This is a genomic window from Marivita sp. NO-S04 (assembly GCF_059070475.1).
Window position 1 is genome coordinate 2,893,199 of the sequence record NZ_CM180980.1, and the last position, 114,725, is coordinate 3,007,923.

Annotated in this window: 107 protein-coding genes, 2 tRNA genes, 2 pseudogenes and 2 riboswitches (2 of these 113 running past the window's edge); of the genes and pseudogenes, 54 read left to right on the plus strand and 57 right to left on the minus strand. The window is 59.3% G+C overall.

What is annotated here, in order from left to right:
- Together ACK3EW_RS14820 and ACK3EW_RS14825 are read right to left on the minus strand one after the other, a co-directional pair.
- Window positions 1-264 carry the 5' end (the start) of a DUF6880 family protein gene (locus ACK3EW_RS14820; protein ID WP_493806800.1) on the minus strand. The gene continues 1,167 nt to the left of window position 1, outside the view, so only the first 264 of its 1,431 coding nucleotides appear in the window; the start codon lies at window positions 262-264; its stop codon lies off the left edge, out of view.
- A gap of 143 nt (window positions 265-407) precedes the next feature.
- A complete protein-coding gene (locus tag ACK3EW_RS14825; protein ID WP_439121003.1) occupies window positions 408-719 on the minus strand; it encodes an ETC complex I subunit in 312 nt (103 codons plus the stop codon).
- 409 nt (window positions 720-1,128) lie between these two features.
- Between ACK3EW_RS14825 and uvrB the strand changes: the two genes are divergently transcribed.
- Together uvrB and ACK3EW_RS14835 are read left to right on the plus strand one after the other, a co-directional pair.
- Window positions 1,129-3,312, plus strand: a complete 2,184-nt coding sequence (uvrB, locus tag ACK3EW_RS14830; protein ID WP_493806801.1) for an excinuclease ABC subunit UvrB — start codon at window positions 1,129-1,131, stop codon at window positions 3,310-3,312.
- A gap of 253 nt (window positions 3,313-3,565) precedes the next feature.
- Window positions 3,566-4,015, plus strand: a complete 450-nt coding sequence (locus tag ACK3EW_RS14835; protein WP_493806802.1) for a hypothetical protein — start codon at window positions 3,566-3,568, stop codon at window positions 4,013-4,015.
- 144 nt (window positions 4,016-4,159) lie between these two features.
- Here the strand turns inward: ACK3EW_RS14835 and ACK3EW_RS14840 are convergent, their stop codons facing one another.
- The gene (locus ACK3EW_RS14840) at window positions 4,160-4,426 is read right to left on the minus strand and encodes a TFIIB-type zinc ribbon-containing protein (RefSeq protein WP_085628182.1); all 267 of its coding nucleotides are present in this window, start codon (window positions 4,424-4,426) and stop codon (window positions 4,160-4,162) included.
- 121 nt (window positions 4,427-4,547) lie between these two features.
- On the opposite strand from ACK3EW_RS14840, the gene ACK3EW_RS14845 reads away from it, so the two are divergent.
- The 9 genes from ACK3EW_RS14845 to ACK3EW_RS14885 all read left to right on the plus strand — a co-directional run bounded on the left by ACK3EW_RS14845 (window position 4,548) and on the right by ACK3EW_RS14885 (window position 15,526).
- The gene (locus ACK3EW_RS14845; protein ID WP_493806803.1) at window positions 4,548-5,018 is read left to right on the plus strand and encodes an excinuclease ABC subunit B; all 471 of its coding nucleotides are present in this window, start codon (window positions 4,548-4,550) and stop codon (window positions 5,016-5,018) included.
- A 42-nt stretch (window positions 5,019-5,060) separates the two neighbouring features.
- Window positions 5,061-7,514, plus strand: a complete 2,454-nt coding sequence (hrpB, locus tag ACK3EW_RS14850) for an ATP-dependent helicase HrpB (RefSeq protein ID WP_493806804.1) — start codon at window positions 5,061-5,063, stop codon at window positions 7,512-7,514.
- 60 nt (window positions 7,515-7,574) lie between these two features.
- Window positions 7,575-8,456, plus strand: coding sequence for a tRNA 2-thiocytidine(32) synthetase TtcA (gene ttcA / locus ACK3EW_RS14855; protein WP_493809741.1), 882 nt, complete (start codon window positions 7,575-7,577; stop codon window positions 8,454-8,456).
- A gap of 186 nt (window positions 8,457-8,642) precedes the next feature.
- A complete protein-coding gene (locus tag ACK3EW_RS14860; RefSeq protein ID WP_493806805.1) occupies window positions 8,643-10,046 on the plus strand; it encodes an EAL domain-containing protein in 1,404 nt (467 codons plus the stop codon).
- Between the two features lie 143 nt (window positions 10,047-10,189).
- On the plus strand, window positions 10,190-12,004 hold the full coding sequence (gene yidC, locus ACK3EW_RS14865) for a membrane protein insertase YidC (protein ID WP_493806806.1): 1,815 nt from the start codon (window positions 10,190-10,192) through the stop codon (window positions 12,002-12,004).
- Complete coding sequence (locus ACK3EW_RS14870) at window positions 12,001-12,744, plus strand: MOSC domain-containing protein (RefSeq protein WP_493806807.1); 744 nt, start codon at window positions 12,001-12,003, stop codon at window positions 12,742-12,744. The genes yidC and ACK3EW_RS14870 overlap by 4 nt, the downstream gene beginning before the upstream one ends.
- 1 nt (window position 12,745) lies before the next feature.
- A complete protein-coding gene (gene yihA / locus ACK3EW_RS14875; protein WP_085628188.1) occupies window positions 12,746-13,396 on the plus strand; it encodes a ribosome biogenesis GTP-binding protein YihA/YsxC in 651 nt (216 codons plus the stop codon).
- Between the two features lie 84 nt (window positions 13,397-13,480).
- Window positions 13,481-14,350, plus strand: coding sequence for an acetylglutamate kinase (gene argB / locus ACK3EW_RS14880; RefSeq protein ID WP_085628189.1), 870 nt, complete (start codon window positions 13,481-13,483; stop codon window positions 14,348-14,350).
- A 678-nt stretch (window positions 14,351-15,028) separates the two neighbouring features.
- Entirely contained in the window at window positions 15,029-15,526 is a 498-nt protein-coding gene (locus ACK3EW_RS14885; protein WP_493806808.1) for a SixA phosphatase family protein, read from the plus strand.
- A gap of 84 nt (window positions 15,527-15,610) precedes the next feature.
- Here ACK3EW_RS14885 and ACK3EW_RS14890 read toward each other — a convergent pair whose 3' ends face one another.
- The 8 genes from ACK3EW_RS14890 to crcB form a co-directional block, all read right to left on the minus strand.
- Window positions 15,611-16,360, minus strand: coding sequence for an amino acid ABC transporter ATP-binding protein (locus tag ACK3EW_RS14890; RefSeq protein ID WP_439120066.1), 750 nt, complete (start codon window positions 16,358-16,360; stop codon window positions 15,611-15,613).
- Window positions 16,361-16,396: 36 nt separating this feature from the next.
- Window positions 16,397-17,692, minus strand: coding sequence for an amino acid ABC transporter permease (locus ACK3EW_RS14895; RefSeq protein WP_493806809.1), 1,296 nt, complete (start codon window positions 17,690-17,692; stop codon window positions 16,397-16,399).
- A gap of 1 nt (window position 17,693) precedes the next feature.
- Window positions 17,694-18,908, minus strand: a complete 1,215-nt coding sequence (locus tag ACK3EW_RS14900; protein WP_493806810.1) for an amino acid ABC transporter permease — start codon at window positions 18,906-18,908, stop codon at window positions 17,694-17,696.
- A 128-nt stretch (window positions 18,909-19,036) separates the two neighbouring features.
- On the minus strand, window positions 19,037-20,056 hold the full coding sequence (locus ACK3EW_RS14905; protein WP_085628195.1) for an amino acid ABC transporter substrate-binding protein: 1,020 nt from the start codon (window positions 20,054-20,056) through the stop codon (window positions 19,037-19,039).
- A gap of 178 nt (window positions 20,057-20,234) precedes the next feature.
- Window positions 20,235-20,957: an ATP12 family chaperone protein gene (locus ACK3EW_RS14910; RefSeq protein ID WP_493806811.1), complete on the minus strand. Its 723-nt coding sequence runs from the start codon at window positions 20,955-20,957 to the stop codon at window positions 20,235-20,237.
- The gene (locus ACK3EW_RS14915; protein ID WP_493806812.1) at window positions 20,954-21,637 is read right to left on the minus strand and encodes an HAD-IA family hydrolase; all 684 of its coding nucleotides are present in this window, start codon (window positions 21,635-21,637) and stop codon (window positions 20,954-20,956) included. The genes ACK3EW_RS14910 and ACK3EW_RS14915 overlap by 4 nt, the downstream gene beginning before the upstream one ends.
- A complete protein-coding gene (locus tag ACK3EW_RS14920; protein WP_493806813.1) occupies window positions 21,637-22,680 on the minus strand; it encodes an RluA family pseudouridine synthase in 1,044 nt (347 codons plus the stop codon). The genes ACK3EW_RS14915 and ACK3EW_RS14920 overlap by 1 nt, the downstream gene beginning before the upstream one ends.
- On the minus strand, window positions 22,677-23,057 hold the full coding sequence (gene crcB / locus ACK3EW_RS14925; RefSeq protein ID WP_493806814.1) for a fluoride efflux transporter CrcB: 381 nt from the start codon (window positions 23,055-23,057) through the stop codon (window positions 22,677-22,679). Before crcB ends, ACK3EW_RS14920 begins: the two co-directional genes overlap by 4 nt.
- A 101-nt stretch (window positions 23,058-23,158) precedes the next feature.
- On the opposite strand from crcB, the gene ACK3EW_RS14930 reads away from it, so the two are divergent.
- From ACK3EW_RS14930 to ACK3EW_RS14945, 4 genes are all read left to right on the plus strand, one after another.
- Entirely contained in the window at window positions 23,159-24,241 is a 1,083-nt protein-coding gene (locus ACK3EW_RS14930) for a multicopper oxidase family protein (RefSeq protein ID WP_493806815.1), read from the plus strand.
- 77 nt (window positions 24,242-24,318) lie between these two features.
- Window positions 24,319-25,815: an IS21 family transposase gene (gene istA / locus ACK3EW_RS14935; protein WP_493809689.1), complete on the plus strand. Its 1,497-nt coding sequence runs from the start codon at window positions 24,319-24,321 to the stop codon at window positions 25,813-25,815.
- Window positions 25,812-26,579 (plus strand): IS21-like element helper ATPase IstB, encoded by a 768-nt coding sequence (gene istB / locus ACK3EW_RS14940; protein ID WP_493806540.1) that lies wholly within the window; start codon window positions 25,812-25,814, stop codon window positions 26,577-26,579. Before istA (ACK3EW_RS14935) ends, istB (ACK3EW_RS14940) begins: the two co-directional genes overlap by 4 nt.
- 183 nt (window positions 26,580-26,762) lie before the next feature.
- On the plus strand, window positions 26,763-27,065 hold the full coding sequence (locus ACK3EW_RS14945) for a multicopper oxidase domain-containing protein (RefSeq protein WP_493806816.1): 303 nt from the start codon (window positions 26,763-26,765) through the stop codon (window positions 27,063-27,065).
- A 4-nt stretch (window positions 27,066-27,069) separates the two neighbouring features.
- Here ACK3EW_RS14945 and ACK3EW_RS14950 read toward each other — a convergent pair whose 3' ends face one another.
- Together ACK3EW_RS14950 and ACK3EW_RS14955 are read right to left on the minus strand one after the other, a co-directional pair.
- The gene (locus ACK3EW_RS14950; RefSeq protein WP_493806817.1) at window positions 27,070-28,374 is read right to left on the minus strand and encodes a replication-associated recombination protein A; all 1,305 of its coding nucleotides are present in this window, start codon (window positions 28,372-28,374) and stop codon (window positions 27,070-27,072) included.
- 3 nt (window positions 28,375-28,377) lie between these two features.
- A complete protein-coding gene (locus ACK3EW_RS14955; RefSeq protein ID WP_493806818.1) occupies window positions 28,378-29,775 on the minus strand; it encodes a trypsin-like peptidase domain-containing protein in 1,398 nt (465 codons plus the stop codon).
- Between the two features lie 265 nt (window positions 29,776-30,040).
- On the opposite strand from ACK3EW_RS14955, the gene ACK3EW_RS14960 reads away from it, so the two are divergent.
- Window positions 30,041-31,216, plus strand: coding sequence for a tyrosine-type recombinase/integrase (locus ACK3EW_RS14960; RefSeq protein WP_493806819.1), 1,176 nt, complete (start codon window positions 30,041-30,043; stop codon window positions 31,214-31,216).
- 23 nt (window positions 31,217-31,239) lie between these two features.
- Here the strand turns inward: ACK3EW_RS14960 and ACK3EW_RS14965 are convergent, their stop codons facing one another.
- Complete coding sequence (locus ACK3EW_RS14965) at window positions 31,240-31,536, minus strand: conjugal transfer protein TraD (protein WP_493806820.1); 297 nt, start codon at window positions 31,534-31,536, stop codon at window positions 31,240-31,242.
- A complete protein-coding gene (locus tag ACK3EW_RS14970; protein ID WP_493806821.1) occupies window positions 31,481-31,807 on the minus strand; it encodes a conjugal transfer protein TraD in 327 nt (108 codons plus the stop codon). Before ACK3EW_RS14970 ends, ACK3EW_RS14965 begins: the two co-directional genes overlap by 56 nt.
- A gap of 172 nt (window positions 31,808-31,979) precedes the next feature.
- On the opposite strand from ACK3EW_RS14970, the gene traA reads away from it, so the two are divergent.
- The 4 genes from traA to ACK3EW_RS14990 all read left to right on the plus strand — a co-directional run bounded on the left by traA (window position 31,980) and on the right by ACK3EW_RS14990 (window position 36,146).
- Complete coding sequence (gene traA, locus ACK3EW_RS14975; protein ID WP_493806822.1) at window positions 31,980-34,835, plus strand: Ti-type conjugative transfer relaxase TraA; 2,856 nt, start codon at window positions 31,980-31,982, stop codon at window positions 34,833-34,835.
- A 130-nt stretch (window positions 34,836-34,965) separates the two neighbouring features.
- A complete protein-coding gene (locus ACK3EW_RS14980) occupies window positions 34,966-35,172 on the plus strand; it encodes a helix-turn-helix transcriptional regulator (protein WP_493806823.1) in 207 nt (68 codons plus the stop codon).
- Window positions 35,173-35,283: 111 nt separating this feature from the next.
- Window positions 35,284-35,634 (plus strand): MbcA/ParS/Xre antitoxin family protein, encoded by a 351-nt coding sequence (locus ACK3EW_RS14985; RefSeq protein ID WP_493806824.1) that lies wholly within the window; start codon window positions 35,284-35,286, stop codon window positions 35,632-35,634.
- Complete coding sequence (locus ACK3EW_RS14990; protein WP_493806825.1) at window positions 35,634-36,146, plus strand: RES family NAD+ phosphorylase; 513 nt, start codon at window positions 35,634-35,636, stop codon at window positions 36,144-36,146. The genes ACK3EW_RS14985 and ACK3EW_RS14990 overlap by 1 nt, the downstream gene beginning before the upstream one ends.
- A gap of 109 nt (window positions 36,147-36,255) precedes the next feature.
- Here the strand turns inward: ACK3EW_RS14990 and tnpC are convergent, their stop codons facing one another.
- The 6 genes from tnpC to tmpA form a co-directional block, all read right to left on the minus strand.
- Complete coding sequence (gene tnpC, locus ACK3EW_RS14995; protein ID WP_301070747.1) at window positions 36,256-37,824, minus strand: IS66 family transposase; 1,569 nt, start codon at window positions 37,822-37,824, stop codon at window positions 36,256-36,258.
- A gap of 55 nt (window positions 37,825-37,879) precedes the next feature.
- Window positions 37,880-38,233 carry an IS66 family insertion sequence element accessory protein TnpB gene (gene tnpB, locus ACK3EW_RS15000; RefSeq protein WP_301070749.1) on the minus strand — a complete coding sequence of 118 codons (354 nt, stop codon included), beginning with the start codon at window positions 38,231-38,233 and terminating at the stop codon, window positions 37,880-37,882.
- On the minus strand, window positions 38,230-38,634 hold the full coding sequence (tnpA, locus tag ACK3EW_RS15005; RefSeq protein WP_301070753.1) for an IS66-like element accessory protein TnpA: 405 nt from the start codon (window positions 38,632-38,634) through the stop codon (window positions 38,230-38,232). The genes tnpB and tnpA overlap by 4 nt, the downstream gene beginning before the upstream one ends.
- Window positions 38,635-38,943: 309 nt before the next feature.
- A complete protein-coding gene (locus ACK3EW_RS15010; RefSeq protein WP_493806826.1) occupies window positions 38,944-40,869 on the minus strand; it encodes an acyl CoA:acetate/3-ketoacid CoA transferase in 1,926 nt (641 codons plus the stop codon).
- A gap of 119 nt (window positions 40,870-40,988) precedes the next feature.
- Entirely contained in the window at window positions 40,989-41,579 is a 591-nt protein-coding gene (gene tmpB, locus ACK3EW_RS15015; protein ID WP_493806827.1) for a (R)-1-hydroxy-2-trimethylaminoethylphosphonate oxygenase, read from the minus strand.
- Window positions 41,576-42,724 (minus strand): 2-trimethylaminoethylphosphonate dioxygenase, encoded by a 1,149-nt coding sequence (gene tmpA, locus ACK3EW_RS15020; protein ID WP_493806828.1) that lies wholly within the window; start codon window positions 42,722-42,724, stop codon window positions 41,576-41,578. The genes tmpB and tmpA overlap by 4 nt, the downstream gene beginning before the upstream one ends.
- Before the next feature lie 98 nt (window positions 42,725-42,822).
- On the opposite strand from tmpA, the gene ACK3EW_RS15025 reads away from it, so the two are divergent.
- The 3 genes and pseudogenes from ACK3EW_RS15025 (at window position 42,823) to ACK3EW_RS15035 (ending at window position 45,248) form a co-directional block, all read left to right on the plus strand.
- Window positions 42,823-43,677, plus strand: a complete 855-nt coding sequence (locus ACK3EW_RS15025) for a LysR family transcriptional regulator (protein ID WP_493806829.1) — start codon at window positions 42,823-42,825, stop codon at window positions 43,675-43,677.
- Between the two features lie 328 nt (window positions 43,678-44,005).
- Window positions 44,006-44,302: pseudogene (locus tag ACK3EW_RS15030) on the plus strand (2-oxoglutarate and iron-dependent oxygenase domain-containing protein); the annotation flags it as partial.
- Between the two features lie 13 nt (window positions 44,303-44,315).
- Complete coding sequence (locus ACK3EW_RS15035; protein WP_493806415.1) at window positions 44,316-45,248, plus strand: IS5 family transposase; 933 nt, start codon at window positions 44,316-44,318, stop codon at window positions 45,246-45,248.
- Between the two features lie 308 nt (window positions 45,249-45,556).
- Here ACK3EW_RS15035 and ACK3EW_RS15040 read toward each other — a convergent pair whose 3' ends face one another.
- A complete protein-coding gene (locus tag ACK3EW_RS15040; protein ID WP_493806830.1) occupies window positions 45,557-45,991 on the minus strand; it encodes a type II toxin-antitoxin system RelE/ParE family toxin in 435 nt (144 codons plus the stop codon).
- 129 nt (window positions 45,992-46,120) lie between these two features.
- Here ACK3EW_RS15040 and ACK3EW_RS15045 point away from each other — a divergent pair, with 129 nt between their 5' ends.
- From ACK3EW_RS15045 to ACK3EW_RS15060, 4 genes are all read left to right on the plus strand, one after another.
- Window positions 46,121-46,456: an H-NS histone family protein gene (locus tag ACK3EW_RS15045; RefSeq protein WP_493806831.1), complete on the plus strand. Its 336-nt coding sequence runs from the start codon at window positions 46,121-46,123 to the stop codon at window positions 46,454-46,456.
- Between the two features lie 448 nt (window positions 46,457-46,904).
- Complete coding sequence (locus tag ACK3EW_RS15050) at window positions 46,905-47,837, plus strand: IS5 family transposase (protein ID WP_493806415.1); 933 nt, start codon at window positions 46,905-46,907, stop codon at window positions 47,835-47,837.
- 264 nt (window positions 47,838-48,101) lie between these two features.
- Window positions 48,102-50,417 carry a DUF4214 domain-containing protein gene (locus tag ACK3EW_RS15055; RefSeq protein ID WP_493806832.1) on the plus strand — a complete coding sequence of 772 codons (2,316 nt, stop codon included), beginning with the start codon at window positions 48,102-48,104 and terminating at the stop codon, window positions 50,415-50,417.
- A 56-nt stretch (window positions 50,418-50,473) separates the two neighbouring features.
- Complete coding sequence (locus tag ACK3EW_RS15060) at window positions 50,474-50,743, plus strand: hypothetical protein (protein ID WP_493806833.1); 270 nt, start codon at window positions 50,474-50,476, stop codon at window positions 50,741-50,743.
- Between the two features lie 295 nt (window positions 50,744-51,038).
- On the opposite strand, the gene ACK3EW_RS15065 is transcribed toward ACK3EW_RS15060, so the two are convergent.
- Complete coding sequence (locus ACK3EW_RS15065) at window positions 51,039-51,971, minus strand: IS5 family transposase (protein WP_493806415.1); 933 nt, start codon at window positions 51,969-51,971, stop codon at window positions 51,039-51,041.
- Between the two features lie 337 nt (window positions 51,972-52,308).
- The gene (locus tag ACK3EW_RS15070; protein ID WP_493806834.1) at window positions 52,309-52,875 is read right to left on the minus strand and encodes a recombinase family protein; all 567 of its coding nucleotides are present in this window, start codon (window positions 52,873-52,875) and stop codon (window positions 52,309-52,311) included.
- Window positions 52,876-53,323: 448 nt separating this feature from the next.
- Between ACK3EW_RS15070 and ACK3EW_RS15075 the strand changes: the two genes are divergently transcribed.
- Window positions 53,324-53,533, plus strand: coding sequence for a hypothetical protein (locus ACK3EW_RS15075; RefSeq protein WP_493806835.1), 210 nt, complete (start codon window positions 53,324-53,326; stop codon window positions 53,531-53,533).
- On the plus strand, window positions 53,530-54,561 hold the full coding sequence (locus ACK3EW_RS15080; RefSeq protein WP_493806836.1) for a tyrosine-type recombinase/integrase: 1,032 nt from the start codon (window positions 53,530-53,532) through the stop codon (window positions 54,559-54,561). Before ACK3EW_RS15075 ends, ACK3EW_RS15080 begins: the two co-directional genes overlap by 4 nt.
- A 79-nt stretch (window positions 54,562-54,640) precedes the next feature.
- On the opposite strand, the gene ACK3EW_RS15085 is transcribed toward ACK3EW_RS15080, so the two are convergent.
- The 5 genes from ACK3EW_RS15085 to ACK3EW_RS15105 form a co-directional block, all read right to left on the minus strand.
- Window positions 54,641-54,715 (minus strand) — tRNA-Glu (locus tag ACK3EW_RS15085).
- A gap of 141 nt (window positions 54,716-54,856) precedes the next feature.
- Window positions 54,857-56,602, minus strand: a complete 1,746-nt coding sequence (gene recJ / locus ACK3EW_RS15090; RefSeq protein WP_493806837.1) for a single-stranded-DNA-specific exonuclease RecJ — start codon at window positions 56,600-56,602, stop codon at window positions 54,857-54,859.
- 10 nt (window positions 56,603-56,612) lie between these two features.
- Complete coding sequence (gene glpX / locus ACK3EW_RS15095; protein ID WP_439120053.1) at window positions 56,613-57,578, minus strand: class II fructose-bisphosphatase; 966 nt, start codon at window positions 57,576-57,578, stop codon at window positions 56,613-56,615.
- An 87-nt stretch (window positions 57,579-57,665) separates the two neighbouring features.
- Window positions 57,666-58,952, minus strand: a complete 1,287-nt coding sequence (locus ACK3EW_RS15100; protein WP_439120052.1) for a homoserine dehydrogenase — start codon at window positions 58,950-58,952, stop codon at window positions 57,666-57,668.
- A gap of 75 nt (window positions 58,953-59,027) precedes the next feature.
- Window positions 59,028-59,309: a hypothetical protein gene (locus tag ACK3EW_RS15105; RefSeq protein WP_493806838.1), complete on the minus strand. Its 282-nt coding sequence runs from the start codon at window positions 59,307-59,309 to the stop codon at window positions 59,028-59,030.
- A 96-nt stretch (window positions 59,310-59,405) separates the two neighbouring features.
- Here ACK3EW_RS15105 and ACK3EW_RS15110 point away from each other — a divergent pair, with 96 nt between their 5' ends.
- Window positions 59,406-59,990: a TetR/AcrR family transcriptional regulator gene (locus tag ACK3EW_RS15110; RefSeq protein WP_439120050.1), complete on the plus strand. Its 585-nt coding sequence runs from the start codon at window positions 59,406-59,408 to the stop codon at window positions 59,988-59,990.
- Between the two features lie 86 nt (window positions 59,991-60,076).
- Here ACK3EW_RS15110 and ACK3EW_RS15115 read toward each other — a convergent pair whose 3' ends face one another.
- From ACK3EW_RS15115 to ACK3EW_RS15125, 3 genes are read right to left on the minus strand one after another with little or no spacing between them, the layout of a single operon-like run.
- On the minus strand, window positions 60,077-60,433 hold the full coding sequence (locus tag ACK3EW_RS15115; protein WP_493806839.1) for a carboxymuconolactone decarboxylase family protein: 357 nt from the start codon (window positions 60,431-60,433) through the stop codon (window positions 60,077-60,079).
- Window positions 60,434-60,444: 11 nt separating this feature from the next.
- Window positions 60,445-61,215 (minus strand): amino acid ABC transporter permease, encoded by a 771-nt coding sequence (locus ACK3EW_RS15120; RefSeq protein ID WP_085628206.1) that lies wholly within the window; start codon window positions 61,213-61,215, stop codon window positions 60,445-60,447.
- Window positions 61,216-61,225: 10 nt separating this feature from the next.
- The gene (locus ACK3EW_RS15125) at window positions 61,226-61,966 is read right to left on the minus strand and encodes an amino acid ABC transporter ATP-binding protein (protein ID WP_085628207.1); all 741 of its coding nucleotides are present in this window, start codon (window positions 61,964-61,966) and stop codon (window positions 61,226-61,228) included.
- Window positions 61,967-62,095: 129 nt separating this feature from the next.
- Between ACK3EW_RS15125 and ACK3EW_RS15130 the strand changes: the two genes are divergently transcribed.
- On the plus strand, window positions 62,096-62,872 hold the full coding sequence (locus ACK3EW_RS15130; RefSeq protein WP_085628208.1) for a transporter substrate-binding domain-containing protein: 777 nt from the start codon (window positions 62,096-62,098) through the stop codon (window positions 62,870-62,872).
- A gap of 62 nt (window positions 62,873-62,934) precedes the next feature.
- On the opposite strand, the gene ACK3EW_RS15135 is transcribed toward ACK3EW_RS15130, so the two are convergent.
- Window positions 62,935-63,126, minus strand: coding sequence for a hypothetical protein (locus tag ACK3EW_RS15135; protein WP_439120048.1), 192 nt, complete (start codon window positions 63,124-63,126; stop codon window positions 62,935-62,937).
- Between the two features lie 134 nt (window positions 63,127-63,260).
- Here ACK3EW_RS15135 and ACK3EW_RS15140 point away from each other — a divergent pair, with 134 nt between their 5' ends.
- The 10 genes from ACK3EW_RS15140 (at window position 63,261) to ACK3EW_RS15185 (ending at window position 77,955) form a co-directional block, all read left to right on the plus strand.
- A complete protein-coding gene (locus ACK3EW_RS15140; protein ID WP_493806840.1) occupies window positions 63,261-63,842 on the plus strand; it encodes an AfsR/SARP family transcriptional regulator in 582 nt (193 codons plus the stop codon).
- Window positions 63,843-63,888: 46 nt separating this feature from the next.
- Window positions 63,889-65,385: an IS21 family transposase gene (gene istA / locus ACK3EW_RS15145; RefSeq protein WP_493809742.1), complete on the plus strand. Its 1,497-nt coding sequence runs from the start codon at window positions 63,889-63,891 to the stop codon at window positions 65,383-65,385.
- Window positions 65,382-66,149 carry an IS21-like element helper ATPase IstB gene (istB, locus tag ACK3EW_RS15150; RefSeq protein ID WP_493806540.1) on the plus strand — a complete coding sequence of 256 codons (768 nt, stop codon included), beginning with the start codon at window positions 65,382-65,384 and terminating at the stop codon, window positions 66,147-66,149. Before istA (ACK3EW_RS15145) ends, istB (ACK3EW_RS15150) begins: the two co-directional genes overlap by 4 nt.
- A 14-nt stretch (window positions 66,150-66,163) precedes the next feature.
- A complete protein-coding gene (locus tag ACK3EW_RS15155; protein ID WP_493806841.1) occupies window positions 66,164-67,441 on the plus strand; it encodes a tetratricopeptide repeat protein in 1,278 nt (425 codons plus the stop codon).
- 27 nt (window positions 67,442-67,468) lie between these two features.
- Window positions 67,469-68,587 (plus strand): phosphatase PAP2 family protein, encoded by a 1,119-nt coding sequence (locus ACK3EW_RS15160; protein ID WP_493806842.1) that lies wholly within the window; start codon window positions 67,469-67,471, stop codon window positions 68,585-68,587.
- 3 nt (window positions 68,588-68,590) lie between these two features.
- Window positions 68,591-70,657, plus strand: coding sequence for a S8 family serine peptidase (locus ACK3EW_RS15165; RefSeq protein ID WP_493806843.1), 2,067 nt, complete (start codon window positions 68,591-68,593; stop codon window positions 70,655-70,657).
- Window positions 70,658-70,768: 111 nt separating this feature from the next.
- Window positions 70,769-72,562, plus strand: a complete 1,794-nt coding sequence (locus ACK3EW_RS15170) for a peroxidase family protein (RefSeq protein WP_493806844.1) — start codon at window positions 70,769-70,771, stop codon at window positions 72,560-72,562.
- Between the two features lie 66 nt (window positions 72,563-72,628).
- Entirely contained in the window at window positions 72,629-75,169 is a 2,541-nt protein-coding gene (locus ACK3EW_RS15175; protein ID WP_493806845.1) for a trypsin-like peptidase domain-containing protein, read from the plus strand.
- Window positions 75,170-75,270: 101 nt separating this feature from the next.
- Window positions 75,271-76,857, plus strand: a complete 1,587-nt coding sequence (locus ACK3EW_RS15180) for a trypsin-like serine peptidase (protein WP_493806846.1) — start codon at window positions 75,271-75,273, stop codon at window positions 76,855-76,857.
- A 57-nt stretch (window positions 76,858-76,914) separates the two neighbouring features.
- The gene (locus ACK3EW_RS15185; protein ID WP_493806847.1) at window positions 76,915-77,955 is read left to right on the plus strand and encodes an MvdC/MvdD family ATP grasp protein; all 1,041 of its coding nucleotides are present in this window, start codon (window positions 76,915-76,917) and stop codon (window positions 77,953-77,955) included.
- Here the strand turns inward: ACK3EW_RS15185 and ACK3EW_RS15190 are convergent.
- The 15 genes from ACK3EW_RS15190 to ACK3EW_RS15260 all read right to left on the minus strand — a co-directional run bounded on the left by ACK3EW_RS15190 (window position 77,924) and on the right by ACK3EW_RS15260 (window position 91,525).
- Complete coding sequence (locus ACK3EW_RS15190; protein WP_085628217.1) at window positions 77,924-78,799, minus strand: ABC transporter permease; 876 nt, start codon at window positions 78,797-78,799, stop codon at window positions 77,924-77,926. The genes ACK3EW_RS15185 and ACK3EW_RS15190 overlap by 32 nt on opposite strands.
- Window positions 78,796-79,866, minus strand: a complete 1,071-nt coding sequence (locus ACK3EW_RS15195) for an ABC transporter permease (protein WP_493806848.1) — start codon at window positions 79,864-79,866, stop codon at window positions 78,796-78,798. The genes ACK3EW_RS15190 and ACK3EW_RS15195 overlap by 4 nt, the downstream gene beginning before the upstream one ends.
- Window positions 79,863-81,362 carry an ABC transporter ATP-binding protein gene (locus ACK3EW_RS15200; protein WP_493806849.1) on the minus strand — a complete coding sequence of 500 codons (1,500 nt, stop codon included), beginning with the start codon at window positions 81,360-81,362 and terminating at the stop codon, window positions 79,863-79,865. Before ACK3EW_RS15200 ends, ACK3EW_RS15195 begins: the two co-directional genes overlap by 4 nt.
- The gene (locus ACK3EW_RS15205) at window positions 81,359-82,453 is read right to left on the minus strand and encodes a BMP family ABC transporter substrate-binding protein (protein ID WP_439119085.1); all 1,095 of its coding nucleotides are present in this window, start codon (window positions 82,451-82,453) and stop codon (window positions 81,359-81,361) included. The genes ACK3EW_RS15200 and ACK3EW_RS15205 overlap by 4 nt, the downstream gene beginning before the upstream one ends.
- Window positions 82,446-83,843 (minus strand): amidohydrolase, encoded by a 1,398-nt coding sequence (locus ACK3EW_RS15210; protein WP_493806850.1) that lies wholly within the window; start codon window positions 83,841-83,843, stop codon window positions 82,446-82,448. Before ACK3EW_RS15210 ends, ACK3EW_RS15205 begins: the two co-directional genes overlap by 8 nt.
- On the minus strand, window positions 83,840-84,454 hold the full coding sequence (locus ACK3EW_RS15215) for a glutathione S-transferase family protein (protein ID WP_493806851.1): 615 nt from the start codon (window positions 84,452-84,454) through the stop codon (window positions 83,840-83,842). Before ACK3EW_RS15215 ends, ACK3EW_RS15210 begins: the two co-directional genes overlap by 4 nt.
- Window positions 84,451-85,287: an aromatic ring-hydroxylating dioxygenase subunit alpha gene (locus ACK3EW_RS15220; protein ID WP_493806852.1), complete on the minus strand. Its 837-nt coding sequence runs from the start codon at window positions 85,285-85,287 to the stop codon at window positions 84,451-84,453. Before ACK3EW_RS15220 ends, ACK3EW_RS15215 begins: the two co-directional genes overlap by 4 nt.
- A complete protein-coding gene (locus tag ACK3EW_RS15225) occupies window positions 85,284-85,886 on the minus strand; it encodes a Rieske 2Fe-2S domain-containing protein (RefSeq protein ID WP_493806853.1) in 603 nt (200 codons plus the stop codon). The genes ACK3EW_RS15220 and ACK3EW_RS15225 overlap by 4 nt, the downstream gene beginning before the upstream one ends.
- A 138-nt stretch (window positions 85,887-86,024) precedes the next feature.
- Complete coding sequence (locus ACK3EW_RS15230) at window positions 86,025-86,276, minus strand: hypothetical protein (protein ID WP_439119080.1); 252 nt, start codon at window positions 86,274-86,276, stop codon at window positions 86,025-86,027.
- Between the two features lie 21 nt (window positions 86,277-86,297).
- The gene (locus tag ACK3EW_RS15235) at window positions 86,298-87,224 is read right to left on the minus strand and encodes an acetamidase/formamidase family protein (RefSeq protein WP_493806854.1); all 927 of its coding nucleotides are present in this window, start codon (window positions 87,222-87,224) and stop codon (window positions 86,298-86,300) included.
- On the minus strand, window positions 87,221-88,387 hold the full coding sequence (locus tag ACK3EW_RS15240) for a M20 aminoacylase family protein (protein WP_493806855.1): 1,167 nt from the start codon (window positions 88,385-88,387) through the stop codon (window positions 87,221-87,223). Before ACK3EW_RS15240 ends, ACK3EW_RS15235 begins: the two co-directional genes overlap by 4 nt.
- A gap of 77 nt (window positions 88,388-88,464) precedes the next feature.
- Window positions 88,465-90,246, minus strand: coding sequence for a gamma-glutamyltransferase family protein (locus tag ACK3EW_RS15245; RefSeq protein ID WP_493806856.1), 1,782 nt, complete (start codon window positions 90,244-90,246; stop codon window positions 88,465-88,467).
- 58 nt (window positions 90,247-90,304) lie between these two features.
- Window positions 90,305-90,390: transfer RNA gene (locus ACK3EW_RS15250), tRNA-Leu, on the minus strand.
- Window positions 90,391-90,477: 87 nt separating this feature from the next.
- The gene (locus ACK3EW_RS15255; protein WP_493806857.1) at window positions 90,478-90,957 is read right to left on the minus strand and encodes a tetratricopeptide repeat protein; all 480 of its coding nucleotides are present in this window, start codon (window positions 90,955-90,957) and stop codon (window positions 90,478-90,480) included.
- Window positions 90,958-91,054: 97 nt separating this feature from the next.
- Window positions 91,055-91,525 (minus strand): Lrp/AsnC family transcriptional regulator, encoded by a 471-nt coding sequence (locus tag ACK3EW_RS15260; RefSeq protein WP_493809743.1) that lies wholly within the window; start codon window positions 91,523-91,525, stop codon window positions 91,055-91,057.
- A 111-nt stretch (window positions 91,526-91,636) separates the two neighbouring features.
- On the opposite strand from ACK3EW_RS15260, the gene putA reads away from it, so the two are divergent.
- From putA to ettA, 4 genes and pseudogenes are all read left to right on the plus strand, one after another.
- Window positions 91,637-95,059, plus strand: a complete 3,423-nt coding sequence (putA, locus tag ACK3EW_RS15265; RefSeq protein WP_493806858.1) for a bifunctional proline dehydrogenase/L-glutamate gamma-semialdehyde dehydrogenase PutA — start codon at window positions 91,637-91,639, stop codon at window positions 95,057-95,059.
- Between the two features lie 31 nt (window positions 95,060-95,090).
- Window positions 95,091-95,834, plus strand: a complete 744-nt coding sequence (locus tag ACK3EW_RS15270; RefSeq protein WP_439119074.1) for a rhomboid family intramembrane serine protease — start codon at window positions 95,091-95,093, stop codon at window positions 95,832-95,834.
- Window positions 95,831-96,197 (plus strand): annotated as a pseudogene (locus tag ACK3EW_RS15275) (GFA family protein). The gene ACK3EW_RS15270 and the pseudogene ACK3EW_RS15275 overlap by 4 nt, the downstream one beginning before the upstream one ends.
- 109 nt (window positions 96,198-96,306) lie before the next feature.
- Window positions 96,307-97,962: an energy-dependent translational throttle protein EttA gene (ettA, locus tag ACK3EW_RS15280; RefSeq protein ID WP_085628232.1), complete on the plus strand. Its 1,656-nt coding sequence runs from the start codon at window positions 96,307-96,309 to the stop codon at window positions 97,960-97,962.
- 398 nt (window positions 97,963-98,360) lie between these two features.
- On the opposite strand, the gene ACK3EW_RS15285 is transcribed toward ettA, so the two are convergent.
- Window positions 98,361-98,783: a thioredoxin family protein gene (locus ACK3EW_RS15285; protein ID WP_439119071.1), complete on the minus strand. Its 423-nt coding sequence runs from the start codon at window positions 98,781-98,783 to the stop codon at window positions 98,361-98,363.
- Window positions 98,784-99,029: 246 nt separating this feature from the next.
- On the opposite strand from ACK3EW_RS15285, the gene ACK3EW_RS15290 reads away from it, so the two are divergent.
- The 3 genes from ACK3EW_RS15290 (at window position 99,030) to ACK3EW_RS15300 (ending at window position 100,356) form a co-directional block, all read left to right on the plus strand.
- Window positions 99,030-99,236 carry a cold-shock protein gene (locus ACK3EW_RS15290; protein ID WP_085628234.1) on the plus strand — a complete coding sequence of 69 codons (207 nt, stop codon included), beginning with the start codon at window positions 99,030-99,032 and terminating at the stop codon, window positions 99,234-99,236.
- 247 nt (window positions 99,237-99,483) lie between these two features.
- Window positions 99,484-100,044 (plus strand): L,D-transpeptidase, encoded by a 561-nt coding sequence (locus ACK3EW_RS15295; RefSeq protein WP_493806859.1) that lies wholly within the window; start codon window positions 99,484-99,486, stop codon window positions 100,042-100,044.
- A 138-nt stretch (window positions 100,045-100,182) separates the two neighbouring features.
- On the plus strand, window positions 100,183-100,356 hold the full coding sequence (locus ACK3EW_RS15300) for a hypothetical protein (protein ID WP_493806860.1): 174 nt from the start codon (window positions 100,183-100,185) through the stop codon (window positions 100,354-100,356).
- Window positions 100,357-100,414: 58 nt separating this feature from the next.
- Here the strand turns inward: ACK3EW_RS15300 and ACK3EW_RS15305 are convergent, their stop codons facing one another.
- Window positions 100,415-100,678 (minus strand): hypothetical protein, encoded by a 264-nt coding sequence (locus ACK3EW_RS15305; RefSeq protein ID WP_493806861.1) that lies wholly within the window; start codon window positions 100,676-100,678, stop codon window positions 100,415-100,417.
- Window positions 100,679-100,926: 248 nt separating this feature from the next.
- Between ACK3EW_RS15305 and ACK3EW_RS15310 the strand changes: the two genes are divergently transcribed.
- Window positions 100,927-101,133, plus strand: a complete 207-nt coding sequence (locus ACK3EW_RS15310) for a cold-shock protein (RefSeq protein WP_085628237.1) — start codon at window positions 100,927-100,929, stop codon at window positions 101,131-101,133.
- 168 nt (window positions 101,134-101,301) lie between these two features.
- Here ACK3EW_RS15310 and ACK3EW_RS15315 read toward each other — a convergent pair whose 3' ends face one another.
- A complete protein-coding gene (locus ACK3EW_RS15315) occupies window positions 101,302-101,976 on the minus strand; it encodes an arylesterase (protein WP_493806862.1) in 675 nt (224 codons plus the stop codon).
- An 18-nt stretch (window positions 101,977-101,994) separates the two neighbouring features.
- On the opposite strand from ACK3EW_RS15315, the gene ACK3EW_RS15320 reads away from it, so the two are divergent.
- The 3 genes from ACK3EW_RS15320 (at window position 101,995) to ACK3EW_RS15330 (ending at window position 106,198) form a co-directional block, all read left to right on the plus strand.
- Window positions 101,995-102,687: an ABC transporter ATP-binding protein gene (locus ACK3EW_RS15320; RefSeq protein ID WP_493806863.1), complete on the plus strand. Its 693-nt coding sequence runs from the start codon at window positions 101,995-101,997 to the stop codon at window positions 102,685-102,687.
- Window positions 102,687-105,215, plus strand: a complete 2,529-nt coding sequence (locus tag ACK3EW_RS15325) for an ABC transporter permease (protein WP_493806864.1) — start codon at window positions 102,687-102,689, stop codon at window positions 105,213-105,215. The genes ACK3EW_RS15320 and ACK3EW_RS15325 overlap by 1 nt, the downstream gene beginning before the upstream one ends.
- A 110-nt stretch (window positions 105,216-105,325) precedes the next feature.
- Window positions 105,326-106,198: an inositol monophosphatase family protein gene (locus tag ACK3EW_RS15330; RefSeq protein WP_493806865.1), complete on the plus strand. Its 873-nt coding sequence runs from the start codon at window positions 105,326-105,328 to the stop codon at window positions 106,196-106,198.
- Window positions 106,199-106,200: 2 nt separating this feature from the next.
- Here the strand turns inward: ACK3EW_RS15330 and ACK3EW_RS15335 are convergent, their stop codons facing one another.
- The 5 genes from ACK3EW_RS15335 to ACK3EW_RS15355 form a co-directional block, all read right to left on the minus strand.
- A complete protein-coding gene (locus ACK3EW_RS15335; RefSeq protein WP_493806866.1) occupies window positions 106,201-106,842 on the minus strand; it encodes an NAD(P)-dependent oxidoreductase in 642 nt (213 codons plus the stop codon).
- A 321-nt stretch (window positions 106,843-107,163) separates the two neighbouring features.
- The gene (gcvP, locus tag ACK3EW_RS15340; protein WP_493806867.1) at window positions 107,164-110,007 is read right to left on the minus strand and encodes an aminomethyl-transferring glycine dehydrogenase; all 2,844 of its coding nucleotides are present in this window, start codon (window positions 110,005-110,007) and stop codon (window positions 107,164-107,166) included.
- 134 nt (window positions 110,008-110,141) lie between these two features.
- Entirely contained in the window at window positions 110,142-110,501 is a 360-nt protein-coding gene (gcvH, locus tag ACK3EW_RS15345; RefSeq protein ID WP_439119064.1) for a glycine cleavage system protein GcvH, read from the minus strand.
- A gap of 19 nt (window positions 110,502-110,520) precedes the next feature.
- Window positions 110,521-111,645 (minus strand): glycine cleavage system aminomethyltransferase GcvT, encoded by a 1,125-nt coding sequence (gene gcvT, locus ACK3EW_RS15350; protein WP_493806868.1) that lies wholly within the window; start codon window positions 111,643-111,645, stop codon window positions 110,521-110,523.
- 89 nt (window positions 111,646-111,734) lie between these two features.
- Window positions 111,735-111,801: riboswitch (glycine riboswitch) on the minus strand.
- A 3-nt stretch (window positions 111,802-111,804) separates the two neighbouring features.
- A riboswitch (glycine riboswitch) is annotated at window positions 111,805-111,891 on the minus strand.
- Between the two features lie 37 nt (window positions 111,892-111,928).
- Complete coding sequence (locus ACK3EW_RS15355) at window positions 111,929-112,399, minus strand: RrF2 family transcriptional regulator (RefSeq protein WP_085628245.1); 471 nt, start codon at window positions 112,397-112,399, stop codon at window positions 111,929-111,931.
- 92 nt (window positions 112,400-112,491) lie between these two features.
- Here ACK3EW_RS15355 and ACK3EW_RS15360 point away from each other — a divergent pair, with 92 nt between their 5' ends.
- Together ACK3EW_RS15360 and ACK3EW_RS15365 are read left to right on the plus strand one after the other, a co-directional pair.
- Entirely contained in the window at window positions 112,492-113,055 is a 564-nt protein-coding gene (locus tag ACK3EW_RS15360; RefSeq protein WP_493806869.1) for a gamma-glutamylcyclotransferase family protein, read from the plus strand.
- Complete coding sequence (locus ACK3EW_RS15365; RefSeq protein WP_493806870.1) at window positions 113,055-114,302, plus strand: DUF2254 domain-containing protein; 1,248 nt, start codon at window positions 113,055-113,057, stop codon at window positions 114,300-114,302. Before ACK3EW_RS15360 ends, ACK3EW_RS15365 begins: the two co-directional genes overlap by 1 nt.
- On the opposite strand, the gene gltX is transcribed toward ACK3EW_RS15365, so the two are convergent.
- On the minus strand, window positions 114,299-114,725 hold the 3' end of the coding sequence (gene gltX, locus ACK3EW_RS15370) for a glutamate--tRNA ligase (protein WP_493806871.1). Its footprint extends 911 nt past the window's final position; the window shows 427 of its 1,338 coding nt (coding positions 912-1,338); the start codon falls outside the window, past its right edge — the gene reads right to left on this strand; the stop codon is at window positions 114,299-114,301. The genes ACK3EW_RS15365 and gltX overlap by 4 nt on opposite strands.

A 114,725-nucleotide genomic window follows, 5' to 3' on the forward strand; every position in this document is an offset into this window, starting at 1 on the left:
TTCGATCAGCTGCGTGAGGTCGGACAGTTCCCTGGCCAGCGTCTTCTGCGCCTTGCGGGAGATGAAGCTGCGCCCCCGCCGGATCTGCGCAAACCGCTTGCGCACATCGGCGGCAATGGTCTCGGGGCCCTGTTCCGCCGCAAGCGCCATGCGGACGCGCCGTTGACGGGCAGCGTCGCCCTTGACGCTTTCCAGAAGCAGATCGGCCAGAACGTCTGCGCCCAAGGCCAGCAAGTTCGCCTTGTTCAGAGCTTTTCCCGCCATCTCGACCCTCCTTTGCCGCAACTCTCGACCAGACTCTACATATGGAAAAGGCGCCCACTGGGCGCCCCATATCTAGCCTAAACCATCGTCTTCGCGAAATCTTTGCCCGATTCCGTGCTAACTTCGCCCCGATTTACACAAATTCAGTGCGTCCAAGCACCCTTGCGATCCACCGCAAAATTCTCGGCGTAGCCACGGGCGCGGATGTTAGGTTTACGCTTGTTAGGCGCGAACTGAAGCACCTCGATACCATGATCCTTGGCATAGGCCTTGGCGGCATCCAGCGTGTCGAACTTAAGCCGCACCTGGCTTTGCGTGTCGGAGGACGACGTCCAGCCCATCAACGGATCGATCTCGCGCGGGCTTTCGGGCGCAAATTCCAAAATCCAATGGCGCGTTTTCGCGCTGCCAGAAGACATGGCGGTTCTCGAGGGCTGATAAATCCGGGCGCGCATGGGTCTCACCTTTGTGGTCTGTGGTGCAGATATGCTCAAAAACGACCCGATCCGCAAGGTCACGATAGTGTCGCAGGGTTTGGACAATCAGTGCAAGCAGGGCCTTATCCGCCAACAAGAAGCGGGGAGCGAGGGGTGGGTGTGTGCCTCCCGAAACCGAATGAAGCCAACTGCTTGCACGATTAAGGTACTTATTTCGTACAGCTTTGGAAGAAAAAAAGCAGCGGCTGCAGATGACCCCCGAAAACCGGAAAAAGCCGCGTCGGTGAAATGTAATGAATTCAAGACACTATAGTGTAAACTTTGACATATACGACCATGGTTGCATTTCCGGCCGCAACCGCCCATTTTGACTTTCCCCCTTTCGACTGCACCTCTTGGCGCAGCAACCGATTCCCTCAGGTGATCCATGTCCGATATTCAGATTCTTCACGCACCTGCCCCAGAAGTCCGCGCCCGCGAAAAGCTGGAAGGGGGCATTCGCTTTCATATGAATACCGAGTTCGAACCCGCGGGTGATCAGCCGACCGCCATCAAAGAACTGTCTGCAGGTGTCTTGGGCGGTGAGCGCGACCAGGTTCTGCTGGGTGCGACGGGGACAGGCAAAACCTTCACCATGGCCAAGGTGATCGAAGAAACCCAGCGTCCAGCGATCATCCTTGCGCCGAACAAAACGCTGGCGGCGCAGTTATACGGCGAGTTCAAGGGCTTCTTCCCCGACAACGCGGTCGAGTATTTCGTCAGCTATTACGACTATTACCAGCCCGAAGCCTACGTTGCGCGCAGCGATACCTATATCGAGAAGGAATCGCAGATCAACGAACAGATCGACCGGATGCGCCACTCGGCCACCCGGGCGCTGCTCGAACGCGATGACGTGATTATCGTGGCGTCGGTGTCATGCATCTACGGTATCGGCTCGGTCGAAACCTACGGAGCGATGACGCAAGATCTGCATATCGGCAAAAGCTATGACCAACGCGCCGTGATGGCCGATCTGGTGGCGCAGCAATACCGCCGCAACGATCAGGCATTCCAGCGCGGATCGTTCCGGGTGCGAGGTGACAGCCTTGAAATTTTCCCGGCGCACCTTGAAGACCGGGCATGGAAGCTGTCGTTCTTTGGGGATGAATTGGAAAGCATCACCGAGTTCGATCCGCTGACCGGTGAAAAGACCGACACTTTCGAACGTATCCGCATTTATGCCAACAGCCACTATGTGACGCCGAAACCGACCATGCAGCAGGCGATGATCGGGATCAAAAAGGAATTGCGTCAGCGGCTTGATCAGTTGGTAAATGAAGGCAAGCTGCTTGAAGCGCAGCGGTTGGAGCAACGCACGAATTTCGATCTTGAGATGCTCGAGGCGACGGGCGTCTGCAACGGGATTGAGAACTATTCACGCTATCTGACCGGCCGCGCACCGGGCGAACCCCCACCCACCCTCTTTGAATTTATCCCTGACAATGCAATCGTGTTCGCGGATGAAAGCCACGTATCGGTCCCGCAGATTGGTGGCATGTACAAAGGCGACTTCAGACGCAAGATGACGCTGGCTGAACACGGGTTCCGTCTACCCTCTTGCATGGACAACCGCCCTCTCAAATTCGAAGAGTGGGACGCGATGCGCCCGCAATCGGTCTTCGTGTCTGCCACCCCCGCCAAATGGGAGATAGAGCAAACCGGCGGCGTGTTTACTGAACAGGTGATCCGGCCTACCGGGCTTTTGGATCCGATGGTCGAAATCCGGCCTGTTGAAATGCAGGTTGATGATCTGCTCGACGAAGTGCGCAAAGTCGCGGCTGACGGCTATCGTATACTGGTCACCACTTTGACCAAGCGGATGGCCGAGGATCTGACCGAATACATGCACGAACAAGGCATCCGCGTGCGCTATATGCATTCGGATATCGACACGATCGAACGGATCGAAATCCTGCGTGACTTGCGTCTTGGAGCCTTTGACGTGCTGATCGGGATCAACCTGCTGCGCGAGGGTTTGGACATTCCCGAATGCGGGCTGGTGGCCATTCTGGACGCGGACAAGGAAGGCTTCCTGCGCTCTGAAACCTCACTGATCCAGACCATTGGCCGTGCCGCACGGAACGCTGAAGGCCGCGTCATTATGTATGCCGACCGGATCACCGGGTCGATGGAGCGAGCGCTGTCCGAGACCGACCGCCGCCGCGCCAAGCAGATCGCCTATAACGAAGAGCATGGCATCACGCCCGCAACGATCAAAAAGAATGTCGATGACATTCTTCAGGGTCTTTACAAAGGCGATGTGGACATGAACCGCGTCACCGCCAAAGTCGACAAGCCATTGGCTGGCGCGAACCTGCAAGCGGTTCTGGACGGGTTGCGCACGGACATGCGCAAGGCAGCCGAGAACCTCGAATTCGAAGAGGCCGCGCGGTTGCGGGATGAGGTCAAGCGGCTTGAAGCGGTTGATTTGGCGATATCCGACGATCCGCTGGCGCGTCAGTCAGCAGTTGAGGCAGCGGCAGATGCGGCGGTGAAGTCATCGGGGCGATCCACGGCCGGGCGACCGGGCCAGCGTGGTGGGAATGTGCAAAGGCGCAAGAAACGGTAACGTCATGCGACTGCCGATCCCTATGCAATAACGATTGAGGCCTGTCTCGGTCCGGAGTAATCCTATCCCAACGTCGCACGGTCCATTCGGCCGATGCTTGAAACTAAGGTGATCCTCTATGCGACGCTTTCTGTCGTGCCTCGCCGCAGTCATTCTATCGGTGGCCTCAAGTAGTCCCAGTGCGCAAGCACAGAATTGGAGCCAACGTGCGACGACCCTGAGTGACAGTCTTACTAATGAGGTGGTTCGCCGCTTGCGAAACGATTTCCGGCAATGCGGCGAGCTTCTCAATGTCTATCGCTACGATTGTTACAGTAAGAGTTATCGGAACGCGGCCATCAAACTCTCTGGCATTCCAGATTATGGACCAGCACATGATGCCCTGCGTCTTGTCGAAACGCGCATCGTCGCGGTGATCGACGCCAATCTGGACCCGACGCGCCCAGCGCTACGCCAAGGCTTCAGGAGTTTCGACGCGGTTACCGAAGCCGCACTTCCCGAGGTGAAGCGGGAAACGCTCCGCGCTATGGAAGACGCGCAGACAATCCTCTTGCGGTCACCCTCAGCGAGCCAGCAGACACATTTCTCAAGGATCGCCGCAGTTATCGACTCGAACAAAGTATTGTTGCGGTCAGCGTTATTACAGTTGGGTCAAGGTGTGACACAATTCGCTGGCCTGCTGGGCCTCAAGCGGACATACTGATCGGCATGCCGCAATCAAGCGTCAGATGAACGGCACAAATGGCACGCCACAAGCGCTCAAGACCAACAAACCCGCAATCGCAATCCACACACGCATGACGCCTCCTAGAGCCGGACGGTTTTGTCCGGCCTAGGGGATGCGGGATCAGAAGTCGAACAGGTCTTCCAGAAACCCACCACGTTTCTTTTTTTTGCCGTAACCTGTGTCCTGATAACCCATGGCGTGACCGCGTGTGGGTTGAGGCGTCGCCGGCGGGGGCGGAGGCGGCGGAGCGTAACTGGCGCTGCGTTCGATGATCTTGTCCAGCTCGCCGCGATCAAGCCAGACACCCCGGCATTGCGGACAATAATCGATCTCGACACCAGAGCGTTCAGCGATCACCAAAGCGGTTCCGTCGATGGGACATTTCATTATGCCGTCTCCTTGATTTGGGCCATCACGACATATGCACTCTGGGTCAAATATCATCCCCGGTGCGACCGTTCTTCCTAATCCGACTGGCACAATGCGAACCGTACGCTACCATACGGTCATGCGTACGGTTGCTTTTGCCTTTGCCCTTTTGATTGCGCCGCTCTCTGCAGCGGCTTGGGAGTTTTCACCCGTGCCGATCTGCACTTTGTTCCACCAAGATGCGGACGTGGCGGTCATGGTCACCTATGACCCGGCTACCGGGGAATATGCGATCCAACTGTCGCGCGAAGGTGGTTGGCCGGATGCGGCCGTGTTTTCCATGCGGTTCGAGGGCCAACGCGGGTTGACCATTTCGACCACGCGACATGTGATCGAGGCCGAAGACACACGCACCCTCACCGTCCGAGACCGCGGCTTTGGGAACGTTCTAAACGGGCTCAACTTCAATCGGCGTGCAGTTGCCGTTCTGGGCAATCTGGAAGTGCCTGTCTCACTGGACGGCGCAGCCCCCGCGGTTGAGGAGTTTCGCGCCTGCCCGACAGATCAATTTGTACGCAGTACTTGGACAGCTGCGATACAGGCTTCCTGACCGCCGCTTGCGGCGTGTGGGCAGACAGGCTTAGAAGACGCAATGACCCGCCTGCCCATCGACCCCGTTCTCCCCGAACTCATCGCGCATTTGCGTGACCACGGTCGTGCCGTTTTGCAGGCCCCGCCCGGTGCAGGGAAAACCACGCGCGTGCCACTTGCCATGCTCGACGCCGGATTGACCACACAGCGCATTGTCATGCTCGAACCACGGCGCCTTGCTGCGCGTGCTGCAGCCGAGCGGATGGCCGAAAGCCTTGGCGAGACCGCAGGACAGACGGTTGGATACAGGGTGCGGGGCGACAGCAAAGTGTCCGCCAAAACCAGGATCGAAGTGGTGACCGAAGGCATCCTGACACGGATGATCCAGTCGGACCCCGAATTGTCTGGCATCGGCGCAGTCATCTTCGACGAATTCCATGAACGTTCCCTGAATGGCGACCTTGGTCTTGCCCTGTGTCTTGAAATCCGTGGCGCGCTTCGGGAGGACCTGATCCTTGTTGCGATGTCCGCAACCTTGGACGCTGAACCCGTCGCCCGGCTGATGGCCGCGCCGATCGTCACATCGGAAGGACGCAGCTTTCCCGTAGAGACCCGCTGGTTAGACAAACCCATCGGCAAGTCCATCCGTTTCGAGAGCGCCATGGCGGACCTGATCAGCCATGCGACCAAGACTACCGAGGGCGGCGTTCTGGCGTTTCTTCCCGGAGAGGGCGAAATCCGACGCGTTCAAGCAGCCCTTGCCGGACGTTTAGCGAAAGACTGCCAGCTTCAGCCACTCTTCGGCGCGTTGCCTTTCAAGGCACAACAAGAGGCCATCCAACCGCAAAGATCAGGGCGCAAGGTTGTGCTGGCCACGTCGATTGCGGAAACTTCGCTGACCATCGAGGACATTCGCGTTGTGGTCGATGGCGGGCTGGCGCGGCGATCACGGTTTGATCAGGGGTCTGGCATGTCGCGGCTGGTGACCGAGAAAGTGACCAAGGCCGAAGCCACCCAACGCGCCGGGCGCGCCGGACGGGTGGCAGAGGGCGTGGCCTTTCGGCTTTGGACCAAGGGCGAGGATGGGGCTTTGGCCGCATTTCCCCCGGCCGAGATCGAAGCTGCAGACCTTGCCGGGCTTGTTCTTGAACTTGCCCTGTGGGGGGCGCAACCGGGCGACCTGTCCTTCCTGACGCCCCCACCCGAAGGCGCGTTTGCCGAAGCGCGATCCCTGTTGCGCATGCTGGGCGCTCTGGACCACGAGAACCGCATCACAGAGCATGGACGTACGCTGGCCACCTTGCCCCTTCACCCCCGTCTGGCGCATATGATCGGCATCGCCGGGCCGGACGCCGCACCGCTGGCTGCTTTGCTGTCTAACCGGGATCCGGTGCAAGGTGCCGGGGTTGATCTGGCCTTACGGATGGAAGCTCTGCGCGCACCGGCGCGGTTCGAAGAGCGCCGCAACGCGGTGCTCAACCGTGGCGCGATGGATCGCATACGCGACGAAGCCAAACGTTTGACTCGTGCCGCCCCCAAGACGGCGACCAGCGAACTGAGCATCGCGGAAATGACGGCACTGGCCTATCCTGATCGGATCGGATTGCGGCGTAAGGGCGATGCCCCCCGGTATCAACTGTCTGGGGGAAAAGGTGCGGTGATGGACAGCACAGATGCTTTGGCCGGGGCGCGACTGATCGTGACAACTGATCTTGACGGAAATCCACGCGAGGCGCGTATCCGGCAAGCCATTCAGATTTCCGAAAGCGCTGTGCGGGCCTTGTTTCCCGACCAGATCGCTTGGGCCGACATCTGCGAGTGGTCAAAACGCGAGCGCCGCGTGGTGGCACGCCAGCAGGAAAAGCTTGGTGCGATCGCGCTGGACGACCGCGTGTGGAAAGACGCTGCAGCAGAGCAGATCGCGACAGCGATGCTGGACGGGGTGCGCGACTTGGGGCTGACTCCCGCCATGAGCGATGTGGCGCGTCGGTTCACAGCCCGTGTTCGCCTTGGTCGTGCGGCCGGAATGGCCTTGCCGGACATGTCGGACCCGGCCTTGATGAACAGCCTTGGAGCATGGCTCTTGCCGCATCTGTGCTCTGTGCGCAGTGCCGATGACTGGAAGCGGTTCGATCTCTTGCCGGCTCTCCGCGCGATGCTGGATTGGGGACAGATGCAAGATCTGGATCGGCTTGTTCCTGGCAAGTTCACAACACCTTTGGGACGCGAAATTCCCATCGACTATTCAGGCGAACATCCGGAAATCTCTTTGCGCCTACAAGAGTTGTTCGGTCAGAAGACGCACCCGTGTGTCGGCAAGACGCCGCTGCGTGTCACCCTGCTGTCCCCGGCGCACCGTCCGGTTCAAACGACGCTTGATCTGCCCGGTTTTTGGGCGGGCTCTTATGCAGATGTGCGCAAGGACATGCGCGCGGCCTATCCAAAACACCCCTGGCCCGAAGACCCGACCCAAGCCGACCCAACCTTGCGAGCCAAGCGCAAACATGGAACCTGAAAGCTGCGGGCCTTAAACGCGATGCTTGCTGAACCGCGCGATCCGCCGTACATGCCGCTCATGCTTGATGATGCTGACGACATACACCCGCTGTTCTACGGTGCGCCAAAAAGCACCGAGTTCAAAAAGCTGCGCAAACGCATCGTGCAAAATGTGCGCGAGGCAGTCGAGCATTACGGCATGGTTGCGCGCGACCCCGAGAGAACACCGAAATGGCTGGTGTGCCTGTCCGGTGGCAAAGACAGCTATACGCTTCTTGCGGTGCTGTACGAATTGAAGTGGCGTGGATTGCTGCCCGTAGATTTGTTTGCGTGCAATCTGGGTCAAGGGCAACCCGGCTTTCCTGCGACGGTTCTTCCAGATTTCCTTGAAAAAATGGGCGTTCCGCACCGGATCGAATACCAAGACACCTACTCCATCGTTATGGACAAGGTGCCTCAGGGCCGAACCTATTGTGCGCTGTGTTCCAGGTTGCGACGCGGAAACCTGTACCGCATCGCCCGCGAAGAAGGGTGCGATGCCGTGGTGCTTGGCCATCACCGCGACGACATTCTCGAGACCTTCTTCATGAACCTGTTCCACGGGGGGCGCCTCGCGACAATGCCCCCGAAACTGGTGAACGAGGACGGGGATCTTTTTGTCTATCGCCCGCTTGCCCATGTGGCCGAGGCCGATTGCGAGAAATTCGCCCGTGCGATGAAGTATCCGATCATTCCCTGTGACCTTTGCGGCAGCCAGGACGGGCTTCAACGCCAGCAGGTGAAAGCCATCCTTGACGGCTGGGAAAAAAACAGCCCCGGTCGGCGCCAGGTGATTTTCCGCGCCCTGACAAACGCGCGTCCTTCGCATTTGTTGGACAGCGAGCTTTTTGATTTCAAAGCACTTTCGACGCGACTGGCTGACGATGGTGAAAATTCTTCGGACATTCCGAAGCTGCGTTAAACCTCCGCTTACCTAAATTGCGCGATCCTGCCCGAAACACATCTTTTGGGCGGGCCTTCAATGCGACCGAATTTGGATTTCTCCGGCTTTTGGCCTGCACTGAAAAAAGGGGTAACCGGCGCGCACATGCTGGCGTTTCTACCAGCGCTGTGCCTTTCAGCATTTTGGATCGGTGGTGAGGCGTTTTTGGTCTTTTTTTCGATTGCAATTCCTTTGGTTTACGCTGCTTTCGGGGGTGTTGGTCGGCATTTCGATGCTGGCAGCAGCGAACGTCTGGCCGCGCCTTCGCTCTTGGGCGTTGCGCAGGAGTTTCTTGAAATCGCACAGCATAATGGACAGACAACCGCCTGCTTTCAGTTCGTGGTTCCCGAACTGGATCAGATATCCAAACGCTTCGGTGAAGAAAGGGCTGCGGATGCACGCGCATTGATGGTGTCGCGGCTACGGTCCTCGCTGCGCGCAGCGGACCATGTGTTCCATGACGACGAAACAGGGTTCACAGTCTTGATTGCGCCGGGTTTTCGATTGCGTCTCGACGACCTTCTTGGCCTTGGAAAACGCCTGCGCTCTGCCGTGGAAACGCCTTTGGCGATCGAAGGTGTGTCGCACGCGTGCTTGGCGTGTATCGGAATTGCGTCTTCGCTGAACTTCGGGCGCAACGTGACGGCCGAGACGTGGCTACACTCGGCAAACGAAGCTGTGGAAGAGGCAAGAGTGTCCGGGCTTGGCACAACACGTCTCTGGTCAGACAGGTTGTCTCGCCACCACAAGTCTCGACATACCTTGCAGGACGAAATCTCCGCGGCCTTGGATCAGGGGATGATACAGGCGGTTTTTCAGCCACAGGTCAATCTGCGCACAGGTGACGTGATCGGGATGGAAACGTTTGCCCGCTGGGATCATCCCACCCGCGGCGTTCTTACTGCCACAGAATTTCTGTCGGCTGCCCGAAACAGCCAGCAGATGTCACGACTGGGTCGCACGATCTTTTTGCAGGCAATGACCGCCTTGTTGGACTGGGACGCTTCCGGGTTCGACATAAAGACCATCAGCGTAAACCTTTCCGAAGACGAATTGCGCGATCCAGACCTTGCTGCGCGCATCAAAGGGGATCTTGTCCGCGTCGGACTGCCATCGACCCGCATAATCCTCGAAATTTCCGATCGTGCCTTGGCGACAGAACGCGACGCCGTTGTTGAACGCAACCTACGCGAACTGCACACGCATGGTTGCGCGTTTGATCTTGACCGGTTCGGGGCGGAAGATTGCGGCATCGTCGCGCTTCAACATGTGCCGCTGATGCGCGTCAAACTCGACAGCGATCTTGTTAGAAATGTCGAACTTTCTGATGAAAAAAGGCGCGCGGTTTATGCGCTGCTTGGTCTGTGCGAACGACTGGACATCCCAGCCGTCGCCACCGGAGTGGAAACGCTACAAGAGCAAGGTGTCTTGCGTGATCTCGGCTGTACCTACGCACAAGGCAACGTGTTCGCCACTCCTGCAAGCGCTTCGGAGATTGGTCACTGGCTGGCTGAACGGCAAACCAAAAACCAGAGTGCGACCCGGGGTGTGATTCACCGCATCAAGTAAATGCTCAATCCGAAACACGACCTGTCACAAGCTGCTGAACAAATGCCGCACCGCACCGGTCTTTACTGTGAATCCGCTTGACGTTCAGGCACAGTGCCTGTTGAACGCAGCGGTAATCCAAAAACCACAGGCGGCGGCCCCCTATGGACGATCAGAACAAGAACCTTTTAGTCGCAACAGCGCTGAGCTTTGCGGTCATTCTGGTATGGTTTGTCTTGTTTCCACCGCCCGAACCGACGGTCAATCCGGATGCAGCTGTGCCCACCGCAGCCGAGGGCGCAACACCGACGATTGCAGCAACCCCGGACGCCGCACCCGGAAGCACGGGCGTCACCACGCAGGCAAGCCCCACAGTTGTCGAGGACGCGCCTCGCGTTCCTATCGAGACTGATCGCGTTGTGGGTTCGATTTCGCTTGTCGGCGGGCGGATTGATGACCTTTCCCTCAAAAACTACCGAGTGAGCCTTGCCGAAGATGCAGATGTTGTTCATCTGCTCAACCCCGTCGGATCCGAGCGCCCCTACTATGCTCTGTTCGGCTGGGCCCCCGGCGGCGGGCTGACCTTGGACGACGTGCCCAGTGTCACCACAAACTGGAGCGTCGAATCCGGCGACACACTGAACGCAGACAGCCCCGTGACACTCCGATGGGACAACCCGAACGGGACCGTGTTCCGCCGCACCATCGAAATCGACGAAGATTTCATGTTCACGGTGACCCAATCGGTCGAAAACACCAGCGGCGACGCCCTGACCATGGCCCCCTACGGCCTGATTGCACGGCATGGGGAACCGGCCGATCTGAAGAATTTCTTTATTCTGCACGAGGGTGTTGTCGCGATGGCAGACGGCACTCTGGCCGAGATCGACTATTCCGACATGACCGACTTTGCCGTTGATCCCGCCGAGGGAGCCCGCGCAGAGGTCACGCAGGTTGCTGAAAACGGCTGGATCGGTTTCACTGATCATTACTGGATGACGACGATCATCCCTGAAAACGGCACCGCGTTCCGGCAGGTTGCGAAATACAGCGACGCCAGCAACATCTACCAGACCGAGGCCGTCCAGCCCACAATCACAATCGGCCCTGGCGAAACACGCGAAGTGTCCACGCAACTGTTTGCCGGAGCGAAAGAATGGGAAACCATTCGCGAGTATCAGCAATCCGGCGTGGATCGATTCATCGACGCGATTGACTGGGGTTGGTTCTTTTTCCTGACCAAGCCGATCTTCTGGCTGCTGCACCATCTGAACGTGCTGATCGGCAACATGGGCTGGGCGATCATTGGTCTGACGCTGATCATCAAGGCTGTGCTGTTTCCGCTGGCCTATAAATCCTACGTCTCGATGGCGAAGATGAAAGAACTTCAGCCCGAGATGGAGAAGATCAAGGAACGTGCGGGCGACGATCGTCAAAAGCTCCAGCAAGAAATGATGGAGATGTACAAGAAGGAAAAGGTGAATCCGGCCTCTGGCTGTTTGCCAATCCTGCTTCAGATCCCGATCTTCTTTTCGCTCTACAAGGTGATCTTTGTCACGCTTGAACTGCGTCACGCACCGTGGCTTGGCCCGTTTCAGGATTTGTCCGCGCCTGACCCGACATCGATCATGAACCTGTTTGGCCTTTTGCCATGGGCCGCACCGACACCCGGGTCCCTGTTGGCGCTGGTCTTTATCGGCATCCTGCCTCTGCTTCTGGGAATCTCGATGTGGTTGCAGCAAAAGCTCAACCCCGCACCCACGGATGCGACCCAGGCGATGATCTTTGCTTGGATGCCTTGGGTGTTCATGTTCATGCTTGGCGGTTTTGCCAGCGGTCTCGTGGTTTACTGGATCGCCAACAACACGATCACTTTCACCCAGCAGTACCTTATCATGCGATCGCAGGGCTATAAGCCGGACGTGTTTGGCAACATCAAATCTGGCGTCAAGCGCAACCCGAAGACGGGTCAAAAATGACAGCAACGGTAACCGAGATCTGGCGACACCCGATCAAGAGTCACGGTCGGGAAAAGCTGGACTCGGTGACGGTTCAAGCTGGTGGAACGCTTCCATTCGACCGACTTTGGGCCGTGGCGCATGACAGGTCCAAGGCTGATGGGTCCGAATGGGTGAGTTGTGGCCATTTCTGTCGGGTTGCAAAGCTGCCCAGCCTGATGGCGATCAGCGCGAAGTTCGACGCAACATCCGGGCATGTCACACTCAGCCACCCCGACGCGGACGATCTGACTTTCGATCCTGATACAAACAGCGAAGAGTTCATCGCGTGGACCAAAAATCTGGTGCCGGAAGATGCCTTGCAACCTGCGCGACTGGTCAAGGCACACGCGCAAGCGTTCACAGACAGTGATTTTCCCAGCATCACGCTGTGCAATCACGCATCGCACCGGGCCGTGGAGCAACGTGTCGGTCAGCCCTTGTCACATCTGCGGTGGCGCGGGAACATCTGGATCGACGGTCTCGCCCCATGGGAAGAATTCGATTGGGATGATCGCGAAATCCGCATCGGCGAGACGATCGTCAGAGTTCGAGAAAGAACCGATCGGTGCAAATCGACCCATAGCAACCCCGAAACCGGCAAGCGCGACGCCGATGTCCTGTCTGCACTGGCAAGCTGGGGGCATCAGGATTTTTCAGTGCGAGCCGAGGTGATCCACGGTGGCGAGATCAAAGCCGGCGATGAGGTGGCCCGTGTCTGAGATGAAGTTACCCTTTCCACTGGCAGAAGAGCCAGACGAGATCCTCCGCGAAACGGGGCGCAAGCTTTTCGCCGGCGAAGTCGACTTTCTCAAAGGTGTCGTTGCGATGTCCGGCCTCCCGGCTGATGACCGGATTGAGGTTTGCTTTGCGGGACGGTCGAATGTTGGAAAATCGTCGCTGATCAATGCGATCACAGGGCGCAAGGCTTTGGCCCGCGCATCGAACACGCCGGGACGCACGCAGGAAATCAACTATTTCACGCTGGGCGAGGAACGGTATCTCGTCGACCTTCCGGGCTATGGCTATGCCAACGCTCCGGTGAATGTGGTTGAGAAATGGCAAGCGCTTCTCAAGCAGTACCTGTCCGGACGCGCCAGCCTGCGCCGGGCGTTTGTGCTGGTCGACAGCCGACATGGCATTAAGACCGTCGATGAAGAAATCATGACCCTTCTCGACAAGAGCGCTGTCGCCTTTCAGGTTGTTCTGACAAAGGCTGACAAGATCAAGCCGTCGCAATATGACGGACTGCTGGCGCAGGTGCGCGAAAAGCTGGCCAAGCACCCCGCAGCCTATCCCGAACTGGTCCTGACAAGCAGCGAAAAAGGCGATGGCATTGCAACCCTACGCAGCATCATCGCCGGGATCGGCTGAGCGCAAAACGGCTTGCCTCGGGGGAAGCCATGACGCACACAAGGTAAGCGCCGGACACAGGTCCGGTTTGGATCGAGAACAGGCATGAAATCCCGAGATATGAACCACGATTGGATCGCAACCGCCCGCACCCTCTCTGAAGCTCTGCCCTTCATGCAGCGCTATGCAGGGGCCGTTGTGGTGGTTAAGTTCGGCGGCAACGCCATGGGCGACGAAGACGCGATGGCTGAATTCGCGCGCGACATTGTTCTGATGCGTCAGGTTGGAATAAACCCGGTGGTGGTGCACGGCGGCGGTCCGATGATCAACGACATGCTGACCAAGCTGGGCATCAAGTCCGAGTTCGTGCGCGGCAAGCGTGTGACCGACAAGGCCACTGTGGAAGTGGTCGAGATGGTGCTGACCGGACTTGTGAACAAGCGGATCGTACAAGCGATCATGGACGAAGGCGGCCGCGCGGTTGGTCTGTCGGGCAAAGACGACGACCTTATGGTGTGCGAAGCGGATGACCCCGAACTGGGCTTTGTCGGCCGCCCTGTGGAGATGAACCCGCAGGTTCTGCGCGATCTGTTCAAGGCTGGGATCATCCCGGTGGTGGCTCCAGTGGCAACAGGGATGCAGCCCAATGAGACCTTTAACGTAAACGGTGACACCGCAGCCGGTGCAATTGCTGGCGCGTTGCAGGCCGACCGGCTTTTGCTGCTGACCGATGTCAGCGGCGTGAAGGATGCAAGTGGTAACGTCATGACAGCAATGACCCCGGAAGAGGTCAGCGCGATGATTGAGGATGGGACCATTGCCGGTGGTATGATCCCAAAGACGGAAACCGCGCTCAAGGCCATCGAAGAAGGGGTCCGCGCAGTGGTTATCCTCGATGGACGTGTCCCAAATGCCTGTCTGCTAGAGCTTTTTACCGAACACGGCGCGGGATCGCTGATCCGACCGAAGAGGTGACCCTCGACCAGCTTGATACGTCTGCCCGCGCAGTTGGTTTGGCGCTGTGCGGAGCGTTGCATCCCAGACCGGAAGATTCTGCCCCAGACGGCACACAGACGCTTGTTCTTCTCGGCCCTGACGAACCCCGGTTCTGGGACATCTTCATCGCATCGCCTGAATATTGCGACCGCCAGCCGCATCCATTGGACCGCTGGTCGAAGCGGGTCGTAGCGACGGTGTCGGCTCCTTTTAACGGAACGGCAATCTTTCCCTATGACGGTCCGCCCTATGCGCCCTTCTTACGGTGGGCTGAACGCAGCGGGGCAAACTGGTCTTCCCCCATTGGATTGCTCGTGCACCGCCGGGCAGGACTGTTCATCAGCTTTCGGGCGGCTCTTGCGTTACCCGTGAGGTTCGACCTTCCTGCCAAAGAGGTCAGTCCCTGCCAGACATGCGACACGCGCCCCTGCGAGACAGCCTGCCCTGTTGGCGCGCTTGCCCCCGGACAAGAGTACGACGTCCCCGCTTGCGTGGCACACATCCGGTCTCCTGAAGGAGCGGCGTGCCGCGAGGGGTGCCTTGTCCGCAGGGCCTGTCCGATCTCGGCAAAGTTCGGACGTCGCGCGGAACAATCCGCTTTTCACATGCGTGCATTTTTGGGAGAGTGACCCGCACTCAAGGAAAGGCCATCCCCACGTGAAACGACTGATCCTCATGCGTCATGCCAAATCGGATTGGTCAGCTTCGGGCGATGATCACAGCAGACCTCTCAACGCGCGTGGAATGGAGAGTGCACCAGCGATGGGACGTTGGCTGGCGGATCAAGGTTGGTTGCCCGATGCGGTCCTTTGCTCAACCGCGACACGCACACGGCAGACATTGGACCTTTTGGATATCCCTATGGTTCCCACACAGTTCGTACGCGCGCTTTATCTGGCCGAGGCCGACGAGATCATTGAGACCGTGCGAAGTGTTACGGGTGACACCCTTCTGCTGTTAGGTCACAATCACGGAATTGCGGAGTGCGCACAGGGCTTGGTCAAAGAGTGGCCAGATCACCCGCGCTTTGCGGATTATCCGACCTGTGCAACCACCCTGATCCACTTTGATATGTCGGCGTGGAGCGATCTTCGCAAAGGCACCGGGAACTGCGCGGGCTTTGCGATCCCGCGCGAGATCATAGCCGCCGAATAGTCGAACTAAGCCACCACCGCTCCAACAAAAAAGAACGCCCCGGACATGATCCGAGGCGTTGAATGTGTATTGCGTGACGAACCGTCAATGACCGAGGATCTGGCTCAGGAAAAGTTTGGTCCGTTCATTCTGTGGATTGTTGAAGAACTCTTCGGGTTCGTTCTGTTCAACGATCTGACCTGCGTCCATGAAGATCACGCGGTTGGCGACCTGGCGGGCGAAACCCATCTCGTGGGTTACACAGAGCATGGTCATGCCCTCTTCGGCCAGTTCCACCATCGTATCAAGCACTTCCTTGATCATCTCGGGATCAAGCGCCGATGTGGGTTCGTCAAAGAGCATGATGCGCGGGCGCATGCAAAGCGAACGCGCAATTGCCACACGCTGCTGCTGACCACCCGAAAGCTGGCCCGGGTATTTGTTGGCCTGCTCTGGGATCTTCACCTTTTCGAGAAAGTGCATCGCCGTCTGTTCGGCTTCACGCTTGGGTATCTTGCGCACCCAGATCGGGGCCAGCGTGCAATTTTCCAAAATGGTCAGATGGGGGAACAGGTTGAAGTGCTGGAACACCATCCCGACCTCGGAGCGGATCGTGTCGATGTTCTTGATGTCCGAAGACAGCACCGTTCCATCAACTGTAATCTTGCCTTTCTGATGCTCTTCCAGCGCGTTGATGCACCGGATGAGCGTGGATTTCCCTGACCCCGACGGGCCAGCGATAACGATGCGTTCTCCGCGATAGACGGTGAGGTCGATATCGCGAAGGACGTGGAACGATCCATACCACTTGTTCATGTTCTGGATCTGGATTGCCACCTCGTCAGAGACGGCCATGGGTGCATTTGCAGATTCAGCCATTGCTAGGCCTCCTTATCGGTGATCGGTGGCAAGCTGACGCTCGAGCCACTGTGAGTATTTCGAGATACTGAAGCAGACGATGAAGAACACGAAGACCGCAAAGCCCCAGAGTTCCCAATAGACACCGTTCCATTCGGTGGAGGCGAGGATCGGCCCGCGGATCATACCCACGAGATCGAACATCGAAATCACAGAAACAAGCACGGTATCCTTGAACAGCCCCACCGCAACGTTGACGATTCCGGGGATCGAGATCTTGAGCGCCTGGGGCATGATGATCAGACGCGTCGCCTGTGCATAATCAAGACCAAGACTGTCTGCCGCTTCGTACTGGCCGCGCGGAAGTGCCGCCAGACCACCCCGGATCACCTCTGCGATGTAGGCTGACGAAAACATCGTAATCATGATGATTACACGCAGAACGAGGTCGATATTCGAACCCGGCGGGAAGAAATACGCCAGAACCACGTTTGCCACGAACAGCAATGTGATCAGCGGAACGCCCCGGATGAATTCGATGAAGATCACGCACATCCACTTGATGATCGGCATCGACGACTGTCGACCCAGTGCAAGCAGAATGCCCAGCGGCAGGGACAGTGAAACGCAGACTGTGCCGAGGATCATATTTAGCATGAAGCCGCCCAGATCACGGGACGGGATAGCCTGAATGGCCAAAACGTCCGGCATCGACGCCGGAATAACCCCGCCTGCCCAGATTACGACCACTGTCGCGACCAGGCCGGCCAGCATACCCATAGCAAAGCTTTGACGCTCGAACTGTTTGAACGCGAAGTAACCGGCTATCAGACCGACGAGAACGAGTAGCGGTGTCAGTAGCGTACCGCCCCAGATCAGCCAAAACGCCAGAAACGGGTAAACCGCTGTGAAATACAGCAGCTTGCGTGGTGCTTTGGGGTAAAGGACCGGCGCAATCGCGACAATCAGAAGGATAACCGCGAGCGTTGGACGCCAGTACGCCTCGGGCGGATAGGTGAACCCGAACAAAAGTTGATTCCAGCGTTCCGTCAGCACCGAGAAACAGGCCCCGGTCATGCCGTCCAGCATCTCACGGCATTCTGCAAGAGAGCTGGTGTCCCAGATGCCGTTTGCGAACCACGGATACACGCCGGAGACGATCTTGTAGATGACGAAGATCGACACGATCGTCAGGATCGAATTGAACCACCCTTTGAAAAGGTTCTCACGAACCCATTTGATCGCACCTGCCTCAGATGCGGGCGGCGGTTGCTCGGGCAACATCGTGTCGCGGACGAAAGCGACTGTCTGTGCATGTGTATCTGACATCTCAGCGCTCCTTCAGCTTAACGGCGTTGTTGTACACGTTCATGATCGCAGAAATCGCAAGCGAGATGGCGAGGTAGAACAGCATGAGCAGGAAGATCGCCTCGATGGCGCGGCCCGTCTGATTGAGCGTGATGCCCCCCAACGTGCCGGTCAGGTCCATATAGCCCACCGCGATCGCCAGCGACGAGTTCTTGGTGAGGTTCAGGTACTGAGAGATCAGCGGCGGGATGATCACCCGCAGCGCTTGCGGAAGCACCACGAGATTCATAATCCGGCCAGGACGCAGCCCAAGGGACGCGGCGGCTTCGGTCTGACCCTTGCTGACGGCAAGGATACCAGCCCGGACGTTTTCCGCGATAAAAGCCGCGGTGTAGATCGACAGGGCGAACCAAAGCGCAATCAGCGAGTTGCGCATGAAGATGCCGCCTTGGAAGTTGAAGCCTTGAAGCGACGGCAAGTCCAACGTGATCGGGCGTCCCATGACGAAAAAGGCAAGTATAGCCGGAATAAAGAAAATCGCCAGTGAAGGCCACAGTGTCGGGATCAGTTGGCCACGGTCATAGAGTGCTTTCTTCGCATAATTGCGGAATGCAAAAATCCCTGCAATCGACGCGAGGAACACGGCAACCACAACACCCGAACCTGGACCGAAGACCGGCGCAGGGGAGTAGAAACCACGACCTGTGAACGCAAAAGCCCCAAAAACCATCGAGGCTGTTGCATCTTCTCCGCGGAAATCACGGGGTTGCGGCAAGACGGCGATAAAGACCGCCATGATGATCAGGATCCAGACCAGCACCGGAACGTTCCGGAAGATCTCAACATAGATCGACATAAGCTGACGCACGAGCCAGTTGTCACTTAGTCTGAGAACCCCGACAACCACGCCGATCACGGTCGCCATGATACAACCCAAGAACGCCACCAAAAGCGTATTGAGCACGCCGACAAGAGACGCCCGCCAGTGTGACGACTGGCTGGTATATTCGATCAGCGTTTGGTTGATGTCATAGCCGGCCGGTTCGCCAAGGAATTTGTAGGAGATGTTCAGACCCGCTGATTGCAGATTGGCCAGTAGATTGTAGCCCAGATAGGCAAAAGCCAGAATGAGCAGGATGAGCGCGATGAATTGAAACGTATAGGACCGGTAACGCGTGTCGTTGATCAGCATCGACAGCTGAAACGACCCCGACGGTGGGTCTGAAATGGTGGACATTGGTTTATCCCTGTTTTTCCGGATTCTCTTGGCGGCGCTTGTCGCGCTCTGATGCCTGATCCGAAGGCTTTTTGTTTGATTTGAAAAAGGGCGCGAAATGATCCGCGCCCTTTTCCTAAGTCAATGTCTTAGCGGAACGGCGGTGTGTAGAGCAGACCACCTTCGGTCCAGAGCGCGTTCAGACCGCGCGCCAGTCCGATCGGTGTGTTCTCACCGATGTTCTTTTCGAACAGTTCGCCGTAGTTGCCGCCAGCCATGATAGCCTTGACGGCCCAGTCAGCTTCGAGGCCCAGCATCGCACCAAGTGTGCCTTCGGTGCCGAGCAGACGGTTGATTTCCGGGTTACTTCCTGCAGCCGACGCCAGCTCCGACACGTTTGCAGACGTAACACCCAGCTCTTCTGCCGCGATCAGTGCGTTCAGCGTCCAGCGTGCGATGTCGCCCCACTGGTTGTCACCATGACGAACGAGCGGACCAAGCGGCTCTTTCGAGATGATCTCCGGCAGAACGACGTGGTCGCCCGGGTTTTCGAACGCCGCGCGTGTCGCTGCGAGGCCCGACGCGTCTGTCGTGTAGACGTCGCAGGCACCTTCAAGGTACAGCGGCTGCGCTTCTGCGTTGGTTTCGATCGGAACCGGCTCGTAGCTGATGTTGTTGGCACGGAAGAAGTCCGCGAGGTTCAGCTCGGTGGTGGTGCCAGTCTGGATACAGACGGTTGCGCCATCAAGTTCTTTGGCCGAGGACACGCCCAGCTCCTTGGGAACCATGAAGCCCTGGCCGTCGTAGTAGTTGATACCGACGAATTCAAAACCAAGGTCCACATCGCGCGAGAACGTCCAAGTGGTGTTCCGCGCAAGCAGGTCGATCTCGCCAGAGGCGAGCGCCGTGAAGCGGGTTTTGCCTGTTGTCGGAACGAATTCGACCGCAGTCGGATCGCCAAGCACGGCAGCCGCAACGGCACGGCAGACGCCGACATCGAAGCCTTCCCATTCACCGTTTGCATTCGGCGCTGCAAAACCGACGAGACCAGTGGTCACGCCGCAGTTCAGCTTGCCACGTGCCTTGACGTCGTCAAGTGTGGCAGCGGACGCAACACCAGCCGAAAGGCCGGCCACGGTCATCGCGCCAAGAATTGCAATTTTTTTCATGTTTACCTCTTCCTGTTAGCCCGCAGCTATCACTGCGGTTTCTCACGAACGCGTATACGCTCATACGACGAAAGTAGGGATCCCCCACTCGCGATGGCACCGATTTTGCGAGGATTCATTCGCTGAGGTCAAGCCGAATAGCCTATTTTTTGATCAGAACCGCCCTGTTTACCCTGCGTCAGGCCGAGGTTTGCACGTTCAGCAATCGCAAGAATTCACTTGCGTGCAAAAAGGCAGCCTTCTTGTGCTCTGCCATTTCCATGGCTTCCTCATCCTCGCCCCATTGTTCCTGTTGCCAGGATTCGTCAACGCGTGACGCCGCCCAAAGCTCTTCGGCTGGCTTGAGCTGGGCTTTGGCGGCAAAGCCAATGACAAGCGACCCGCTGATGGCCACCAAATCGTGAAAGGCTGCAAGCTCGAATTCCGTCAGCGCGTGAACCTTTTGCCTGAGCTCGGCAACCGCGCTAGGACCTTGCGCCGCGTGCATGACCCCTACCCTTGTTTCCAGCCTTGCATTCAGGTGCTCTGCCGCCCAATCCAGCAAAGGGTCCCACGTTTCGGACTGGCGTGCGACTAGCTCATCCGGGGAATCGGCGCGATAGCACAACAGATCACTGTCCCCATAATCCGCAAGCATGTCCGCCACGTCTGCATGCTGGACCGCCACCTTGTCGACCGCAGCATTTACGGTTCTTGTGAATGGCATTGTTCGAGGATCGATCCTTTCGTTCTGAGCGTCGAATTCCTGAACGATTCTTTCTGCAATGGAACGACTGGGAACATGCAGAACGGCTTTGGCGGGCGTGCGGACAGGGCGGCCATCAAGTACGACGCCGAATCCGTGGTCTGTGATCTGGATGTCTGCGGATTTCCAAAACCGTTTCGGTGCCCATTCGCTCATGTGCGTCCCCCGATCCAATCTGCCAATGCGGTTTGCAACTCGTCTGTGGTGTTCACGATCTTGTCGGCATCTGCAAGCAGGTCGACAGGGTGATTGCCCCAAGTCACGCCGATGGCATGCAGACCAGCCGCCTTGGCCATGTGCATGTCGTAACTGGTGTCACCGATCATGACGGCGTCCTCCGCCTGAACCTCAGTGTCAGACAACGCTGCATAGAGCATGGAGGGATGTGGCTTTGACGGATGGGTGTCAGCGACCTGCGTCGTCTGGAAATAGCCGTCAAGCCGGTGTTGCATGATGATCCGATCCAACCCACGTCGCGACATTCCGGTGGCCGTCGCCATCAGAGTAAAATCATCAGCTCGCAGCCAGTCCAAGACTTCACGAATTCCGGGGAAGAACACCGCTGTATCATCTTGGCCTGTTGCCATGTGACGGGCCAGCGACGCGGATTTGTATCCCTCGGACAGCGTCTGATGAACGCTATGCGGCTGATCCGGCACAAGCTGTGCCATCAATTCCGGCAGCGACAGCCCCACCCCGTGAAGGATCGCCTCGCGAGATGGCACCGGAAGGCCAACTCCGCTGAAGGCGCTCTCCATCGCGTCCACGATGTGCGCCCTACTGTCGACCAGCGTTCCATCGACATCGAAAACCACCAACCGCAAACGGTTTGGCATCAATCGACATCCTCGAACGGATCGGCCGGCACATCGCGCGGGTTCCATTGCAGGAATTCCCAAGTGCGTTCCATGTGTTCCGGCAGCGGCGCGGTTATGGTCAACCGCGCACCCGTGACCGGATGCTTGAGCGAAATGGATCGGGCATGCAGGTGCAGCTTACGGCTGATCCCACCGCCCAGCATCGCGCCCCAGCCATCGCCAAGGTTTTCCTGACCGGATCCGCCGTATTTGCCGTCCCCGATGATCGGATGCCCAAGCTCTGCCATGTGCGCACGCAGCTGATGGGTCCGTCCAGTGATCGGCACCATCGCAACCCAAGCCGCACGTTTTGCGAGTGCGCTGAGAACGGCATAATCCGTCGTCGCGTGTTTCGCACCTTCGGTGGTCGCGACATCTTTCGGATGCACGGCCCGCATTTTCTCGTTCTCGCCACCCGCGCCATGACCAGGCGCCTTGACGAGACCAAACTTGATTGTCCCCATCTGCGGGAACGGCACCCCCGCCACGGCGGCCCAGTAAATCTTGCGGGTTTCCCGCGCGCGGAACGCTTCGGTCAGTGCACTGGCGACCGCGCGCGTGCGGGCCAGCAGCAGAACACCCGAGGTGTCTTTGTCGAGGCGATGCACCAGCCTGGGCTTGTCGTCAAAACCAAAGGTCAGCGCCTCGGCAAGACCGTCGACATGGCGAACCTGCTTGCTGCCGCCTTGTGTCGGCAGACCGGGGGGCTTGTTCAGAGCGATGATGTGATCGTCCTTGTAAAGAACAAGCGACTTCATCATCGCGGCGTCTTTGTCGGACACAGTGGGCTTGGGGCGCGACTCGACCTCACCGGGAGGCGGGAGCGGCGGGATGCGCACCTCTTGTCCCGTGGCAAGGCGCGTGCTGGCCTTTACACGGCCACCGTCGACGCGCAGTTCACCCTTGCGGCACATCTTCTCGATCCGCCCCTGTGCAAGATGCGGAAACAGCCGCTTGAGCCAGCGGTCAAGGCGCTGATCGGAATCCCCCGGCCCAACCGTGATGATCTGAACCTGACTCATGCAAAGACACCCCTTGCCACCAATAGCCCCAAGGCCAACCCGCCAACGGACAAAACGACCGAAAGCACGACATAGAGCATAGCCGACCCCATCTGCCCGCGTTCGATCAACGTCATCGTCTCGAGCGAAAACGCCGAGAACGTGGTGAACCCACCCAAAACACCCGTCATCACAAACGGCGAAAAAGATGTCAGACCGCGATGCGCGGCTGCAGCTGCAAAAACACCCATGAGAAACGAACCAACGATATTGACCGACATGATCGCCACCGGGAATTCCGTTGGTCCGATCAGGCGCAGTACACCCACCCCGGACAAATACCGAAGTGACGCGCCTATGGCTCCGCCGAGGGCGACAAGGGACAGGGTGGTGAACATGCAGGCTCTGTCGCGCGACCTCTGCAAGAAGTCAAGCAATGCCCCATTGCTCTTTGTGGTCCGACCACTAAGCTTCTTTGATCAAAACCGGAGGAGCCAACATGCACCGTCGTCAGTTCTTGGGCACTCTCGCTGTAGTGAGCGTCTTTCCGCATGACGGCTTTGGTCAATCCAGTACATCGCGACTGGTCGCCGGTGTGCATCGGCAGCAGGTCTTGCCTGCCGGTTATCCCGACACCGAGATGTGGAGCTTTGATGCTGCATTTCCTGGCACTGCGCTGCGCGCCCAACAAGGCGAAAGACTTGCCGTCACGGTGGAAAACCAGCTCCCGCAAGCGACGTCTGTACATTGGCATGGTTTGAGACTGGAAAACGGGATGGACGGCGTACCCGGCCTGACCCAAGCCCCCATCGCAAAAGGCGCATCATTCGACTACAATTTCGCCCTGCCGGACGCGGGAACCTATTGGTATCACAGCCACGCCAAGAGCATGGAACAGATTGAGCGCGGGCTTTACGGCCCCTTGATCATCGACGAAATCGATCCCCCCGACGTGGATCAGGACATCACCCTGATGATCGACGACGTCCGGCTAGAACAGGACGGCAGCTTTGCCGCCTTCGACAATTTTCATGACCTCAGCCATGCTGGACGGATCGGCAATCTTTGGCTGGCGAACGGCCAGATCGACCCGGCCTATCCTTTGAAGCGCGGTGAAAGGGTGCGGGTGCGATTGATCAACGCCGCCAATGCGAGGGTGTTCACCCTTGGGCTGCAAGGGTTTGACGGCTGGGTTGTGGCACTGGATGGCATGCCTCTCAACGACCCACAAACTCTACCCGAGGAGCTTATCCTTGCTCCGGCACAGCGCATCGACCTGATTGTCGATGTCACGACCGATGACGAAGAGGCGTTTCTGATCACTTTTGAACGCGACGGCGGATATGCCATCGCACATTTCCCGGTCTCTGGTCCGTCCAAAGCGGCGCGGTCGGAAAAGGTGATCCTGCCACCAAATCCGGATTTCCCGATTGATCTGGCAAATGCGCGCACCGCAACGCTGTTGATCGAAGGCGGGGCGATGGGTGGCATGCGCGCTGCCCGCGTCGACGGGCAGGAGTTAGGTGCGCGCGAGCTTGCTGGACGTGGCTGGAAACGGCGGTGCAAAATTAGGCCATGGTAGCGGCGGGATAGTCTCGCTGCGGGCGGAGTAAAATCCTGCCACTTTTCCCTTCTTGCATCGGCAGGGAGGGCGGGGAGATCTATACCGTGGAACTTTACAAGAAGGTTCGCTTGGCGTGTTCCGAGGGCATGAGCGCGCGGGCGGCGGCGAAGCATTTCAACATTTCGCGTGGGACGGTTGATAAGATGTTGGCCTTTTCGGTGCCGCCTGGCTACCGGCGGGACAAGCCGATCAGGCGGCCGAAGCTGGACGGGTTCACCGAGTTCATTGACGCCTGGCTTGAAGCCGACAAGGTCGTGCATCGCAAGCAGCGTCATACGGCCAAGCGGATATGGGAACGGCTTCAGGCCGAGCACGGCTTCACCGGAGGCTATACGATCGTCAAGGATTACGTGCGTGATCGCGAGCGGCGGACCCGGGAGATGTTTGTGCCGCTGGCTCATCCGCCGGGCCATGCTCAGGCCGATTTTGGCGAAGCGGTTGTCGTCATCGGCGGTGTCGAGCAGAAGGCGCACTTCTTCGTCATGGACCTGCCGCACAGCGATGCCTATTTCGTCCGGGCCTATCCAGCGGCGACGGCGGAGGCCTGGATAGACGGCCATGTCCGCGCGTTTGACTTCTTCGGCGGGGTGCCGCAGTCGGTGCTCTACGACAACGACCGCTGCCTGGTGTCGAAGATCCAACCGGACGGCACGCGCATCCGCGCCGCGCTGTTCAGCGGCTTGCAGTCGCATTACCTGTTTCGGGATCGCTATAGTCGGCCCGGGAAGGGGAACGACAAGGGCGCTGTCGAGGGGATGGTCGGCTACGCCCGCCGCAACCACATGGTGCCGATCCCCCACTTTGCCAGTTGGGACGATTTCAACGCAGACCTTGAAGGGCAGTGCCGCGCACGCCTGACGCGCATTCTTCGGGGTCACAAGGAGACGATCGGTGAGAGGTTGCAGCGCGATCTGGTCGCGATGCGCCCCCTGCCTGCCGCCCCGTTCGACGCCTGCGACCAAGCGGGCGGCAGGGTCAGCTCGCAGTCTCTCGTGCGCTATGACACCAACGATTACTCGGTCCCGGTCGCCTATGGCCACCAGGATGTCTGGATCCGCGGCTATGTCGATGAGGTCGTGATCGGCTGTCGCGGGGAGGTGATCGCCCGACACCCGCGCTGTTACGATCGCGAGGACATGATCTTTGATCCGGTTCACTACCTCCCGCTGATCGAGCGCAAGATCAATGCCTTGGACCAGGCCGCACCCTTGGCGGAATGGGACCTGCCCGAAGAGTTCCAGACTTTGCGCCGCCTGATGGAGGCGCGCATGCTCAAGATGGGGCGCCGCGAGTATGTGCAGGTGCTGCGTCTGCTCGAGACCTTCGAGATGGATGACCTGCATGCCGCCGTGAAGAAGGCCCTGAAGCTGGGCGCGGTCGGCTTCGACGCCGTGAAGCACCTCGTGCTTTGTCAGGTGGAGAAGCGCCCCCCGAGGCTTGATCTCGATGTCTACCCCTACTTGCCGCGGGCGAATGTCGAGACGACGCGGGCGGCCAGCTACATGGCCTTGATGTCGGAGGCGGCGGAATGACCGAGGCCCCGAAGATCCTGCTTGCCCACCATCTGAAGACGCTGAAGCTGCCCACATTCTTGCGGGAGCACGAGAAGGTTGCGCGTCAATGCGCCGCCGAAGGACTGGACCATGTCCAGTTCCTGTCGCGCCTCGTGGAACTGGAACTCATTGACCGCGAGCGGCGGATGGTCGAGCGCCGCATCAAGGCCGCGAAGTTCCCGGCCACCAAAAGCCTCGACAGCTTCGACTTCAAGGCGATCCCGAAGCTGAACAAGATGCAGGTGCTGGAACTGGGGCGTTGCGAATGGATCGACCGGCGTGAGAACGTGATCGCCCTCGGGCCCAGCGGAACCGGCAAAACCCACATTGCACTGGGCTTGGGACTGGCAGCCTGCCAGAAGGGCATGTCTGTCAGCTTCACCACCGCCGCCGCGCTGGTCAACGAGCTGATGGAGGCGCGAGACGAACGTCGGCTGCTGCGCGTCCAGAAGCAGATGGCTGCCGTGAAGCTGCTGATCATCGACGAGCTCGGATTCGTGCCCCTGTCCAAGACCGGCGCCGAGCTGCTTTTTGAGATGATCTCCCAGCGCTACGAGCGCGGCGCCACGCTGATCACCAGCAATCTGCCCTTCGATGAATGGACCGAGACCTTCGGCACCGAGCGGCTGACCGGCGCGCTCCTCGACCGGTTGACCCACCACGTCAACATCCTCGAGATGAACGGCGAAAGCTATCGCCTCGCGCAAAGCCGCGCACGCAAGCCCGGCGAAAACATCAACTGATCCAAAGCCCAGACTTGGACCTGACGGTCCAAGGCGGCCAGTCACCCGCCAGCTACATGGAGAGCGCGGCTGACTGGCCGCCGCTCATCACCCGCGTCCCGCGTAAACCCAAAGTGGCCCAGTTTTGCGCCGCCCCGTGGCCTAATTTTACTCCGCCGTTGACAACGTGGCCTCTTCTGGGCGTTGAACGGCGTGGCGGGGCGACCCGAAACACCGCTGCTGGACCTGTCGCTTGGCGAAAGCGCTCGGATTGGCATGGCCAACAACACGGCGTTCCCGCACGGGATGCACCTGCACGGGATGCATTTCTCGGAGGTTCTGGCAGATGGGTCACTGGGGCCCTTACGCGACACGATCCTGCTGAACCCGCAGGAAACTCGCGAAATAGCGTTTCAGGCGCACAATCCCGGGGATTGGCTGTTCCATTGCCACATGCTGGCCCATCATCAGGCGGGCATGGGCAGCTGGATCAGAGTCTCGGCCTAATCCGTCAGTCGTTTCTCTTGGCCCGCAGCTTGGCGAAATAGTCGATGCGCTTTTTCAGGTCACGTTCAAAACCACGTTCGACTGGTGCGTAGAACTCGGTTCGTCCCATTGATTCCGGAAAGTAGTCCTGTCCCGAAAACCCGTCTTCAGCGTCATGATCGTAGGAATAGCCAGTGCCGTAGCCCTGCTCTTTCATCAACTTGGTCGGGGCATTCAGGATGTGTTTGGGCGGCACCAGTGATCCGGTCTTTTTCGCTGCCGCGCGTGCGCCTTTGTAAGCCGCGTAGACCGCGTTCGATTTTGGCGCGAGGGCGATATAGACCAGCGCCTGCGCGATGGCCAATTCGCCTTCAGGGCTGCCGAGACGTTCAAAGGTTTCCCAGCTTTGCAGACAGATTGCTTGCGCCTGCGGATCGGCCAACCCAATGTCTTCGACCGCCATGCGGGTGATGCGTCTGGCTAGGTAGCGGGGGTCTTCGCCCGCATCGAGCATCCGCGCATACCAATAAAGAGCGGCATCCGGGTCTGACCCGCGCACCGATTTGTGGAGCGCCGAAATCAGATTGTAATGCGCATCCCCCGATTTGTCGTACTGCGCCGCGCGTTTCATTAAGCGCTGCCCAAGCGCCGCACTATCAAGCGGTTTGTCGACATGCCACGCCATAACCTGCTCAATCAGATTGAGCAGCGCACGACCGTCGCCATCGGCCATGTCCAACAGGTTTTCCCGTGCCGAGGCATCCAACGGTAAAGTCCGGTCCAATTCGGCTTCTGCGCGCTGGGCTAGGCGTTCGAGATCGACCAGATTGAGCCGTTCCAGAACCAGAACCTGCGCTCGACTGAGCAAAGCGGCATTGAGCTCAAAAGAAGGGTTTTCGGTCGTCGCGCCAACCAAAAGGATCGTTCCATCTTCCATATGCGGAAGGAACCCGTCCTGCTGCGCCTTATTGAAACGGTGGATCTCGTCCACGAACAGCAATGTGCCCTGCCCCGCTTTGCGCCGTTGCTTGGCCGCGTCAAACACTTTGCGCAATTCAGGAACGCCAGAAAAGATCGCGCTGATCTGGACGAAATGCAGCTCTGTCTCATCTGCGAGCAGGCGCGCAATCGTGGTCTTACCCACACCCGGCGGCCCCCAAAAAACCACCGATCCAAGGCTGCTCGCCTCAAGCATCACGGTGAGCGGCGCGTCAGGCCCGATGACCTGCGACTGGCCGATCACTTCGGAAAGTTTGCGCGGGCGCAACCGATCCGCGAGCGGTCGAGGCGCCTCTTTGGGCGCGTCACCCGTGTCGAACAGGTCCGCCACCGATCAAGCCCGGAACCGAAGGATCAGGCGTTGTCCGCCTCGTTCCGCTTCGATCGACACGTTTGGGGCGGCCTGTCTAAGGGCAGGGCCAACATCTGATGGTGACTGAATAACAAAGCGATTCACCCGGCGGATCACGTCACCTGTTTGAAGCCCAACACGACGCCCCAACGGTCCTGCTTCGATCACCACAATGCCATCCTTATTCAACGGCAGCCCAAGCTCGGCCGTCACCGCCGGATTGACCCGTGCCACGTGCAGTCCCGTCAGGACCTCTCCCTCGGACAGTACACGCGCCTCTCGTGGTGGCTGGTCAGGCGGCGCGATAAGGGCGACAGTGGTGTGAAAAAGCTCACCATTTCGAAGGTACACCATCTCGACCTCTTCACCCAGACCTTCGACCGACATACGGAACAACATCTCGGCGGGTGTGTTCACTGGCTTTCCCGCAACTTCGACAACGACATCGCCCACGTCAATGCCCGCAGTCGAGAGCGGGCTGGCACGATGCAACGCGGTGATGATGACACCTTCGGGACGCAGCAAACCAAGTCCATCGGACAGATCGGCATCCACCGGTTGCCCGGTCGCGCCGGCCCAAGGACGTTCAAAGGCGGTTTTCCCAGCGCGCGCCTGATCCAGAAATTGTGCGACCAATGCGGCCGGAATGGCAAACCCGATGCCGTTCGACCCACCGGACCGTGTCAGGATCGACGTGTTGATCCCAATCATCCGCCCCGCGATATCAATCAGTGCGCCGCCGGAATTTCCCGGATTGATCGGCGCATCGGTCTGGATGAAATACCCACGCCCATTCCCGGTGGCCGTACCGGACCGGGCAAGACCAGAAACGATACCTGAAGACACCGTCTGACCCACACCAAAGGGGTTGCCGATGGCCAAAACCAACTCTCCAACCTCAACCGTATCGCTGTCGCGCAATGTAAGATACGGCATTGCGTCGGTGTCGATCTTGAGAATTGCGAGGTCGGATTCTTCGTCACCAATCAAAACGCGGGCTTGGTATTCGCGGCGATCGTTCAGCACGACACGAATATCGTCGGCCTGCCCGACGACGTGGTAATTTGACACGACGAACCCATCCGGAGACACGATAACCCCAGAGCCCAGAGAGTTCTGAACCCGAGGGCGCGGCGCGCCGAAGTCTCTGAAAAGCCCTCCAAAAAACGGATCGCCTTCGAACGGACTGCGCTGTGATTGAACAACGCGGCGTGCATAGATGTTCACAACGGCGGGTGCGGCTTCCTTGACCAAAGGCGCAAAAGACAGGCTGATTTCAGCCGCAGAATTCGGCACACGGGGTGTGCTGTCCGATTGCGCAAGGCCCTGCCCCGCAAGCAGGCCGAACATGACAATGCAAAGAACTTTGATCCCGGTCATGGCGTGGATATGTCGCCGGCCAAAGGGTTTTGCAAGACAGCTTTTCAGGGAAAAACCAGTGGCAGCCCGTAGGGCTACATAACCCCTTCGTCATACTGTCTCGCGACATTGCAAAAAATCATTTCTTAGCATATGCTTGATAGATAAACGGGGCCTCACCTGTCCCAGTCGATTTCACTCTGTCCCACCATTTGTCCCACCATTTCTCATGCCGAGTGGTGGGACAAATGGCGGGACAGAAGTTTAGGCCTGAGAGGGCAGCAGGATGGGAAAACTGTCGGTCAAGCGCGTCGCCGCAACCCGCAAGCCGGGGATGTATGGAGATGGCGACGGGCTCTACCTCCGGGTCGGGCCGACCGGCGCGAAATCCTGGATCCTGCGCACCCTCGTTCATGGCCGACGTCGGGAGTTGGGCTTGGGCAGCCTCGCCTGGATGAGCCTCGCCGAGGCCCGCGAGGAGGCGCGCAAGCTGCGCACCGAGGCCCGGTCGGGGCGCGACCCGGACCTGCTTCGGAAACGCGAAGAGTTAAGCTTCGAAGAGGCCGCGAAGCGTCATCACGCCTCGCTCTCCCGCACCCTCAAGAGCGACCGTCACGCGGAGCTCTGGCTGCGGTCGCTGGAACTCTACGCCTTCCCGAAGATCGGCAAGCGTCCGATCCAGTCCATCACCTCGGCCGATGTCCTCGCCATCCTGAACCCGATCTGGGCGAAGAAGCATGATACGGCACGCCGGGTGAAACAGCGCATTGCCGCCGTCTTCGACTGGGCGAAAGGGGCAGGGCACTATCCGCACGAGAACCCCGTTGCGGGGTTGAAGAAGGCGCTGCCGGCCGTGAAGCGGAAGGCCGAGCACATGGCGGCGATGCCTTGGCGCGAGTTGCCTGCCTTCATGGCGCAGCTTGCGGCGCGCGAGGCGGTCTCGGCCCGGTGTCTCGAATTCCTGATCCTGACCGCGCTGCGCAGCGGCGAGGTGCGGGGCGCGGAATGGTCTGAGCTCGATCTGGAGGCCGGTGTGTGGCTGGTGCCCGACGCGCGGATGAAGCGCGGAGTACCGCATCGCGTGCCCCTCTCGCCCGAGGCGCTGGCGGTGCTCGAAAAGGTCCGTGGCCTCGATCCAACTTGCGTCTTTCCCAGCCCGAAACGCGGCAAAGATCACAAGGCACAGCCTCTCTCCGTCATGGCCTTCAAGCCGCTCCTTGGCCGCATGGGCGCGGACGGGTTCACGGTGCACGGCTTCCGCTCCACCTTCCGCGACTGGTGCAGCGAGAGCGCCCATGCGGATCGCGAGGTGGCCGAGACCGCGCTGTCGCATGCGACCGGCAACGAGGTCGAACGGGCCTATGCGCGCTCCGATCTTTTCGACCGCCGCCGCGCATTGATGGACGCCTGGGGGAGGTTCGCCACGGGCAAGAGCGGCGAGGTCGTGGAGCTGGTCCGGTGAGCCGGGTACACTTCCTCACTTCCTCACTTCCCTGCCTTCTCCTTCGCTTCCATCTCGAATGCCGCGCGCCCCCAGTCGCGCCAGACATTGCGCGCGTGCTCGCCTGGCTCACCTTCGAGCCGGTCGGCCATCCAAAGGAGCGCGCCGAAGATGAGCGTCCGGTCATCGCCCGTGATCTGGACGATGCCCGCCTTCTTCATGAGCCCGCCGAGCTCGATCAGCTGCCGGGTGCGCTTGCGCCGGTCCATCTGCCAGTCGCGCCGGTCATGCCGCGCCCGGGCCGCCTGCAGGCGGTTCAGCGCGGCCCGGTTTCGTTTCACTGCCGCCTCGGTCGCCGCTATCCGTCTGACCAGATCGCCGGGTCTTGCCCCGAAACATCACCGCCCCGCGTTTCGCCCAGGCCTCCCGCATCGCCGCGTCCGTCGTCTCGGCCAGCACGCTCAGCGCGCCCGCCAATTCCTCGGGCGCCAGCGCGTCGGCCCCGGTTGCGATGACCAGCTCACCCAGCTGCTGGACCTTGCGCGTCTTCAACTCCCGCGCCTTGTCCTCGAGCGCCTTCAGCTCTGCGTCGTAATCCCGTGGTTTGCGCATGTCATCCTCCTCAAGTGGTTGATGCGATGAGGATAGCCGTACCCCGGCCGAAAGGCTCCAGGGTCGCCGGGACAGCGCGGGACGGCCCGGTCCCGACCGAGAATTTTTCGAGGGAGGGCGCGCTTATACGTCGTTCCGACGTCGCGGTGCCCGTGGCACAGATCGCCTCATCATGGCGATCTATCACCTCCACATGAAGGTCATCGGACGGTCCTCCGGCGCGAGTGCGGTCGCGGCCGCCGCCTACCGCTCGGCCTCACGGCTCCGCGACGAGCGGATCGAGCGCAGCCACGACTTCACCGCCAAGCGCGGCGTCGTGCATTCCGAGGTGCGGTTGCCCGAGGGGGCGCCGGATGCCCTGTCGGATCGTGAATGCCTCTGGAACGCGGTCGAGGCCTGTGAAGTGCGACGCGACGCGCAGCTCGCACGCGAGCTGGAGTTCGCCCTGCCGCGCGAGATGACGCAAGCGCAGGCGATCGATCTGGCGCGCGACTTCGTGCGGTCCGAGTTCGTCGAGCGCGGCATGATCGCCGACCTGAACGTGCATTGGGACCGGACCGCCGACGGCATGCCCAAACCCCATGCCCATGTGATGCTGACGATGCGGTCAGTGGACGAGAACGGCTTTGGCCCCAAGGTACGCGAGTGGAACCGCACCGACCTGCTGGTACGCTGGCGGGAACGCTGGGCGGAGGTCGCGAATGCGCGGCTGGCCGAGCTCGACATCGACGCGCGGATCGATCATCGGAGCCTCGAGGCGCAGGGCATCGCGCTGGAACCGCAGGACAAGATCGGCGCGCCCGCGCAGCGGATCATTGGCGAGGGGCGCGAGGCCGACCGCGCCGAGATGCACCGGTCCATCGCGCGCGAGAACGGCACCCGGATCATCGCCGACCCGAGCCTCGCACTCGACGCGATAACCCGGCAGCAGGCAACCTTCAACCGGCGCGACATGGCCGCCTTCGCGCATCGCCACAGCGACGGGCCGGGCCTGTTCGACGCTGTGCTGGGGGCCATGCGCCGCACGCCCGACCTGGTGGCGCTGGGGCAGGATGCTCGGGGCGACGAGCGCTTCACCACGCGCGACATGCTGGAGACCGAACAGCGCCTGCACCGCGCGGCGTTGACTATGGCGGAGCGGGCGCGGCACGCGGTCGAGTCGCGTGACCGCGATGCAGCCCTTGCCCGTGCCGAGGCGCGCGGTCTGATCCTGTCCGCAGAGCAGGCCGAGGCGCTCACTCATGTTACCGACGGGCGCGATCTCGGGATCGTCATCGGCCATGCCGGGACGGGGAAGAGCGCGATGCTTGGCGTGGCGCGCGAGGCCTGGGAGGCGGCGGGCTACCGCGTCCGCGGCGCGGCGCTCTCGGGGATCGCGGCCGAGAACCTCGAGGGCGGATCGGAGATCGGGTCCCGCACGATCGCGAGCCTCGAACACGGCTGGGCGCAGGGCCGGGATGCTCTGTCTCCGCGCGACATCCTCGTGATCGACGAGGCCGGGATGGTCGGAACGCGGCAGCTCGAGCGTGTGCTGTCGCAGGCCTCCGAGGCCGGGGCCAAGGTGGTGCTGGTCGGCGATCCGCGGCAGCTGCAGTCGATCGAGGCGGGGGCCGCCTTCCGGTCACTCCACGAAGACCATGGCGGTGCGCGGATCGGCGAGGTGCGCCGCCAGCGCGAGGACTGGCAGCGGGAGGCGACGCGCGATCTTGCGACTGGGCAGACCGCGGCGGCGTTGGCGGCCTACGAGACCCATGGCCATGTCCATGCGGCGGCCACCCGTGAAGCCGCGCGCGAGGCCCTGATCGAGGGCTGGGACCGCGACCGGCAGGCCGACCCCGACGCCAGCCGCATCATCCTGACCCATACCAACGACGAGGTGCGCGCGCTGAACCTCACCGCGCGGGAGCGGATGCGGGCGGCGGGGGATCTCGGCTCGGAGTTCCGGCTGACCGTCGAGCGGGGTGAGCGGGACTTCGCCACAGGCGACCGCATCATGTTCCTGCAGAACGACCGGGGCCTCGGCGTGAAGAACGGCACGCTGGGGACCATCGACGCGCTGGACCCGCACGCGATGACCGTGCACACCGATGACGGCCGCGCCATCCGCTGCGATTTCAAAGACTACGATCGGATCGACCACGGCTACGCGGCGACGATCCACAAGGCCCAAGGCATGACGGTCGACCGCGCCCATGTGCTGGCCACGCCCGGCCTCGATGCGCATGCCAGCTACGTGGCTCTCACCCGGCACCGCGACGGGGTGGAGCTGCACTACGGTCGCGACGACTTCGCGAGCCCTGAGCGGCTTGCCCGGACCCTCGGCCGCGAGCGGGCGAAGGACATGGCGCTCGACCACGCGCAGGCTGACCCAGCCGAGGACTTTGCGGCGCGCCGGGGGATCGACTTCGAAAGCCATGACGTTGAGCCGCCCGACCAGCGCCTGCAACCTGACGACCTGGCCGAGGCGCGAGAGGCGGCGCTCCGCCCGGCCCGCGCCCGCGCGATGATCCGCCATGCCGAGGCCGTCCAAAACGTCTTCGAGACACTGGCCCAAGGCGACAAGGCCAGCCCGGAGCAGCTGCGCATCCTCAACCGCGCCCGGGATGCCTTCGAAGCCATGCGCCCGAGCGGCTGGCGCGATGCCGAGGCCGCCTATCTGAAGGATCCGACCCTCGCGCGGGACGCTGCCAAGGGTCAGCTCAATCGCGCGATCCGCGCCTTGCAGCTCGAGACCGAACTCCGCACCGACCCTCGCGCCCGCGCCGACCGCTTCGTCGAACGCTGGCAGACGCTGGACCGTCGCAGCGGCGCGCAGTACCGCGCGGGCGATTACACCGGTTACCACGCATCCCGGAAGGCCATGACCGACATGGCCCGCGGCCTGCAGCGCGATCCGCAGCTGGAGTCCCTCCTCGCGAACCGCAAACGCGACCTCGGCATCTCCAGCGACATGGGACGGCGACTCGGCCAAGAACTCGCCTTCAGCCATGGGCTGGAGCTCGGTCGCAGCCGCGGTCTCGGACTCTGACACCCGTCCGATCTGCCGCCGTCAGTACGCGCTGACCCTACGCCGACCCGGACGCGCTTGCCCTCCCATCCCGGCCCGGCCTGACTGGACCAACAGCCCTCGCACCACCCCAGCAGGAGCCAGCACAGCCATGCCCGACCCCGACCGCATCATCCGCCTTCGCACCGTCCTCGCCCGGACCGGCCTGTCCCGCTCGACCCTCTACCGCAAGATCGCCGAGGGCACGTTCCCGGCCCAGCTCCGCATCTCCGTCCACGGCGCGGGCTGGCGCGAATCCGAGATCGACCGCTGGGTCGCCGACCCGGTCGCATGGCGGCCGGAAGGGGAGGGGCGGTGACATCGTGCGATCACATTGCCTCTTGGCAGCCAAAAAACGGATAGGGTGGCACACTTGTTTGTCGGTCAATTTAACGCTATATAACGTCAGTATTGCTGTCGGAGCGCTGCCATGCAAATCGCAAATTTCACAGAAGCCGGTCAGTTCGAGCCGCGCCGCATCGCAGCCGCGCTGCGCACCTCTGCCGAAGAGGTGGCGATGACGGTCGGACTGGGCAAGGACGCCTTGCAGCGACGGACCCGGATCGGTTCGGACAAGACTCAGCGCCGTCTGCGGGAACTTGTGGAGATCCTGAACAAGGTCGAACCGCGCTTCGGCTCGGCGCTTATCGCCTATGCCTGGTACCGGTCGGAGCCCCTGGCCGGATTCGACGGACGCACCGCGATGCAGCTGGTGCAGGAGGGCAAGGCGCAACAGGTGCTCGAATACATCGACGCGGTGGACGCGGGCGTCTTCGCCTGATGGCGCTGACCGGTGACGCCTATCGGGGCCTGCTCTACCGCGCTCTGAACCCCGTCTATGCCCGCATGCCCCTGTCCGGGCGCGGGGCGGAACTGTATGGGGGGCGATTCAACCCCAAGGGCACGCCCGCGCTGTATTCTGCGCTCGACCCGGTCACGGCGCTGCGCGAGGCCAACCAGGTGGGCAGTCTACAGCCGACGATCCTCGTCTCCTACCGGGCTGATATCGCGCCCGTGTTCGACACGCGGGAGGCCGGACAGCTCTCTGCTTGCGGAATGACCAATGAGATGCTGGCCGATCCCGGCTGGCGCCTTGCCATGCTCGAGGGGCAGAGGGTGCCGACACAGGACTTCGCGCGCAACCTGATTGCTGAGGGTTATGCTGGCCTGCTTGTCCGAAGCTTCGCGAAGGGTGCGGGGGATGCTGACCTCAATCTGGTTCTTTGGAAGTGGGGCGAAGTGGGATGTTCGCTCCAAGTGGTTGATGACGAGGGGCGGTTGGACAAGATGTGAGGGTCGGAGTGCCTAGAGAATGACGCGGAGCACAACGACAGGGCCCGTTTTCACTACGATGGAAGGGTCCGAGGAAAAGTGTAAGCGGTGTCTGAAGGGCACTTGGGTTTCAGCTTGACGGCTGGAAGTTCCAAGGAAGCAACTCGTCGATGCGGTGTTGCGGATGTCCGGCCGCAATGGCTTCGAGCGTAGCCTTGAGATAGGCGAAAGGCTCGATGGCGTTGATCTTGGCGGTCTCGATCAGGGATGCGATGCGGCCCCATGCCTTGCCCCCCTCGTCATGACCGGCGAACAATGCGTTTTTCCTGTTCAAAGCAATCGGCCTGACCAGATTTTCGACCTTGTTGGAGTCGATCTCGACGCGTCCGTCCGTCAGGAAGGTCTGCAAACCATCCCAGTGTCGGTGGATGTAGGCAAGCTTCTCTCCGAGGCGCGATTTGGCCGAGATGCGCAGGCGCTGCGCTTGTAGCCAGATGCCGAAGGCTTCGACCAGTGGCGCGGATCGTGCCTGGCGCGCTGACAGGCGCTGGCCCGGGGACGTGTCGCGGATGTCTTTCTCGACGGCATAGATTCCTGCGATCTGGCGCAGGCCCTCGGCGGCGATCTCGGAACCATCGCGATCGAAGATTTCCTTGAGCTTGCGACGCGCATGCGCCCAGCAATGGGCGACAACGATCGGATCACCGCCCTTGCGGTCAGGGCGCGTCAGCCGGTTGTAGCCCTGGTAGCCATCGAGTTGCAGCGTGCCGTTGAAGCCGGTCAGGAATTTCTCGGCATTCTCCCCGCGGCGATCGGGAGCATAGAAAAAGACGACCCCGGGGGGATCATCGCCGCCCCATGACCGATCATCGCGCGCCAGAGCCCAGAGGTAGCCTGTTTTTGTCCGCCCGCGGCCCGGATCGAGGACCGGCGCCGTGGTTTCGTCCATGAACAGCTTCGTGGATGTCTTCAGGTGCTCGGCCAGCCGGTCCACGATGGGTCCAAGGTGGAAAGCTGCCACACCGACCCAATCAGCCAGCGTCGAGCGGTGAATGTCGATGCCAGAGCGGGCGAGGATCTGTGATTGTCGGTAGAGCGGGGCATGGTCCGCATATTTGCTGACCAGAACATGCGCGATGGCGCCTTCGGTTGGGAGCCCGCCCTCGATCAGCCATGCGGGCGTCGGTGCTTGTGTGACCCCATCGGTGCAGGTGCGGCAGGCATATTTTGGGCGGACCGTCACGATCACACGGCACTGTGCCGGGACGATGTCGAGCCGCTCGTTGCGGTCCTCGCCGATCCTGTGCATCTGCCCGCAACCACAGGGGCACATCAGGCTGTCGGGTTCGACTACCTGCTCGATGCGTGGCAAACCGGCGGGCAGGTTGCCGCGGTTGCGCCTGGCCACTCGCTTTCGCTTGGGCTTGTCGTCTCCGGGCGTCTGCACCTTCTTTTGTTCACGGGCCTCGGCGACGGCAGCTTCAAGATCCTCGAAGGTCAGCTGGCGATCATCTTCGCTGAGCTTCTCGGACTTCTTGCCGTGGACCACCTGGTTCAGCTCGGCCACCAGATGCTCAAGACGTTTGACGATGTCCTCCAGCTCCGCGGCCCGCGCAGCTTTTGCCTTCAAGGCCTCAAAAGCTACGCGGTATTCCGGTGGCAGGACGGACAGATCGAGGTCTTTGGCAGCGGCGCTCATGATCAGTATTATACACTGGGATCAAAGCCATGATCCCTGCATTCGTCGCCCCGAGTCACTCCGCCGCAGCTGGTGGGCGGGTCTCCAGCGCCTTGACCTTGCGCCAGTCCAGCCCGGAAAAAAGCGCCTCGAACTGTGCGTGGTTCAGCGCCATCATTCCGTCCTTGATCGTGGGCCAGGTGAAGGTCGTGTCCTCGAGCCGTTTGTAGGCCATGACCAGACCGCTGCCGTCCCAATAGAGAAGCTTCAGCCGGTCCAAGCGCTTGGCCCGAAACAGGAACACTGTCCCGGTGAACGGATCTTTGCGGAGCACGGTCTGCACCATGGCTGTCAGCCCGTCGTGTCCTTTTCTGAAGTCAACCGGCTGCGTTGCCACCAAAATGCGCACACGGTTCGAAGGGAAGATCATGCGCCACCCCCAAGCGCACGCACGATGTCCCCAATCCGGGCTGCAGGCGTGGCACCGTCCAGCCGGACAGAAACCGATCCAGCTACGATCTCGATTGCCCTACTCGCCGAACCCGTATCTTCCGCCGATGGCGAACTTTCGACATCGAACATCACCAACGGGGCGAAGTCCGTGTCAGCCTCTGGCGCGGGCAAAACAAGTTCACCATCCTTGGCCAGCCGCCGCCATCCCGACAGGTGGTTCGGGCGAAGGTTATACTTGCGCGCAACGTCATTCACCGTTGCTCCAGGCACCAGCGTTTCTGCCACGATCCGCGCTTTCACACGATCTGGCCACCGTCGGCTCCCGGTCCGTGAGACCTCAACGCCCAAACGCGTGAGAAACTCGTTCGTAGTCTCCATGGCGAAACTCACCTCCTGTTATCCAACAGGGCGTGAGTCTCAAATCACAAGGATCAAGAGAAGGTGGGCGCCACACAGCGCTTACGGAAAAGTGACCGGATCCGACAGAAAGCCTTTCATACCACTGATCTGATGTCCGGAACTTCGTCGCGAACGGCCCACTCCTGCCGTTCATCGGTGACGCCTTCGCTGCAGTGCGGCTACACCAAACCGGCCATTCGTGCTTCGCGCAGCATTTTTCGAGGGTGAGGGTCGGCAGTGCGGACGAAGCCGTCTTTCTGTGTTGCTCCGAGGGGATCCGCTGCCCCCTCACTTCAGCCGGTCAAGAAACGCCTGCGCGGCCTCCCGCGTCTCGAATATATGTGGTGACGCGCTTGGAAGGGTTTCGCCCAGCTTCAAGCGCATGAACGCGGAGCCGGAGTAGCGCGTGACTGTCTTGTAGAACCGGCTCTCCAGGTCCGCGACCATTTCGGCGTAGTGCTTGGCGATATCATCGTCGAGCTGGAAGCTGTCGTAATTCACAACGACGTCCACCTTGTCCGTAAGTGGGCCGCAGACCTCCATGACCTGCCTGCGGACCTGCTCGATTTCCTCGATTGACCGGATCCGCATCTTCTCGAAATTGATGAAGAGACGGCCCTTGGCAACGTCCAGGGCAATGCGCTCGGGCAGGTCGAGGTGCAGAAGCTCACGCTTCAGTTCCATGGGGTCAGAGCGGAAGATCCGCACATCCATGTCGCGGACATCCTCTATGATCGGGTGGAAGCCCATATGCCGAAGGATATCGCGTTCGATGTTGATACCCGGCGCAACTTCAACCAACTGAAGCCCATCGGATCGCAACTGGAAAACGCAGCGTTCGGTCACATAGAGCACCGGTTGACCAAGACGAGCGGCGCGTTTGCCAGAGAAAGTCACTTGTTCGACGGCGTCGAGGAACTTCCTTGATGTGCCCTCCGCTCGAATCGTCAATGCGCCGTCGCCGACCTCGACGTCGATGCCCTTCGCGGTGAACGTCCCGGCGAAGACCAGCGCCTTGGCGTTCTGGCTGATGTTGATGAACCCGCCCGCGCCGGCCAGCCGAGGGCCAAAGCGCGAGACGTTGACGTTACCCTGTCCATCGGCTTGCGCCAGACCGAGGCACGCCATATCGAGCCCGCCACCATCGTAGAAGCCGAACTGCGCGTTCTGAGGTATGACGGCATCGACATCGACAGCCGCCCCGAAATCGAGGCCTGAGGCGGGCTGGCCACCGACGACACCGGGCTCGGCAGTCAGGGTCACATGATCCAGCAAACCCTCTTCGGCGGAAACGGCAGCGACGCCTTCGGGCATGCCGATGCCAAGGTTGATCACACCGTTCACCGGGAGTTCGAATGCACAGCGTCGCGCGATGACCTTTCGCGCATCGAGTGGCATATGCGGGATCTCGCCCTCGGGCGGGCGGATGCGATTGGTGAACGCGTGGGAAAAGGCCGTCCGGTAGGTCTGCATGTGCATCTCCGGGGGCGCGACAACGACAGCATCCACGAAGATCCCGGGGATCTGCACCTCACGCGCGGGGAGGCTGCGCCCACGGGCAAGGCGTTCGACCTGAACGATGACGATACCGCCCGCGTTCTTCACTGCCATCGCTTGGGCAAGGTTGTCGATGATCAGCGCCTCCCGCTCCATCGTGATGTTGCCGGTCTCATCGGCTGTCGTACCGCGCAACAAGGCAACTGTCAGTTTCGGCGCGGGATAGAACAGGTATTGCTCATCGCCGCGCGTCATGAGCTCGACCTGTGGCTCCACCGAAATGTCGTTGACGGCACCACCGCCGTTCCGTGGATCGACGAACGTGTCCAAACCGACCTTGGTGATCATCCCGGGCTTGCCCGCCGCGGCGTCGCGGAAAAGCTGGCTGATGCAACCTTGAGGTAGGTTCCACCCCTCTATCTTGCCTTCGACGGCAAGCGCCGCGACCTTTGGAATGAGGCCCCAATGCCCACCCACGACACGGCTGAGGAGGCCCTCATGCCCGAGGCGGTTCAGTCCGCGCTCGCCACCGTCTCCTTGCCCTGCCGCAAAGACCAGTGACAGGTTTCTGGGATGCCCTGTCTCTAGAAACCGATTTTCGACCGCTGCAAGGAGTGCATCTGGTACGCCAATCCCAACAAAGCCGGACGTCGTCAGCACGTCCCCATCCTTGATCAGAGCGGCGGCATCTGCGCCCGAAATCACCTTCCTGTGCATAAGCGTCTCCTCCTAACCCGCATGTTTTCCGTAGACGCGCGGCGTGTCCAGCGTCAGATGTTGGCCAAGGATGGCCGTCCATTGCCCACCAACCTCACGTGATCGAGTGCCCTGTGCAATCAGGTGCCGGACAGGTGCTTGTCGACCATCCGCTGCACCATTGGCGCGAAATGCCAGAAGTCGGGCGTTTCCATCCCCGCGACCTTTCCGGCCTCGTCGAGATAGCGAACGGCGATGATCTGCTTGAGGTTCGGGTTCTTCTCGAACTCGACAACTTCCTCGGGCGACATCGGGCCGCCTTGCAGGTTCAAGGAATGGATCGACGCCTCGGAGAGGCGCTTGAAATACTCGGGGCGGGTCGCACAGAGGTAACGCTTTGCCGCGACGTGGTAGCGGCAGCAATCGGTGACGACGGACGGAAAGAACCGCTCCAACACCTCGGCGCCGGCGTCCTCGTGATGGCGGTCCTCGGTGTCGTTCATCGTGAAGGTGCCGAATTCGCTGGTGAAATGGCCGATGTCATGCAGCAGCGCGCCGACGATGATGTCTTCGGGCTGGCCGTTACGTTCGGCGATCGTGGCCCCTTGCAGCATGTGTTCGCCCATGGTCACGGGCTCGCCCAGGTATTCCTCGCCGCCGCGCCGATCAAAGATCGAGCCGATAAAGGCGACAATGGTCTCGGCGGTCAGGCTGTTGATATCGGGTTTCATTCTGCGGCCTCCAGCACGCCCTCGCGGCACATCGCGTCATAGGCCGATCGCAGCCCGTCCTTGTCAGCGTAGCAGCCCTGCAGCCAGCGCGTCCCCTCGCCGGAATAGCCTTTGCGCGCGTGCAACACGCGCGTGTTGTCGACGACAAAGGCCTCGCCCGGGTTCAGGCGGAAGGTCACCTCCATGGCGGTATCGTCGATGATCTCGCCCAGACGGCGATAGGCGGCGTAATAGGCCTCCATCTTGTCGAAAGGCACATCCGTCACCGCCGCGAAAGAGCGGTTGTTGAAGCGGATACCGATCAACTCGCCGTCCGGGGCCAATTCGATCATCGGGCGGCGCGAGGTCAGGCAAACGCCTGCCTCACCAGCATATTCGAACCGCGCGCAATGATCGGCCAGCAGGCCGAACCCTTCGGGGTTTTCCTCACGCAGGCGCAGGGCTGCGGCGAAGCCATCGACCACCATGTTCTCGCCCCCCGCGGCAGAGCTCTCGAGGCAGTAGAGAACCTGGATCGTCGGCACCGGGTCGCGATACGGATTGTCAGTATGCGCCTGAAGCCCAAGACCCGTGAAGGCGAGGTTGGTCGGGTTCACCTCGGTCCTCACCTCGAAGTGGCGACCATAGTTCGTCTCGCGCACATAGCCGAAGAGATTGACGATGCGAAACAGCGCCCCCGGTTCGACCGGCGCGTTCACCACCTTGGCAAAGCCATAGCGCACGATCTGCCCCAGCCAGTCGCGCAACGGCGCGCCGCCCTGTTGCAACTGGGCAAAATCACCGCAGGGCACGGCGTCCATCAGCCCGGCATCCCAAAGCTGGGTCCCATCGGGCAACCAGCCCCGCGCCGTGCCGGCGGGCCGGTCATAAGCATGCGACGCGAGCCATTCAGAATCGAATTGAACGGTCTTTTCCTCCGGCACAAAACGGACTTGCACCGTCCCATCAGGGGCGATCTCGGCCGCCGCGATCCGGGTCTCGGCGGGGATGTCGCGCAATGCAATCAACCGCTGCCCGTTTCCAGGGGAGCGTGTTTCGGCATCCTGCGCATTGTCCCGCAGCCAGATCGCGTGAAACCGGTGCGGGCCTGTGGCCGTTTCAAAGGTCAGAAAGGTTCCGGACGGATCGAGTGCGACTGACGGCATGAGAGTCCCCAAGGGTTGAATTCGATTTGGCTGGAGTCTTTCAAGTTCAACGAATAAATTCAAATCAGGAATTTATGGCCTGAGGCATCGTTTGGCTTATGAAAAGGGATCGTCTTCCACCGCTCGAATGGATCCGCGCCTTCGAGGCGGCGGCGCGGCTCGGCAGCTTTACCGCCGCCGCTGAAGACGTCGGACTGACGCAAGCCGCGATCAGCCAGCGGATCGGGCAGTTGGAGAAACATCTCGGCACCCCCCTGTTCGAACGTCGAGCGCGGGCAATCTCTCTGACCGTCGAGGGCGAAGCGTGGTTGCCCCATGTCCGCATGGCGCTCGAAGGGCTGCGCGACAGCACCGAGGCGGTTTTCGGCACCGGACATAGACGTCTGACATTGTCCGCCAGCCAGACCGTCATCGGCCAGTGGTTGCTTCCAAGGCTGGATCGTCTGCAAACCCTCACGAAAGCTGAAATCTCGATCCAGTCGATGGTTGTTGGCACACATGACGCCCCGCAGGACGACGTCATCCGCATCCGTTATGGAACAGGTGACTGGCCGCACCCCTATCGCGCCCGGCTCTATGCCGAAGAAATCGCCCCGGTGGCGGCGCCCGCGCTGGCGGCCCGCGCAGGTCATTGGACAACGTTGCCGCGCATCGCCTGTGCGGGGCAGCGCCCCGGCTGGCACGCCTGGGCAGCAGAGTTCGGCATCGCTACCACCCCATTGCCCGACCTGCGCTTTGACACACATCTGTCGGCACTTGGCGCGGCCAAGGCGGGGCTGGGAGTATTGCTGGCATCGCTGCCATTGTGCGCGGAGGCCTTGTCAACGGGTGCGTTGGTTCGCCTCGATTCCGCGTCTCTTTCTCATCACCAAAGCTATTGGTTGCTCGCCAGCCCCCAAGCGGTGTCGCGCGACCAATGGCAGGCGATTACAACAGCAATCATCGATATCTGATTGAGAAGCGGCCCGGAGCTATGGTTCACCCAAAATGCGGAGCCCTGCGGTGTATCCGTCAGACCGGACTTTCGCTGCAAGTGCAGAATTGAGCCGAACAAGAACTGCTAAGTGGCGGATAAGGACGGTCGATAGCTGCCGCCGAGTGACCGCTTTGTCAGGCGTTTTTCCGTTGATCCTTAGCGCGATCCGCCATAATCTTGCTGGCATGTCAGGGTTCTTTCATCTCGTTATCCTCGAGCGCCACAGCGCTCACCGTCGAAAGCGTTTTGCTGGATAGCCAGCACCTTGTGTGCTGCGTCCAACAAATCACTTTCGGAGACTTCCCATGACTGAGTTTACAGAAATATCAGTGCTTGACCTTGCGCCATTGATGAATGATGGCGACACAACCCAGCTGGCCATCGACTTTGCAAATGCATACGGAAATACGGGCTTTGGTTACATCATCAACCATGGCGTGGATCCACAGCTTCGCAAAGACATATTTGCGGCTTCGAAGCAGCTTCACGCCCTTTCGGAAGCGCAGAAGCAGGCGATCGCGCTAGACAAGAACCATCGCGGCTACATCGGGCATTGTTGCAAAAGTCTGACGACGAAGGATTCACTTCGCGAATCCATGGCGTTAGACGCGGTGCATGAGCAAGCCATCTCCCGCCCGCTATCGCACGACGAACTGGTCCAGCTACAACGCGTCACTCAGGAAGCGGGGGTCTCTGCTCATCTGGGTCGACAAGGACATGACCTGGCGCGCGCCGCGTGACAGTCGACCCGGACGTCCGGCGGTGTTTTCCGATGCGGCCATACAGTTCTGCTTATCGATCAAAGTCCTGTTCAAGTTGCCGTTGCGCCAGACCGCCGGAATGGTGGCCAGCCTGCTGCGACTGGCCGGCCTGGACTGGCCCGTGCCGGACTTTTCCACGCTGTGCCGCAGGCAAAAGACCTTGGCCGTCCAGGTCCCGTATCGCCGTGCGGACGGCCCGCTGAACCTGCTGGTCGACAGCACCGGGATCAAGTTCCTCGGCGATGGCGAATGGCAGGCCCGCAAGCACGGGGTGCAAGGCCGACGCCAATGGCGCAAAGTCCATCTGGCCATGGACACCACCACCTCGGACATCCGGGCAGTCGAGTTCACCCCCAGCCGCGACGGCGACAGCCCCGTGCTGCCCGACCTGCTCGGCCAGATCCCGGCAGGTGAGCAGATAGGCACGGTCACCGCCGACGGCGCCTACGACACACGCCGCTGCCACAAGGCCATCATCGAACGCGACGCCGTTCCGATCATCCCGATCCGAAAGAACGGACGTCTCTGGAAAGAAGACTGCCCGGCTGCACGCGCCCGCAACGACACCCTGCGCGCGACGCGATACTACGGGCGGGCGTTCTGGAAACGCTGGACCGGATACCACGCCCGCAACCGGATCGAGGCGAAGATGCGCTGCCTGAAATCCTTCGGCGAGCGTATCATGGCAAGAGACCCCGACCGACAGACCGCCGAAATCCACATCCGCATCGCCCTCATGAACCGCTTCAACGCCCTCGGCACCGCCGAGATCGTCCGCGTGGCATAACGTCAGCGGGGTAAGGGGACGTCACGCCTCAGGCCGGGGTAATGCAACAACGCCCCGCGTGGGCAAAAAGCTATGAGGAATATTTTTCAAGACGATTGTTCTGGCAGATGCGACGATATGGGGCGGAACGGGTTGCTGATTATGCACCAAAATCACTGGCTGCTTAGGAAATTCGGGAGGAACACCGCTTTGCTTGCATCAGAGAAGCGCTGTGCGAAGCTCTGAGGCCGGGTGATGGTTTTTTTCGCACCAACCCTACTGGAACAGAGGAATGCCTGGTCTATGGCGATTTTTGAGGGGGTTTATGCTCAAAGCCGATTATCACCAGCGTGAAGTATCCCGAAGACTGTGACAGCGCCTGTCTCTTCATAGCCATAGACCAAGGTTGTGGATTGTTCCCGCAAGTGCAGTTCTTTGGTGTTTGGGTGCCTTCCGGACGCGCCAAGTTCAGGTGACATTTGAACATTGAGCGCTGCCTCAGCAATTGCGCGGTAAAATTGTTCAGCATCCAGAGGACTTGCTTGTGACAACCGTTCAACGATTTCAATGAAGTCGCGTGACGCAGGCTCAGCGACTTTGATTTTGTCCAAGCCAGCAGCTGACGCTGATGGTCCAAAGATATGACTAGCAAACACAAAACAACCTGATTTTACGGATATGATACCGATTTTTATTTTGAAAATGTCGCGCACGATGGGTTCCAAGTAGGCTTGAACTTCCTGTTTCAGCAAGTCCTTCTTCATAGCACACCGCTACCAACATAAGCGACAAGGTAAAGCCCAATCCGCAAAAGATGTGGGAGAAAGGTTTTACCAAACGCATATTAATGGCATATGCAGGTTCAGTCAAAGCAGTAGAAGGGAGAATCCAATATGCTTGATGTCAGCTATGACAATCTATCGCTTGCAGAATTGCAACAAATTCAAGCTGATGTGGCAAAGGCGATTGCATCATATCACGCACGCCAAAAGGCGGAGGCGAAAGCAAAGATTAACGCCATCGCCATAGAACACGGATTTGCCAATGCGGCTGAACTGGTTCAAGTTCAACCCAGAAAATCCCGTGCGAAGCCAGTGCCTCACTTTCGCAACCCGAACAATCACATGCAAGTATGCGGGAAAACCGGGCGCAAGCCGCAGTGGTTCATGGAACTGTTGCAAAGTGGCTACACAAAAGAAGACTTGCTGATTTCCAACCAGACTGGCTGAGGATGGGCACAGGACTTGTCCATACTTTGAGAAAAAGCGGCGATGAAGTTGAGGCTGTATGTAACTTCACCGCCGTTCAAAGTCTGAGAGCAATTTACAGGGGTTACCGTAAAATCGCTTGCTTGGGCTCCGGATAACAATGGCAGTAGTCCAACCCAAGCACTGACAACAAACACTATATCGCAGCCGTGTTTCAAACTGTTTTTCGGGTGATTATTTCAACTTTATAGTTGAAGTCGTGACTTTTTGCAGAGCTGGTCACCACCACAGATTGTATGTAAATCTTTGCACCCGCTCACCGAACAGCTTTCGTTCCACAGATTTCTACCTGTAGATTACAAGCGTAGCGGCAACGGGAGAGCCATCACGATGACCACCATAGGGCATTGTTGCAAAAGTCTGACGACGAAGGATTCACTTCGCGAATCCATGGCGTTAGACGCGGTGCATGAGCAAGCCATCTCCCGCCCGCTATCGCACGACGAACTGGTCCAGCTACAACGCGTCACTCAGGAAGCGGGGGTCTCTGCTCATCTGGGTCGACAAGGACATGACCTGGCGCGCGCCGCGTGACAGTCGACCCGGACGTCCGGCGGTGTTTTCCGATGCGGCCATACAGTTCTGCTTATCGATCAAAGTCCTGTTCAAGTTGCCGTTGCGCCAGACCGCCGGAATGGTGGCCAGCCTGCTGCGACTGGCCGGCCTGGACTGGCCCGTGCCGGACTTTTCCACGCTGTGCCGCAGGCAAAAGACCTTGGCCGTCCAGGTCCCGTATCGCCGTGCGGACGGCCCGCTGAACCTGCTGGTCGACAGCACCGGGATCAAGTTCCTCGGCGATGGCGAATGGCAGGCCCGCAAGCACGGGGTGCAAGGCCGACGCCAATGGCGCAAAGTCCATCTGGCCATGGACACCACCACCTCGGACATCCGGGCAGTCGAGTTCACCCCCAGCCGCGACGGCGACAGCCCCGTGCTGCCCGACCTGCTCGGCCAGATCCCGGCAGGTGAGCAGATAGGCACGGTCACCGCCGACGGCGCCTACGACACACGCCGCTGCCACAAGGCCATCATCGAACGCGACGCCGTTCCGATCATCCCGATCCGAAAGAACGGACGTCTCTGGAAAGAAGACTGCCCGGCTGCACGCGCCCGCAACGACACCCTGCGCGCGACGCGATACTACGGGCGGGCGTTCTGGAAACGCTGGACCGGATACCACGCCCGCAACCGGATCGAGGCGAAGATGCGCTGCCTGAAATCCTTCGGCGAGCGTATCATGGCAAGAGACCCCGACCGACAGACCGCCGAAATCCACATCCGCATCGCCCTCATGAACCGCTTCAACGCCCTCGGCACCGCCGAGATCGTCCGCGTGGCATAACGTCAGCGGGGTAAGGGGACGTCACGCCTCAGGCCGGGGTAATGCAACAACGCCCCACCATAGACACATTGCTGAAATCCTATCGCACCGCCGCTACCACAGAGCGCGACATAGGCACCAATGTTTTGGGTGATGATGTGCGTCGCGGAATATCAATCCAAAACTGAATGATGAACCAGTTGAAGTTGTCAGCACATTCCAATCAATCAAGCGGACGAATTTAGAGAGCATCCGCTTTCACCCAGTCCAACAAGGGAAATAAACATGCCGCAGATAATCCCAGAAGATATCACCTGGACATCCGGACAGATTATAAACCTGAATGATGAACTGCAGATTGCACCTAATGTCACTTTAACAATTGAAGATGGTGTTGTTGTAAATGGAAACGGACACTCAATAACAGTCTTCGGCAACTTCATATCTTTGAATGCAGAATTGACGACCACAACATTCAATGATGTTATATTCTCGTTTGGCAGCGACCCTGAGGCTCCCGGAAATATTTCAATTAACGACGCACATATATCAAACGGGTATTTTTTACCGGCAACCGGAAATGCTTCCTATGGAAATTTTTCAATTTCACATAGCACATTTACTGAGGTGTCTGGATTTTATATATGGTATCCAACATCTAATTCAGCTTTTACAAACAATCTTTTCATTGGATCTCAGGGGTTGTCCATTGGCGTAAGAGACGCTGCCTTATTAATCAGAAACAACACATTTTTTGACGCACAGGTCGCGATAGGTGGAAGCTCTACAATTGCAGTTTGGGCGAACTATGGGGACCCTGAACATATTTCAATTATTGGTAATAACTTCCTTGAAGGATTACAGGCACACCTTGAATTACAAGCAGGTTATCCCACTGCAAAGTTATATAGTTTTGAAAATTACTTTCTTGGATACACTCTCAGCGATGCGGAAGATGCAGTGCTGGATGCAGGAGATAGCCTGACACGCGGAGCTGACATATTGCTTGAAAGTCATCAATCAACACCAAATTTGACAGCTCCGCCCTTACCATCAATGTCCGTCTCCCCAATAAACGGAAGCAGTAGTGAGGGCACCAACCACAACACCCAAGTGAGCTTTATAGCGACCTTATCAGAGCCATCAACCCAAACGGTATCTGTGCGCTACGCAACTCAGAGTTCAAGCGCCATCGCTGGCGAGGACTTCGTTGCCACAACCGGCACTCTTACCTTTGCTCCGGGTTCAACAACCGAAACCTTTTCAGTTGAAATTGTCGGAGACACAGAGAACGAAAGCGATGAAATTTTTCGTGTGGAGCTCAGCGATCCAATTGGCGCTGTTCTTGACCTGAGCGGGACAGTCATCAAAGCCTATCAAGCACTTCATACAATCAGAAATGATGACGACCTCACCAATGTGAATGAGAACCCGACTGGTGCCGTCATAATCTCGGGAACGGCATCAGAGGGCAACCAGCTCACCGCAATCACATCCATCATTGCTGATACCGATGGACTGGGGTCGTTAAGTTACCAGTGGCTCAGAGATGGGAACCCGATCACCGGCGCAATCAGCAGAATATACGACCTTGTAAATGACGACATCGGGGAATCCATCTCTGTTCGCATCACATACACAGATGGCGGCGGCACAACCGAAACCCTCACATCCGCGGAAACAGCTGCTGTTACCAGCGCAATTCCCCCCGAGACAACGAGTCCAACAGATGCTGCCGACAGTGTTATCGGAACAGATTTATCTGAGATAATAGCAGCCAGAGGCGGCAACGATTTCATCACCGCAAGCAAAGGTAATGACAGGATAGATGGCGGTCTTGGGATTGACACTGTGCTGTATGATGGAAACCAAAATAGCTATACGGTGACACTGACATCTTCAGGTGTGCAGGTGCGAGACCGGCGCACTGATGGCAATGGCACCGACACACTGACAAATACTGAATTCCTTGTGTTTGACGCTGGTCCCTACGCAGAGTTCAATCTTACCCAGTTCGGCGGGGCTGCATCACTCAATGAAGAGGCTTTCAGAGGATTTATTGAACTCTACATCGCCTATTACAATCGTGCTCCAGATGCCATTGGCCTAAACTTCTGGGGAACCGCATATGCGAACGGAACCAGTATGGAAGAAATGGCAACCCTATTCGCAGGACAATCTGAAACGCTGAGATTTTACCCAGAAAACACATCAAACGCGGAATTTGCAGAGGCCGTCTATAACAATGTGCTTGGGAGAACTCCAGACCAAGCTGGATTTGATTTTTGGGTTAATAGCCTCAACTCAGGATTCGTAAGCCGAGATCAATTCATACTTGAAGTTCTTGGTGGTGTCCAAGATGGTTCTACTGACCGAGTGTATTTGGATAACAAGGTCAATGTCGGAGCCTACTTTGCCGTGCATAAAGGCTTATCAGATACTTCAGAGGCTGCGATAGCGATGGCTTTATACGACGGTAGCAACCTAAGCCTTCAATCCGTTAAACAAACTGTGGATAGCTTTCACGCAGCTGCATTAGACCCACTTAATGGTGACTTCTTACTACCATTGGTTGGCGTTTTAACGGATCCGTTTGCCTAAGGGTCACCGAGTGTAAAATTCTTCCATACCCGCTACCTGAGTTGAATATCTAACCAATGCTACTCAAAACCATACCCGCCATTTTCGCCACCACCCTGCTACCCACACTGGTTGAGGAAACCGAAACAAACTTTCTGACCTGCACAATCGGAACCAAACAGCTTTCATTGTCCAAACAAGATGGCGACATCATCTATAGGTTCGGTCCCTCAGGAAAGCCTGAGCTGGTTTTGAAAGAACCTGTTGCCACTGTGGATTTCCAACCGTGGAACGGTTTGGGAAGCACGGATGCGCATGCTGTTACCTTTTATAACCAAAATCTATAGCTACACTGTGATTACAACATCACCATATGAAAATTTTCGTAACGGTATCCACTATTACGATATCACTATCTGGGTGGAACGAGACGGAAAAAATCTGGCCAGCTTGAATTGCAGAGAAGAACTCGCTGGTAATCCATTGGACTATCTACGAGAAGCCAAAGCTGCCATCGGTCAATGTTGGAATCGTGAGCAGCAACAGTGGTCGGAAAACTGTGCAGATTGAAGCCAAACCAGCCACATCGGCGTTGTTGCATTACCCCGGCCTGAGGCGTGACGTCCCCTTACCCCGCTGACGTTATGCCACGCGGACGATCTCGGCGGTGCCGAGGGCGTTGAAGCGGTTCATGAGGGCGATGCGGATGTGGATTTCGGCGGTCTGTCGGTCGGGGTCTCTTGCCATGATACGCTCGCCGAAGGATTTCAGGCAGCGCATCTTCGCCTCGATCCGGTTGCGGGCGTGGTATCCGGTCCAGCGTTTCCAGAACGCCCGCCCGTAGTATCGCGTCGCGCGCAGGGTGTCGTTGCGGGCGCGTGCAGCCGGGCAGTCTTCTTTCCAGAGACGTCCGTTCTTTCGGATCGGGATGATCGGAACGGCGTCGCGTTCGATGATGGCCTTGTGGCAGCGGCGTGTGTCGTAGGCGCCGTCGGCGGTGACCGTGCCTATCTGCTCACCTGCCGGGATCTGGCCGAGCAGGTCGGGCAGCACGGGGCTGTCGCCGTCGCGGCTGGGGGTGAACTCGACTGCCCGGATGTCCGAGGTGGTGGTGTCCATGGCCAGATGGACTTTGCGCCATTGGCGTCGGCCTTGCACCCCGTGCTTGCGGGCCTGCCATTCGCCATCGCCGAGGAACTTGATCCCGGTGCTGTCGACCAGCAGGTTCAGCGGGCCGTCCGCACGGCGATACGGGACCTGGACGGCCAAGGTCTTTTGCCTGCGGCACAGCGTGGAAAAGTCCGGCACGGGCCAGTCCAGGCCGGCCAGTCGCAGCAGGCTGGCCACCATTCCGGCGGTCTGGCGCAACGGCAACTTGAACAGGACTTTGATCGATAAGCAGAACTGTATGGCCGCATCGGAAAACACCGCCGGACGTCCGGGTCGACTGTCACGCGGCGCGCGCCAGGTCATGTCCTTGTCGACCCAGATGAGCAGAGACCCCCGCTTCCTGAGTGACGCGTTGTAGCTGGACCAGTTCGTCGTGCGATAGCGGGCGGGAGATGGCTTGCTCATGCACCGCGTCTAACGCCATGGATTCGCGAAGTGAATCCTTCGTCGTCAGACTTTTGCAACAATGCCGGAAAACTGTGCAGATTGAAGCCAAACCAGCCACATCTCAAACAGGCAGTGTTTGAACCAATCCAAAAAACAGCACAGCATAGAGCATCATCATTCCAACCAATAGCACCTTGCTCACGAGCTACACTCCCTGTCTGAATTTATATACAGCGTAAGAGTAAGCCAGCTTTACACCTATGCGACTTTGGTGGGATTAGTGTGCAACTATCCCCGACCACTTCGCCACACGAGCATAGGCGGCATCTGGATCTGCGGCAATGCGCAACACAGCTTAGCGCGATAGACCTACAGATTTCGCAACTGCATTGGGGTTCATGGTTTCCAGCAGCGAAACCACCTGTTCAATCTGTTCAGCTCCATAAGACGGTTTCCTGCCGCGATACTTCCCTGCTTGTCCCTTGGCATAAGCTATCCCCGCCTTCTGAGCTTCACGGGTGGCTTCTAATTGTGCTTGGGCTGTTGCTGCGAGGAACGATATCAGAGCATCACGCACGGCCATCTGCATCGGTTCTTTGGTGGCACCATCAAAGACCATGCCATTGATTACGGTTTTGATGATGACTCCGCGTTCCATAAACTCACGGATGACCCCGGTAACATCGCTGTAGTTCCTGCCAAGCCTATCCACCCAACGAACTACCAAAACATCGCCAGCACGGAGCTTATCATACAGTCGTTTGCCTTCTGGCCTTTCACGGAGTCTTGTTGAAACGCCAGACACACCATCATCGGCCAAGACTTCATCAATCTTGAAGCCAGCTTTCACAGCCTGTTCCAGCTGATGTTCTATCGTTTGATCAGCTGTTGAGACTCTCGCGTAAAGAATCGTGTGTGACATTGGTAGCGCTCCTTATCCATAAAGGTGCCAATCGTATAAATTATGTCCGTATAAAATTACCAGGGCTTACGGACGCAAGTTTGGATGAACTTCTCCAATCAATCATTCTGTCCATATAGGCTTACCTGTGTGGAGAGAGTAACGGAACACAACCGATACGCGACAGTGCTCAACTCAGCTTGCACCGCTTTCGTATTGCAAGACGGAAACCACGAATCACCACAATTCCCAATTAACATTCAAATAAAATTTGAAAATCACATATTAAATTTACTTATTCGGCAGAAATCTTCTCAGAGAAATTGCAACCCACTGAAGTAATTGGATTTCTTGTAACGCACAACTTTTTCAAATGAGCATTCACATAATGTCTTGATGCTCTACGGAGCGATGGGGCATTCATCCATCGTCGCTGACAATCAATGGATACTCAATGAAAGGCTAAACAATGGAAATAAACATCACAGAAAAATTCAGGGGAAGCCGTCAATCTGGCTTTAAGCAAATAGATATCACCAGAGCTGTTCGTGGTGCCGAAGCAGCTGGACTTGCTATTCAACAAATTGAAGTTGATCACCAAACTGGCAAAATCTGCTTATTCACAAACACCAAAGCAAAACCAACAAATCCAAACCCTTGCGATAGGCTCCTGAAATGAAAAATAGTAAAAATCCTTTTCCAAATGTAACCCGAACTGTGGATAGGCATAATAAAGTTCGTTGGCGGTATCGCAGCAAGGGGTTTTCTACCTATTTGGTTGGAAGCTATGGCTCTGCCGAATTTCGCGCCTCCTACGAACAGGCAATCAACAATAAAAGCACTACGAAGGAGTATAATGTTTTGGCCTATGGGACACTGCATTGGCTTATTGAGCAGTATCTTCGGTCACCCAAACATCTCAGTAAGAGCACAAGCACGAAAAAGGTGTTGCTCCGGGAACTTGACTGGCTCAGGAAAGAGGCAGGTGACTTACCGTTATCGGAGTTCCGTGCGCGACATATAGAAGCTTTAATGAGTCGGAAATCAGGTCCAGCTGCGGCAAATAAAGTTCGTAAGAATCTTTCAATGCTCTTCACTTTTGCTATTAAACAGGAAGTAGATGGAGTTACAAATAATCCGGCAAAAGCAGCTGACCGAAAAAGAGAAAGCTCAGAGGGATTTCATACTTGGACTATAGACGAGATGAAAAGATTTTTAGCTACTCACCCGGCCGGTTCAAAAGCAAGACTTGTTTTTCGTATCGCAGAAAACACAGGTGCTGCTCGCTCGGATATTTGCAAAATGACTTGGGAAAATATCAAGGGAGACCGAATCTTCTATAAACGAGGTAAAACTGATGTGGGCGGAGGCTATATAATTCAAAATGAACTGGCAACCGAACTTGCCAAATTAGACCCTAATACTCCCTATTTGGTGAGTCATAGTGGGGGACTCCCCTACAAACCTGAAACTTTCGGCAATTGGTTCAAGGCGCAGTGCATGAAGGCGGGATTAGAGCACTGTTCTTTGCACGGTATCCGTAAAGGACAAGCCACAGCGATTGCAGACAGCGGGGGAAGTGAGTTTGAAGTTATGGCGTTTCTTGCACACGCCAGCCCGAAAGAAGCAGCTACATACACACGAAAGGCTAATCGGAACAAGTTGGCAGACAGCGGCCTGTCACGCTTGGCAAGAGCGAAGACCTAAAAATTTTGTCCAACCCATACCAAGGGTTGGGCAAACGGCACCGATAAAGCCTTGAAAGTATAGGGAAATTCCAAACCAGTGGCAGCCCGTAGGGGAATCGAACCCCTCTTTCCAGGTTGAAAACCTGGCGTCCTAACCGATAGACGAACGGGCCACTGTTGGTGAGCGGTGTTTAGGCAAAGCCGCGCGGCCATGCAAGCGGAAATTGGAAGGTTTTTCGCGGTTTTTTCGAACTTGGCGAAATAAATTTGACCATTCGGTAAAGGTTACACTTTTCAGATACTTAAGTGGATCACTACCCAGCACGCGCCGCGTCTTCCAAGCGCAATTGCACAGACCGCTTGCCACCCCATTCGTTGATTTCCAAACGTCCAGCCAAATGGAATCGTGCGCCCCCATGCTGTTCGAGTGCCGGACCAAGCGGTCCATCGAATGCTCCGAAGGAAATCGCGTCTATCCGCGCGCCAAGACCGTCGCCAAAACTGATTTTGAGATGCGAACTCCCGACCCGTTTCGCGAATCCAATATGCATATCTGGAAACACAAATCTCGGTGCGGCCGCCCCTGCTCCGAACGGTCCAGCCTCTTCGAGTTGCTCGACAAGCTCCGGTGTAGCGGCACCCGGCATAAGTGGGCCATCCAGTCGCAAATCGGATGCACCCAGTTGGTCCGCACCCTGCTTTGCCAGAATCTCTGACAGGCGCATCATCGCCGGTTCCAGCTGCCCACGCGATAGCGACAGGCCAGCTGCCATCTTGTGACCACCGCCCTTTTCCAGATGGCCTTCGGCAGCCAGCTTCTGGATTGCAGCCCCTAGGTCGATTCCACTGACCGACCGTCCGGACCCCTTGCCCGCATCCCCATCGAACCCAATCACGATGGACGGGCGGTTGGTACGTTCCTTGAGGCGCGATGCGACAATCCCCACGACACCGGGATGCCAGCCCTCGTCAGCGGCCCAGACAAGCGGCGCGTCAAAGCCACGTTCTTCGGCCTGCTCCAAAGCCTGTGCACGCACAGCCTCTTCGATCTCGCGCCGTTCGGTATTGAGCGAATCGAGACGTTCGGCAATGGACTTAGCCTCGTGTGGATCAGTGGTTGCCAGAAGCCGGGCGCCAAGGTCAGCTTTGCCGATCCGCCCCCCCGCATTGACCCTTGGCCCCAGAACAAAGCCAAGGTGGTACGACTTGGGTGCGGTATCCAGACGGCCCACATCACAAAGCGCGACCAGACCGGGGCGCGCGCGCTGCGCCATCACTTTGAGACCTTGCCGCACAAGCGCGCGATTCACACCTTTGAGCGGTGCCACATCAGCCACTGTCGCCAGGGCCACAAGGTCGAGCATCGACATCAGGTCCGGGCCCTGAGCGCCAGTCTCGCGAATTTGCCGTCCAGCTTCGACCAGCGTCAGGAACACCACGCCCGCAGCACACAGATGGGCCAAGGCTCCGTCCTCATCCTGCCGGTTCGGGTTTACCACGGCGAAGGCCTCGGGCAGAGTTTCTCCCCCAAGGTGATGATCGAGCACGACAACATCCGCACCGCGTGCCGCCGCAATCGGGCCATGCGAAAGAGTTCCGCAATCAACACAGACGATCAGGTCATGATCCCGCGCCAATGCCTCCATTGCAGCCTCATTAGGGCCGTAGCCTTCGTCGATGCGGTCGGGCACATAGAGCGTTGCTTTGCGGTCAAGCTGCCGCAACCAGTCGATCAACAGGGCAGCAGACGCGCCCCCATCCACATCGTAATCGGCAAAGATCGCAATCCGTTCTCGGTTTCTCACTGCCTGCAAGATGCGGCCCGCCGCGTGTTCCATATCACGCAAGGAGCGGGGATCGGGAAGCAACGCACGCAGGGTTGGTTCAAGGTAGGTGGGCACTTCGTCGGCAATGACGCCCAGCCGGGACAACGTCTGACACAATGCAGGCGGCAAGCCTGTCTGTTGCATCAGCGCTTCGGCATGTCGAGTGATCTCGGGCGCCGGACCGATCCAGCGCCGCCCGGTCAGTGACCTGTCGACGCCAAGATATGCGGTCACGCCTGCTCCATCAGTGCATCGGGTTCCGGTATGTCATCCGCCGGACCGATCCGGTCTTCGAGCGCATGAGCAACGTCTCGGTCGTGTAGAACCCAACCTCGCGCTTGATCCCAGCGAGCAGCGATCCGGTGGTGACACCGGTGGCCGCGAAGATCACGTCCTGAGTGACCATCTCATCGCGGGTGTAGATCTTGTCGAGATCGGTGATCCCTGCCTTGGCCGCGCGCCCTTTTTCGTCGTCATTGCGGAACAACAGACGCCCTTGGATCTGGCCACCCATACATTTCAAAGCCGCTGCGGCCAGTACCCCTTCGGGTGCGCCTCCAGTGCCCATATACATATCGACGCCGGTCTGGCTGGGTTCGGCGCAGTGCATAACACCGGCCACGTCACCATCGGTGATCAGACGGATTGCCGCACCAGTAGACCGGATCTCGGCGATCATGTCTTCGTGGCGCGGGCGTTCAAGGACGCAGACGGTGATATCACGCGGGCTGCATCCTTTGACCTTAGCCAATGCGGCAACGCGTTCGCGCGGCGACATATCAAGGGTCACAAGGCCTTCGGCAAAGCCCGGACCAATGGCCAGCTTTTCCATATAAACGTCCGGCGCGTGCAGCATCGACCCGCGCGGCCCCATGGCGATCACAGTCAGCGCGTTGGGCATGTCTTTGGCGGTCAGCGTTGTGCCTTCCAGTGGATCAAGCGCGATATCCACACCGGGACCATTTCCGGTGCCAACCTCTTCACCGATAAACAGCATCGGAGCTTCGTCACGTTCACCTTCGCCGATCACAACGACGCCAGCAATGTCCAGCAGGTTAAGCTGTTGACGCATTGCATTCACAGCCGCCTGATCCGCCGCTTTCTCGTCGCCGCGTCCGATCAGGTTCACGGTGGCGATAGCGGCCTGTTCCGCGACCCGCGCCAAACCAAGGGACAACATACGATCATTGAAATCAGCGCGCGCGGTCATGAAACTCTCCAGTCACGAAAATAATTCAGTTGGGAAGCGTGTTAAGCCCGCGCCCCCCTGCTGACAAGGTTGATTGCGCTAAAGCGGTCAGACCTGTTCGATCCGAAGCGCGACAGGTTCGCCTTCGACAACATTCGTACCGACCATAGCGGCCAGTGCCGTGTCCAGTGCGGCGCGGGTGGTCTTGTGAGTGACAATCAGCACCGGCGCAGTGTTCAGGTCATGGCTGCGCTGGCGCATCCTGTTGATCGACACACCAGCTTCGCCCAGCACCGCAGCAACCTTGGCCAGCGCACCGGGTTTGTCGAGAAGGATCAGTCGTAGATAATAAGGCGCAGGGGTCGCCGTCTGTGCCGGCGTTGCCTTGGCCAACGACGCGGCGGGCTGACCGAAGGTCGACACCCGCGTGCCCCGCGCGATGTCGATCACATCACCCATGACCGCGCTGGCAGTCGGACCTTCACCCGCGCCTGCACCGCGCAATACGAGTTGCCCCACCTGATCGCCTTCGATCACCACCATATTGGTGCCACCGTCAAGCTGGCCCAAGGGCGATGTTGCCGGGACGAGGCAGGGCGACATGCGCTGTTCAAGCCCACGTCCGGTCATCTGACAAACGCCGAGCAGTTTTACTTTATAGCCCATATCCGCCGCCTGGCGGATGTCTTCGATACTGACTCGCCCGATGCCTTCAAGCTCGACCGCATCGAAAGCCACTTGGGTGCCAAAAGCGATAGAGGCCAAAAGCGACAGCTTGTGACCTGCGTCTATGCCGCCCACGTCAAGGTTGGGATCTGCTTCGAGATAGCCAAGACCATCCGCTTCGGCGAAAGCCTGATCGTATGTCAGGCCTGCCGACTCCATGCGGGTCAGGATGTAATTGCAAGTGCCGTTCATCACACCCATCACGCGGGTGATGTCATTGGCGGCCAGGCCTTCAGTCAGCGCCTTGACCACAGGGATACCGCCGGCAACCGCCGCTTCGAACCGCAGCACCGATCCAGCCTTTTCGGCTGCGTCGGCAAGGTCTTGTCCGTGGTGTGCCAAAAGGGCCTTATTGGCAGTAACGACATCTTTGCCCGCGCGCAAAGCCGCCTCGGTCGCAGCCTTGGCTGGACCATCGCTCCCGCCGACCAGTTCTACGAAAACATCCACATCATCCCGTTGCGCAAGGGCCACGGGATCATCCTCCCACGCATATCCATCAAGCGGAACACCGCGATCCTTGACCCGATTGCGCGCGCAGACCGCTGAGATAGTGATCGGACGCCCGCCCCGTGCCTGAAGCAGCGCGGCTTTCTGGCGGACGATCTTGACGACGCCCCCACCGACAGTGCCCAGACCCGCAATTCCAAGACGCAGAGGTTCAGTCATTCAGGCAATCCTTTTGCAGTCGGCAGTGATTTTGCCCGCAATAGCGTCTTGCGTTCTGCGCTGCAACGGCCCTGATCAGGGTTGTGTCACACCATCGTCCATTCGGTCACGGGTGTCGCGGTCGATGACAGGGCCACGCAGCCCATCAGCCCGGTTGCGCAGACCCGCGGCACGGGCCAGCAGCGCCTCATCGTCGGTTTCGCTCAAAGCCGTTTCCTGATCCGGTGCCAATTGTTCGAACGGCAACAAGTCCGGGTAACCAGCATCGGGATCACCGGCCGCAAGAGCCGCATCCACTTCGGGAAACTCCGCACAAGCGGTTACGAGAAAACCAAGGATGATCGCCGCCCGCCACATCAGAACTCTCCTTCTGCCCCGATTGTCATGCCGCAGTGCAGGCAAGGGCGCAACCACAGGCTTGATCTGAACGGGTGTTCAGATAATCTGCCAAGCATGGCACGCACGGCTGGCTCACATTCGGATATCACAGGGCCCCGGGTGCGCGAGGCGGCACTCTCGCTGTTTGCGCAGCATGGCTACGCCGCCGTTTCAATGCGGCGGATCGCGCAGGACGTCGGAGTTCAGGCCGGAGCGCTGTACAACTACACACCGGACAAGCAGTCTTTGCTTTTTGACCTGATGCGCGGGCATATGGATGATCTGCTGCAGGCAAGGGCGCTTGAACCGCAAAGCGCTACACCTCTGGACAGTCTTGAAGCCTTCAGCCGATTTCATATCCGATTTCACCTTGAACGGCCTTTGGCGGTGTTCATTTCCTACATGGAGCTGCGAAACCTCACCCCCGAAAACTTTGCCACGATCGAAGACCTGCGTCGCCGCTATGAAAGCGAACTTGAAACGATCCTACGCGACGGTCGCGATACCGGAGTGTTTGATGTCGCCGATACCAAGATCACAACATTGGCGATCATCGCGATGCTGAACGGGGTGAACACGTGGTATCGCAGTGGTGGGCGATTGTCGCTTCCCGAGGTGGAGGCCATCTATTGGGGCATGGTGCACAAGGCGGTCACGTGAGAAGAGATTTAAATCTCTTGACGTAAGCGCCTTGAAACGCGGTTTGCAAACCGCGTTTCAAGGTCTTTCGAAAGACCTTTTCGGCCTCAGACAGACGTCGCCGGCACCCCATTCGTAAACTCGTCATAGGCCTCAAGAGCCTTAGCGCTAAACGCCACCGAAGGTCCCCCACCCATATAGGCGATCATCGCCAGCGCCTCGCAGAACTCGTCGCGGGGCGTCTTTAGCCGCACCAACGATTTGACGTGAAAGGCGATACAACTGTCACACCGGGTCGCAATCGCAATACCCAGCGCGATCAATTCCTTGGTCTTTTCATCCAACGCGCCATTGGTCTTTGCGGCCCGCCCCATCTGGTTGAAGCCTGCGAATGTCTCGGGCGTTTCCTTTTGCAGGACATCAAGACGCCCAACGGTTTCCTTCATGAACTCCGACCAACTCATCTCAATCTCCATCAACGGCTTTCATCTGCACCCATCTTACGCTCAAGCCACCGCACGAAGAAGCTGATGATGAGGACAAGCACAAGGTATTCGAGGATCAGCAACGAGTAGATTTCGAGTGGCCTGTATTCCGTAACGACCAACTCGTTCGCGCGACGCGTCAATTCCTGCATCCCGATGACCGAGGCAAAGGCCGACATTTTGACGATGTAAATGAACTGATTGGCCAACGGCGGCAGGATGCGCCGGATCGCCTGAGGCAGGACGACGTAGCGCATCGTCTGGCTGTAGGTCAGGCCAACGGTCCGGGCTGCTTCGGTCTGGCCTTTTGGGATCGACTGGATGCCCGAGCGATAGATTTCAGCCGTGAACGCGCTGTCGGAAATCGCCAATGTGATGATCGCCCCCCAGAACGCGTCGATGGTGATTGGAAATCCAAGCGACCGCATCACGACCGGAAGACCGTAGAACACCCAAAACAGCATTGGCAGCAGCGGTATCGCGCGCACAAACTCGATATAGACCCGCGACGGAAGCCGAATCCAGCGGTTCGACGACATACCCGGCAAGGCCACCAGCAGCCCAATCGTCATCGACAACGCCGTGGCGATCAGAGAAAGCTGGATCGTTGCCCAGAAGCCGCCGACAAGGAACCGGATGTTGGTCTGGCCCTGCGCCGTCGACGGGTCGATCACGTACCAGCCCCAAGTACCGTCCCCGGAACAGGCGGCAAGAAACAGGCAGGCGCCCAGCAGCATCCAAATTTTGAAGAACCGTTTCATCACAATAACCTCAATGCTGCAGGATCTTGTCGAGAAACGACTTGAAGCGTTGCGTCTTCGGGGCTTCGAAAACCTCCGCAGGTGTTCCGGTCTCGACGATCTCGCCACCATCCATGAACACCATCCGGTCTGCGACTTTGCGGGCAAAGCCCATCTCGTGCGTGACCACCAGCATGGTCATGCCATCGCGCGCCAGTTCCACCATCACATCCAGCACTTCCGAGATCATCTCGGGGTCAAGAGCCGAGGTCGGTTCATCAAACAGCATGATCTTGGGCGCCATGCACAAGGAACGGGCAATCGCCACACGCTGTTGCTGACCACCGGACAGGTCTCGCGGTCGTTTCTGCGCCTGTTCGGGGATTTTAACCCGTTCGAGATATTCCATGGCCAGCGCGTCCGCGTCCTTACGAGACAGGCCGCGCGCCTTCATCGGACCCAAGGTCAGGTTTTCGATCACAGTCAGATGTGGAAAAAGATTGAACTGCTGGAACACCATTCCAACCTCTGCGCGCACCCGATCAACGCCACCCGGAGCAGAGAGCGATATGCCATCAACTGTGATTCCACCGGAATCATACTGTTCCAATCCATTGACACATCGGATTAAGGTGGATTTGCCCGAACCCGAAGGTCCGCAAATGACGATACGCTCGCCCAGACTGACATTCAGGTCGACATTTGTCAGAACTTGGAAATCCCCAAAGGATTTGTTCAGCGACCTGATCTCTATGACGCGGTCAGCGTTCATGCCACACTCCGATCTACCAGATTTGCTCTCTAGATAGCGCGCATGCCGAAAAAACAGCGTTGCGAGATGGCCGTCGGAGCTTTTGCCGTTATGTAACCCCACGAAGATAGACACGAAAAGGGAAATACCATGCGTTTTCTAAAATCACTTGGCCTCGCGGCTGCCTTTGCGGCGTCGTTCCTGGCGGCACCTGCATCGGCGCAGTCTGCGCTACAGGACATTCTGAGTGGCGGCGTTCTTAAGGTCGGCACCACCGGCGACTGGAACCCGATGTCCGTCCGCGACCCTGCCACCAACAGCTATGTCGGCTACGACATCGACGTGATGACCGAACTGGCAACTGACCTCGGCGTCGAGCTCGAGTTCGTGCCGACCGACTGGAAAACTCTCGTGAACGGGGTCGTTGCCGGGAACTACCATATGACCGGTTCCGCCTCGATCAGCCCGGCACGGATGAAAGCCGCCGGTTTCTCGGACAGCTATATCTCGGTCGAGATTTTCCCGTTCACCACAGACGATAAGGTTGATCGTTTCTCGGGTTGGGACTCTATCAACTCTGCAGACGTAAAAGTCGGCACCACCTTGGGCACCACGTTCGAGAAACTGGTCAAGGAATGGTTCCCCGATGCCGAAGTGACAGTGGTCGAAGCGCCGGCACGTGGCTATCAGGAAGTTCTGTCCGGGCGCTCGGATGTCTTCATCACATCGAATATCGAAGGCGCGACACTGGTGTCCAAGTTCCCGAACCTGCGCCAGATCGAAACCGATGGTCCGCGCGCACCATCGCCCATCGCGATGCTGCTGCCGCAAAATGATCAGGTCTGGATCAACTATGTAAACAGCTGGATCGAACTGAAGAAAGCCCAAGGTTTCTTTGATCGCACAGCCGAGAAATGGGGTCTCTGAGACCAAACCGAAAACTAGAAAAACCGGCGTCAGGCCGGTTTTTTCATGCCCATCGCATGGCTCTATTTCTCTCGTATGACATCATGCGGGCCAACCATATCGACCACCTTGATCATCCAGCGCAACACTTCGGCATCCTCATCCTTCACCACCCGACTCTCGAGAAGCTGTTCTGCGTTAAAACGCAGCTTTGGCCATTGCCTGTAGAAGTCGACCGCATCGGTGATCTCAAGCGAAGTAGGCTTTTCGGACATGAAATGGTCCTTTTCTCTTTCCGTTCCCGCAGGTTAGCAAAAGCATGTTGCGACCTACTGTGAAATAAGTGTGAACACCTTGGTTCCAAAGCAGAGCGCGGCTAGCATGATTTAAGATGATGAGAGAGGCTAACGTGGCCACAGCGCTTGAGATTTCCTTGTTCGGATCATGCGTGCTCAGGCGCGCGGATGCGCCTGCGCAAGAGATCACCGGTGCCAAACACCGCGCGTTTTTTGCCTTGCTGGTCACCGCTCCGCTCAACCGCAGGTCCAGAAGCTTTCTGCAGGAAACGCTATGGGGCTTTGCCGATTACGAAAGCGGCCATCAGAATCTGCGCCGCGCACTGTCCGACCTGCGTAAGATCGTCGGGGCCGATTTCGACAAGATTCTGACCGTAACCAACAAAGAAATCGAAATCGACATGTCGCGCGTCAAGGTCATCGGTCATCCCTCGGATGGCCCCTTCCTTGACGACCTCAATGTGCGCGAACCGTCCTTCCTTGCGTGGCGGGACAGCGTCCGGGCAGATCCCAGTTCGGTGAAGGCCCTATGCTTCATCTCGAACAAGCGCGGGCCAACGCGGATCAGGCCGCGTGTCTGTGCTCTGCCGTTGACCGTGCCGCCGGGCGATGCAGAGCTTGCCATCGCGGGTGGAAACGGCGGTGCAAAATTAGGCCATGGTAGCGGCGGGATAGTCTCGCTGCGGGCGGAGTAAAATCCTGCCACTTTTCCCTTCTTGCATCGGCAGGGAGGGCGGGGAGATCTATACCGTGGAACTTTACAAGAAGGTTCGCTTGGCGTGTTCCGAGGGCATGAGCGCGCGGGCGGCGGCGAAGCATTTCAACATTTCGCGTGGGACGGTTGATAAGATGTTGGCCTTTTCGGTGCCGCCTGGCTACCGGCGGGACAAGCCGATCAGGCGGCCGAAGCTGGACGGGTTCACCGAGTTCATTGACGCCTGGCTTGAAGCCGACAAGGTCGTGCATCGCAAGCAGCGTCATACGGCCAAGCGGATATGGGAACGGCTTCAGGCCGAGCACGGCTTCACCGGAGGCTATACGATCGTCAAGGATTACGTGCGTGATCGCGAGCGGCGGACCCGGGAGATGTTTGTGCCGCTGGCTCATCCGCCGGGCCATGCTCAGGCCGATTTTGGCGAAGCGGTTGTCGTCATCGGCGGTGTCGAGCAGAAGGCGCACTTCTTCGTCATGGACCTGCCGCACAGCGATGCCTATTTCGTCCGGGCCTATCCAGCGGCGACGGCGGAGGCCTGGATAGACGGCCATGTCCGCGCGTTTGACTTCTTCGGCGGGGTGCCGCAGTCGGTGCTCTACGACAACGACCGCTGCCTGGTGTCGAAGATCCAACCGGACGGCACGCGCATCCGCGCCGCGCTGTTCAGCGGCTTGCAGTCGCATTACCTGTTTCGGGATCGCTATAGTCGGCCCGGGAAGGGGAACGACAAGGGCGCTGTCGAGGGGATGGTCGGCTACGCCCGCCGCAACCACATGGTGCCGATCCCCCACTTTGCCAGTTGGGACGATTTCAACGCAGACCTTGAAGGGCAGTGCCGCGCACGCCTGACGCGCATTCTTCGGGGTCACAAGGAGACGATCGGTGAGAGGTTGCAGCGCGATCTGGTCGCGATGCGCCCCCTGCCTGCCGCCCCGTTCGACGCCTGCGACCAAGCGGGCGGCAGGGTCAGCTCGCAGTCTATCGTGCGCTATGACACCAACGATTACTCGGTCCCGGTCGCCTATGGCCACCAGGATGTCTGGATCCGCGGCTATGTCGATGAGGTCGTGATCGGCTGTCGCGGGGAGGTGATCGCCCGACACCCGCGCTGTTACGATCGCGAGGACATGATCTTTGATCCGGTTCACTACCTCCCGCTGATCGAGCGCAAGATCAATGCCTTGGACCAGGCCGCACCCTTGGCGGAATGGGACCTGCCCGAAGAGTTCCAGACTTTGCGCCGCCTGATGGAGGCGCGCATGCTCAAGATGGGGCGCCGCGAGTATGTGCAGGTGCTGCGTCTGCTCGAGACCTTCGAGATGGATGACCTGCATGCCGCCGTGAAGAAGGCCCTGAAGCTGGGCGCGGTCGGCTTCGACGCCGTGAAGCACCTCGTGCTTTGTCAGGTGGAGAAGCGCCCCCCGAGGCTTGATCTCGATGTCTACCCCTACTTGCCGCGGGCGAATGTCGAGACGACGCGGGCGGCCAGCTACATGGCCTTGATGTCGGAGGCGGCGGAATGACCGAGGCCCCGAAGATCCTGCTTGCCCACCATCTGAAGACGCTGAAGCTGCCCACATTCTTGCGGGAGCACGAGAAGGTTGCGCGTCAATGCGCCGCCGAAGGACTGGACCATGTCCAGTTCCTGTCGCGCCTCGTGGAACTGGAACTCATTGACCGCGAGCGGCGGATGGTCGAGCGCCGCATCAAGGCCGCGAAGTTCCCGGCCACCAAAAGCCTCGACAGCTTCGACTTCAAGGCGATCCCGAAGCTGAACAAGATGCAGGTGCTGGAACTGGGGCGTTGCGAATGGATCGACCGGCGTGAGAACGTGATCGCCCTCGGGCCCAGCGGAACCGGCAAAACCCACATTGCACTGGGCTTGGGACTGGCAGCCTGCCAGAAGGGCATGTCTGTCAGCTTCACCACCGCCGCCGCGCTGGTCAACGAGCTGATGGAGGCGCGAGACGAACGTCGGCTGCTGCGCGTCCAGAAGCAGATGGCTGCCGTGAAGCTGCTGATCATCGACGAGCTCGGATTCGTGCCCCTGTCCAAGACCGGCGCCGAGCTGCTTTTTGAGATGATCTCCCAGCGCTACGAGCGCGGCGCCACGCTGATCACCAGCAATCTGCCCTTCGATGAATGGACCGAGACCTTCGGCACCGAGCGGCTGACCGGCGCGCTCCTCGACCGGTTGACCCACCACGTCAACATCCTCGAGATGAACGGCGAAAGCTATCGCCTCGCGCAAAGCCGCGCACGCAAGCCCGGCGAAAACATCAACTGATCCAAAGCCCAGACTTGGACCTGACGGTCCAAGGCGGCCAGTCACCCGCCAGCTACATGGAGAGCGCGGCTGACTGGCCGCCGCTCATCACCCGCGTCCCGCGTAAACCCAAAGTGGCCCAGTTTTGCGCCGCCCCGTGGCCTAATTTTACTCCGCCGTTGACAGCGGGCGACTGGATCGCCGAAGAGACCAGCCGCATGATGTCGCGCTCAAGCCTTCTGTCGGTCATTTCACATTTGTCCGGACGGGCAATGTCGCAGCGCTTTATTGACATCGTGAACCTGCGCGAAACGCTGGACGTGGATTACCTGCTGACGGGCAGCATGCGGCGACAGGGCGACACGCTGATTGCGGATCTTGATTTCACAGATGTGCAAAGCGGCACGCTTTTGTGGAACAGACACCTGTCCTGCCCGATGGCGCATTTCTCGCAAGAAGCTTCGGGATGGTTGGTCAACATGGTGCAATCGGTCGGGCGTGCCATCGCGGAAACGACCCTTCTCGCGGGACGCCAAACCCCACTTCCCGAACTGCCGGACCACAAGCTGCTGATCGCCGGAGCGACGGCCATGCATCACCCCAAGCTGGGGGATTTCCTGCGCTCCCGCGAGTTCCTCGACGAAGCAGCCTCCCGCGCGCCAGCCAATCCGCATGTCTTTGCCTGGCTGGGCAAATGGTATGTTCTCAGCATCTTCAAGAATTACAGCACGGACCGTCAGGGCGACACCCAAAAGGCTTTGGATTGCACCGCGCGCGCGCTTGATCTTGACCCTCAATCAAGTTTTGGCCTGACCATTGATGGCTTCGTCAACGGCAACATCCTCAAGAACATGGACGTGGCGGAACGACGCTACAGCGCGGCGCAGGACATCAACCCAAGTGAAAGCCTGTCATGGTTGTTGCGCGGGTCGCTCATGGCGTTCAGGGATGAAGGTCAATCCGCCATTCGCGCCACAACAATGGCCCGTGACCTGTCTCCAATTGACCCATTTGGATACTATTTCGACAGTCTGGCCAGTTCCGCGCATCTCGCGGGTGGTGACTATACAAAAGCCCTCGAACTTGCCGATCGGTCACTTGAATCAAACGACCGACATATTTCAACTCTGAGAACACGGATCGCGGCCCTGCACGCACTGGATCGCGGAGCAGAAGCGCGCGAGACCGCGCAGGATTTGCTGCGGCGTTTCCCGTATTTCAGTCTCGACGATTATCGCAAAACTCACCCGTCCGCGGACAGCAAAACTGGGAAACTGGTGATCTCGGCCCTGTCATCGGCGGGGCTTTCTTAAAGTCAATTAAAACAAAGGATACATTTCATGGCTCAGTATGGCGGATTTGGTGGCTTCGGCGGGTTCGGAGGCTTTGGTGGTTTTGGTGGATTCGGCGGTTTTGGTGGCTTCGGAGGGGGCACAAACTTTACCGGTCTGGGCGGATTTCTCGGCAGCGAGGATCCCGGCGGCTATGACCCCATGACCACCCACGGCCTTCAGACGACAGCTGAAGGTTTGCGGCACCTGACCGAAGATGGAAGCACTCCTACAGACAAGGAGCTGGGATTCTCTGATCCCAACAATCTGAACAGTCTGGCGACTTGGGTGCGTGGATCGCTTTATGTCAGCGAATACCTCGCGGGCATCGGGTCGACTGCAATCGTCGGCACCGGCGGCGCTCCCGACCGAGTGGCGCTGTCTTTTGACGGCACCACCTGCCTGACGCTTGACCGTCCGGCGACCACCCTGTTGCGGTCACAGTGCCGGCTGGTTTCGGATTACGCCACCCTGCGCGCAGAACGCACCGCCGAGATCACATCGCAGCTTGGTTTTCCAACCGCCTATTTCGCGATGATGCTGGGTCTGCACAGCGCCCAGAACAAGAAGACCTTCGAGTTGATCACGGCCACGCAAGTGGCGGCAGCGCACACCGCGATGATCGTGAAAAACCACCTCGCCATCCGCCGCCCCGATCAGCTAGACGCACGACTGATGCCGATGATCCCGACACCGGGCCATGGCAGCTTCCCGTCGGCCCACGCGACCGAGGCCTATGCCGTGCTGACCGTGCTTGAAGCCTTGGTGACCGCTTGGGACAGCCTTTCGGACGGCGAACAGCGCATCAAAGCGCTGCGCGGTCTGGCGGAACGCATTGCGGTCAACCGGACCGTCGCAGGTGTGCATTATCCCATCGACAGTTGGGCGGGCGCATCGCTTGGCCGGATCGTTGGTCAGGTTGTGCTGAACCGCGCAGGTGCAGGCGCGCCGGTTGCTGAGCTGGCCTACAGCGCGGGCGATCACGACTTCTTCGACGAGGATCAACGCGACCCGGCGATCGCCGCAGCCAAAGGCCTCACCGCGACAGGCGCAACCGCCACACTCTCGGCCAAGCCCGCCTTCTCGTGGCTTTGGTCCGGCGCTGTGGCCGAAGCGCAGAAGGCCTGAGCCATGTTCCCGCACCGCCACGATGATGAACGGATCGACAAGTACACCGGTCCCTATGAACGCTGGATCTTTTCCGAAGATCTGGGGCGCCCCTTTGCCTTCCCGGCCATTCGCAAAGGTCCGTCCAGCCATATCACCGCGCTGATGGAAGGCGAGGGTATGCTTGCGAGCACGGATGAGGTCGAAATCCGCATCCCGCCACTCTGGAAGGACAATCCTGACGTCACGCCCTTTGCGATGTGGAACAAGGCGCTGACCCCGGATACCGACCCGGCGCAGGAAGATGCGGAACTGGCGCGCTGCCTGCACGCATTGAACGGAACACGCTATCGGCTCAACATGCCGATCGATCCGGTGACTTGGCCCGCAACCTACGACCCAAACACCACTCCCGATGGTTGGCAAAAGCCCAAGGTCAAACCCCGCGTTATCATCGGTGTGATCGATGACGGTATCCCCTTCCTGCACCGCGCCTTTCGCGACGCGGCGGGCGACACGCGGATCAACCTGTGTTGGCTGCAGGCCGCACGGGCGGACACATCAGCCGCCGTTCCTTTCGGCTGTGAAATCACAAGCACCCGGATCGACCAGTTGCGCGCGCAATACGGCGATCAGGAGATCCGCGCCTACAAGGCGGCCCATGCCATCGACGCGGATCTGCCAGAGATGGACACGGTGCTGATGCATCACGCGACCCATGGCGCGCATATCGCTGGGATTGCCGCTGGGAACGACCCCTTTGTCGGCGCGACCGATCTGCCCGACGACGCGGCAGTGATCGCCGTGCAACTGCCGAACACCATCGCTTGGGACACCTCGGGCTTTGGCAAGGAAATGATGATGCTCAGCGCGATTGAGTACATCTTCAACCGCGCCCGCATGATCGCGCAGGCCTATAACTGCGCGGAGATCCCGCTGGTGATCAATTTCAGCTACGGCTGGAGCGCAAATCGCCATGACGGGCAGTCGAGTTTCGAACGGGCGGTCGACGCGTTGATCACTGACCGGCGTAAAGAGCAGCCCTGCACGGAGCTGGTCATGCCGACGGGCAACAACTTTGCCAACGACATGCATGCACGGTTTGCGCCCGATGATCTAGGGGATGGCGCGGTCAGTTTTGGCTGGCAGCTCAAGCCCGATGACCGCACGTCGAGCTATCTTGAAATCTGGCTGCCACCGGGTCGCGACCCAAAAGGCTGGACTGTCACCGTGTCCCCGCCTGCCGGAAGCCCGCTTGAGTTGCAGCAAAGCATCTCGGTCAAGGCTGATCCCCTGCTCAAGGACGGTGATCCCCGTCAGTTCATCGAGCTGGAAATCGGCGGTAAGAACATCGGCCAGCTCTCGGCCGACAAACATCTGGGCAACCGCTGGCGCGTGATGCTGGCGATGATCCCCACAGCCGGGAACCTTGGCGTTGGGCGGCGCACGCCGGTTGGGTTGTGGACCATCCAAATCGACACTGGATCTGACCCACTTTGCGAGGGCGAACATATCGACGTCTGGGTTCAGCGCGACGATGATCCGACGCAATTGGGAACGGGTGGGCAGCAAAGCTATCTGGTCGACCTGTCCCACCCAACACCGCCTCGCGTGTTCGAACCACCAGCCCTGACCCCGGTGCGCGGGTTTGGCTGCCTGAACGGCATTGGCACCGCACCCTCGGTCTTCCGCATTGCGGGCTACATGGAATCCACGCTCAAACCTTCGGGCTATAGCGGTAGCGCGTCGATCAAGTTGGACACGCAGGGCGGTGCGGTTGTCGATGCGAACCTACCTGCTGCGACGGCCACATCGGATCAAGGATGGTTCAGACCCGGCTTGCCCTCGATCGGAGTTCTGTCGGGATCGGGTGCGCGGATCATCGGTACCAGTGCTGCGGCGGCGACTGCAACGCGGTTGATCGCGCTGAACTTCATCGCAGGTCACCCCGCGCGGCAGGGCTTCACAGAGCTGTATACGGGCATCACACCAGACGCCCGGACCCTTGCCAGAACAGGCCCTTACCGCGTGCCTCCAGTCTGTGGCACCGCACCGAAACACCCACAGGAGCAGCCGTTCATCGGGGTGTGAAAAACGCGTTCACAGCGTCCTCACTCACCCTACGTCAACCATCTCTTTACCCTTTGGATTGTGTCGAGCGGCTGCTGCCCCTGCCGCGCACGATCCTTCGGAGTAAAGACGATGACGTTCCAAATGCAATCACACGGTGGGGCGCAGGCGAAACGCGCACCCACCGAAAAACCCCAACTTCTTGAGGCGCTGCGCCCCGCCGACGGTGACATCGCCGTGGACGAAGCCGCCGATTTCGGCTTTCTGCTGGCTCCCGGTGGCGACGCCAGCCAATACCTGCCCGCCGTACCGGACGCCGATCTCGACCAGCTGGGCGACCTTATGGTGCCGGATGTCGATACCGTAGATGCCACGCCCGATGGCGCGATGGCCCCCGTACTGACCTATTGGGGTCAGTTCCTTGACCACGAAATGACCGCCCGCACCGACCGCGAAAGCGACCTGACCGGCATCGACGACCCAACGCCCAAGGCCACGGGCCAAGAGATCGAACGCCAACTCAAGAACGCCCGCACACCGCGCTTTGACCTCGACTCGGTCTATGGCGGACTGCCCATCGGCACATTCTCAGACCCGTCCATTCAACATGCCGCGTCCGTCCTGCGCACCGGCCTGCGCCATCCCGTTCACACCGCCAAGATGCGCGTCGGAACTGCGGTCGAACCGGGTCCCCTGCCCGACGACACGCTGGACCCGCACCGCGATCTGCCGCGCTTTCATCAGGTCGAACAAAAGGTTCGCGATGCTGCGCTTGAAATTGCCCGTGCACAGATGAACGACGACGGTTTTGCCAAGTTCGAAGCGGGACTTCCCAAGCGCGCACTGATCGGCGACATGCGCAACGACGAGAACATCATCATCGCGCAATTCCACCTCAGCTTTCTGCGGTTTCACAACAAGGTGGTGGATTTCCTGGCCGCGAACGACACCGGCTGGATTGCAGATTTCGACGCCGCCAAATCCCTCACCAAGTTGCATTACCAGTGGTTGGTCGTGCATGGCTATCTCAAGGACATCTGCGATCCAGAGGTCGTGACCCGCATCCTCGACACCCGCAACGCGCATTACGACGCCTTCCGCGCCGGCTATGCCGCGCGCAATCCGGGGCGTGTCGTGGGCAACGTGATCCCACTGGAATTCTCGGTTGCGGCGTTCCGTTTCGGCCATTCGATGGTTCGCAATATCTACGACTACAACCGTACGTTTGGCCGCCCCAACGGTACGGCCCCGTTCGATCAGATCTTCGCTTTCACCGGCGGCGGCGGGATCGGCGCGCGGTTTGGGTTGAATCTGAACAACATCCCGAAGAACTGGGTCATCGACTGGGCGCGGTTCGTGACCCCCGATGCCAGCTTTGCCGATGGCGGCCCACAACGCGTGGCCCGCAGGGTGGATACGGTGATCGCGCCCCCGCTCGGAGATATGGCAAACGAAGGGGGTGAGTTCGACGCAGGAACTCCGGACGGGGCGGCCTTGCGCGCTCTCTTCCGCAACCTCGCCCGCCGCAACCTCCGTCGTGGCAAGAGCCTGCGCCTGCCGACTGGCCAAGCCCTGCACGCACATTTGCAAAGCATCGGCGCGGTCACAAGTGGCCCACAGGCAAACGTCCGGGCATGGCTGGACAACAAGCCCGAGCTTGCAGCCTTCCTCGATGGTCACGCCTTCAACAGCGCCACGCCGCTTTGGTTCTACTGCCTTGCCGAAGCCGAGGGCACACCCGGCCCCGGACTTGGTGAGATGGGCAGCTGGATCGTTGCCGCGACCTTCATCGGGGCCCTGATGGACGACGCGGACTCGGCCCTGTCGCGGGAATTTTCGCCCGATCAAAGCCCTTTGCGCACCCCCAACGGCGACCCGATCGACACGATCGAACGCTGGATGCGCTTTGCGGCGGTCCTTGCCTGACCGCCTTGGCCGGTCCTTTCCTCCCGGGGACCGGCCACCTTTTCCTTCATGCCACAGGAGCACGCCATGCTGCCCTTTGACGACTTCCAGGTTGAGACCTTTCTGCGCACAGGTGAACACGAAGCGGCTCTGCGTGCCGAGTTTGGAGACGCGCTGTACGAGGATCTTGCCAATCTGGCACAGAACGCCGCACGCGAAGCCCCATTGCTGGAAACGCGGCGACGCAAGGTTTTCATCCTGCCCGGCATCATGGGCAGCCGTCTGAGCGCAATCCGTAACGGACAAGCCGATCTGGTCTGGGTGCATCCGTCTGATCTGGCGACAGGCGGCATTGCCAAGATCCAATGGGGTGCCTCGGTTGCGGCAACAGGCACCATACTCGCACCCTATCTGCGCATGAAATTACGCCTGACGCTGGCAGGTTTCGATGCCGAGTTCTTGCCCTTCGACTGGCGGCAATCGCCAGCGGTCGCGGGCAAGATGCTGATCGATCGTATCCGAAATCGCGGATTGAGCAACGTGTCACTGGTCTGTCATTCGATGGGCGGGCTGGTCGCCCGGCAGATGGCGGCAGAGGATCATGACCGCTCACTGATCTCTCGGGTTGTGACCATCGGCACGCCGAACCACGGCTCATATGCGCCGGTGCAGGTGTTTGACCTCAGCCATGACATGCTTGGCCCATTGGGTTTTGCCGATCTGACCCATGACCAAAAGACAATCGTCGACAAATTCCTGCGCGGCTTTCCCGGGCTGGTCGAGATGATGCCAGACCCAGACAAGCGGCCAAATCAGACTTTCTTCACACGCAGCTTCTGGCCGAGCGGCGCGGTGCCTCCGACCGCCAACAGCCTTCGCGCCGCCAGACTGGGGCGCAGTGACCTTCCCGCACCAGATGCCCGTTTCCATCAAATCATCGGCACAGGCGAAGACACGGTTATTGGCGCTGACAAAACGGCGAACGGGTTTGTGTATCACCGTTCTTTCGATGGCGATGGCACTGTGCCGCGTGATTTGGCGGAAATGGGCGATGTCTCACGTTACTATTGCGAAGGTGCGCATGGCTGGCTGTGCAACCGCTCAGACGTGATCGCGGCCACGATTGACCTGATTGGCACGGGCGCCACCCACGCTTTGGACGACACCCCCCGCATCCGTGCAGTCGAAACCGTGATGCCAGATGTCACCAGCGCAGATTTGCGGCTTGAGACCTTGTCGGCACTTCCACCACTCAAAGAGACTGATTTCGCCGGTGCGTTTCTGTCAGGGCAGGTCGATATCGCACCGCCGGTGGGCGCCATCATCTCGGATGCGCCTGCGACCGATCAAAGTGCCTATCCCCGCGCGGTGGTCGATGCGGCGAGCCTGCGCTGGAAAGCCTCCGATGCAGAGCGCAAGACCGTCATCCAGTCGCAGCATGAGGCGCGCCCCCTAAGTGCCGAAACCCCGCAACGGATCGACGCCTACACGCGGCGTCTATTGACGATGGTGGACGCGGCGAGCGCCAATGGGCAGGGGCGCAAGCTCAGCCGCGAACTTGAGACCGCGTTGGAAGGGCTCGGGACTGGAACACCGGGCGCAGCCCCGCCGACAGGTGCGACCGCCGCCATCTTAGAACGCGTGATCGGCGAGGCCGAGGAATTCCTTTCGGTCATGTTCATCAAACGCGCTTTAGTCGCTGCCCGTTCGGTCGGGAGGATCGTGTCCACATCCACCGGCCAAGGATTCGGCACTGGGTTCCTGATCGCGCCGGGTGTCTTGATGACCAACCACCACGTTCTGCAAAACAATTTTGCGGCGAGCCGCGCGTCCTTGCAGTTGCGCTACGAGTTGGAGATCGACAGCCGCCAAACAACCGGCCATTGCTTTGCCCTTGAACCACAACGCCTGTTCCATGCCAACGAACATCTCGACATGGCCATCGTTGCCGTGGCACCGGTGAGCGAGGATGGCGTCAGCCTTGAGGATTTCGGGCATCTGCCGCTGATCGGAGTCGAGGGCAAGATCCGCAAAGGCCAGCCCGTCAACATCGTCCAACATCCACTGGCAGGACGCAAACAGGTGGTGTTCCGCGAAAGTCTGCTAACCGCCCTGCCCCCCGACAACGACCATGTCGCACATTACACCGGCGACACGCAGCCCGGGTCATCTGGCGCGCCTGTCTTCAGCGATCTGTGGGAGGTTATCGCACTGCATCACTCTGGTGTGCCCGACCAAACCGAGTCCGGACATTACGTGACCGTGGATGGCGGCATCTGGAACCCGTCTGCAGATCCCGAGATGAAAACCGTCAAATGGATTGCCAATGAAGGCATCCGCGTGTCGCGCCTTGTCGCGCATCTCAAGACGGTGGCTGACCGCATGTCGCGTGATGGCACTCCGGGGGCTGATCTGGTCGAAGAGGTCTTGGCCGTGGGCCGTGATGCGGTTCACACCGGCGGGTTCCAGATGCCGCCCGGGAACGTGCGGGAACGCACGCCAACTCGCAGCATTGCGTCTGCGCCGGTGGCCCCGAACGTGGGTCAAACCGCCAGCATCACGATCCCGCTGCGCTTGGACATTTCTTTCGGAGCTTCGGACAGCCCCCCTTTTTCAAACTCGTCCTAGGGGCGGCGCCTCTGGCTGGCGGGCGGCCGGGCCAGGTTGATCCATTTCGGGCCAACGCACCGGTCACAATTTCAGACTGTATTTCAATAAGGACTTTAGACATGGCTAAATCAAAGAAAGAGGGCGTCGGCCACGTGCAGGACAGCCCGAATGATCCGGTTTTCGTTCCGAATTTTGAGGACATCGAAAGCCTCAAGAAAAAGATGACCCAAGAGTCGCTCACGCCCGACAGGCTTGAATACGGCGATATCCGCGAAACGATATGCGGCACCACCGACGACAGTCAGCCGGTGGAGCAATATGACGGCAGCCTTGGCGTGACCCGCGCCTTTGTGGACACCCATCAGGCGCCTGTTGGTGTGCTGCGGTGGCACACCAATCTTGCCAACATCTATACCAATCCCGGCAACGTCGCGGGGCATCGCTGGTGCACAGGTACGCTGATCGCGGACGACCTGTTCCTGACTGCTGGCCATTGCTTTGACCAGACCGGCGGTGGCTGGAATCGGCCGCGCATTAACGGCACCAGCAACATCATCTCCTCGCAGGAAATCGCGACGCGGATGAACGTGGAGTTCAATTTCCAGGTCGACAACAACGGTGTACAGCAAAGCCCGGTGTCCTTTGCCGTGGAAGAGCTGATTGAATACCGACTGGACGGTCTGGATTTCGCCATCGTGCGCTTGTCCGGCAATCCGGGTCAGCAGTTCGGCATTACCCGCCTTGCCGAAGATGACGGCAATCAAGGCGATATGATCTGCATCATCGGGCACCCCGCCGGGCAACCCAAGCGGATCGAAGCGGGACCCATCACCAGCTTCGAGGACTTCCGCGTTCGGTATAACGACATCGACACGCTGGGAGGCAATTCCGGGTCGGGCATCCTGCGGGCCAGCGATGGTTGCATCGTCGGCATCCACACCAATGGCGGCTGTAACGCAGCGATGACCGGGGCGAACTTCGGCCTTCGCATCACACGCCTGCGAGCGGCCTCACCCACCGTTCAAAGCTTGGGTGCGCATACCAACACGATCCGCGATATCCTGACCAACACAGTCGCGGACCGGATCACCACAGTCCAGTCGGATCGTCTGACCACAATCCGCGACGACCAGATCCATTCGCTGCCGCATCTGGATCGCCCGCCGACGAATGTTATCCTCGACAAGCGACCTACGAACATCATCGACGATCGCGGCCCGACCAATATCCTGCGCGACTTGCGTCCGACCTCGATCATTGATGATCGGGGGCCGACGAACATGCTTCTTGACCGCGGGCCGACCAGTATCTTGGATGATCGCGGACCGACCAATGTGCTGATGGACCAAGGGACCAACATCATCGCTGATCGCGGCACCAGCGCCATTCTGGATCAAGGCACCGATCCCATCGGCGACCGCAAGGTCAGCGGTCTCGACAAGCAGTTCTCGGACCGCATCCCGGATCGGTTTGGCGGCTTGCGCGGTGGGCGCTTGGGCGAAGCAGGGGCGATGCCATTCGTCATGGCAACGCCACATCACGCGACTGGTGCGATGGCCGGTCTCCAGCAGACCTATACCGGAGAGTCCGAGGCACAGCAGATCGAAGAGCTTGTCATCTACTACGAAGAGCTTTCCGCAATGGCAGAAGAGATCCTGTCTGAGATGGCCGAGATCGAAGCGCTGTTTGATGATCCACAAAATTGATCGCCTCAGGAAAGGGCCAATCCGGCCCTTTCCGACGCCCTTAATCGGAGAATTCCCATGATCCTCATTCTTTCCAGTGACGACGATGTTCACGCCCGCCACGTGATGCACCACATCGCAGAACGCGGTCACAGCGCCACGCTTCTGAACCTTGCCGATTTCCCCAAGGACGCGCACCTGATCTTCGAAGCGGGTCAACCGTCGTCCCGGCGTTTGATGCAGTACCGGGGCCAAACGATTGACCTGTCGAAAGTGTCCTCAGTCTGGTGGCGGCGTCCACAACCCTACGGGATGCACCCAGACGTGACCGATCCCGTGCTCGACCATTTCGCCATCCGCGAGGTGGACGAGGCCATTCAGGGGCTGTGGCTCACACTAGATGCGGAATGGATCAACGTGCCAAGCCGCGATCAGGATGCCAGCCGCAAGGCATGGCAGTTGGACGTGGCGCGAGCCGTTGGCCTGACGGTGCCCCGCACCCTGATCACCACAGATCCAGACGCCGCCCGCGCCTTTGTCGCCCTAGAGTGCGTGGACCGGACCATCTACAAACCCTTCCAGGGCAGCGAGGATGCTTGGCGTGAGACCCGACTGCTCAAGACGGATGAGTTGGACAAGATCGACGCGGTGAAATACGCGCCGGTGATTTTTCAGGAATACATCGAAGCCACCTGCGACCTGCGCGTGACCGTCGTTGGCGACCAGATCTTTGCTGCTGCCATCGACAGCCAGAAAGCCACTTATCGCGTCGATTTCCGCATGGACATGAACGTAACAATCACGCCGACCACGCTGGCACCGGAAACTGTGGCAGGCATCCGCAAGCTGATGAAAACCCTCGACTTGACCTACGGTGCCATCGACTTCCGCCGGCGGCCAAATGGCGAGGAGGTGTTCCTTGAAATCAACCCCGCTGGGCAATGGCTGTTCGTCGAGGACCAGACGGGCCAACCGATCAGCAAGGCTGTTGCGGACTGCCTGATCGACCGGGCCAGAACGGACAATATTCCGCGCTTGACCCACCCTGTGCTCAACACCATTCCAAGACCGCAACCGGCTCCTGCGGTCAGATCAGACCAGACCGTCGCCGCGAGATGACGACCAGCATCAGGATGGTGACCAGATACGGCAAGCTCGACAGCACTTGCGAGGGCAGTCCCACGCCCATCGCCTGGGCTGTCAGCTCGCCCAAGGACAGGATGCCGAACAGCAATGCACCAAACGCCACACGGCCCGTTTGCCACGTCCCGAACACCACCAAAGCCAACGCGATCCAGCCACGTCCGGCAATCATCCCGTCAGCCCACAGCGGAGTGTAGACCGTAGAGGCATAGGCACCTGCCAACCCACACATGGCACCGCCGAAAGCGACGGCGATCAGACGGATCATCACCACCGGATACCCGATGGATCGCGCAGCATCGGCGTTTTCACCAACTGCCGCAATGATGAGGCCCAGCTTGGTCCGGTTCAGCACCCACCAAAGCGCGACCGTGCCAAGAATGGAAAGCCAGACAACGATGTCCTGCGTTAACAAAGTCGGTCCAATGACGGGAATGTCCGAAAGAATTGGGATGTCGATCTTGGGAAGGCCTTTGATCGTCAGGCTTTCGTAGGATTTGCCAAAAAGCGCAGACAGGCCCAGCCCCAGAACACCAATCGCCAGACCCGCTGCCACCTCATTGGCCTTTACACCGATCACGAGGATCGCAAACAGCATCGCCACGAAAGTGCTCATCAACGCTGCAGCCGCAAAGCCCAGCAGATGTGACCCCGTATGGTAGACGCAGATAAAGGCTATCGCAGCCCCGATGGCCATCATCCCCTCAAGCCCAAGGTTCAGCAGCCCGGTCTTTTCCACGACCATCTCGCCCAGTGCGGCAAGCAGCAATGGCAAGGAGGCGGCAAGGGTTCCCGCCAGCAGAAACTCCAGCCCGCTCATGCCGGCACCTTACGGTCAATCTCGATCCGGAAGCGGATCAGGGTGAAGGTCAGCAGGTAGAAAAAGAGGAGCAGTCCCTGAAACACCTCGACCGCCGCGACGGGCAGGCCGGCGGATACCGTCGCACTGTCGCCGCCGATATAGATCACTGAAATCAGAAAGCTGGATGCGATGATCCCCAGCGGGTTCAGCCCACCAACGTAGGCGACGATGATCGCCGCATAGCCGTAGCCTGACGTGACCGAACGCTGCAATTGGCCCAAAGGCCCGGCGACCTCGCTCGCCCCGGCTATCCCGGCGGCAAGCCCGCCCAAGCCAAGGCCCAGCCATACCATTCTGGGTGCAGAGAACCCAGCATAAAGCGCTGCACGCGGCGCAAGGCCCGCCGTGCGCAACTGGTAGCCTCGGAAATGGTGCTGCATCATCAGATAGGCAAAGACGCTGGCGGCCAGCGCAAAGAGCAAAGAGATGTTGGTCCGAGTCCCGTCGAACAGGATCGGCAGCATCGCATTGTCAGGGAACATCACTGTCTGCGGAAAATTGAACCCACGCGGGTCTTTCCATGGCCCCAGCAGCAGGTAATTCAGGATTTGCACCGCGATCAGCGCTAGCATCAGCGTGACAAGGATCTCGGACGCTCCGAAGCGCGTGCGCAAGGCCGCCGCGATCAAGGCATACACCGTGCCCCCCAAAGCGCCGAAGGCGATCATCGCGGGGAGCATCAATGGGAAATCCCCATCCGGGAAATAGACCGGCAATGCCGACGCGCAGAGTGCGCCTACAATGAACTGACCTTCCGCCCCGATGTTGAACACGTTGGCGCGGAAGCCGATGGCCAAACCTTGGGCGATCAGCAAAAGTGGCGCCATCTTCAGCAAAACTTCGGAAAAGCTGTACCAGCTCAGAAACGGCTTGAGCAGCAGAGCATGCAGCGCCGCGCCTGCCGGTTTGCCAAGGGCCGCGAACAGAACAAGGCTCGCAAGACAGGTGAGCACAAGCGCCAGCACGGGAGCTGTGAGCATCGCAAGGCGCGAAGCGGAGTCTCGGCGGATCAAGCGTATCTTCACGTCTCGGCCCCAATCATGTAGCGGCCAATCTCTTGCGGCGTTGTCTCTGCCGCTTCAAGCGCTGGGGACAGCCGACCATTGTGCAGGACATGCAGCTTGCTGCACAGTTCGAACAATTCGTCCATTTCTTCAGAGATCACCAAGATCGCACAACCCTGATCGCGCATGTCGAGCAGGCGCCTGCGAATGGCCGTCGCCGCCCCGATATCAACGCCCCATGTGGGCTGCGAGACGAGCATCACATCGGGGTTCAGCATAATCTCGCGGCCTAGAATGAATTTCTGCAGATTGCCGCCCGACATCGCGCCAGCCTCGGCATCAGGTCCGGGCGTGCGCACGTCAAACGCCTCGATACACTCACGGGTAAAGCCGCGTTCAACGCTGCGCCGGATGAACCCACGCGACAGCATGCTGCGACTATGGGCGGTCAGCAGACTGTTGTCCGCCAGCGACATTTCAGGTACCGCCCCGCGCCCCAACCGTTCCTCGGGCACAAAGGCAAAGCCCAGCTTGCGCCGCGCCATCGGACCAAGATGGCCGACCTTCTTGCCCATGATTTCAACCATCCCCGGCTCGTGCGCGCGGGTCTCACCGGAAATCAACGCGGCCAGCTCCTGCTGCCCATTACCGGAAATGCCCGCAATCCCGACAATCTCACCGCTGCGCAGTTTGAGGTCGATGCCGTCCAGCGTGGTGCCAAACCGGCTAGCCCGCGGATGGCCAAGCGCGTTCAGGCGCAGGCGTTCTTCCCCCGGCGGTTGCGGCGCGGCATGGGCCACGTTCGGCATCTCGCGCCCGATCATCAGCTGAGCCAGCGACCGCGCGTCGTGTTCGCGGGGGTCAACGCGGCCCGTCACCTCCCCACCGCGCAGAACGCTGGCGGTGTCGCACAGCTCCCGGATCTCATCCAGCTTGTGCGAGATGAACAGGATCGCCATGCCCTCGGCCTGCAACTTGCGCAGCGTCTCAAACAAGCGGCGCACGTTTTGCGGCGGCAAGACCGAAGTCGGTTCGTCAAGGATCAAAAGCTTGGGATTAAGCAGCAGACACCGGATGATCTCGACCCGCTGACGTTCGCCCACCGACAGGCGATGCACCATCGCGTGCGGATCGACGGACAGCCCGAACTGGTCGCCCAGATCGGTGATCTTCTGCGCCAATTCCGCCGGTTTGCCGGGGATCATCAGGGATACGTTCTGCACGACGCTCAGGGTCTCAAAGAGCGAGAAATGCTGGAACACCATCCCGATGCCCAGCGCCTGCGCGTCGCAGGGTCGGGCAAGATGCACCTCTTGCCCGTTCCAGTGGATATGGCCCGAATCCGGTTGTTCGACGCCGTAGATGAGCTTCATCAGGGTCGATTTCCCGGCACCGTTTTCGCCCAGCACGGCATGGATCGACCCCGAATGAACCTCGAGGTCGATCTCGTGATTGGCTTGGACAGTGCCATAGCGCTTCGAAACTCCAGCGAGCCTCAGCAGCGCGGGCTGGCTCATGAAGGCAGTGGCGTCGTAACGCCTGCGACGTGCCAATCCATGCTGATGATCTCGTCATCGGTCATAGCGACGCCATCCGCCACACGTTCCGTACCAGCCTGATCAGTGAGTGGTCCTTGGAAGACGACAAAGTCGCCGGTTGCGATTTCCGCCTGCTTGGCTTCGATTTGCGCAATCATGTCGGCCGGGATGTCCGAGTTCCAGTCTGCGGTGAAGACCACATCGTCCTCCATACCGAGCCAGTAATTGGCACTTGGGAAATCGCCCGCGACGTGTCCATCGACCAGACGCTTGAAATGCGGACCCCAATCTGTGCCGACAACGCCAAGATATTTGGTGGGCGCGTATTTCTGCATGGATGAGTTGAGGTTGTAGGCATACACGCCCGCCTCTTCCGCAACCGCGATCACCGACGGCGTGTCCTGCGCATTCGAGAACAGGATATCCACATCCTGCGAAATTAGCGCCTTGGCCGCTTCCTGTTCCGAGGCCGGATCGAACCAGCTGTTCACCCAGACAACGCTCATTGTGATTTCGGGATCAACCGACAATGCGCCCAGCATGAACGCGTTGATCGAGGTGATCAGTTCCGGGATCGCAAAGGCACCGACACAGCCGATCTTCTTGGTTTTGGTCAGCGATGCGGCCGCCATCCCCATTAGGTAAGTGCCCTGCCAGTATTTGGCGGTGAAGGGGGCAAAGTTCGGTTCGACCATGAAACCCGAGGCATGAATGATCGACACATCGCGGTTGCGTTTGGCGATCTGGATGCCACCGTTCTGATAACCGAACGATCCCAACAGCAGAACATTGTGACCCTCCGCGACCAGACCGTTCGCAATGCGGTCCGCGTCCGGGCCTTCGGCGATATTTTCGAGAACGGTCACTTCCAACTTGTCGCCATAGGCCTCTTTGACCGTGTTCACGCCTTCCATCAAAGTGTGTGACCAACCCACATCAGCCACAGGCGATGGCAGCACAACGCCCATCTTCAGAACGTCTTGCGCATGGGCGCGCATCGGCAACGCAAGAGCGGTTGTGGCGGCAAGTGTGCCTTTCAGAAAACTGCGGCGTTTGAGTGTGTCAGACATGGTTATCCCCGTTGGTTGTGTTTGGCAGAATGGTGTGAAGTGTCTTTTCGGCGGCTGCGAACAGCGCGCCTTCGTCGATCCCCGGAAACTCGCCTTTATGCCAGACGATGCGTCCGTTGATCATGGTGAGGTCCGTCGCCGCGCCGACGCCGACCTTGGCCAAAAGGCTGATCGGATCATGGCGCGTGCCCACGAAATCAAGCTTGCGGGTGTCTATGGCGAACAGGTCCGCCGCCATGCCGGGGCGTAGCGCACCTATGTCGGTGCGCCCAAGCAGCGAAGCGCCGCCCTCGGTCGCAAAGTGCAGGAACCGTCCCGGCACCGGCACACCGTCTTGCCGGGATGAGGCGACAAGGCATTGCAGCATGTAGCCGGAATGGATGCAGTGCATCAGGTTCGAATTGTCGTTCGACGCCGCACCATCGCAGCCAAGGCCCACCCGAACGCCCAACGCGTCCATCGCCGGAATGTCGGTAACTTCGGCCCCGACCAGATAGACGGGCTCTGGGCAGTGCGAGACACCCGTGCCAGACGCGGCCAGCTTGGCCAGTTCATCCCGCGTCAGTTCCCATGCGTGGGCATAGAATACGTCCGGCCCGGCAAACCCGATCTCTTCGCAGTAATCAACTGTACGCTTTCCATGCACCTGTTCGATCACAGGGCTTTCGCCTTCGCCCACATGGCTGTGCAGGATCACACCCTTGTCACGGGCAAGCGCCACGGACTGCTCAAAGGTCTCGCGATAACAGTTCACTGGCTGGCAGGGCGCAACTGCCACCTGCCGCATCGACAGCGGTGCGGGATCGTGAAACGCGTCAATCGCACGTTCGCAGGCGCTGATGAATTCGTCAGTGGATTCCAGCATCTCGTCCGGGATCGTGCTGCCTTCGGATTTGGGCAACGTGTTGCCCCCGCGCCCTGCGTGAAAGCGCATACCCAATAGCTCTGCCGCTTCGAACTGTCGGTCGATGATCCGCGACCCGGCATGGCGGGGGAAACAATACTGATGATCAAAGGCGGTGGTGCATCCATGCTTGATCAACTCGGCCATCGCCACAACCGAGCTGTGGTAGAAGCACTCCTCGGTCAGGCGCGAGAAGATGGGGTAGATGCGGTCAAGCCATTCGATCACCGAATAGCGCGTCCAGTCCAATTCGGCCCGGTTGCGGACGAAGCATTGGAAGAAATGGTGATGCGTGTTGACGAGGCCCGGATAGATGAAGTGCCCGGTGGCGTCGATGATGTCTGTTCCCTCGGGCGCTTGTCTGGAAAGGTCCGGGCCAATCGCCACGATCGCGCCGTTCTCGCATAGGATATCGTGGTGCCGAAGCACCAGATCGCTGGCCGAGGTGACAATCGCCTCGCAGTTCTTGAGAAGGATCGCGGTCATGCCGGGTGCACCAGTTCATGCAAGCGGTGAATGCCGGGCATTTCGATGAAACCAGGCAAGGACCGGATGGCCCGCATCCAAAGGCGTACAGATGGATACGGATCAAGGCTCACACCGCCATCCGGGGCCAAAGCGGTGTTCGGGAAACAGGCGATATCCGCAATTGTGGGGGTCTTGCCAGTCAGGAAGATCAGGCCCTCGAAGCGCTGTTCGGTCAGATGCGCCTCAAGCAAGCGCAGAGCCACAACTCCCGCGGTACGGGCTTTGTCGATGTCTGCCTCGTAGCTGATCACATCATGCAACCGGGCAAGGCCAAGGCTGTCGTTGAGGTCGGACGCAAAGGCCAGCCAGCGTTCGTCATCGGCACTCTGCCATTCGGGATGATCCATCGTCAGATGCCGCAGGATGTCAGCGCTGTCGGTCAGCACTGTGTCGCCATCTGTCAGCACCGGCAGCGTGCCCTTGGGGTTCAGCGCCAGCATCTCGGGAGATTTGTGTTCCCGAGCGGGATGAAAATTCACCGCATGCAGGGTAAGCGCCTTGCCAAGCAGCGCCGCCATCAGGCGGACCTTGTAGCAACTGGCGCTGAGGACATAGTCGTAAAGGATCATGCAGCCACCAATTGCGCACCGTAGGTGTAGCCTATCTTCTTGAGCCAACGACGATAGGCAACGGACGTCATGTCGGCCTGTGTCGGTGTCTCCATCCCTGGATCAAGCGGCAGTTTACGCGGCAACTGGTTTTCTAGGATCGAGCGGTCCTGCATGAAGATCAGTTGTTGGAAGCTGACCATTTCGGACATGGTGGAATCATCGTCGTATAGCGCCATCCACGGCCAAACCTCACACCATTCATCGGTCAGCGGCTGAACAAAAAGCGTGATGACGTCCCATTCACCGGGGCGCGGCGGGCAGGTTTTGTAGAGCACCGAACAGGTTGGGGCTGGCACGCGGTACATGTATTCCGTGGTGATCCCTCCCTCTGCCGATTTGGCTGCCTGCGGTTGGAAGAATTTGACCTTGGTGGCCCAGACTTCGTCCACCTCTTCTCGGATCTTGACGTCGTAGCGATCCACCTCGGTATGCGGCTCGGCGCCCAGAATGTCAGTATGCACGAAGGGAAAATGCGCGATGTCGAGGAAATTCTCGACCGCGCGCAGGGGCGAACACTTTACCTTGACCGATCCGACATCGACCAAGCGGCGACCGGGGCTGTCGGCCTCCGGAATGGTGAAAAGGTCGCGATTGGGTTGACCGGGGCTGGTCCAAAGATGGCCGAACCGTTCAACCGTGGGAAGCGCGTTTCCTGACGCGTCTTTGACCCAACAAGTGCCACGTTCGCGGCCCAACGTGATTTTTTTACCAAGCAGTAAAGTTTCACGCGGTGCGTGGATACCCGAGATCATGGCGACCGGATACCAGTGGTTGTCGATGCTCGCAGTCATGCCGGCATCCCTTCCAAAGTTGCGCGCAAATCCTCTAACCACCGCGACACGGTGGTGCGATCCGTATCGGGCGAGGCAAGCACATGGGCCATACAGGCGTTATCCGTACACGGCTGTACGGCAATCAACACATCATGGTCGGACACCACCGCAATCGTGGTGTAATCTTCCGCGCCGAAATGCGCGGCAAGGTCAATTGCCGACAGGTTGATCGGCAGGGACCGGATGGGCTTACGCCCACCCAGTGCGGGCAGCGCGCTGTCCGTCTTGTTCAGCGACACCCAAATCACGCCGCCCGCTTCGGTGCAGGTATAGATGGGCACGCAGATCGTGTTAGGCGGGGTCAGCTTGGGGTGCGCCGGGATGTAATCACAGGCCCCCTCTTCGTTGTATTGCCAGCCGTGATAGATACACGCAAGCGTGTCGCCCCGGACAAACCCGTGCGACAAACGCATGCCGCGATGCGGGCACCGGTCGGACCATGCGTGGTAACGGCCAGATGGCGTGCACCAGATTGCCAAATCCATGTCTTCTATGCGGCTTGGGATCACGACGCCCGGGGGGACGTCGTCCTTCAAAGCCACTGCAACCCAGTCCATAGTTTCTCCGTCGAAGTCGGGCAGAGTAAGACAGACCAGATCTCGGCGATCAATATGACTGGCAGCCGAAATTGCCAGAAATCAGAGCTATTTGCACAATTATTGCACTAAGCGATGAATTTGTGATCGCAGACTTCGTCAGCTGCACGCAGCGGTTGTGATATCCATCGTTTCGACCAGAACGCTCTCCGGTCCGAGGCTCGCCCCAAGAGCAAGCGCTTGCAGCATTTCTTCTGCGCCCTGAGCAGTCACTTCCAAACCTGACGGCACCCGCTGGGTCGTTACGTGATCAAGGCCCAGCTTATGGGCATGACGGGCGATCCATTGGGGAAAATCCGCGCTGAGGACATCGCCTGTCAGGTGAATGCGTGCGGACATCTTTTCGGACATGCGGGTCGCCTTGTTGTTTGCTTATGCAAGATGGGATTTCGACATCATCATGTGAACACCCTTTTCGCGGTTGACGGATTGGGTGATGCGTAGGTCACCGGCAAGTGAGCAGAGCATATAGGCTTCGGCACGGGTGATCCCCGCGCGCTGTGACACGACGCTGATCATGCGGCGCAGGGCGATCTCGACGCAGACATCCAGATCGGGATGCCTGCCCATTGTGATATAATGTGTTGATGTCTCCGCCTCGGGATAGGTGATGTCCAAATCCCGGCGGGTCGTGAGGCGGAACCGGCCCTGTAACGCCGTTTCAATCGCGGTGACACAGACCTCACCATCGCCCTGCACGCCGTGTCCGTCGCCGCAAGAGAACAACGCGCCTTCGGTGTGGACCGGCAGATAGAGCGTGGTGCCCGCCACCAGTTCTTTGTTGTCAAGATTACCACCATGCGCGCGGGGTTCGATGGTCGAGATGCGGCCCCAAGCGGGAGGCGAAGCGACGGCCATGACACCGAAAAACGGCGCAAGGGGGAGTTTGAGGCCCCAAGGCATCGTCGCCTCATTCCGGTCGCAGTCCAGCGGGATGATGACCTTGTACGTTTCGTCAAAATCCAGCGGCAACGTGCCCGACAAGGGGCGGATGACATTGTACCCCCAGTCCTGACGCAGTTGCACATCAAGAATGTCGACCTGAAGGACATCGCCGGGCATTGCGCCATCGACGGCCACAGGCCCGGTCAGGATATGTCCGGGTGCTGTGGGTTCGCCTGCGGCCTGCAACGCCAAAAGCTCAGGCGGGACATGAAACCCGTCGCCGGGCAGCATGGCCTTGCCACCGGACACGGAGTTCATCGTGACCTCCGAACCACTGGCCACGGTTGCCACCGGGTCAAGCGATGCATCGAAATATCCCCAGTGGCAGGTTTTGAGGCCAGCCTCGATAATCATGCCGGAAGCCTCTGTTCGGCCAGCGCCACCCAATAGGAGCAACCGGTCGGAATCACGTCATCGTTGAAGTCGTATTCCGGGTGGTGCAGTCCCGGCCCCTGCCCAATTCCAAGCTGGATGTAGGCACCGGCACAGGCCTGCAGCATGTAGGCGAAATCCTCGCCTCCCGTTGTGCGCGGTGCATCGTCGATGCAGCCTCCGGCCACGTCCCTGGCGGCGCGAATGCAGTGTTCGGTTTCTACCTCGTGATTGACCATGACGGGATAAGGTTCTTCATCAAAACCCAGCTCGGCCTCGGCGCCATAGCTTTGCGCGGTGAGTTCCGCGATGGCCTTGATCCGCTCCAGCGTTTTGGCGCGTACATCCATGTCAAAGCTGCGCACTGTGCCGCGCAGAACGACATGCTCCGGGATTACATTGAACGCTTCGGATTCCGTTCGGAACGACGTGACCGACACGACAACGGCCTGTTGCGGGTCGGTGTTGCGCGACACCACCGATTGTAGCGCCATCACGATGGCCGACGCGGCAAGCGTTGTGTCCACGGTGTTGTTGGGACGCGCGGCATGCCCGCCTTTGCCGCGGACATTGATGTGGAAGCTGTCGACGGCGGCATAGAACGCGCCGGGACGGATTGCGAATTGACCCAAAGGCAAAAGCGGCGAGTTGTGCAAACCGTAGATTTCCGAAATTCCGAATGTGTCGATCAACCCGTCCTGCACCATTGCTTCGGCGCCTGCGCCGCCCTCTTCGGCGGGTTGGAACACCACAGCAACCGTTCCGTCGAAATTGCGGGTCTCTGCCAGGTATTTCGCGGCCCCCAACAACATCGCGGTGTGTCCGTCATGGCCGCAGGCGTGCATCTTGCCCGGCGTTTTCGACGCATGGGCCGCGCCTGTCGCCTCGAAGATCGGCAACGCATCCATATCTGCGCGAAAGGCGATGGTTTTGCCGGATGTGTTGGTTTTGCCGTGGATCAGCGCCACAACCCCGGTGCGCCCGATCCCCTCTACCACGCTGTCACAGCCGAACGCCCGCAGTTTGTCCGCCACGATCCCTGATGTGCGTGGCAGGTCGTATTGCAGTTCCGGGTGTTCGTGTAGATCTCGCCGCCATGCGGTGATTTCCGGGTGCAATTCGGCGAAACGATTGCGGATGGGCATAATGACTCCCGTGCCTGAACTGAGTGGATGTCTGCATCAGACCTTAGAACGACAGCAGTGGCAAATGGGAAAAGCGCCTACCGCCCGATCGCGTAGGCTTGCATCAAGCGCGGGGTCGCTGCGGCCCGCAACATGCCGTCCGGTTCGCGCAAGGCTGCGGTCAGTCGGCCCACTGTCCATGGCTCGGCCACCGTCACGATATGCCCACGTTTGCGCAAATCGGCGATCACGTCTTCACCTACATTGGGTTCGATCATCATCTCGCCCGAGCGCACTTCGCGCGGGAAGAACGAGCCTTGAAAGTGCATCGAATGGAACAGTGGCTGATCCATACATTCCTGCAAGCCCATCCCGAAATGCACAAAGCGCAGGAACCAGATCAACTGCCACTGATCCTGCTGATCCCCCCCCGGTGTGCCAAAGACAAGCTGACACCCGTCCTTTTCGGCAAGGCTGGGGGTCAGGGTGGTGCGTGGCCTGCGCATCGGGGCAAGAGATGTGGGCAAACCGTCCTCGAGCCAGAACATCTGCGCGCGGGAATTGAGAGGGAAGCCAAGGCCGGGAATGACCGGATTGCTTTGTAGCCAGCCGCCCGAGGGCGTTGCCGAGACCATGTTGCCCCAACGGTCGATGATATCGAGATGCACCGTATCGCCACGCTTTTCGGTGAGATGCGACATGGTCGGTTCCTGCGCGGCGACCGTGCCGACATTGAAATCCCGCTGCGCGCGCTCGATATAGGCATCGGCCAGATGTTCAAAGCCGGGAACGCGACCAGGGCGCTGGTCAAGCGATGCGCTGCCATCAATCAGCTTGCGCCGTTCGGCGTTGTACGTTTCGCTGAGCAGTACATCCATCGGGATTTCGCTGAAATCCGGGTCGCCATAATAGGCTTCGCGATCCGCGTAAGCGAGCTTCATCGCTTCAATCACGGTGTGGACAAACTCTGCCCCGTTCGGGTCCATCGACCCAAGATCGACACCCTTGAGGATCGCCAGCGTTTGCAACAGCACCGGTCCTTGAGACCAAGCTTGGGTCTTGTGGACGGTCCAGCCGTGATACTCATAGGTCAAAGACGCTTCATAGCTGGCGCGCCAGTCGGCCATGTCAGACGGTGCAAGAACCGCGGAGTGCTTTGCGTCCGAGACATCCATCACCTGCGCATCTGAGAGGTAGTCAAAGATGGCCTGTGCCACGAACCCTTCGCGCCATTCATGCCGCGCCGCGTCGATCTGATCTTCGCGGGTGGCCCCCGCACTGTTGGCCAGACGGTCATAGGTCGCCGCAAGATCCGGATTCTTGAACAGCGCGTGCGGCTGCGGTGCTGCGCCATCGGGCATCCAAACCGCAGCCGAGCTGGGCCATTCAGTTTGGAAAAACTCGGTCAAGCCGGCGATGGTGTGTGCGACACGTGGCAAGACAGGGTGACCATCGCGCGCATACTCGATCGCGGGCTGCATAACATCGCGCAACGTCATCGTGCCATGATCGCGCAGCATCAACATCCACCCGTCAAAGGCACCGGGCACCACGGTCGACAGCAATCCCGACCCCGGAACAAGCGTCAAACCCTGCGCGCTGTAGTGTTCCACCGTTGCGGCTGCGGGTGCCACACCTTGCGCACACAACACATCCACGCGACCTGTGTCGACGGAATAGAAGATCGCTGGCATATCCCCTGCCGGACCGTTCAAATGCGGCTCCACCACTTGCAGGGTCAACGCCGTCGCTACAGCAGCATCAAACGCGTTGCCGCCTTTCTCGAGGATACTCATGCCGACAGCAGAGGCGATCCAATGCGTCGAGGTCACAACCCCAAACGTGCCTCGGATCTCTGGTCGGGTGGTGAAATCAGACATGGTACCTCCGGACTGATCAAACTGCGGGATGGCGCGTTGCGCTGGCTGCTGCCAAGTCTGGTGCGGGCGGTGGGACTCGAACCCACACGGCGCAAAGGCCTTCGGATTTTAAGTCCGATATGTCTACCATTCCATCACGCCCGCTTCGTGCTATCCCTAGCCGGGGGATCGGGCGAAAACAATGGTTTGGATCGGTGATTTGCAGCCATTCCCGATTTCAGCCACACAAGGTCAGAGATCGTCGCCCTCTGGCTGCTTGATCAAGGCCCGTTCACCCAGCCACGGGTTCAGCGCAACCGCTTCCTTGAGAACCGGCTGAGCTTCGTCTTCCCGGCCCATCGCGATCAGGGTCAACGCCTTTCCTGTCAGAGCCCCCGTGTGACGCGGGTTGAGTGCAATCGCCTGATCGAGGTCAGGCAGAACCGCAGGATAATCTCCGCGCAGATAATTCAGGAAGGCGCGCTGGTTGTAGCCTTCGGCATAGAACGGGCAGTAGGACACAAGTGTGTTCAGCCGGTTATTGGCCCGTAGATAGTCGCCGATCCGCATGGCACGCAGGGCTTCATCCAACATCATCTGCGAAGGCTCATCCGGCGCTTCGAGCCACAGTTCCCACATCTGGCTGGAAAAATTGCGCGCGATCATCTCGTTCGGCGCGCGCTGCACCTCGGCATAGAGCCCATCAAGGGCCGCAGTGTGATCGGGTGCCACGGGACATCCATCAGCGACCGCACTCTGCGCCGCAACAACGGCAAGGACTGAAATCAAACTTCGCATAAGTGCATTTGGCCGCGCCCGAGCGGATCGGTCAAGTCACGTTCCCGAAAGTGTCTTCCTTTACCGCCTGCATCGCAACATAGGTCGACGTGGCCGCGACATGCGGCAGGGTCGAGATCTTTTCGGCCAGCACTTTGCGATAGCTGCGCATATTCGCGGTGCGCACCTTGAGCAAATAGTCGAAGTTTCCGGCGATCAAATGCGCCTGCTCAATCTCGGGGATCTTGGCCACTGCTTCGTTGAACGCAGCCAAGGCGGCCTCGCGGGTCTGGGTCATCTTGACCTCGACAAAAGCGATGTGATCGAGTCCCAGTCTTATCGGGTCAAGCAAGGCGCGGTAGCCTTGGATTGCACCCACTTCCTCGAGCCGCCGCAAACGCGCCTGCGTGGGAGATTTCGACAAGCCAATCCGCCGCGACAGTTCGGTGATCGACACACGTCCATCGCGTGCCATCTCCTGCAAAATCGCTTGGTCGAATCTGTCCAGATCTGAGATAATCAATTCGCCTGCCTTTCCCGCCAAAATCAGTTCATTCGACGTGCCGAATTTCGATAATCCGGCACTTACCCTGCATCTTCAGCAGTATTGTAGGGCATATGACTGGAGATCGCCATGCCCCGTGATGAACTGCCCAACCTACGCCCCCTGATAGACGACAACACCTATGCCGATGAAACGCAAAAGGTGGACAGCCTGCGCACCGCCGCGCAACTGACCCAAACGGACCGCGACGCGATCAAGGCCCGCGCAACCAAGCTGGTCACGGCGATCCGCGAAGATTCGCGCCCCGGTCTGATGGAAGTATTCCTGAGCGAGTACGGCCTGTCGACCGAAGAAGGCATCGCGCTGATGTGTCTGGCCGAAGCGTTGTTGCGGGTGCCCGATGCCGCGACAATCGACGCGCTGATCGAAGACAAGATCGCGCCATCGAACTGGGCCAGCCATTTGGGCGAAAGCACGTCGCCGTTGGTCAACGCCTCCACATGGGCGCTGATGCTGACGGGCAAGGTGCTCAAGGACGAACAGCCTGGTCCCGTTGGCCATTTGCGCGGCGCGATCAAACGACTGGGTGAGCCGGTGATCCGCACCGCCGTGGGCCGCGCGATGAAGGAAATGGGGGCGCAGTTCGTTCTGGGCGAAACCATCCAATCCGCGATGACCCGTGCCGCCAAGATGGAAGCAAAAGGCTACACCTATTCCTACGACATGCTGGGCGAGGCCGCGCGCACGGAAACCGACGCGCGCCGCTATCACTTGTCCTATTCCCGCGCCATCAGCGCCATTGCCGAAGCCGCGAAGTCCAAGGACATCCGCGAGAATCCGGGTATTTCAGTCAAACTGTCGGCGCTTCATCCGCGCTATGAAGAGGCGCAACAGGACACCGTGATGAACGAGGTCGTGCCGCGTCTGCGCACGCTGGCGCAATTGGCGCGGTCTGCTGGAATCGGGCTCAACATCGATGCAGAGGAGGCAGACCGCCTGTCAGTCTCTCTCGACGTGATCGAAACCGTGCTGTCTGAACCGTCACTCAAGGGATGGGACGGGTTCGGCGTGGTTGTGCAGGCCTACGGGCCGCGTGCGGGGCATGTCATTGACTGGCTCTACAATCTGGCGGAACGGCTGGACCGCAAGATCATGGTCCGTCTGGTCAAGGGTGCTTATTGGGACACCGAGATCAAACGCGCACAGGTGGCGGGCTTACCGGAGTTTCCGGTATTCACAGCGAAACATCATACCGACATCAGCTACATCGCCAATGCGCGCAAGCTACTGGCCATGACCGACCGGATCTACCCGCAATTCGCGACGCACAACGCACATACTGTGGCCGCGATCCTGCATATGGCGCAGGACCGGACGTCGTTCGAATTCCAGCGCCTGCACGGAATGGGCGAAGCGCTGCACGACATCGTCAAGGACGCCGAGGGCACCCGCTGCCGCATCTATGCGCCGGTCGGGGCGCATCGCGATCTGTTGGCCTACCTTGTGCGGCGTCTGCTGGAGAACGGCGCGAACAGTTCTTTCGTGAACCAGATCGTCGACACGGATGTGCCGGCTTCCGAAGTGGCCTCTGATCCGTTCGACGCTCATGCCGTGCCAAAGCTGGCAACCGGACCCGAATTGTTTGCACCGGAGCGTCCGAACTCCTTGGGTTGGGACCTTACCCATCGGCCAACCCGTGCTGCGATCGAAGCAGCCCGTAAGCCGTTTGCCAGCGTGCAATGGTCTGCGGCTCCGCTGGTTGCTGGCAATGCTAACACCGGCGCAACAGACCCCGTAATCAACCCCGCGCGCCCCGGCGACACAGTGGGATCGGTGACTTGGGCCACGACCGACACGGTCGCCGCAGCTTGCACCGCAGCCAAGCCGTGGGACGCAACCGCAGCAGACCGTGCTGCGGTTCTGAACAAAGCGGCCGACCTTTACGAGGCGCATTACGGCGAAGTGTTCGCACTCTTGGCCCGCGAGGCAGGCAAATCGCTACCGGACGCAGTGGCAGAATTGCGCGAGGCGGTGGATTTCCTGCGCTATTACGCTGCCCGCAGCGAAGGCCCAGACGCGCAAGGGGTCTTTGCCTGTATAAGTCCATGGAATTTTCCGCTGGCGATCTTCACCGGGCAAATCGCGGCAGCCCTTGCCACTGGCAATGCTGTGTTGGCGAAACCTGCCGAACAGACGCCGCTGATTGCGCATCGCGCCGCGCAATTGTTGCACGAGGCAGGGGTGCCGAAGACAGCGCTGCAACTGCTGCCCGGTGCCGGCGAAGTCGGCGCGGCCTTGACATCGAACCCGGCGGTCAAGGGCGTTGCCTTCACCGGCTCGACCGAAACTGCGCAGATCATCCATCGCAGCATTGCCAAACATCTTGACCCCGGCACGCCGTTCATCGCTGAAACCGGCGGTCTGAATGCAATGATCGTCGACAGCACGGCGCTGCCCGAACAGGCGGTTCAGGCGATTGTCGAATCCGCGTTCCAGTCCGCCGGTCAGCGCTGTTCTGCGCTACGCTGCCTCTACGTACAGGAAGATATTGCCAAGGCATTTACCGAGATGCTGACGGGTGCCATGGACGCGCTGGTGATCGGCGATCCTTGGACCTATGGCACCGATGTTGGCCCTGCCATCGACGCCGAGGCGCGTGATGGCATCATCTCTTATGTCGATGCAGCCGAGGCCGAAGGCCATGTGCTGCACCGTTTGCCGCTGCCCGGCGGTGGCACGTTTGTGCCCCCCACCCTGATCCAGGTCTCCGGCATCAAAGACATGGAGCGCGAGATTTTCGGCCCCGTCCTCCATATCGCGACGTTCAAATCCAAGGACATCGACAAGGTGATCGACGCGATCAACGCGACTGGGTATGGGCTGACCTTTGGTCTGCAAACGCGTATCGACGACCGTGTGCAGCATGTTTCGGAACGGATCGAGGCAGGCAATATCTACGTGAACCGCAACCAGATCGGCGCGATCGTGGGAAGCCAGCCGTTTGGTGGTGAAGGCTTGTCAGGCACCGGACCCAAGGCGGGCGGACCGAATTATCTGGCACGCTTCCGCAAGCATCCCGCACCTAGCGGGGCTGAAAGCTGGGATGGGCAGGACAGCAAGGATCGCTTGGCCAAAGAATTGGCAGCCAAGTCAGCGAAACACACGGCAAAAAAGACAACCTTGCCCGGGCCGACTGGGGAATCCAACGTGCTGACTGCGATGGCGCGTGGGCCGATCCTTTGCCTTGGGCCGGGTTCTACGACCGCGACAGCGCAGGCAAAGGCGGTCGAAGCTTTGGGTGGGAGAGCCATCATTGCTGAGGGCAGTATTGACGCCGCATGGGTGTCCGATCTTCCTGCAGACGGTTTACTCTGGTGGGGCGACGCCGAGACCGCTCGCACACTGCGTGCTGCTTTGGCACACCGCTCTGGGCCGATCCTGCCGCTGATCACGGGGATGCCGGACACCGGTCATGCCTGTCACGAACGTCATGTCTGCGTCGACACCACGGCCTCGGGCGGAAACGCACAGCTTCTAAGCGGCGCGGCTTGACGCGCCGCCGCTTTGCGCCAACTGTCGCGGCATGTTTCCAATCCGCGATCATAACCCGTCGGGCCGCACGCCCTTTGTCACATACGCGCTGATTGTCGCGAATGTCGGCATCTTCCTGAGCTATTGGCCGCTGATGCAAAGCGACCAAGAGATCATGCGCTTTTACTTTGACTATGCGCTGATCCCGGCGTTGGTCAGCGAAGGTCAGGGGTTCAGTGGGTTTCTAACGTCCATGTTCCTGCATGGCGGCTGGATGCATCTGATCGGCAACATGCTGTTTCTGTTCATCTTCGGTGACAACATGGAAGACGAGATGGGGCATGTCGGCTTTACCCTGTTCTATCTCGCCGCAGGCCTGGGTGCCGGTTTCATTCACTACATCAGCGCGCCGGGATCGCCTGTGCCCACTGTCGGGGCATCCGGTGCGATTGCCGGCGTGATGGGCGGCTACCTTTTGCTGTTCCCCAAGGCCAAGGTCGATATTCTGATCATCATCGTGATCATCTTCCGCATTTTCCCGATCCCCGCCTGGATCATGTTGGGCCTCTGGTTCGCCTTCCAAGTCTTTGGCGGGTTCGGCACCGCAGCGGATGAAGGTGGCGTGGCCTATTGGGCGCATGTTGGCGGCTTTGTCATTGGGCTGGCACTGACCATCCCGCTTTGGCTGCGTCTGGGTGGGCCGCAATACTGGACACGCACCGAAGGCCATCCGCCACACCCCGAAGCCAAGTACCAGCTTTCCCGATCACGCGTTCCGTCGGTACGTCGGAAATGACCGCTCAGCTCAAGGTCAGCTGCCATTGCGGTACTGTCGAACTGTCTGTTCGCCTAAAAGACAGCCTCGAATCCGCGCGGCGCTGTGATTGTTCCTATTGCCGCCGCCGGGGGACCCCGACCGCCAGCGTCCACAGGGATGATCTGGATGTCGTCAAAGGCGCAGATAGCCTGACACTCTACACGTTTGGCACACACAGCGAAACACTATTTCTGCAAGATATGCGGGATTTACACGCATCATCAACGCCGATCCGATTCAGAGGAATACGGCGTGAACATGGGATGCATAGAGGGCGTGAATCCCAAGGACTTCGAACCAATCGGTTGGCATGACGGTGTGAATCACCCTTCAGATCAATAATCCATAGAGCCTAGCCGCCAATTCCAAACAAAGCCTGAACACGCGTGATTGCACGGGTCCGCCTGCGCGTGTATCCCTCGGCAAAACCGAAATTCAAAGGAACGCGATCATGGCAGCCTATCAGTATGTCTATCACATGAGCGGGGTCTCAAAGACGTATCCCGGCGGCAAGAAGACGTTCGAAAACATCCACCTGAACTTTCTTCCGGGGGTCAAGATCGGGGTTGTCGGCGTCAACGGTGCAGGTAAATCGACCCTGCTCAAGATCATGGCCGGGCTCGACAAAGATTTCTCGGGCGAGGCGTGGTCTGCTGAAGGTGCAAAAGTCGGCTATCTGCCACAGGAGCCGCATCTAGATCCGGCCCTGACCGTGCGTGAAAACGTGATGCTGGGTGTGGCGGAAAAGAAGGGCAAGCTGGACCGTTTCAACGAGCTTGCGATGAACTACAGCGATGAAACCGCTGATGAAATGGCGACATTGCAAGATGAGATCGACGCCAACAACCTGTGGGATCTGGACAGCCAGATCGACGTCGCAATGGAAGCTCTGCGCTGCCCTGCGGACGACGCCGATGTCACGACTCTGTCGGGCGGCGAAAAGCGCCGTGTCGCACTCTGCAAGCTGCTGCTCGAAGCGCCGGACATGCTGCTGCTGGACGAACCGACCAACCACCTCGATGCCGAAACCATCGCCTGGCTGCAGAACCACCTGATCGAATACAAGGGCACGATCCTGATCGTCACCCACGACCGCTACTTCCTCGACAGCATCACCGGATGGATTCTCGAACTCGACCGGGGTCGCGGCATCCCTTACGAGGGCAATTATTCCAGCTGGCTGGATCAGAAAGCCAAGCGTCTTCAACAGGAAGCGCGCGAGGACAAAGCCAAGCAAAAGACGCTGGAGCGCGAACTGGAATGGATGCGGCAGGGCCAGAAGGCGCGGCAGGCCAAGTCCAAGGCGCGTATTCAGGCCTATGAAGAGATGGCGGGCCAGTCCGAACGTGAACGCGTCGGGCGGGCGCAGATCATTATTCCCAATGGTCCACGGCTGGGGTCAAAAGTCATTGAAGTCAACGGCTTGAAAAAGGCGATGGGCGACAAGCTTTTGATCGAGAACCTGTCCTTCAGCCTTCCGCCCGGCGGCATCGTCGGTGTCATTGGTCCTAACGGCGCCGGTAAATCGACGCTGTTCAAGATGCTTACCGGGCATGAACAACCCGATGAAGGAGAGGTTTCGTACGGCGACACCGTGCAGTTGGCCTATGTCGACCAGTCGCGCGATGACCTGAATGCGGGCGACACCGTTTGGGAGGCCATCTCGGGCGGGGCTGAAATCATCAAACTGGGCGATGCCGAAGTCAATTCCCGCGCCTATTGCGGGTCGTTCAACTTCAAAGGGGGCGACCAGCAGAAGAAGGTCGGCCTGCTGTCGGGTGGTGAACGCAACCGCGTGCACATGGCGCGTCTGCTCAAGGAAGGCGGCAACGTCCTCCTGCTCGACGAACCGACCAACGATCTCGACGTCGAAACGCTCCGTGCGCTGGAAGACGCCATTGAGGATTTCGCAGGCTGCGCCGTGGTCATCAGCCACGATCGTTTCTTCCTTGACCGTCTGTGTACCCATATTTTGGCTTTCGAAGGTGATGCCCATGTCGAATGGTTCGAGGGCAACTTCGAAGACTATGAGGAAGACAAGAAGCGGCGTTTGGGCGCGGACGCGCTTGAGCCGAAGCGGGTGAAGTTCAAGAAGTTTGTGCGGTAAGCCTCAGAGCAGCGTAGGCCGGGCTTCAGCCCGGCACCATACCGTTGCTTTAAGCCGGGCAGAAGCCCGGCCTACACAGAGCATCACCAACATACTTGAGTCGCACAAACTTGGAAAATCGCGCTTTTTTTGTGCCCCATTGTTCGGAATAGTCCGTGTCGTCCAATGGCAATGTCCAAATGGCATGCATGTGATCAGGAAGCACGACCCAAGCGTCGATACAAAAAGGGCGTCGGGCGTGCGTTACACGAACCGCTTCGCGGAGAACATCGATTTCCTCCACTAAAAACCGTGCGCCCCGCTGGGCGAGGCAGACTGTAAAGAACACCGGGCAGCTGGGGGCGCAAGTAGATGGACATGCGCGATGGTTGGCCAGATCAGGTAAAGGCTAGGTGAACTTACCCCACCCATCCGACAATCTGATCCGCCCGCATGGCGCCCGACTGCCGCGCGCCTTCGCGGCCGCCGACAAAGCGGATCATCGTTGGGATGCCGCGGATGCCATAGGTCTGGCCCGATTGCGGGAAGTCCTCGGTGTTGAGTTTCACCAAACGTGCCCGCCCCTTGAGTGTCGCCGCCGCTTTGGAAAACTCAGGCCCCATCATCTTGCATGGACCACACCATGGCGCCCAGAAATCGACGACCAATGGCACCTCATCATTGCGCGCGGCCTTTTGCAGCGTAGTCCAGTCCACCTCGACCGCCTTGCCGGGCATGAGCGCCGCGCCGCAGGTCCCGCATTTCGGCCCCGCATCAAGCCGGTCTTCGGGCACGCGGTTGACCTGACCGCAATCAAGACAGGTGATTTTCTTGCCGGACATGGACGTCCTCCCAGACATTCGGCAATCGACATATGTAGAAAGTGACCCATGGGCAAGTCCTTGCCAGCACCAGCTATCAAAAGAGAATCCTCTTGTCTCAGATGCGGCAACCTGTCATAGGCAAAGTGCTAACGATCTTCTACTCGACCTACTGTTTTCCGACACCGGCACGCAGCTTTCGATCCAGACGTGACTTTGCCGGGTTGCCGCATAAAGCGGGCAACGGAACACAAAAGGATACTTCACATGGCCACTGGCACAGTGAAATGGTTCAACACCACCAAAGGTTACGGCTTCATCGCACCCGATGGCGGCTCCAAGGACGTTTTCGTCCACATCTCCGCTGTTGAGCGTTCGGGCCTCACCGGTCTGCGCGATGATCAAAAAGTGACTTTCGACATCGAAAACGGCCGTGACGGCCGCGAAAGCGCGATCAACCTCGCGCTGGCGTAAGCCACAGCGATTCTCGATCTCGGACCGCCCGATGCCACATGCGCCGGGCGGTTTTTCTTTGGCGGCACCGCACGAGACCCGGCGCGCCACATCCCATGCCGCCTGACCTTGTGTCCTTTCTGTCGCAACTGCCTTGGACGCGTGACGGACAAATGTGCAATTAAGCTTGTTTTCGCCTAAAGCCTTGGCAACATCTTTTACAGACTTCGATTGTACGAGTTCAGAACAACAAGGAACAGTGCTGCCCATGATTTCTAGACGTCACTTCCTCGCCGCCACCGCTGCTGGTCTGGCTGCCCCGAGTATCGCCTCTGCGCAAGCTTTCCAAATCGACCCGATCTACCGCCCCCAAAACGTCAGGATCAAAAGCGATGTGGTTCCGGGCCAGATCCTGATCCTTCCACGCGCGCATTTTCTGTATCATGTCACCCAACCCGGCGTCGCCCGCCGATACGGTATTGGTGTGGGCCGCGCCGGTCTTGAATTCACCGGTACGGCCGAGATTTCGGTCAAAAAGGAATGGCCGACCTGGCGTCCGACCCAGGAGATGATCGAGCGCGAGCCCAAGACCTACTCCAAGTTCGTGGACAACGACTATGTTCAGCCTGGTGGCGCTGACAATCCGCTGGGCGCGCGGGCGCTGTATCTTTTTCAGAACGGACGCGACACGTTTTTCCGCATCCATGGAACGACGGCGCCTCGGTCGATCGGGCAATCCGTGTCAAATGGCTGCATCCGAATGCTGAATGAGCACGTAACTGACCTCTATGAACGGGTGCCGATCGGGACGGTCGTCACGGTGCTGTAAAGCCAAGAAATCAGCACACCGGAGGCGCATCTGCACACGTCTCCAGTTTGCCCTGCCGCTGCCACAATTCGAGCGTTTTCGACAGCCATTCACGGCTTGTTAAGACTTGAGACGCATCAAGGTGCAAAGGGACAGGACATGGCAGCAATTGCGCTTATAGCAGGAAGTGGTCTTGGCTGGATCGTAGCGGGTATTGCGCTTGCAACAGGGGCCATGCTGTCCACTGCGATGTTGCTGTTCCTTGGCGTAAGCTTGAGCGTTTTGGCGCTCAGTGTATTTGCCTCAGGCCAAAACCAGTTTGATCCGTCGTGAACAAAATGCGCGACCACGCCAAGCGGTCGCGCAAAAAACTGCCTAAATCTGCGTGGTGTTACAGAAGTACGTGAATAACCAGCAGGTTCGGAATGATGAACGCCGCTGCGATGCAAAAGAGCTTTGCAACATGCGACGCTGTCTTAAACAGGGTGTTCTCTTCCAACGCATCTCCATAGGCCATGGCCGCAAACAAGAGAGCGCCCGATTGTCCGTTTTCGATCAACCGGTTACGCTCAATATCTGCGCGAGCCTCGGCGTAGCGCTTATCCAGCATCTGTTGTTCCGTTTTGGCGGCCACGCGGACGTCCATGCCTGACATGTTCACTCTCCCTGAAGTCTAAGACCGACCAAAGATGGGGCGCGCTGCGCTCAAGGCAAGCTGATTTCACAGGAAAGAGAAGCCTCGGCTTTTTTCTTGCGTCCTATTTGGAATCACCTGAAAACTTGCATTGCAAAGTTACCATATTCGACCACTGCTCCGACCCGGCTCAGTTAAGCGAATTTGACTGACCGCGCCCGTCGCACCGTCTTGTGCGGCGGAAGACATGACAGACAGGAGTAGAACGGATGGCCACTGGCACCGTCAAATGGTTCAACACCACCAAAGGATACGGGTTTATTGCACCGGATAACGGCGGCAAAGACGTATTTGTCCACATCTCGGCCGTAGAACGGTCTGGACTGACAGGTCTCGCTGACAATCAGAAAGTGACCTTTGACCTCGAGTCAGGTCGCGATGGTCGCGAAGCGGCAGTGAACATCTCGCTCGCCTGACCGGGCACTGGGCTGGTGTCAGCCCATTTCTTTGATCCCGGCAGTCATTATTTGGTTCTGGCCTCTGGGATGAACATGCAAACGGGCGACATTCACGTCGCCCGTTCGCAAAACCTAACACTTTGAAACGACCCTCTGAACGCCGTAGGTGGTCTGCTGCGCGTTGTTCTAATCTGATGTCCGCTTGACCAATGCGGCGACCGCAGGACCCATCGCCTCAACAATCAGATCCACCCCTTTTGCATTCGGGTGAATGCCGTCCATCTGCATCACATCCCGCAATTCCGCTGGAGTGCTGCCGACGCTGTAGAGCCCCTCAAAGAAACGCGGAAAGTATAATGCGCCGTATTCTTTGGCCAATTCGGGATATATCGCATCGAACTCGGCCTTGTAGTCTGGCCCATAGTTGCCCGGCGCTTCCATCCCGACGATCAACACATCAAGTTCTTTGTCTTGTGCAACCTTAAGAATACCTTCGAGGTTTGCCCGCGACACCGCTGGATCAAGGCCTCGCAACAGGTCATTGCCGCCCAAAGCGACGATCAGCGCTTCGGTTGCTGGGGTCAGCGACCATTCCACACGCGACAGGCCACCTGCCGTCGTGTCGCCCGACACACCCGCGTTGACCAGACGCACATCAAGCCCCTGATCTTTCAGCCACACCCGCATCTTTGGCACAAAGCCTTCTTGGTCGATCAACCCGTAGCCCGCTGTCAAACTGTCGCCTAACGCCAGAATTTCGACCGGTTCGGCCTGCGCGGCTGTGACTGTGCACAGGCACACAGCTGTCACGCGCACCTTGCTCAGAACCCATGACGCCCCATATGTGAAAGAGTGAAACATGATAAAGCTCCGTATCCAATGACCCAGCCAGTTCTAGACCTCAAAGATGTCACGCTCAGCCTCAAGGGCAATGCCGGAATGGTCGAGATCCTACATGGGATCAGCCTTTCTGTTCACAAGGGCGAGACATTGGGACTGATCGGACCGTCAGGATCGGGCAAGTCTTCGTTGTTGATGGTGATGGGCGGGCTTGAGAATGCCAGTTCGGGCAGCGTGGTTGCACTCGGTCAGGACCTTACAGCGATGGACGAGGACAAGATGGCGCGCTTTCGGCGCGATCACATGGGCGTCGTGTTCCAGTCGTTTCACCTGATCCCAACCATGACGGCGCTGGAAAACGTCGCCACACCGCTGGAACTGGCTGGGGAAAAGGATGCCTACGACATCGCCCAAGCAGAGCTTGAAGCAGTGGGCCTTGCCCATCGAGCGGATCATTACCCGGCGCAGATGTCAGGCGGCGAACAGCAGCGCGTCGCGCTGGCCCGAGCCTCGGTCACACGTCCGGAAATCCTGCTGGCGGATGAACCAACAGGCAACCTTGACGGTGTAAATGGTCAGGCGATCATTGACCTGTTGTTCGATCTGCGCGACCGCCACGGCGCAACATTGGTGCTGGTCACCCACAGCCGCGAACTGGCCGCGAAATGCGACCGGGTGATCCGGCTGACGGATGGGCACATCTCGGATAACCAGTTGAAGGCTGCAGAATAATGGCGCTAGGCACGGCTGCCCGCTTCGCCCGCCGGGAACTTCGTGGCGGTCTCAAAGGCTTTCGTATTTTCCTTGCGTGCCTCGCACTTGGCGTGGCCGCGATCGCAGGCGTTGGCTCTGTCCGTTCCGCGATCCAGTCGGGACTTGAAGCACAAGGGTCAATCCTCTTGGGCGGCGATGCATCGGTGGAATTCACCTACCGCTTCGCCGAACCAGAAGAACGCGCCTATCTCGAAAGCATCTCGACCGGCATTTCCGAAATCACTGATTTTCGCTCCATGGTGGTCAAAGACCCCGAGGGCGTAGCAGAACGTGCGCTGACGCAAGTCAAATCCGTTGATGATGCTTACCCGCTTACGGGCGAGGTTGTGCTGGATCCGGTTATGCCTTTGTCAGAGGCGTTGGCAGGCGATGGCACCCAGCCCGGTGCAGTCATGGCCCCCTTATTAGCAGATCGTTTGGGCCTCGTGGCCGGCGACAGCTTTCGGCTTGGCACCCAAGATTTCACGCTTTCAGCGATCCTTGTCACCGAACCAGACAGCTCTGCCTCCGGCTTCTCATTGGGCCCGCGTACACTTGTTACGACAGACGCGCTACGCGATGCCGGTTTGCTGCAACCCGGCACACTCTACGAAACCGAATATCGTCTACTCTTGCCGCCAGACAGCGATCTCGACGCGCTGGAAACTGCAACCGAGGCTGCGTTCCCAAGCAGCGGCCTGCGCTGGCGAGACGCGCGCAATGGTGCACCGGGCGTGGCGCGGTTTGTCGAACGGCTGGGCGCATTCCTGATCCTAGTGGGTCTTTCAGGTCTTGCGGTAGGAGGCATCGGTGTGTCCGCCGCCGTCCGCGCCTATCTCGCCAGCAAGACCAGCGTGATCGCCACGCTGCGCACCCTCGGGGCAACCCGCGCGACGATCTTCCAGACGTATTTCCTCCAGATCGGTGCACTCAGCCTGCTTGGTATCGGCATTGGCCTTTTGCTTGGCGCGCTTGTCCCGATCCTGTTCGGCCCACTGATCAGTGCTTCATTGCCAGTGCCCGCAATCTTCACCATCCACCCAGCCCCGCTGATCGAAGCCGCGCTTTATGGCATCCTGACAGCCTTGGTGTTCACCCTCTGGCCGCTCGCACGGACTGAAGACATCCGCCCCGCGATGCTGTTTCGAGATGCCTTGGACGGAGGAAAAGCGCTGCCCGCGTGGCGCTATGTGATTGCGACGCTTGTCCTGTTGGGCCTGCTTGTCGGTGTGGCCTCGCTTTTTTCCGGCAGTACCTTCCTGACACTATGGACCGCGGGTGGCCTGATCGGCGCGCTGATCGTGCTGGTCTTGGCGGCCATCGCCATCCGCTGGATCGCCAAACGCTCAACCAAAGCCACGCGCGGTCATCCGGTCTGGCGGTGGGCACTGGCCTCGATCGGTGGCCCACGGGATGCGGCAGCTCCTGTGGTTCTTTCGCTCGGGCTGGGCCTTTCGGTTTTGGCGGCAGTTGGCCAGATCGATGGCAACCTGCGCACCGCCATTGACCGTGACCTACCAGAGATTGCGCCCGCCTACTTCTTTGTCGACATCCAACCCGACCAGATGCCGCAATATACCGAGATGCTCGAGAAAGACCCTGCAGTCGCCCGCATTGACACGGCGCCCATGCTGCGCGGCGTACTGACCCAGATCAACGGTCGACCGGCCCGCGAAGTCGCAGGCGATCACTGGGTGGTCACTGGCGACAGAGGCATCACCTATGCAGCTCAGCCTGATGCCAACACGCGGGTCGTCGCAGGAGAATGGTGGGAGGCCGACCATGACGGCCCCGCTGAGGTCAGCTTTGCCATTGAAGAGGCCGAAGAAATGGGTTTGTCTCTGGGCGACACGCTCACCGTTAACGTACTGGGGCGAGACATCGGCGCCACGATCACCAGCTTCCGTGATGTGGATTTTTCGACCGCCGGCATGGGCTTTGTGATGACGCTCACACCCAACGCGCTACAAGGTGCGCCGCATACCTTTATCTCGACGGTCTACGCGCCCACCGAAGACGAGGCCCGCATCCTGCGCGAGTTGGCTTCTGCCTTTCCGAATATCACAGCAATCAGCGTCCGCGATGCTATCGACCGAGTCAGCCTCCTGCTTGAAGGCATTGGCGCCGCCGTGCGCTGGGGGGCTGCGGCCACCCTGCTTACCGGGTTTCTTGTGCTCATCGGCGCTGCCGCCGCTGGCGAAGGGGCACGCACCTATGAAGCTGCCGTGTTGAAAACACTTGGTGCCAGCCGCGCACGTATTCTGCAAAGCTTTGCCCTGCGCTCTGCGCTTTTGGGCGGCGGTGCAGGTCTGGTCGCCTTGGGTGCGGGTATCCTTGGCAGTTGGGCGGTAATGACCTTTATCATGGACAGCAGCTTTGCCGTGGTCTGGCCATCCGCCCTTGGCGTCGTGGTGGGCGGTGTGATGGCAACACTGCTCGCCGGCCTGATTTTCGCATGGCGCCCCCTTGCGGCACGCCCAGCCCAAGTGCTTCGGGCGCGGGAATGATCCGCGTGACCTGGGCCGAAAGACCCAATGAACGGCAATATACCACCTTGCTCTGAGGCCAATCCCTTGGCATGCCCCGGACAGCCCATCACAAGAAATCGAGTCGCCCGATGTCCGATAGCCTTCCCATGACAATCCCGGCCCCGTTGACCCCGGCCCAGCGCACGCAGATCATCAACCTCGTGCGCCGCGCCGCGCGGGCCGAAATTCTGCCGCGCTTTCGGACGCTGGGCACCAGTGACATCGACCAGAAATCGGGACCGATGGATGTGGTCACTGCGGCCGACAAAGAAGCGGAAAAGATGATCGTGCGCGGATTGCTTGCGATGTTCCCCAACGCTTTGATGGTCGGTGAAGAAAGCGTGACTGATGAAAAAGTCGCGGCGCTGGCCGATGCGGAAATGGGCTTTACCATCGACCCCGTTGACGGCACTTGGAACTTTGCGCATGGGTTGGCGACCTTTGGCGTGATCCTGTCGATGACGCGCTTTGGTGTGCCCGTCTTTGGCCTGATCTATGACCCCATCACAGACGAAGTTCTGATTGCAGACGAGACAGGCCCCGCGCAAGTGATGGCACCCCGCCGCCCCGCCCGCAACGTTTCAGTGTCCAAAGGCGGGCCGGTTGAATCGCTTAGTGGCTTTGCTTCGGTGTACAATGTCCCGGACGACAAACGCACCGACCTGCTGGGTCTCATGACACGATTTCAACGGCTCTACATGCTGCGCTGCGCCGCGCATGAATTCCGTATGGTGGCCTTGGGGCATATGGACTTTGTGCTTTGCTCGAACCTGACACCTTGGGACCATGCTGCAGGGGCCTTGATCGTCCAGCGCGCCGGTGGCCACGTCGCCTGTCTAGACGGATCAGAATATCGCGCGCAGATGCGCGAAGGCTACTTACTCTGTGCGTCGGATGCAGCTACTTGGGGCCGGGTGCGTGACACCATGTCGTTCCTGTTGGACGACACCGCCAAAACCTGATTTTAGCGCGTAAGCACAACATCCGCTTTGACGTCCAGTCCCCGCTCGACCGCGTCGATCAGGTAATGCGCCACGCTGGCCCGGGAAATCAGCCCGTTGCGCCAAGTCTTGGGGTCCCGCAAGACGCGGTATGTCTCGGTCCGCGCTCCCTTGGTCAAAATCACTGGACGTGCAATTGTCCAATCCGCCGCTGACGCCATGATCAGGTCTTCCTGACGGTCTTTGTCGGCATAGGGCTTACCAAGAATGGCGCGATGACCCGTCTTTTCGACCCAACTCATCGCCGCCTTGCTGCGTCCTGTGCCAAATCCAGTGACAACCACAAGCCGCGATACATCCGACGTTGCCATTGCCTCTAGCAACACCCGTGTCGTTTCTGAAAAAAGGGTCTCTTCTTCCCACAACATGGCCAGCCGCTCGGTGATCCCCAGCGCATAGACGACGGCCTGCGCACCGCTTAAGGCCCGCGCCACATCCTCTGCCGATGTCGCATCGCCCTTGAACGGCTCGACAAGGTCGGTCGCGTCAAGGCTGTCAGCGCTTCGGGCAAAGGCGCGCACGGGCAAACCGCGTCTTACCGCCTCGTCCAGTGCGCAGCGCCCAATGCCAGAGGTCGCTCCCATAATCAGGATAGGTTTGGTCAATTCTGAAGATCCTCGAAATGCGCCGTATACCGACGATGCTGCGCCCGATCATGTTTCAGCGCCAAATCGCCGCGATAGGCGGACACGGTCACGACCGGGATCGCCTTCTGCTCATCAGCGAGCGTCTTGGGCCTGATGTGACCGAACCATGTTCTTAACTTCTGTAAAAGGTGTCGCATACCCAAGCAACGTAGCGCTGTCTGATTGGTTGCAACGCCCTCGCCAGTTTTTTCCGATTGCGACACGCTCCAACGAAACAGGCCGGGCAAAGAACCCGGCCTGAACTCTGATCTAAGCACAATCACGCCTGCGGCGCTGTGGTTACTCGGCCGCCTCGGCATAGTCCTCCATTGGCGGGCAGGTGCAGACCAAGTGCCGATCGCCATAAGCGTTGTCGACACGGTTGACCGGCGGCCAGTACTTGTCGACCCGAAACGCACCTTTGGGGAAACAACCCTGCTCACGGCTGTAAGGCCGGTCCCAGTCGCGCACGAGATCTTCCATCGTATGCGGAGCAAGCTTCAACGGGTTTACTTCGCGATCCATCTCGCCCGCCTCGATCGCTCGGATCTCGTCGCGGATTGCCAGCATCGCATCACAGAACCGGTCCAGCTCGGCCTTGGTTTCCGACTCCGTCGGCTCCACCATCAGAGTACCCGCAACAGGCCAACTCATGGTCGGCGCATGGAAGCCCGCATCCATCAGACGTTTCGCGATGTCTTCCACTGTGACGCCAGCAGTTTTCTCGAAGGGACGCACATCAAGAATACACTCATGCGCCACGCGCCCTTTATCGCCTCGGTACAACACGTCAAACGCCCCTTCGAGCCGTGTCGCAATATAGTTCGCGTTCAGGATCGCCACGCGCGTCGCCTGTGTCAGGCCCTCGCCGCCCATCATCAGGCAGTACGCCCACGAGATCGGCAAGAGCGACGGCGACCCAAACGGCGCCGCACTGACAGCACCCTCACCCGACACCGGATCACCCGGAAGGTGCGGGATCAGGTGCGCCTTGACACCAATCGGCCCCATGCCCGGTCCACCGCCACCATGCGGAATGCAGAACGTCTTGTGCAGGTTAAGGTGGCTCACATCTCCGCCCAGATCGCCGGGGCGCGACAGACCGACCATGGCGTTCATGTTGGCCCCGTCGATATAGACCTGACCGCCGTGCTCATGGGTGATCTCGCAGACCTCTTTCACCGTGCCCTCGAACACCCCATGGGTCGACGGGTAAGTGATCATCGTCCCGGCAAGGTTCTCGGAATGCTGTTCCGCCTTGGCGCGGAAATCCTCAAGGTCGATCGAGCCGTTGTCGTCGCACTTCACCGGCACAACTTTCCAGCCGACCATCTGCGCCGAGGCCGGGTTCGTCCCATGCGCGTTGACAGGGATCAGGCAGATATTGCGATGCCCCTGCCCATTTGCGCGGTGATATCCGGCAATCGACAAAAGCCCTGCATACTCCCCCTGCGCACCCGAATTGGGCTGCATGGAAATCGCGGCATATCCAGTGATTGTGCACAGCTTGGCGTTCAGATCCCCAATCAGCGCATGATACCCACGAACCTGATCGTTGGGCACATAAGGGTGAATATCGGCGAACTCGCGCCAGCTCACCGGCATCATCTCGGCCGCTGAATTGAGCTTCATCGTGCACGACCCAAGCGGGATCATCGCCCGGTCAAGCGCCAGATCGCGGTCCGCCAGACGCCGCATATAGCGCATCATCTCGGTCTCGGCGCGGTTCATGTGGAACACGTCATGCTGCAGATACTCGGAGGTGCGGATCAACCCCTCGGGCAAGCGATATTCCGGCGTCAGCGCATCATCCGATTTGAGCAGACCAAAGGCACGCCATACCGCCTCGATGGTCGCCGGACGCGATTTCTCGTCCAGGGTGATACCGATCTTGGTCTTGCCAACGGCCCGCAGGTTCAACCCCTCGCGCACCGCCGCCTGCAACACGCCGCGCTGCAAGAGCCCCACATCCACGGTGATCGTGTCAAAGTAGGCTGCGGGCTCGACCTTGAAACCGGCAGCTTCCAACCCCTTGGCCATACGCACTGTCTTGCGATGGATGCGCTGTGCGATCGCCCGCAAGCCCTTGGGTCCATGGAACACAGCATAGAACCCAGCCATCACAGCCAACAGCGCTTGCGCGGTACAGACATTCGACGTCGCCTTTTCCCGGCGGATGTGCTGCTCGCGAGTCTGCAAGGACAGCCGGTAGGCCTTGTTGCCATGGCTGTCGATCGAGATACCCACAATCCGACCCGGCATCGCGCGCTTATAGTCGTCCTTGGTCGCCATATAGGCCGCGTGTGGACCACCATACCCAAGCGGAATCCCAAACCGCTGGGTTGATCCCACAGAAATATCCGCGCCCATCGCGCCCGGCTCTTTCAGCAGACACAGCGCCATCGGATCAGCAGACATGATGGCAATCGCGCGGGCACCATGCAGCCGCGCAATGTCATCAGTGAAGTCCCGCAGGTGGCCATATGTGCCCGGATACTGGAAGATCGCCCCGAACACCGCTTCGGGGTCCATGTCAGCCACATCCCCAACAATCACCTCTATGCCCAAAGGCGCCGCGCGCGTCTTCATGACCGAGATGTTCTGCGGGTGACAGTTCTCATCTACAAAGAACGCGGTCGCCTTCGACTTGGCCACACGCTGCGCCATGGTCATCGCCTCGGCACAGGCCGTCGCTTCATCCAGCAGTGATGCGTTCGCAATCTCCAGTCCAGTCAGGTCGCTGACCATGGTCTGGTAATTCAACAGCGCCTCAAGCCGCCCTTGGCTGATCTCGGGCTGATACGGCGTATAGGCCGTGTACCAGGCTGGGTTCTCAAAAATGTTCCGCTGGATCGCAGGCGGAGTGACCGTGCCGTGATACCCCATCCCGATGAGCGAGGTCAGAACCTCGTTCTGGGACGCCACCTCGCGCATGTGGTACAGCAGTTCCCGCTCTGACAGCGCTTTGCCAAAATCCAACGGTTCGGCCTGACGGATGTTTTCGGGCACCGTCTGAGCAATCAGATCGTCGAGCTTTGACACCCCGACCGTGGCCAGCATCTCGGCCATCTCCGCAGGGGATGGGCCAATGTGACGCCGGTTGGCAAAATCATACGGCAGATAGTCGATGGGATCATAACCCATGTCGCTCTCCTTGCGGTTCGGAACGGATCACCGTCCCCTGCTTCTTCTTTTTCCAAATATGCCCGCGCCACGGCAGCCAAAGTGTCGTCCAGCCGGGGCGATGCGAAGGGCGGTCAACTCCGCCCCTCAGACGATCAGCCGATGTATTTCTTGTACGCGGCCTCATCCATCATGTCGTCCAGCGCCGACATGTCTTCGATCTTCAACTTAAAGAACCAAGCCTCGCCCTCAGGGTCTTCGTTGACCTTGCCCGGTTCTTCGACCAGCGCTTCATTCACTTCAGTGATTTCGCCGTCGAGTGGCGCAAGAATGTCCGACGCGGCCTTGACCGACTCGATCACAACAATCTCGTCATCCTTGCTGACAACCGTGCCCTCCTCGGGCAGTTCGATGAACACCACATCGCCCAATTGTTCGGCGGCATGTGCCGTGATGCCAACAACCACTTCATCGCCTTCGACGCGCAGCCATTCATGTTCTTCGGTAAATTTCATGTGGTCCCTCTTGGTATGATTATCGTTTGAACCCTGCCGCCACGAAGGGCAGTTTGGCAACATAAACAGGAAGCCGTTTGCCCCGGACTTCGCCAAAAAGCGTGGTGCCGATTTCAGCATGGGCAGCGTCGACATATCCCATCGCAACGGGGGCTCCGACAGATGGGCCAAACCCGCCCGATGTGACGGTGCCAACCGGAGTTTCTGCGTCGGCAACGGCAAAAAGCACAGTGCCTTCACGCATCGGCGCACGGCCGTCAGGAAGAAGTCCAACGCGCTTGCGATCGGCCCCCTTCTGCATCTCGCTTAGAATACGATCGTCGCCAGGGAACCCGCCTTCGCGGTCGCCACCTGACCGGCGCGCTTTCTGGATGCCCCAGGTCAATCCGCCTTCGACCGGGGACGTTGTGTCGTCGATGTCATGTCCATAAAGGCACAGCCCCGCCTCAAGGCGGAGCGAATCCCGTGCGCCAAGACCGATGGCCTCCACATCCTCGTGCGCCAGCAACGCCTGAGCCAGACCTTTGGCCGCCGCCAAAGGCACGGATATCTCATATCCGTCTTCCCCAGTGTAACCGGACCGCGACACCCAGCATTCGGCCCCCGCAATCGGGACAGTGGCCACATCCATAAACCGCATCTCGGCCACTGACGGGTGATGTTCTGCCAACACGGCTTCGGCCTTCGGGCCCTGCAACGCCAAAAGCGCGCGGTTCTCCAAAAGCTTGACTGTCACAACCGGCTCTAACGCAGTGCGCATGCGTGCCACATCCGCATCTTTGCAGGCCGCATTCACGACGACGAACAGGTGATCCCCCCGATTGGCGAACATAAGATCGTCTTCGATCCCGCCTGCATCATTGGTGAAGAACCCATAGCGCTGACGGCCCTCACCCAGTCCCAGCACATCCTGTGGGATCAACCGCTCCAAAGCAGCCTTGGCGACCTCAGGGTTGTCGGCTCGCAAAATGACCTGCCCCATATGGCTGACATCGAAAAGCCCCGCGGCCGCCCGGCAATGAAGATGTTCCTTCATCACACCTGCCTTGTATTGCACCGGCATTTCGTAGCCCGCAAATGGGACCATCTTGGCGCCCAGCGCGACATGCAGATCGTATAGCGGTGTGCGTTTCAAATCGCCCACGCGGCATCCCTTCGTATCAGACCGGGCGCCTGTGATACGACAACCGGCATATTCCAAATCGCGCAAAATGCGCGTTCGTCCTATGCCCCCTCTGTCCTTTTGCCTGAGATCGTTATCCCTTCGGCGTTCCGGGTCACGCCCGAAATCTCTCCAGAGTTTATGTCCGCGACGGTCCTTAGGCCTGAGAGTTTCCGGGGGCGGTTGCTCCTTCGGCACCGGTCGAACCGGTTCTCCCATCGTGGATGACGCGAGTGGTAGACCGTTTTCGCAACGGCCTCAAGTCTCAAACTGCGAGCGCGGCTTCTCTGGCAGCGCAGGCGCGTTCGGGGTTCAAGATGTCCAGAAGATCGGCATTGGTGCACACAAGCGCGTCCAGCGTGATCGGATCAAGCGATAGATAGAACGCCTCGACCGCGTCGGTCAAAGCCGTTCGCAGACGACACGCATCTTTCAGCGGACAGGTGTTGTCGACATCGGCAAAACACTCAGCCAGCGGCACCGGCGCTTCGAGCACGCGGAACACGTCTCCGATCCTGATCTGATCTGCCGGACGCCCCAACTCCAAACCGCCATTGCGCCCGCGTTGGGTGTGAAGGAACCCAAGTTGCCCAAGTTGGTTGATCACCTGAGCTAAGTGGTTTTCCGACGCATTACAACGTTCCGCAATTTCTGCCTTGGTGACAAGACGCCCCGTATTGGCGGCGCAGAACATGAGGACACGCATCGCGATGTTGGTTCGTTTGGTGACACGCAAGGCAGTCATCCTTTCAGATCGGTTGGCCATACCTACCGGATCATGCAAAGCTGTCTTTGATATACATCAACCGTTTCAGAGCAGATAGCCCCGTGAAGCACCCTCATTTTTTCGGTTACGGATCGCTGGTGAACCGCAACACACACAGCTTTACCCCACTTCATGCCTCGCACATCACCGGGTGGCGGCGCGTCTGGCAACGTGCGCCGAACCGCCCAGCAGCCTTCCTATCTGTGATTGCCGAAGCCGAAAGCGTCATCGACGGAGTCATCGCCCCCGTTCCGAATGACGACTGGGTCGCTCTGGATGCGCGAGAGTTTTCTTATTCCCGCCTTGCTGTCACCAACGCGGTTCAGCACACAGCGCAAGATGTACGTGACATCTCGATCTACGCCATCCCGCCGGGTAATGCGGCGCCACCGGACAAGGATCACCCGATCCTGCTCAGCTATGTCGATGCGGTTCTGCAAGGTTATCTGCGTGAATTTGGCGAAGCCGGGGCTGAACGCTTCTGCGCCACCACCGAAGGCTGGAACACCCCCGTACGCAACGATCGCAGCAATCCAGTCTATCCTCGGGCGCAAAAGCTTTCCACAGCAGAACAAGCCTTTGTCGATGACATGTTGGTAACCTTGCGCGCCAAGGTGTTTGCCTGATGCGCGAACGCATCTGGCTTTGGCTGACCCGGCTTTGGCGGCGCCCCGGCATCCGAATTTCAGCCTTTGGCAGCGCAGCCTTGCTGGTGGCACTGTTCGCACCGCTTTTTGATCAGTTCCTGCCCGACTCACTAGCCGAACGATTTTCACGCGACGCGGTTCTACCAATTCTGAACATCCTCGCCTCGTCGATGCTGGCCGTCACCACCTTTTCACTGGGCATCATGGTGCAGGCGTTTCGTTCGGCGGCAGGTCAGGCAACGCCGCGTGTGTACCGGCTATTGATGCAGGATATGACGACCCTCAACGTCATGTCGGTCTTCGTGGGCGCGTTCCTCTTCTCGCTTGCCTCCATCGTCATGTTCCGCGCGGGGTTCTACGGCGATTCCGCTGCTGTGATCGTCTTCGGTCTGACCATGGTCTGCATCCTGATGATCGTTGTCGCGATCCTGCGCTGGATCGCCCATCTCAGCCAATTGGGCAGCCTGCACCACACCCTGACTTTGATGGAACAATCCGCGACGCAACCGCTGGAACGGTTGGCCAAAACCCCCAACCTAGGCGCCCGCCCCGCGAGCGATGCACCGCGCGCACCGGACAGCTCAAAAGCACTCCTCTCACCGAGATCGGGCTATGTGCAATTCATCAGCCTGGCCCAACTCAACGAACAACTCGGAAAACAGGACGCGACGCTTTGGGTGTACACGCCCCCCGGCAGTTGGGTGCTCAAGGATACGCCACTGGCCTATGTCGATGGCGAATGCGACTTGGACGCGCTGCTTGAGAACTTCACTCTGGGGGATGAACGCACCGTCGAACAGGATGCCCGCTTCGGCCTTGTGATCTTGTCCGAAGTCGCCTCGCGCGCACTGTCACCCGGTGTGAACGATCCCGGCACTGCCATCGACGTGATCCACCGCATCGAACGCATCTTGTGGTCGCTGGGCAAGGGCATGAGCGACCCAGAGCGTGACACCAAACCCAAATTCGACAGGGTCATCATCGGCACGGTGTCAGCGAACGATCTTCTGCAGGACGGGTTTGCCAGCCTGATGCAGGACGGTGGCGACCGGTTTGATGTGATGGCGCAGATGCTTAAAGCTGCGAACCGCCTCAGCAAAAGCGACTGGTCGGATTTGGCGAAAGCCGCCGAAGAGACCCGCGCTGCCACGCTAGGGATCATCGACCGCCGGATCGACGACCCCGACGCGGTCAAAACCCTGCATCAAAAAGCCAAAGAGACTTAGGCTTTCGCGAGTTTGCGCGCTGGAATGGTTTGCAACACGGGTAGCAGATCGGCCATTTCCGGCCCCCGCTCTTGCCCCGTCAGCGCCTTGCGCAGCGGCATGAACAGACCCTTGCCCTTGCGGCCCGTCGCCTCTTTCACGGCGTTGGTCCAACTGCCCCATGCATCCGGGCCAAGTGGCCCCTCGGGCAGCAGCGCCATCGCTTCTGCAATGAATTCTACGTCTTCATCCGCGACCATCGGCTCCGCGCCCTCGGCACAGAGCGCCCACCATTTGGCGATGTCGTGGCGCGTGGTGATGTTGTCGCGGGCCACGTTCCAAAACGCTTCGGCCTTGTCAGCCGGAACGCCCAGCGCATCCAGGTCGCCTTTGACGGCCGTCACATCCAGCCCGTGCAACTTGCGCGCGGTCAGCGGGAACAGG

Bases quoted from the DNA above. Each gene is read 5' to 3' on its own strand.
- ACK3EW_RS14825 (WP_439121003.1), bottom strand. From the start codon at position 719: ATGCGCGCCCGGATTTATCAGCCCTCGAGAACCGCCATGTCTTCTGGC.
- uvrB (WP_493806801.1), top strand. From the start codon at position 1,129: ATGTCCGATATTCAGATTCTTCACGCACCTGCCCCAGAAGTCCGCGCC.
- ACK3EW_RS14840 (WP_085628182.1), bottom strand. From the start codon at position 4,426: ATGAAATGTCCCATCGACGGAACCGCTTTGGTGATCGCTGAACGCTCT.
- ACK3EW_RS14845 (WP_493806803.1), top strand. From the start codon at position 4,548: ATGCGTACGGTTGCTTTTGCCTTTGCCCTTTTGATTGCGCCGCTCTCT.
- hrpB (WP_493806804.1), top strand. From the start codon at position 5,061: ATGACCCGCCTGCCCATCGACCCCGTTCTCCCCGAACTCATCGCGCAT.
- ttcA (WP_493809741.1), top strand. From the start codon at position 7,575: ATGCTTGATGATGCTGACGACATACACCCGCTGTTCTACGGTGCGCCA.
- yidC (WP_493806806.1), top strand. From the start codon at position 10,190: ATGGACGATCAGAACAAGAACCTTTTAGTCGCAACAGCGCTGAGCTTT.
- ACK3EW_RS14870 (WP_493806807.1), top strand. From the start codon at position 12,001: ATGACAGCAACGGTAACCGAGATCTGGCGACACCCGATCAAGAGTCAC.
- yihA (WP_085628188.1), top strand. From the start codon at position 12,746: ATGAAGTTACCCTTTCCACTGGCAGAAGAGCCAGACGAGATCCTCCGC.
- argB (WP_085628189.1), top strand. From the start codon at position 13,481: ATGAAATCCCGAGATATGAACCACGATTGGATCGCAACCGCCCGCACC.
- ACK3EW_RS14890 (WP_439120066.1), bottom strand. From the start codon at position 16,360: ATGGCCGTCTCTGACGAGGTGGCAATCCAGATCCAGAACATGAACAAG.
- ACK3EW_RS14895 (WP_493806809.1), bottom strand. From the start codon at position 17,692: ATGTCAGATACACATGCACAGACAGTCGCTTTCGTCCGCGACACGATG.
- ACK3EW_RS14900 (WP_493806810.1), bottom strand. From the start codon at position 18,908: ATGTCCACCATTTCAGACCCACCGTCGGGGTCGTTTCAGCTGTCGATG.
- ACK3EW_RS14905 (WP_085628195.1), bottom strand. From the start codon at position 20,056: ATGAAAAAAATTGCAATTCTTGGCGCGATGACCGTGGCCGGCCTTTCG.
- ACK3EW_RS14910 (WP_493806811.1), bottom strand. From the start codon at position 20,957: ATGAGCGAATGGGCACCGAAACGGTTTTGGAAATCCGCAGACATCCAG.
- ACK3EW_RS14915 (WP_493806812.1), bottom strand. From the start codon at position 21,637: ATGCCAAACCGTTTGCGGTTGGTGGTTTTCGATGTCGATGGAACGCTG.
- ACK3EW_RS14920 (WP_493806813.1), bottom strand. From the start codon at position 22,680: ATGAGTCAGGTTCAGATCATCACGGTTGGGCCGGGGGATTCCGATCAG.
- crcB (WP_493806814.1), bottom strand. From the start codon at position 23,057: ATGTTCACCACCCTGTCCCTTGTCGCCCTCGGCGGAGCCATAGGCGCG.
- ACK3EW_RS14930 (WP_493806815.1), top strand. From the start codon at position 23,159: ATGCACCGTCGTCAGTTCTTGGGCACTCTCGCTGTAGTGAGCGTCTTT.
- istB (WP_493806540.1), top strand. From the start codon at position 25,812: ATGACCGAGGCCCCGAAGATCCTGCTTGCCCACCATCTGAAGACGCTG.
- ACK3EW_RS14955 (WP_493806818.1), bottom strand. From the start codon at position 29,775: ATGACCGGGATCAAAGTTCTTTGCATTGTCATGTTCGGCCTGCTTGCG.
- ACK3EW_RS14960 (WP_493806819.1), top strand. From the start codon at position 30,041: ATGGGAAAACTGTCGGTCAAGCGCGTCGCCGCAACCCGCAAGCCGGGG.
- ACK3EW_RS14970 (WP_493806821.1), bottom strand. From the start codon at position 31,807: ATGCGCAAACCACGGGATTACGACGCAGAGCTGAAGGCGCTCGAGGAC.
- traA (WP_493806822.1), top strand. From the start codon at position 31,980: ATGGCGATCTATCACCTCCACATGAAGGTCATCGGACGGTCCTCCGGC.
- ACK3EW_RS14980 (WP_493806823.1), top strand. From the start codon at position 34,966: ATGCCCGACCCCGACCGCATCATCCGCCTTCGCACCGTCCTCGCCCGG.
- ACK3EW_RS14985 (WP_493806824.1), top strand. From the start codon at position 35,284: ATGCAAATCGCAAATTTCACAGAAGCCGGTCAGTTCGAGCCGCGCCGC.
- ACK3EW_RS14990 (WP_493806825.1), top strand. From the start codon at position 35,634: ATGGCGCTGACCGGTGACGCCTATCGGGGCCTGCTCTACCGCGCTCTG.
- tnpC (WP_301070747.1), bottom strand. From the start codon at position 37,824: ATGAGCGCCGCTGCCAAAGACCTCGATCTGTCCGTCCTGCCACCGGAA.
- tnpB (WP_301070749.1), bottom strand. From the start codon at position 38,233: ATGATCTTCCCTTCGAACCGTGTGCGCATTTTGGTGGCAACGCAGCCG.
- tnpA (WP_301070753.1), bottom strand. From the start codon at position 38,634: ATGGAGACTACGAACGAGTTTCTCACGCGTTTGGGCGTTGAGGTCTCA.
- ACK3EW_RS15010 (WP_493806826.1), bottom strand. From the start codon at position 40,869: ATGCACAGGAAGGTGATTTCGGGCGCAGATGCCGCCGCTCTGATCAAG.
- tmpB (WP_493806827.1), bottom strand. From the start codon at position 41,579: ATGAAACCCGATATCAACAGCCTGACCGCCGAGACCATTGTCGCCTTT.
- tmpA (WP_493806828.1), bottom strand. From the start codon at position 42,724: ATGCCGTCAGTCGCACTCGATCCGTCCGGAACCTTTCTGACCTTTGAA.
- ACK3EW_RS15025 (WP_493806829.1), top strand. From the start codon at position 42,823: ATGAAAAGGGATCGTCTTCCACCGCTCGAATGGATCCGCGCCTTCGAG.
- ACK3EW_RS15035 (WP_493806415.1), top strand. From the start codon at position 44,316: ATGAGCAAGCCATCTCCCGCCCGCTATCGCACGACGAACTGGTCCAGC.
- ACK3EW_RS15040 (WP_493806830.1), bottom strand. From the start codon at position 45,991: ATGAAGAAGGACTTGCTGAAACAGGAAGTTCAAGCCTACTTGGAACCC.
- ACK3EW_RS15045 (WP_493806831.1), top strand. From the start codon at position 46,121: ATGCTTGATGTCAGCTATGACAATCTATCGCTTGCAGAATTGCAACAA.
- ACK3EW_RS15050 (WP_493806415.1), top strand. From the start codon at position 46,905: ATGAGCAAGCCATCTCCCGCCCGCTATCGCACGACGAACTGGTCCAGC.
- ACK3EW_RS15055 (WP_493806832.1), top strand. From the start codon at position 48,102: ATGCCGCAGATAATCCCAGAAGATATCACCTGGACATCCGGACAGATT.
- ACK3EW_RS15060 (WP_493806833.1), top strand. From the start codon at position 50,474: ATGCTACTCAAAACCATACCCGCCATTTTCGCCACCACCCTGCTACCC.
- ACK3EW_RS15065 (WP_493806415.1), bottom strand. From the start codon at position 51,971: ATGAGCAAGCCATCTCCCGCCCGCTATCGCACGACGAACTGGTCCAGC.
- ACK3EW_RS15070 (WP_493806834.1), bottom strand. From the start codon at position 52,875: ATGTCACACACGATTCTTTACGCGAGAGTCTCAACAGCTGATCAAACG.
- ACK3EW_RS15075 (WP_493806835.1), top strand. From the start codon at position 53,324: ATGGAAATAAACATCACAGAAAAATTCAGGGGAAGCCGTCAATCTGGC.
- ACK3EW_RS15080 (WP_493806836.1), top strand. From the start codon at position 53,530: ATGAAAAATAGTAAAAATCCTTTTCCAAATGTAACCCGAACTGTGGAT.
- glpX (WP_439120053.1), bottom strand. From the start codon at position 57,578: ATGACCGCGCGCGCTGATTTCAATGATCGTATGTTGTCCCTTGGTTTG.
- ACK3EW_RS15100 (WP_439120052.1), bottom strand. From the start codon at position 58,952: ATGACTGAACCTCTGCGTCTTGGAATTGCGGGTCTGGGCACTGTCGGT.
- ACK3EW_RS15105 (WP_493806838.1), bottom strand. From the start codon at position 59,309: ATGTGGCGGGCGGCGATCATCCTTGGTTTTCTCGTAACCGCTTGTGCG.
- ACK3EW_RS15110 (WP_439120050.1), top strand. From the start codon at position 59,406: ATGGCACGCACGGCTGGCTCACATTCGGATATCACAGGGCCCCGGGTG.
- ACK3EW_RS15115 (WP_493806839.1), bottom strand. From the start codon at position 60,433: ATGAGTTGGTCGGAGTTCATGAAGGAAACCGTTGGGCGTCTTGATGTC.
- ACK3EW_RS15120 (WP_085628206.1), bottom strand. From the start codon at position 61,215: ATGAAACGGTTCTTCAAAATTTGGATGCTGCTGGGCGCCTGCCTGTTT.
- ACK3EW_RS15125 (WP_085628207.1), bottom strand. From the start codon at position 61,966: ATGAACGCTGACCGCGTCATAGAGATCAGGTCGCTGAACAAATCCTTT.
- ACK3EW_RS15130 (WP_085628208.1), top strand. From the start codon at position 62,096: ATGCGTTTTCTAAAATCACTTGGCCTCGCGGCTGCCTTTGCGGCGTCG.
- ACK3EW_RS15135 (WP_439120048.1), bottom strand. From the start codon at position 63,126: ATGTCCGAAAAGCCTACTTCGCTTGAGATCACCGATGCGGTCGACTTC.
- istB (WP_493806540.1), top strand. From the start codon at position 65,382: ATGACCGAGGCCCCGAAGATCCTGCTTGCCCACCATCTGAAGACGCTG.
- ACK3EW_RS15160 (WP_493806842.1), top strand. From the start codon at position 67,469: ATGGCTCAGTATGGCGGATTTGGTGGCTTCGGCGGGTTCGGAGGCTTT.
- ACK3EW_RS15165 (WP_493806843.1), top strand. From the start codon at position 68,591: ATGTTCCCGCACCGCCACGATGATGAACGGATCGACAAGTACACCGGT.
- ACK3EW_RS15170 (WP_493806844.1), top strand. From the start codon at position 70,769: ATGACGTTCCAAATGCAATCACACGGTGGGGCGCAGGCGAAACGCGCA.
- ACK3EW_RS15175 (WP_493806845.1), top strand. From the start codon at position 72,629: ATGCTGCCCTTTGACGACTTCCAGGTTGAGACCTTTCTGCGCACAGGT.
- ACK3EW_RS15180 (WP_493806846.1), top strand. From the start codon at position 75,271: ATGGCTAAATCAAAGAAAGAGGGCGTCGGCCACGTGCAGGACAGCCCG.
- ACK3EW_RS15185 (WP_493806847.1), top strand. From the start codon at position 76,915: ATGATCCTCATTCTTTCCAGTGACGACGATGTTCACGCCCGCCACGTG.
- ACK3EW_RS15190 (WP_085628217.1), bottom strand. From the start codon at position 78,799: ATGAGCGGGCTGGAGTTTCTGCTGGCGGGAACCCTTGCCGCCTCCTTG.
- ACK3EW_RS15200 (WP_493806849.1), bottom strand. From the start codon at position 81,362: ATGAGCCAGCCCGCGCTGCTGAGGCTCGCTGGAGTTTCGAAGCGCTAT.
- ACK3EW_RS15205 (WP_439119085.1), bottom strand. From the start codon at position 82,453: ATGTCTGACACACTCAAACGCCGCAGTTTTCTGAAAGGCACACTTGCC.
- ACK3EW_RS15210 (WP_493806850.1), bottom strand. From the start codon at position 83,843: ATGACCGCGATCCTTCTCAAGAACTGCGAGGCGATTGTCACCTCGGCC.
- ACK3EW_RS15215 (WP_493806851.1), bottom strand. From the start codon at position 84,454: ATGATCCTTTACGACTATGTCCTCAGCGCCAGTTGCTACAAGGTCCGC.
- ACK3EW_RS15220 (WP_493806852.1), bottom strand. From the start codon at position 85,287: ATGACTGCGAGCATCGACAACCACTGGTATCCGGTCGCCATGATCTCG.
- ACK3EW_RS15225 (WP_493806853.1), bottom strand. From the start codon at position 85,886: ATGGACTGGGTTGCAGTGGCTTTGAAGGACGACGTCCCCCCGGGCGTC.
- ACK3EW_RS15230 (WP_439119080.1), bottom strand. From the start codon at position 86,276: ATGTCCGAAAAGATGTCCGCACGCATTCACCTGACAGGCGATGTCCTC.
- ACK3EW_RS15235 (WP_493806854.1), bottom strand. From the start codon at position 87,224: ATGATTATCGAGGCTGGCCTCAAAACCTGCCACTGGGGATATTTCGAT.
- ACK3EW_RS15240 (WP_493806855.1), bottom strand. From the start codon at position 88,387: ATGCCCATCCGCAATCGTTTCGCCGAATTGCACCCGGAAATCACCGCA.
- ACK3EW_RS15245 (WP_493806856.1), bottom strand. From the start codon at position 90,246: ATGTCTGATTTCACCACCCGACCAGAGATCCGAGGCACGTTTGGGGTT.
- putA (WP_493806858.1), top strand. From the start codon at position 91,637: ATGCCCCGTGATGAACTGCCCAACCTACGCCCCCTGATAGACGACAAC.
- ACK3EW_RS15270 (WP_439119074.1), top strand. From the start codon at position 95,091: ATGTTTCCAATCCGCGATCATAACCCGTCGGGCCGCACGCCCTTTGTC.
- ettA (WP_085628232.1), top strand. From the start codon at position 96,307: ATGGCAGCCTATCAGTATGTCTATCACATGAGCGGGGTCTCAAAGACG.
- ACK3EW_RS15285 (WP_439119071.1), bottom strand. From the start codon at position 98,783: ATGTCCGGCAAGAAAATCACCTGTCTTGATTGCGGTCAGGTCAACCGC.
- ACK3EW_RS15290 (WP_085628234.1), top strand. From the start codon at position 99,030: ATGGCCACTGGCACAGTGAAATGGTTCAACACCACCAAAGGTTACGGC.
- ACK3EW_RS15295 (WP_493806859.1), top strand. From the start codon at position 99,484: ATGATTTCTAGACGTCACTTCCTCGCCGCCACCGCTGCTGGTCTGGCT.
- ACK3EW_RS15300 (WP_493806860.1), top strand. From the start codon at position 100,183: ATGGCAGCAATTGCGCTTATAGCAGGAAGTGGTCTTGGCTGGATCGTA.
- ACK3EW_RS15305 (WP_493806861.1), bottom strand. From the start codon at position 100,678: ATGTCAGGCATGGACGTCCGCGTGGCCGCCAAAACGGAACAACAGATG.
- ACK3EW_RS15310 (WP_085628237.1), top strand. From the start codon at position 100,927: ATGGCCACTGGCACCGTCAAATGGTTCAACACCACCAAAGGATACGGG.
- ACK3EW_RS15315 (WP_493806862.1), bottom strand. From the start codon at position 101,976: ATGTTTCACTCTTTCACATATGGGGCGTCATGGGTTCTGAGCAAGGTG.
- ACK3EW_RS15320 (WP_493806863.1), top strand. From the start codon at position 101,995: ATGACCCAGCCAGTTCTAGACCTCAAAGATGTCACGCTCAGCCTCAAG.
- ACK3EW_RS15325 (WP_493806864.1), top strand. From the start codon at position 102,687: ATGGCGCTAGGCACGGCTGCCCGCTTCGCCCGCCGGGAACTTCGTGGC.
- ACK3EW_RS15330 (WP_493806865.1), top strand. From the start codon at position 105,326: ATGTCCGATAGCCTTCCCATGACAATCCCGGCCCCGTTGACCCCGGCC.
- gcvP (WP_493806867.1), bottom strand. From the start codon at position 110,007: ATGGGTTATGATCCCATCGACTATCTGCCGTATGATTTTGCCAACCGG.
- gcvH (WP_439119064.1), bottom strand. From the start codon at position 110,501: ATGAAATTTACCGAAGAACATGAATGGCTGCGCGTCGAAGGCGATGAA.
- ACK3EW_RS15365 (WP_493806870.1), top strand. From the start codon at position 113,055: ATGCGCGAACGCATCTGGCTTTGGCTGACCCGGCTTTGGCGGCGCCCC.